The organism is Streptomyces sp. 2-1, assembly GCF_048564895.1.
GTDB classification, from domain to species: Bacteria; Actinomycetota; Actinomycetes; order Streptomycetales; family Streptomycetaceae; genus Streptomyces; species Streptomyces phaeochromogenes.
In genome coordinates, this window is record NZ_CP183383.1 from 7,375,542 (window position 1) to 7,490,884 (window position 115,343).

At 70.2% G+C, this 115,343-nt stretch carries 101 protein-coding genes, 1 tRNA gene and 1 pseudogene (2 of these 103 cut by a window edge); 66 read left to right on the forward strand and 37 right to left on the reverse strand.

The annotated features are described in order from the left end of the window. Positions 1–156, forward strand: partial view of a hypothetical protein gene (locus ACN20J_RS32590; protein ID WP_419667393.1) — the end only. The gene continues 708 nt to the left of window position 1, outside the view; the window shows 156 of its 864 coding nt (coding positions 709–864); the start codon falls outside the window, past its left edge; it ends in the stop codon at positions 154–156. A gap of 91 nt (positions 157–247) precedes the next feature. On the opposite strand, the gene ACN20J_RS32595 is transcribed toward ACN20J_RS32590, so the two are convergent. Further along, the gene (locus ACN20J_RS32595; RefSeq protein WP_398888246.1) at positions 248–430 is read right to left on the reverse strand and encodes a DUF6104 family protein; all 183 of its coding nucleotides are present in this window, start codon (positions 428–430) and stop codon (positions 248–250) included. Positions 431–644: 214 nt separating this feature from the next. Between ACN20J_RS32595 and ACN20J_RS32600 the strand changes: the two genes are divergently transcribed. The 6 genes from ACN20J_RS32600 to fxsT all read left to right on the forward strand — a co-directional run bounded on the left by ACN20J_RS32600 (position 645) and on the right by fxsT (position 12,195). Continuing rightward, positions 645–1,055, forward strand: coding sequence for a CU044_2847 family protein (locus tag ACN20J_RS32600; protein ID WP_246575654.1), 411 nt, complete (start codon positions 645–647; stop codon positions 1,053–1,055). After that, positions 1,052–3,148 carry a serine protease gene (locus ACN20J_RS32605; RefSeq protein WP_259333337.1) on the forward strand — a complete coding sequence of 699 codons (2,097 nt, stop codon included), beginning with the start codon at positions 1,052–1,054 and terminating at the stop codon, positions 3,146–3,148. Before ACN20J_RS32600 ends, ACN20J_RS32605 begins: the two co-directional genes overlap by 4 nt. 157 nt (positions 3,149–3,305) lie before the next feature. Next, a complete protein-coding gene (locus ACN20J_RS32610) occupies positions 3,306–4,325 on the forward strand; it encodes an AAA family ATPase (protein ID WP_055618113.1) in 1,020 nt (339 codons plus the stop codon). A 5-nt stretch (positions 4,326–4,330) separates the two neighbouring features. After that, complete coding sequence (locus ACN20J_RS32615) at positions 4,331–7,456, forward strand: SAV_2336 N-terminal domain-related protein (RefSeq protein WP_419667394.1); 3,126 nt, start codon at positions 4,331–4,333, stop codon at positions 7,454–7,456. Between the two features lie 401 nt (positions 7,457–7,857). Beyond that, positions 7,858–9,108 carry an aKG-HExxH-type peptide beta-hydroxylase gene (locus ACN20J_RS32620; protein ID WP_246575652.1) on the forward strand — a complete coding sequence of 417 codons (1,251 nt, stop codon included), beginning with the start codon at positions 7,858–7,860 and terminating at the stop codon, positions 9,106–9,108. A gap of 69 nt (positions 9,109–9,177) precedes the next feature. After that, positions 9,178–12,195 carry an FxSxx-COOH system tetratricopeptide repeat protein gene (gene fxsT, locus ACN20J_RS32625; protein WP_190232187.1) on the forward strand — a complete coding sequence of 1,006 codons (3,018 nt, stop codon included), beginning with the start codon at positions 9,178–9,180 and terminating at the stop codon, positions 12,193–12,195. Positions 12,196–12,315: 120 nt separating this feature from the next. Here fxsT and ACN20J_RS32630 read toward each other — a convergent pair whose 3' ends face one another. The 4 genes from ACN20J_RS32630 to ACN20J_RS32645 all read right to left on the reverse strand — a co-directional run bounded on the left by ACN20J_RS32630 (position 12,316) and on the right by ACN20J_RS32645 (position 19,430). Next, complete coding sequence (locus ACN20J_RS32630) at positions 12,316–16,119, reverse strand: multifunctional oxoglutarate decarboxylase/oxoglutarate dehydrogenase thiamine pyrophosphate-binding subunit/dihydrolipoyllysine-residue succinyltransferase subunit (protein ID WP_361901417.1); 3,804 nt, start codon at positions 16,117–16,119, stop codon at positions 12,316–12,318. 296 nt (positions 16,120–16,415) lie between these two features. Next, positions 16,416–17,480, reverse strand: a complete 1,065-nt coding sequence (locus tag ACN20J_RS32635) for a HAMP domain-containing sensor histidine kinase (RefSeq protein ID WP_055617705.1) — start codon at positions 17,478–17,480, stop codon at positions 16,416–16,418. A 386-nt stretch (positions 17,481–17,866) separates the two neighbouring features. Further along, the gene (locus tag ACN20J_RS32640) at positions 17,867–18,604 is read right to left on the reverse strand and encodes a response regulator transcription factor (RefSeq protein ID WP_055617694.1); all 738 of its coding nucleotides are present in this window, start codon (positions 18,602–18,604) and stop codon (positions 17,867–17,869) included. A 112-nt stretch (positions 18,605–18,716) separates the two neighbouring features. Beyond that, positions 18,717–19,430: a spermidine synthase gene (locus tag ACN20J_RS32645; protein WP_419667395.1), complete on the reverse strand. Its 714-nt coding sequence runs from the start codon at positions 19,428–19,430 to the stop codon at positions 18,717–18,719. A 178-nt stretch (positions 19,431–19,608) separates the two neighbouring features. Here ACN20J_RS32645 and ACN20J_RS32650 point away from each other — a divergent pair, with 178 nt between their 5' ends. Continuing rightward, the gene (locus ACN20J_RS32650) at positions 19,609–20,532 is read left to right on the forward strand and encodes a rhomboid-like protein (RefSeq protein WP_419667396.1); all 924 of its coding nucleotides are present in this window, start codon (positions 19,609–19,611) and stop codon (positions 20,530–20,532) included. Here ACN20J_RS32650 and ACN20J_RS32655 read toward each other — a convergent pair. After that, the gene (locus ACN20J_RS32655) at positions 20,490–21,401 is read right to left on the reverse strand and encodes a hypothetical protein (RefSeq protein ID WP_419667397.1); all 912 of its coding nucleotides are present in this window, start codon (positions 21,399–21,401) and stop codon (positions 20,490–20,492) included. The two genes, ACN20J_RS32650 and ACN20J_RS32655, sit on opposite strands and share 43 nt — an antisense overlap. Positions 21,402–21,589: 188 nt before the next feature. Here ACN20J_RS32655 and lon point away from each other — a divergent pair, with 188 nt between their 5' ends. Further along, a complete protein-coding gene (gene lon, locus ACN20J_RS32660) occupies positions 21,590–24,007 on the forward strand; it encodes an endopeptidase La (RefSeq protein ID WP_189837585.1) in 2,418 nt (805 codons plus the stop codon). A 110-nt stretch (positions 24,008–24,117) separates the two neighbouring features. Here lon and ACN20J_RS32665 read toward each other — a convergent pair whose 3' ends face one another. Further along, positions 24,118–24,921 (reverse strand): lysozyme, encoded by an 804-nt coding sequence (locus ACN20J_RS32665; RefSeq protein ID WP_419667398.1) that lies wholly within the window; start codon positions 24,919–24,921, stop codon positions 24,118–24,120. 300 nt (positions 24,922–25,221) lie between these two features. Between ACN20J_RS32665 and ACN20J_RS32670 the strand changes: the two genes are divergently transcribed. Continuing rightward, positions 25,222–25,713, forward strand: a complete 492-nt coding sequence (locus ACN20J_RS32670) for a MarR family winged helix-turn-helix transcriptional regulator (protein ID WP_189838445.1) — start codon at positions 25,222–25,224, stop codon at positions 25,711–25,713. A 214-nt stretch (positions 25,714–25,927) separates the two neighbouring features. On the opposite strand, the gene ACN20J_RS32675 is transcribed toward ACN20J_RS32670, so the two are convergent. Further along, positions 25,928–26,713: a protein phosphatase 2C domain-containing protein gene (locus tag ACN20J_RS32675; RefSeq protein ID WP_190232182.1), complete on the reverse strand. Its 786-nt coding sequence runs from the start codon at positions 26,711–26,713 to the stop codon at positions 25,928–25,930. Positions 26,714–27,069: 356 nt separating this feature from the next. Here ACN20J_RS32675 and ACN20J_RS32680 point away from each other — a divergent pair, with 356 nt between their 5' ends. The 5 genes from ACN20J_RS32680 (at position 27,070) to ACN20J_RS32700 (ending at position 32,905) form a co-directional block, all read left to right on the forward strand. Next, entirely contained in the window at positions 27,070–30,024 is a 2,955-nt protein-coding gene (locus tag ACN20J_RS32680; RefSeq protein WP_419667399.1) for a nitrate- and nitrite sensing domain-containing protein, read from the forward strand. Continuing rightward, positions 30,021–30,521 carry a roadblock/LC7 domain-containing protein gene (locus ACN20J_RS32685; protein WP_419667400.1) on the forward strand — a complete coding sequence of 167 codons (501 nt, stop codon included), beginning with the start codon at positions 30,021–30,023 and terminating at the stop codon, positions 30,519–30,521. The genes ACN20J_RS32680 and ACN20J_RS32685 overlap by 4 nt, the downstream gene beginning before the upstream one ends. Positions 30,522–30,526: 5 nt before the next feature. After that, on the forward strand, positions 30,527–30,928 hold the full coding sequence (locus ACN20J_RS32690) for a DUF742 domain-containing protein (RefSeq protein WP_189838446.1): 402 nt from the start codon (positions 30,527–30,529) through the stop codon (positions 30,926–30,928). Continuing rightward, positions 30,909–31,571 carry a GTP-binding protein gene (locus tag ACN20J_RS32695; RefSeq protein ID WP_419667401.1) on the forward strand — a complete coding sequence of 221 codons (663 nt, stop codon included), beginning with the start codon at positions 30,909–30,911 and terminating at the stop codon, positions 31,569–31,571. Before ACN20J_RS32690 ends, ACN20J_RS32695 begins: the two co-directional genes overlap by 20 nt. A gap of 80 nt (positions 31,572–31,651) precedes the next feature. Then, on the forward strand, positions 31,652–32,905 hold the full coding sequence (locus ACN20J_RS32700) for a styrene monooxygenase/indole monooxygenase family protein (protein WP_419667402.1): 1,254 nt from the start codon (positions 31,652–31,654) through the stop codon (positions 32,903–32,905). A 43-nt stretch (positions 32,906–32,948) separates the two neighbouring features. On the opposite strand, the gene ACN20J_RS32705 is transcribed toward ACN20J_RS32700, so the two are convergent. Both ACN20J_RS32705 and ACN20J_RS32710 read right to left on the reverse strand, forming a co-directional pair. Continuing rightward, positions 32,949–33,635 (reverse strand): SDR family NAD(P)-dependent oxidoreductase, encoded by a 687-nt coding sequence (locus ACN20J_RS32705; protein ID WP_419667403.1) that lies wholly within the window; start codon positions 33,633–33,635, stop codon positions 32,949–32,951. A gap of 102 nt (positions 33,636–33,737) precedes the next feature. Next, on the reverse strand, positions 33,738–34,130 hold the full coding sequence (locus ACN20J_RS32710) for an ester cyclase (RefSeq protein ID WP_189837593.1): 393 nt from the start codon (positions 34,128–34,130) through the stop codon (positions 33,738–33,740). 118 nt (positions 34,131–34,248) lie between these two features. On the opposite strand from ACN20J_RS32710, the gene ACN20J_RS32715 reads away from it, so the two are divergent. Then, positions 34,249–34,872, forward strand: coding sequence for a TetR/AcrR family transcriptional regulator (locus ACN20J_RS32715; protein WP_189837594.1), 624 nt, complete (start codon positions 34,249–34,251; stop codon positions 34,870–34,872). Positions 34,873–34,889: 17 nt separating this feature from the next. Here ACN20J_RS32715 and ACN20J_RS32720 read toward each other — a convergent pair whose 3' ends face one another. From ACN20J_RS32720 to ACN20J_RS32735, 4 genes are all read right to left on the reverse strand, one after another. Next, complete coding sequence (locus ACN20J_RS32720) at positions 34,890–36,125, reverse strand: C40 family peptidase (RefSeq protein WP_189837595.1); 1,236 nt, start codon at positions 36,123–36,125, stop codon at positions 34,890–34,892. A 108-nt stretch (positions 36,126–36,233) separates the two neighbouring features. Continuing rightward, a complete protein-coding gene (locus ACN20J_RS32725; protein WP_142940568.1) occupies positions 36,234–36,572 on the reverse strand; it encodes a hypothetical protein in 339 nt (112 codons plus the stop codon). Positions 36,573–36,582: 10 nt separating this feature from the next. Then, a complete protein-coding gene (locus tag ACN20J_RS32730) occupies positions 36,583–37,308 on the reverse strand; it encodes a TetR/AcrR family transcriptional regulator (RefSeq protein WP_189837596.1) in 726 nt (241 codons plus the stop codon). Positions 37,309–38,190: 882 nt separating this feature from the next. Further along, complete coding sequence (locus ACN20J_RS32735) at positions 38,191–38,790, reverse strand: DUF308 domain-containing protein (protein WP_189837597.1); 600 nt, start codon at positions 38,788–38,790, stop codon at positions 38,191–38,193. Between the two features lie 211 nt (positions 38,791–39,001). Between ACN20J_RS32735 and ACN20J_RS32740 the strand changes: the two genes are divergently transcribed. Both ACN20J_RS32740 and ACN20J_RS32745 read left to right on the forward strand, forming a co-directional pair. Further along, positions 39,002–40,186, forward strand: a complete 1,185-nt coding sequence (locus ACN20J_RS32740) for a sensor histidine kinase (protein ID WP_419667404.1) — start codon at positions 39,002–39,004, stop codon at positions 40,184–40,186. Next, the gene (locus tag ACN20J_RS32745; protein ID WP_361923385.1) at positions 40,183–40,842 is read left to right on the forward strand and encodes a response regulator transcription factor; all 660 of its coding nucleotides are present in this window, start codon (positions 40,183–40,185) and stop codon (positions 40,840–40,842) included. Before ACN20J_RS32740 ends, ACN20J_RS32745 begins: the two co-directional genes overlap by 4 nt. 347 nt (positions 40,843–41,189) lie before the next feature. On the opposite strand, the gene ACN20J_RS32750 is transcribed toward ACN20J_RS32745, so the two are convergent. Continuing rightward, on the reverse strand, positions 41,190–42,119 hold the full coding sequence (locus ACN20J_RS32750; RefSeq protein WP_189837600.1) for an AurF N-oxygenase family protein: 930 nt from the start codon (positions 42,117–42,119) through the stop codon (positions 41,190–41,192). 141 nt (positions 42,120–42,260) lie between these two features. Between ACN20J_RS32750 and ACN20J_RS32755 the strand changes: the two genes are divergently transcribed. Beyond that, positions 42,261–43,367, forward strand: coding sequence for a ferritin-like domain-containing protein (locus ACN20J_RS32755; RefSeq protein ID WP_189837601.1), 1,107 nt, complete (start codon positions 42,261–42,263; stop codon positions 43,365–43,367). Positions 43,368–43,393: 26 nt separating this feature from the next. Here the strand turns inward: ACN20J_RS32755 and ACN20J_RS32760 are convergent, their stop codons facing one another. The 7 genes from ACN20J_RS32760 to ACN20J_RS32790 form a co-directional block, all read right to left on the reverse strand. Continuing rightward, entirely contained in the window at positions 43,394–43,912 is a 519-nt protein-coding gene (locus ACN20J_RS32760) for a DUF3291 domain-containing protein (protein ID WP_361905059.1), read from the reverse strand. Between the two features lie 45 nt (positions 43,913–43,957). Next, the gene (locus tag ACN20J_RS32765; protein WP_190232214.1) at positions 43,958–45,415 is read right to left on the reverse strand and encodes a peptidoglycan D,D-transpeptidase FtsI family protein; all 1,458 of its coding nucleotides are present in this window, start codon (positions 45,413–45,415) and stop codon (positions 43,958–43,960) included. 17 nt (positions 45,416–45,432) lie between these two features. After that, on the reverse strand, positions 45,433–46,857 hold the full coding sequence (locus ACN20J_RS32770) for an FtsW/RodA/SpoVE family cell cycle protein (protein ID WP_190232170.1): 1,425 nt from the start codon (positions 46,855–46,857) through the stop codon (positions 45,433–45,435). Positions 46,858–46,956: 99 nt separating this feature from the next. Continuing rightward, complete coding sequence (locus ACN20J_RS32775; RefSeq protein ID WP_190232169.1) at positions 46,957–47,319, reverse strand: SH3 domain-containing protein; 363 nt, start codon at positions 47,317–47,319, stop codon at positions 46,957–46,959. A 251-nt stretch (positions 47,320–47,570) separates the two neighbouring features. Continuing rightward, positions 47,571–48,803, reverse strand: coding sequence for an ATP-binding protein (locus ACN20J_RS32780; protein ID WP_190232213.1), 1,233 nt, complete (start codon positions 48,801–48,803; stop codon positions 47,571–47,573). 32 nt (positions 48,804–48,835) lie between these two features. Next, the gene (locus ACN20J_RS32785; RefSeq protein WP_246575651.1) at positions 48,836–49,576 is read right to left on the reverse strand and encodes a hypothetical protein; all 741 of its coding nucleotides are present in this window, start codon (positions 49,574–49,576) and stop codon (positions 48,836–48,838) included. Between the two features lie 160 nt (positions 49,577–49,736). Further along, the gene (locus ACN20J_RS32790; RefSeq protein WP_190232168.1) at positions 49,737–50,243 is read right to left on the reverse strand and encodes a protein-tyrosine phosphatase family protein; all 507 of its coding nucleotides are present in this window, start codon (positions 50,241–50,243) and stop codon (positions 49,737–49,739) included. Positions 50,244–50,333: 90 nt separating this feature from the next. Between ACN20J_RS32790 and ACN20J_RS32795 the strand changes: the two genes are divergently transcribed. Then, positions 50,334–51,137, forward strand: coding sequence for a nuclease-related domain-containing protein (locus ACN20J_RS32795; RefSeq protein WP_190232167.1), 804 nt, complete (start codon positions 50,334–50,336; stop codon positions 51,135–51,137). A 38-nt stretch (positions 51,138–51,175) separates the two neighbouring features. On the opposite strand, the gene ACN20J_RS32800 is transcribed toward ACN20J_RS32795, so the two are convergent. Then, positions 51,176–52,477, reverse strand: coding sequence for a vanadium-dependent haloperoxidase (locus tag ACN20J_RS32800; RefSeq protein WP_419667405.1), 1,302 nt, complete (start codon positions 52,475–52,477; stop codon positions 51,176–51,178). Positions 52,478–52,541: 64 nt separating this feature from the next. After that, complete coding sequence (gene ligD / locus ACN20J_RS32805; RefSeq protein ID WP_364194610.1) at positions 52,542–53,423, reverse strand: non-homologous end-joining DNA ligase; 882 nt, start codon at positions 53,421–53,423, stop codon at positions 52,542–52,544. 71 nt (positions 53,424–53,494) lie between these two features. On the opposite strand from ligD, the gene ACN20J_RS32810 reads away from it, so the two are divergent. Continuing rightward, entirely contained in the window at positions 53,495–54,499 is a 1,005-nt protein-coding gene (locus ACN20J_RS32810; RefSeq protein WP_364194608.1) for a Ku protein, read from the forward strand. Between the two features lie 247 nt (positions 54,500–54,746). Here ACN20J_RS32810 and ACN20J_RS32815 read toward each other — a convergent pair whose 3' ends face one another. Next, a complete protein-coding gene (locus ACN20J_RS32815) occupies positions 54,747–55,703 on the reverse strand; it encodes an AraC family transcriptional regulator (RefSeq protein WP_246575650.1) in 957 nt (318 codons plus the stop codon). Between the two features lie 382 nt (positions 55,704–56,085). On the opposite strand from ACN20J_RS32815, the gene ACN20J_RS32820 reads away from it, so the two are divergent. The 5 genes from ACN20J_RS32820 to ACN20J_RS32840 all read left to right on the forward strand — a co-directional run bounded on the left by ACN20J_RS32820 (position 56,086) and on the right by ACN20J_RS32840 (position 60,373). Next, complete coding sequence (locus tag ACN20J_RS32820) at positions 56,086–57,579, forward strand: ATP-binding protein (RefSeq protein WP_190232163.1); 1,494 nt, start codon at positions 56,086–56,088, stop codon at positions 57,577–57,579. Next, positions 57,576–57,992, forward strand: coding sequence for a roadblock/LC7 domain-containing protein (locus ACN20J_RS32825; protein WP_055616679.1), 417 nt, complete (start codon positions 57,576–57,578; stop codon positions 57,990–57,992). The genes ACN20J_RS32820 and ACN20J_RS32825 overlap by 4 nt, the downstream gene beginning before the upstream one ends. After that, positions 57,989–58,348 (forward strand): DUF742 domain-containing protein, encoded by a 360-nt coding sequence (locus ACN20J_RS32830; RefSeq protein ID WP_055616678.1) that lies wholly within the window; start codon positions 57,989–57,991, stop codon positions 58,346–58,348. Before ACN20J_RS32825 ends, ACN20J_RS32830 begins: the two co-directional genes overlap by 4 nt. Continuing rightward, positions 58,326–58,994: a GTP-binding protein gene (locus ACN20J_RS32835; RefSeq protein ID WP_190232162.1), complete on the forward strand. Its 669-nt coding sequence runs from the start codon at positions 58,326–58,328 to the stop codon at positions 58,992–58,994. The genes ACN20J_RS32830 and ACN20J_RS32835 overlap by 23 nt, the downstream gene beginning before the upstream one ends. 62 nt (positions 58,995–59,056) lie before the next feature. Next, complete coding sequence (locus ACN20J_RS32840) at positions 59,057–60,373, forward strand: cytochrome P450 (protein WP_419669001.1); 1,317 nt, start codon at positions 59,057–59,059, stop codon at positions 60,371–60,373. Positions 60,374–60,933: 560 nt separating this feature from the next. Here the strand turns inward: ACN20J_RS32840 and ACN20J_RS32845 are convergent. Next, complete coding sequence (locus tag ACN20J_RS32845) at positions 60,934–62,187, reverse strand: cytochrome P450 family protein (RefSeq protein WP_189837612.1); 1,254 nt, start codon at positions 62,185–62,187, stop codon at positions 60,934–60,936. Positions 62,188–62,386: 199 nt separating this feature from the next. Here ACN20J_RS32845 and ACN20J_RS32850 point away from each other — a divergent pair, with 199 nt between their 5' ends. From ACN20J_RS32850 to ACN20J_RS32875, 6 genes are all read left to right on the forward strand, one after another. Continuing rightward, the gene (locus ACN20J_RS32850; RefSeq protein ID WP_189837613.1) at positions 62,387–62,770 is read left to right on the forward strand and encodes a hypothetical protein; all 384 of its coding nucleotides are present in this window, start codon (positions 62,387–62,389) and stop codon (positions 62,768–62,770) included. Positions 62,771–63,036: 266 nt separating this feature from the next. Continuing rightward, positions 63,037–64,242 (forward strand): MFS transporter, encoded by a 1,206-nt coding sequence (locus ACN20J_RS32855; RefSeq protein WP_419669002.1) that lies wholly within the window; start codon positions 63,037–63,039, stop codon positions 64,240–64,242. Between the two features lie 81 nt (positions 64,243–64,323). Further along, entirely contained in the window at positions 64,324–66,090 is a 1,767-nt protein-coding gene (locus tag ACN20J_RS32860; protein ID WP_419667406.1) for a beta-galactosidase, read from the forward strand. Then, complete coding sequence (locus tag ACN20J_RS32865; RefSeq protein WP_419667407.1) at positions 66,090–68,639, forward strand: beta-galactosidase; 2,550 nt, start codon at positions 66,090–66,092, stop codon at positions 68,637–68,639. The genes ACN20J_RS32860 and ACN20J_RS32865 overlap by 1 nt, the downstream gene beginning before the upstream one ends. Before the next feature lie 107 nt (positions 68,640–68,746). Next, a complete protein-coding gene (locus tag ACN20J_RS32870; RefSeq protein ID WP_189837616.1) occupies positions 68,747–69,835 on the forward strand; it encodes a LacI family DNA-binding transcriptional regulator in 1,089 nt (362 codons plus the stop codon). 218 nt (positions 69,836–70,053) lie between these two features. After that, positions 70,054–70,587, forward strand: a complete 534-nt coding sequence (locus ACN20J_RS32875) for a MarR family winged helix-turn-helix transcriptional regulator (RefSeq protein WP_419667408.1) — start codon at positions 70,054–70,056, stop codon at positions 70,585–70,587. A gap of 27 nt (positions 70,588–70,614) precedes the next feature. On the opposite strand, the gene ACN20J_RS32880 is transcribed toward ACN20J_RS32875, so the two are convergent. Further along, on the reverse strand, positions 70,615–71,361 hold the full coding sequence (locus tag ACN20J_RS32880) for a DUF4142 domain-containing protein (protein WP_189837618.1): 747 nt from the start codon (positions 71,359–71,361) through the stop codon (positions 70,615–70,617). A 233-nt stretch (positions 71,362–71,594) separates the two neighbouring features. On the opposite strand from ACN20J_RS32880, the gene ACN20J_RS32885 reads away from it, so the two are divergent. The 3 genes and pseudogenes from ACN20J_RS32885 to ACN20J_RS32895 form a co-directional block, all read left to right on the forward strand. After that, the gene (locus tag ACN20J_RS32885) at positions 71,595–72,332 is read left to right on the forward strand and encodes a hypothetical protein (RefSeq protein ID WP_419667409.1); all 738 of its coding nucleotides are present in this window, start codon (positions 71,595–71,597) and stop codon (positions 72,330–72,332) included. Positions 72,333–72,421: 89 nt separating this feature from the next. Beyond that, positions 72,422–73,213, forward strand: coding sequence for a DUF1963 domain-containing protein (locus tag ACN20J_RS32890; protein WP_419667410.1), 792 nt, complete (start codon positions 72,422–72,424; stop codon positions 73,211–73,213). Between the two features lie 221 nt (positions 73,214–73,434). Further along, positions 73,435–73,608 (forward strand): annotated as a pseudogene (locus ACN20J_RS32895) (site-specific integrase); the annotation flags it as partial. A gap of 38 nt (positions 73,609–73,646) precedes the next feature. Here the strand turns inward: ACN20J_RS32895 and ACN20J_RS32900 are convergent. Further along, a complete protein-coding gene (locus ACN20J_RS32900) occupies positions 73,647–74,021 on the reverse strand; it encodes a hypothetical protein (protein ID WP_419667411.1) in 375 nt (124 codons plus the stop codon). A gap of 252 nt (positions 74,022–74,273) precedes the next feature. Continuing rightward, positions 74,274–74,345 (reverse strand) — tRNA-Arg (locus ACN20J_RS32905). A 156-nt stretch (positions 74,346–74,501) separates the two neighbouring features. Between ACN20J_RS32905 and ACN20J_RS32910 the strand changes: the two genes are divergently transcribed. From ACN20J_RS32910 to ACN20J_RS33030, 25 genes are all read left to right on the forward strand, one after another. Continuing rightward, positions 74,502–75,020, forward strand: a complete 519-nt coding sequence (locus tag ACN20J_RS32910; protein WP_189837647.1) for a response regulator — start codon at positions 74,502–74,504, stop codon at positions 75,018–75,020. Between the two features lie 238 nt (positions 75,021–75,258). Next, positions 75,259–76,308: an ArgS-related anticodon-binding protein NrtL gene (gene nrtL, locus ACN20J_RS32915; protein ID WP_419667412.1), complete on the forward strand. Its 1,050-nt coding sequence runs from the start codon at positions 75,259–75,261 to the stop codon at positions 76,306–76,308. Between the two features lie 35 nt (positions 76,309–76,343). After that, on the forward strand, positions 76,344–77,735 hold the full coding sequence (lysA, locus tag ACN20J_RS32920; RefSeq protein ID WP_190232154.1) for a diaminopimelate decarboxylase: 1,392 nt from the start codon (positions 76,344–76,346) through the stop codon (positions 77,733–77,735). Positions 77,736–77,895: 160 nt separating this feature from the next. After that, positions 77,896–79,194, forward strand: coding sequence for a homoserine dehydrogenase (locus ACN20J_RS32925; RefSeq protein ID WP_189838454.1), 1,299 nt, complete (start codon positions 77,896–77,898; stop codon positions 79,192–79,194). A gap of 6 nt (positions 79,195–79,200) precedes the next feature. Then, entirely contained in the window at positions 79,201–80,259 is a 1,059-nt protein-coding gene (thrC, locus tag ACN20J_RS32930) for a threonine synthase (RefSeq protein WP_361920683.1), read from the forward strand. A 309-nt stretch (positions 80,260–80,568) separates the two neighbouring features. After that, a complete protein-coding gene (gene thrB / locus ACN20J_RS32935) occupies positions 80,569–81,486 on the forward strand; it encodes a homoserine kinase (protein ID WP_189837651.1) in 918 nt (305 codons plus the stop codon). 385 nt (positions 81,487–81,871) lie between these two features. After that, positions 81,872–83,938: a transcription termination factor Rho gene (gene rho, locus ACN20J_RS32940; protein WP_419667413.1), complete on the forward strand. Its 2,067-nt coding sequence runs from the start codon at positions 81,872–81,874 to the stop codon at positions 83,936–83,938. A gap of 391 nt (positions 83,939–84,329) precedes the next feature. Further along, complete coding sequence (locus tag ACN20J_RS32945; protein WP_190232151.1) at positions 84,330–85,463, forward strand: LCP family protein; 1,134 nt, start codon at positions 84,330–84,332, stop codon at positions 85,461–85,463. Between the two features lie 155 nt (positions 85,464–85,618). Further along, positions 85,619–85,846: a 50S ribosomal protein L31 gene (rpmE, locus tag ACN20J_RS32950; RefSeq protein ID WP_189837654.1), complete on the forward strand. Its 228-nt coding sequence runs from the start codon at positions 85,619–85,621 to the stop codon at positions 85,844–85,846. Positions 85,847–85,984: 138 nt separating this feature from the next. Then, positions 85,985–87,061 carry a peptide chain release factor 1 gene (prfA, locus tag ACN20J_RS32955; RefSeq protein WP_189837655.1) on the forward strand — a complete coding sequence of 359 codons (1,077 nt, stop codon included), beginning with the start codon at positions 85,985–85,987 and terminating at the stop codon, positions 87,059–87,061. A 69-nt stretch (positions 87,062–87,130) separates the two neighbouring features. Further along, positions 87,131–87,976 carry a peptide chain release factor N(5)-glutamine methyltransferase gene (prmC, locus tag ACN20J_RS32960; RefSeq protein WP_055614409.1) on the forward strand — a complete coding sequence of 282 codons (846 nt, stop codon included), beginning with the start codon at positions 87,131–87,133 and terminating at the stop codon, positions 87,974–87,976. An 84-nt stretch (positions 87,977–88,060) separates the two neighbouring features. Beyond that, entirely contained in the window at positions 88,061–88,708 is a 648-nt protein-coding gene (locus ACN20J_RS32965) for an L-threonylcarbamoyladenylate synthase (protein WP_055614410.1), read from the forward strand. Continuing rightward, a complete protein-coding gene (locus ACN20J_RS32970) occupies positions 88,705–89,385 on the forward strand; it encodes a protein-tyrosine-phosphatase (protein WP_307889277.1) in 681 nt (226 codons plus the stop codon). Before ACN20J_RS32965 ends, ACN20J_RS32970 begins: the two co-directional genes overlap by 4 nt. Positions 89,386–89,571: 186 nt before the next feature. Then, positions 89,572–90,825 (forward strand): serine hydroxymethyltransferase, encoded by a 1,254-nt coding sequence (gene glyA, locus ACN20J_RS32975; protein WP_361989016.1) that lies wholly within the window; start codon positions 89,572–89,574, stop codon positions 90,823–90,825. Between the two features lie 126 nt (positions 90,826–90,951). Then, positions 90,952–92,358 (forward strand): MraY family glycosyltransferase, encoded by a 1,407-nt coding sequence (locus ACN20J_RS32980; RefSeq protein ID WP_189837657.1) that lies wholly within the window; start codon positions 90,952–90,954, stop codon positions 92,356–92,358. Positions 92,359–92,654: 296 nt separating this feature from the next. Next, a complete protein-coding gene (locus ACN20J_RS32985) occupies positions 92,655–93,092 on the forward strand; it encodes a hypothetical protein (protein ID WP_143636215.1) in 438 nt (145 codons plus the stop codon). A gap of 273 nt (positions 93,093–93,365) precedes the next feature. Then, the gene (atpB, locus tag ACN20J_RS32990; RefSeq protein ID WP_189838456.1) at positions 93,366–94,136 is read left to right on the forward strand and encodes a F0F1 ATP synthase subunit A; all 771 of its coding nucleotides are present in this window, start codon (positions 93,366–93,368) and stop codon (positions 94,134–94,136) included. 75 nt (positions 94,137–94,211) lie between these two features. After that, positions 94,212–94,442, forward strand: a complete 231-nt coding sequence (gene atpE, locus ACN20J_RS32995) for an ATP synthase F0 subunit C (protein ID WP_105970730.1) — start codon at positions 94,212–94,214, stop codon at positions 94,440–94,442. A 44-nt stretch (positions 94,443–94,486) separates the two neighbouring features. Beyond that, entirely contained in the window at positions 94,487–95,044 is a 558-nt protein-coding gene (locus ACN20J_RS33000; protein ID WP_189837658.1) for a F0F1 ATP synthase subunit B, read from the forward strand. Beyond that, on the forward strand, positions 95,041–95,856 hold the full coding sequence (locus ACN20J_RS33005) for a F0F1 ATP synthase subunit delta (protein WP_189837659.1): 816 nt from the start codon (positions 95,041–95,043) through the stop codon (positions 95,854–95,856). Before ACN20J_RS33000 ends, ACN20J_RS33005 begins: the two co-directional genes overlap by 4 nt. Positions 95,857–95,995: 139 nt before the next feature. Next, entirely contained in the window at positions 95,996–97,588 is a 1,593-nt protein-coding gene (gene atpA, locus ACN20J_RS33010; RefSeq protein WP_189837660.1) for a F0F1 ATP synthase subunit alpha, read from the forward strand. Positions 97,589–97,608: 20 nt separating this feature from the next. Next, complete coding sequence (locus tag ACN20J_RS33015; protein ID WP_055614419.1) at positions 97,609–98,526, forward strand: F0F1 ATP synthase subunit gamma; 918 nt, start codon at positions 97,609–97,611, stop codon at positions 98,524–98,526. Beyond that, positions 98,526–99,962, forward strand: coding sequence for a F0F1 ATP synthase subunit beta (atpD, locus tag ACN20J_RS33020; protein ID WP_189837662.1), 1,437 nt, complete (start codon positions 98,526–98,528; stop codon positions 99,960–99,962). The genes ACN20J_RS33015 and atpD overlap by 1 nt, the downstream gene beginning before the upstream one ends. Before the next feature lie 128 nt (positions 99,963–100,090). Beyond that, positions 100,091–100,465: a F0F1 ATP synthase subunit epsilon gene (locus tag ACN20J_RS33025; RefSeq protein ID WP_190232148.1), complete on the forward strand. Its 375-nt coding sequence runs from the start codon at positions 100,091–100,093 to the stop codon at positions 100,463–100,465. A gap of 129 nt (positions 100,466–100,594) precedes the next feature. Continuing rightward, positions 100,595–101,041, forward strand: coding sequence for a DUF2550 domain-containing protein (locus ACN20J_RS33030; protein WP_055614422.1), 447 nt, complete (start codon positions 100,595–100,597; stop codon positions 101,039–101,041). A 97-nt stretch (positions 101,042–101,138) separates the two neighbouring features. Here ACN20J_RS33030 and ACN20J_RS33035 read toward each other — a convergent pair whose 3' ends face one another. The 3 genes from ACN20J_RS33035 to ACN20J_RS33045 form a co-directional block, all read right to left on the reverse strand. After that, a complete protein-coding gene (locus tag ACN20J_RS33035; RefSeq protein WP_190232147.1) occupies positions 101,139–102,971 on the reverse strand; it encodes a glycoside hydrolase family 18 chitinase in 1,833 nt (610 codons plus the stop codon). A 152-nt stretch (positions 102,972–103,123) separates the two neighbouring features. Further along, positions 103,124–103,765: a response regulator transcription factor gene (locus ACN20J_RS33040; protein WP_361897332.1), complete on the reverse strand. Its 642-nt coding sequence runs from the start codon at positions 103,763–103,765 to the stop codon at positions 103,124–103,126. Then, positions 103,762–104,961 carry a sensor histidine kinase gene (locus ACN20J_RS33045; RefSeq protein ID WP_361920682.1) on the reverse strand — a complete coding sequence of 400 codons (1,200 nt, stop codon included), beginning with the start codon at positions 104,959–104,961 and terminating at the stop codon, positions 103,762–103,764. The genes ACN20J_RS33040 and ACN20J_RS33045 overlap by 4 nt, the downstream gene beginning before the upstream one ends. 152 nt (positions 104,962–105,113) lie before the next feature. Between ACN20J_RS33045 and ACN20J_RS33050 the strand changes: the two genes are divergently transcribed. Next, positions 105,114–105,698, forward strand: a complete 585-nt coding sequence (locus tag ACN20J_RS33050; RefSeq protein WP_419667414.1) for a hypothetical protein — start codon at positions 105,114–105,116, stop codon at positions 105,696–105,698. Positions 105,699–105,851: 153 nt separating this feature from the next. On the opposite strand, the gene ACN20J_RS33055 is transcribed toward ACN20J_RS33050, so the two are convergent. From ACN20J_RS33055 to ACN20J_RS33065, 3 genes are read right to left on the reverse strand one after another with little or no spacing between them, the layout of a single operon-like run. Continuing rightward, positions 105,852–106,424, reverse strand: coding sequence for a cob(I)yrinic acid a,c-diamide adenosyltransferase (locus ACN20J_RS33055; protein WP_189837668.1), 573 nt, complete (start codon positions 106,422–106,424; stop codon positions 105,852–105,854). A gap of 13 nt (positions 106,425–106,437) precedes the next feature. Then, positions 106,438–107,187 (reverse strand): ABC transporter permease, encoded by a 750-nt coding sequence (locus ACN20J_RS33060; protein WP_419669003.1) that lies wholly within the window; start codon positions 107,185–107,187, stop codon positions 106,438–106,440. A 37-nt stretch (positions 107,188–107,224) separates the two neighbouring features. Next, positions 107,225–108,007, reverse strand: a complete 783-nt coding sequence (locus ACN20J_RS33065; protein WP_419667415.1) for an ABC transporter ATP-binding protein — start codon at positions 108,005–108,007, stop codon at positions 107,225–107,227. A 90-nt stretch (positions 108,008–108,097) separates the two neighbouring features. On the opposite strand from ACN20J_RS33065, the gene ACN20J_RS33070 reads away from it, so the two are divergent. From ACN20J_RS33070 to ACN20J_RS33085, 4 genes are all read left to right on the forward strand, one after another. Further along, entirely contained in the window at positions 108,098–108,739 is a 642-nt protein-coding gene (locus ACN20J_RS33070; RefSeq protein WP_189837670.1) for a TetR/AcrR family transcriptional regulator, read from the forward strand. Between the two features lie 165 nt (positions 108,740–108,904). After that, positions 108,905–109,753, forward strand: a complete 849-nt coding sequence (locus ACN20J_RS33075; RefSeq protein WP_189837671.1) for a 3-hydroxyacyl-CoA dehydrogenase family protein — start codon at positions 108,905–108,907, stop codon at positions 109,751–109,753. Positions 109,754–109,919: 166 nt separating this feature from the next. Further along, the gene (locus ACN20J_RS33080; protein ID WP_030672301.1) at positions 109,920–110,243 is read left to right on the forward strand and encodes an STAS domain-containing protein; all 324 of its coding nucleotides are present in this window, start codon (positions 109,920–109,922) and stop codon (positions 110,241–110,243) included. Positions 110,244–110,571: 328 nt separating this feature from the next. Then, the gene (locus ACN20J_RS33085) at positions 110,572–113,058 is read left to right on the forward strand and encodes an ATP-binding protein (RefSeq protein ID WP_419667416.1); all 2,487 of its coding nucleotides are present in this window, start codon (positions 110,572–110,574) and stop codon (positions 113,056–113,058) included. 103 nt (positions 113,059–113,161) lie between these two features. Here ACN20J_RS33085 and nucS read toward each other — a convergent pair whose 3' ends face one another. Further along, complete coding sequence (gene nucS, locus ACN20J_RS33090) at positions 113,162–113,842, reverse strand: endonuclease NucS (RefSeq protein ID WP_190232141.1); 681 nt, start codon at positions 113,840–113,842, stop codon at positions 113,162–113,164. Between the two features lie 287 nt (positions 113,843–114,129). Between nucS and ACN20J_RS33095 the strand changes: the two genes are divergently transcribed. Further along, complete coding sequence (locus tag ACN20J_RS33095; protein WP_055617795.1) at positions 114,130–114,522, forward strand: SCO5389 family protein; 393 nt, start codon at positions 114,130–114,132, stop codon at positions 114,520–114,522. 370 nt (positions 114,523–114,892) lie between these two features. On the opposite strand, the gene ACN20J_RS33100 is transcribed toward ACN20J_RS33095, so the two are convergent. After that, on the reverse strand, positions 114,893–115,343 hold the 3' end of the coding sequence (locus tag ACN20J_RS33100) for an LLM class flavin-dependent oxidoreductase (RefSeq protein ID WP_189837674.1). The gene runs 578 nt beyond the window's last position; only the last 451 of its 1,029 coding nucleotides appear in the window; its start codon lies off the right edge, out of view; the stop codon is at positions 114,893–114,895.

Here is a 115,343-nt window from a genome sequence, read left to right on the forward strand (position 1 = left end):
GCCCGCGCCCTGGCGCTCGCCCAGGTGACGGCCGGCCTGCCGCTCACCTCCTGGGGCGTGCGCCGACGCAGCGGCGGCTGGATCGCGGCGGGGGCGCTCCTGGTGGCGCACGGGGCGCTCGGACTGGCGTACGACCTCATGCGCCCGCGCGACTGACCCGCGGCGGGCGCCGAAAGGACCCGGCTCCAACCACGAACAGGGCCTCGCTCGAACCCTGACCGGGCTTTACACCAACCCCGACCAGGCCCTACTCCTCGTCCTCCTCGTCGTCCAAGCGGGCCAGCCAGGTGGCCAGTCGTTCCACCGGGACCTCGAAGTCCGGGTTGAGGTCGACGAACGTGCGCAGCTGTTCGGCGAGCCACTCGAAGGTGACCTCTTCCTGGCCGCGCCGCTTCTCCAGTTCCTCGATGCCGCGGTCGGTGAAGTACATGGGGCGTTCTCCTGCGTGCGTCCGTGTTTCGCTTCCGGGCCCAGCCTATGTACTGGCCGCCGGATCCGGTCGCCGGGAGCCGTCGCCGGCAGGTGCCTCTCGCATAGGTGCCCCTCGCACATTTCCCAGGTCGGGAGTTAGCCTTCTCCTTCCCTGCGGTAGGGGAGCTTCACAGTTGGCAAAGGGAAACCGGCAGCGAACGGACGGGGGCGCCGTGGGTGGAGGGATCGAACGGATACGGCTCGACGACGGGACCGTCGTCTGGGCGAGGGTCAGTGCGGCGGACGAGGCCGCGCTGGACGGGCACGGATATCAGGACACCGGGGTCGGGGACCGGATCGTCGACATGGCGGGCGGACTGGCGGACGCGGTCGGTGGCGTCGTGCGCTCCCTGCGCGCCGGTCTCGACACCCCGGCACCGGTCGAGGTGGCCGTGAGCTTCGGCATCGAACTGTCGGCGCAGGCAGGCAGGATCGTAGGAGCCATCGCGGGAGGCGGTGGCCAGGCTTCCCTTTCCGTGTCCCTGACCTGGACCGAGCCCGCGGGGCAGACGGGCGCGCCGGGTGCGGGGCAGGGAGACGGCGGCGACGGGCAGTCCGGATCCTCGGCCTCCGGCACCGGATGAGCGCCCTTGAGGAGATGGTGCGCCCCTCGCTCGCGCGCATCGTGGCCCCGGGCGACGGGTATGCACCGGACCGTGAGGAGTACTGGGGCAGCGGTTTCTTCATAGCACCCGGCTGGCTGCTGACCTGCGCCCATGTCGTGGGAAAGGGGGGAGCGGCCGTGTGGCGAAGTGGCAACGCCGTCGGCGTGACCTGGCAGGGCGGCAAGACCACCGGCGAGGTGGTGCTCGCCAAACCGCGGCCCGAGGAGCCCGACGGGGCGCGTGGCAGCTGGCGGTTCCCTGACATCGCGCTCGTCAGGGTGCGGGGCGCGGAAGACGCGCCGTGCGTCTGGCTGAGCGACCGGGCGCCGACCATCCCCGCCCAGGTCAGCCTGCACGGCTGGTCACGGCAGACCGGGGACATCGGTATGCGGCACGGCGTCGGAGAGGCATCGGCCCTGGACGGCAAGGCGCTGCTCCTCACCGGCCAGGAACTGGTCGAGGGGGTCTCGGGCGGGCCCGTGGTCGACCTGCGGCACGGCGCCGTCATCGGCATGAACAAGGGGCGCGGCCGGCACGAGGGAGCCGCCGTCCCCATCACCGCGCTGCGCGAGCTGTACGACGTGCGCGGCGGCGAGATCCTGCACACCGTCATGGGGGAGCACGACCTCCACCACCTCGGCCGCTTCAACGACCCGGCGGCGGGCGCGGACTGGACCAGGACCCAGACCCGGCTGCGCGCTCCCGGTGCCCATGATTTCGACCCCGGACTGCGCGTCCGTCTCTACGGCCACTTCGCCCATCTCCCGCCGCCCGGCGGCCCGGGCGAGGTCATGCACCTCGTCCACGAGGTCAAGTCCCGTGTGGTGCAGGAGGACTACCGCTCGCCCATCGAGCACGACCCGCGCACCTGGCGCGAGGGCGCCGGACTCCTGCACGGCCTGCGGAACCCGGGTGGCCACGGCGGCAGACCCGAACTCGCCCTTGACGCCGTCCTGTTGTACGCGGCCAAGGTGGCCGGGCAGGCCGCCCTCGACCACCCCGCCGACGTGGACCGCGACCGGCTGCGCGACTTCACCGCCTGGATCACCGAGCAGGCGACCCTCTACGCACGCCAAGCCATCCGCGAGGACATCGACGCCCTCCTGGGCCGCCTGTCCGAGGAGGGCCTCCGGACACCGACGGCCGTCGCCATGGTGGCCGGGCCGACGTCGACGAGGGCGTCGGCCGGAGCACCTGCCCGGGCCCGGGCCGACGTCCTCGTCGACGTCGGGGAGCCCGTCTACGGGGAGCGGTATCCCCTGAGCGTCAAACTCCTCTACGACGGCCAGGACGTCACCCCGCTCTACAGCAACGACCAGGGGGTGCGCCGCGACGAACTGCACCAGTACCTGAGGGAACCGCTGGCGGAGGCCCTGCGCCTGGGTGACCGCGGCGAACACCTGGCCTCGGTCGAGGCCTTCCTGCCGCGCCGGCTGTTCGACGTACCGCTCGACGACTGGCGGATCGGCCCCGATGACGACTGGGACGACGCCGACCTCTTCGACGAACAGTCCATGCCGCTCGGACTGCGCAGGGTCGTCGTCATCCGCGACCGTCGGCGCAACGCCCGGCCGGCCAGCCCCGAATGGCGTCGCAGATGGGCGGGCGTGGCGAACCGGCCGCTGTCCGCCGGGGCGCTGAGGGGCGAGGCGACGGCACAGGGGCACCCGGAGGCGGGACGCCCGGAGGGCAGGATGGCTGCGTACGGCCGGCTCTCGGGCATGCACGACGCGTGCGTTCCCGTCCACTGCGGTCCGGTCGGCAGCGGACCCGGCCTCGACGCCATGGCCGCCGCGCTCGCCGCCGGGCACCCCCTGGTGCTGTGGCGCAGGGACGGCCACGACCACGACGAGTGCCGCGAGTTCCACGTGCAGGCCGGGCAGTTGCTGGGCCTGGCGGGCGGGGCCGAGGGGCTGCACCGGCAGGTGCGCGAGCTCAGGATCCGGGTGTCGGATCCCGACACGGCGGAGGGTCTCGTGGGCGACATCGCTGTACTGTTCGATCCGCCGGATCGTCCGCCACACGGAACGGAACCCATGCAACCGCCCCTCATGGCAGCCCCCGACACGTGAATCGACTCCCAACTCCCTTGCCTCGCACGGATGTTCGCTGACCGGATTCGACATCGGACGAACAGGAAGCTCGGCAGGCCCGGCACACCGGCGGTAACGTCGTACATCGAACAGCCGGGACCCGCTGCATGATCACCAGAGCCGGGAGGAGCCCATGGTGAACGACTGGCGGATCTACCGCGGGGTGGGTCAGCCGCACGACGGTGTGCGGCAGTTACCCCCGCCGCCCCCTTGGCGGGACTTCGCGGCGGCACCCGACCGACCCGAGTCCGGACCGGACGACCCCAGCAGTGCCCGCCGGCTCGGCGTACGGCGGCGCCTCGTGGAGAACTACGCGCCCCGGCCCGCCGAGGTCGACGCCGTCAACGCGGCCCTCTATCTGCGCCGCCCCCTCCTCGTCACAGGCAACCCGGGCACCGGCAAGTCCACCCTCGCCTACGCCGTGGCACACGAACTGGGCCTCGGCCGCGTACTGCGCTGGCCCGTTGTCAGCCGCACCACACTCCAGGACGGCCTGTACCGCTACGACGCCATCGGCCGCCTCCAGGACGTCCAGCTGGAGCGCGCCCAGGGCGCCACCGCGGCGCCCGCGGCAGCCCCGTCCGGCATCGGATCGTACGTACGACTCGGCCCCCTCGGCACCGCGCTGCTGCCCGCCGAAGTACCCCGTGTCCTGCTGATCGACGAACTCGACAAGAGCGACCTCGACCTGCCCAACGACCTGCTGAACACGCTGGAGGAGGGCGAGTTCGCCATCCCCGAGCTGGAGCGCGTGGCCGACCGCGAACCCGTCGTCGAGGTCCTCACCCACGACGGCCGCCGCGTGCCCGTGCACGGCGGACGTGTCGCCTGCACCGCCTTCCCGCTGATCATCCTGACGTCCAACGGGGAACGGGACTTCCCCGCTCCCCTTCTACGGCGCTGCATCCAGCTGGAGCTCGAACCGCCCGGCGAGGAGCAGCTCACCGCCATGGTCGAGGCACACCTCGGCGGCGAGAGCGTCGAGCAGGGCCGCGACCTCATCGACCGGTTCCTCGACCGGGAGCCCGGCGAGGTCGTCGCCGCCGACCAACTGCTCAACGCCCTCTTCCTCACCCAGCACACCCCCCACGCGGAGCGCCTCACCCGCGAGCGGATCGCGGACCTGCTCATGCACCCACTCGACCGCTCGCGGTGAGCCGGATGCACGGGATGCATCTGGAGGACCTGATCGGCCGGCTGCGCCGGGGCGGTCTCGACCCGACCGCCGAAGAGGTGGCCGACGCCGTCTGGCTGTCCCGGTGGCTCGACCCGGCGCCGCCCCGCGCCGGGCAGGAACGCAGGCCGGCCGACCCGTCGGCCCCGCCAGAGAACGGGACGGGGCCGACGATCCGCCCACCGGGGGACCACACCCCCGGGACCGGCCAGGAACCCGGCACGGACACCTCGCTCGGCGCCGTCCCCCTGCACACGGCGGGCGGCGGTGCCGGTCCAGGGACCGACGGCGTCCGGCAGGTCTTCCCGGTGCGCGCCCCGGCGGCCACCGCGCTGCCGGGCCTGCTGGGCCTCGAACAGGCGCTGCGCGCCCTGGGCCGCTACCGCGGACCCGCCGCCCCGCCCCGGGACGGAGCGATCGACGAGGACGCGACCGCCGACCACGCCGCCGCCAGCGGAGTCCTGGTACCCGTCCGCCGCCCGGGCCGCCGCCGGCGCTGCGACATCCAGCTCCTGATGGACACCGGCCCCGCGATGGCCGTCTGGGGGCAACTGGTCGAGGAACTGCGCCAGGCCTGCCAGCAGTCCGGCGCCTTCGGCAGCGTCCGGGTCCACCATCTGTACGCGGGCGACGGCGGCGTCCCGCTCATCGGCACCACCGCAGGACCCCGCCACCACACCCGGCTGCGCTCGGCCGACGAGTTCCACGACCCCACGGGCCGCTGGCTCACCCTCGTCATCAGCGACTGCGTGGGACCCCTGTGGCAGAACGGCAGCGCACAGCGGCTCCTCCACGGCTGGCCCCGCACCTCGCCGCTCGCCGTCGTCCAGCCGCTGCCGCCCCGGCTCTGGGGCCGCACCGCACTGCCCGCCGAACCGGGGCTCCTGATCAGGCAGGCGGAGACCGGCGGACGCACCACCTTCCTGCCCGACGAGGAACCCTGGGACGAACCGGCCGCCGGAGCCCGCCCCGTGCCGGTGCTCCAGCCGACCCCCGAGGCCTTCGAGGCCTTCTCCCGCCTCCTGTCCGGCACCGGCCCCACCAGCGAACGGGCCTGGGCCGCCTGGACCACCCCCGCCCCCGCCCAGGCGGAGAACGTGCCCGCAGGGCCCCCCGCCCCACGCGGCGACGAGGAACTCCTGCGCGCCTTCCGGGCCGGCGCCTCGCCCGGCGCGGTCCGCCTGGCCGTGTACCTCGCCGCGGCCCCGCTCACCCTGCCCGTCATGCAACTCGTCCAGCGGGCCATGCTCCCCGACACCGGACCCATGGAACTGGCCGAAGTCCTCCTGGGCGGCCTGCTCAGGCAACTGCCCGGCACCGAACGGCAGCCCTGCTTCGTCTACCCCGGCCGCGTCCAGGACCTGCTGCTCGGCTCGCTCGACCAGGACACCGCCGGACTGGTCCTCAAACACTGCTCCGCCTACGTGGAACGCCACTTCGGCAAGGGCACCCGCAACTTCGCCGCGTTCGCCGCCGCCCGCCTCGCCGACCACGACACGACCGTCACCGCGACCGGCGTCAGCGACGGCGAGGGCCGGCCGGACGACCGCGGCGATGTCGAGGCCGAACTGTTCGCCCGCATCCCCGCCCGCGTCCTGCGCTTCTACCTCCCCGACCTGGAGACGCCCGTCCCCCTCGCCGAGGCCGAGCGGCTCCTCGGCCAGTGGCAGGCCATGGCCGACCCGACCGTCCTGCGCCGCGCGAAGGAACAGGCCGAAGCAGCCGTACGCCAGGGCGGCGCCGCCCTCCCCGACGCCGTACGCGCCCATGTGCTCCTCGGCCGTGTCCTGCGGGCGGAGGCCGGCACCGCAGCCGCGCGCACCGGCGACCGCCGCGCGGAACTCCTGACCGCCGCCGTCGCCGAGTTCGCCCGCGCCCACCGCACGGCACCGGCCGGCAGCCCCCACCGCAGCGAGGCCGCACTGGAACTCGCCGCGTCCCGGCACGAGTTGTGGCGCCTCAGCGCGGACACCGCACACCTCACCGCCGCACTCGACGTCCTCGGCGAGCCGTCGGACCCGGACGGCCCCTGGCCCGAACCCCTGCGCAGGGCGCGGCTGCTGCGCCGCGGACGACTGCTGCTCGACCTGGACCGGCCCGGCGAGGCGGTCCCCGAACTCCGCGAAGGATGCGCCCTGTTGGACAGCGAGGGCGCCCCCGACGCCGTACGCGGCCCGGCCCTGCTGGATCTCGCCCGCGCCCTGCACGCCTCCGGGGCCGACGGATCCGAGGCCCACGACGCCCTCGTACGTGCCGAACGCGCCGCGGCCGACGACCCGGCCCTCCGTCTGTCCTGCCTGGCCGCCCGGGCCGCCTTCCACGACGCCGCGGGCGACCACCCGGCGGCCGACGAGGCATACGAGACGGCAGCTATGCTCGCCCCGCCGGACAGCGTCCGGCGCTGCGAACTCCTCACCGTCTGGGGCGAGTCACTCCTCCGGCGCGCCTCCCGGCCGGACGGCGCCGGCATCGTCGACCGCGCCGAGAACGTCCTGCGCGAGGCCCTCAAGGCCCTGCCCGCCCGGTCCGACCAGCGCGGCAGACTCCAGGGGCTCATCGGGAGCGCGCTGGCACAACGGTTCCGGCACCTGGGCTTCCTGCCGGACCTGTACGAGAGCCGGCATCTGCTGGGGCAGGCGGTGCGGGCCGCCGTCTCCGACGGCGTACAGGCCGAGTCCTGGCTCCAGTTGGGGCGGGTGCGCCTGGAACTGTGGCACCGCGCCGGGGCGCCCGTCCTGGCCGACGCGCTCCAGGCGTACGAGGCCGCGGAGCGCGAGGCCCGGCGGGCGCACGGCGACGACCCCGGCTCGGTGACGGCCGCCCGTGCGCTGCACGGCCGCGCCGCCGTCCTCGCCCTCATGGGGCGGCCCGCCGCGGCCGGCGAGGCCTACCGGGCGGCCCGCGACCAGTGGCAGCGGCTCGTCGGAGTACTCACCGAAGTCGACTGGGACGACGTCGAGTCGACCCGCGGAGCGGCGGAGGAACTCGCCGCGAGAACGGCTCCGCCGAGCGGGCGGCGACCGTTGCCGGACGACGAGTGGAGCCGCGCCTCGCCGCCCTGGTACCCCTGGTCCGAGGAGCGGCTCAACCGTGCGGCGCATGACCGGAGTTGATCGGTAAGGGTTTCTGATTCCCACGCGTCGGGAAGAACTGGGCAGCCGTTGCGGCCGTGCGGGGCGGGCGTCGGCAGGGAGGAGCCGAGGGTGGGGGAGCAGAGGAATCGGGCGGCCGACCCTGGCCGGGACACCGGACGGACGGTGGCCCTGCCCGACCTCACCGACGTCGACCTGCGGACATTGCGTGCCATGGATGATCCGGGGCTCATCGCGGCTGTTGATCAGGTGCTGGGCAGCTCCCGTGAGTTCGGCGAGGTCTGGCACACCACCAGTGATCCGGCTCACGTGCGACGAGAGCTTGCTGTGCGTTCGTTTTCGGTCGGATGCGTGGAGTCCGCACGGGGTGGGGCAAGGCTGGGATGACTCCGTCGTCCGTTACCTCTGAGGTCTTTGCAGAGTTGGCGAGGACCCAACCTTCGCCGGCCGGCACGGCGGCACTGCGTGCCGGACTCCACGCGCGTCGACTGCTGCTTCTCAAGTCGCTACTCGTCCTGGTCGAACGGCGAAGCACCCTGCTGTCCCCTGCTGTGCGCCAACGCTTCAAGAGCGACTGGGCGCTGCTCGAACGTGCGGAGCGAACCGACGCCGCAGCGGTCCGTGACGTCGTCGACTACCCGATGATCGGGGCATGGCTTTCCGCGGCGCTCGCCGCGTCCGATGGCCCTGCCTTCGAAAGGCATCTGGCCCACCTGGGCGGCGTCGCTGTCGCCGCCGCCGTCCGTGCAGGTTGCCAGGTCAGCGGCACGCTGACCCTGCCGACAGGCACCTTGACACTGCCTGGCCTCGGTATGCTCCGCTGTCTGTCGGGCAGCGCCCGCCTGAGCAGCCACGCCGGGCTGATGCGGATCACGGACGGCGCGGGCGATGGAGTAGAACTGCCGAGCCCTGCAGCCCGGCACCGGCTGGGTACACCGCGCCCGCTCGGTGACGGGCCGGGCTGGTCCGCGTTGCGCGTACTGCCCGGCAGCGCGGTCGTACTGGACGACTTGGACCCCTACCGGGTGTTGTCGCCCGGGATCGGCCCTGCGGCGTTACCCGCGGCCGAGCGGCCGCTCTCCGCCTACAGGCTCTGGGCGCAGCGCTGGCGCGAGGCTCATGAGCTGCTCTCCGCGACCCACTCCGGGCGTGCTGCCGAGACCATGGCGGTGCTGCGCACCGTGGTGCCTCTGGCACTGTCGGAAAGCGCTGGCGGTGCCGCGATGAGCGCCACACTCCGGGCCGCTCCCGGTGCTGTACTCGCTCAATTGCCTGCCGACGCACCGCAGTTGACGGAGGTCCTGGTGCACGAGGCCCATCACAACAAGCTGTCTTCCCTCCATGAACTCATACCCCTGTTCCGTCCGGACGGGGGCACCCTGCACCGCGTGGGATGGCGGCCGGATCCGCGCCCCATCCCGGGGGTTCTTCAGGGGGCGTACGCGCATCTGGCTCTCACCGACCTCTGGTGGCGGGCATGGAATGGGCCTTCCACCCCCAGAGAGTGGCGGCAGCGGGCCGCGGAGCAGTTCGAGTCGTATCGCGGGAGGGTCAGCGAGGCCTTGTCCATCCTGCTTGAATCCGATGAACTGACCTTTGCAGGAGGGGAGTTCGCCCGGGAGATGGGCAGGCATCATGCGAGTCTCGGCGTGGCGGCCCGGATCCGCGGGTGACACTGGGTGCAAGATCGGTCGCGTTCGGTACGTGAATGAGTGCGACACAGCGGGAGCAGGGAGCTTGGGATGGCGGAACAGCGGCGGTCGGGCGGGGAGAGCGCGGCAGACCGCGGCTCAGCGGCACCGGAGCACTTCCTGGTGGTCTTCCCGGGCTACCACCGCTCGTGGGCGGCGTGGATCGCGCAGTGCCTGGAACGGCACGGCAACCGGGCTACCCAGCAGCGCTGGGACCCGCCTCGTGAGGTCCCGCTCGAGGACTCGCTCGGTGACCTGTTGCTGTCCAGCGGACGCGTACTTCTCGTCCTCAACGACTGGTTCTTCGAGCTCGGCCCGCGCCCCGCGGGCGAGTGGAACGACGTCCTGCGCGGCTTTGTCGCCGCGCACGCCGACCGCTTCGCCGCGGTCAACCTCACCAACCGCCCGCTGCTCCCGGCCACCGCGGTCCTCGAACCGGCCAGTATGTGGGGACTGAGCGAGGAGGCGGCCGAGGAACGTTTGCTGAGCCGACTCGGCCTGGAGCGGCGTCGTACCACGAGGGCGGCACCCACCCGGCTCCGCTATCCGGAGACACGCGCCGAGATCTGGGGAGAGGTCCCGCGCCGCAACCCGCGGTTCACGGGCCGCGACGATCTCCTCACCAACCTCCACCAACGTCTCGCCGACGCCGAGCGCGGCGCCGCCGCCTGCACACTGCTTGGCATGTCCGGAATCGGCAAGACTCAGCTGGCCGCCGAGTACGCCCACCGCTTCAGCCCTGACTACGACATGGTGTGGTGGATCAACTCCGACGATCGCAACATTCAGCGTGACCGCTTCGGCGAACTTGCCGTGGAACTCGGTCTGCGCAGCGGCAGTGAGCCGGGCGAGCGCATTCGTGCCGTGCGGGACGCCCTGCGGCGCGGGGAGCCGCACTCCCGCTGGCTTCTGATCTTCGACGGCTGGGACGACACCGACGACATCGACGCCCTGCTCCCGCAGGGACCCGGACACGTACTGGTCACTTCCCGCAACCGCGGCTGGAGCGAGCACACGGAAATCCTCGAGATCCCCGCCTTCCTGCGCGCGGAGTCCACCGGTTACCTGATGCGCCGAGCCCCGCACATCACCGCGGACGAGGCCGACGAGGTGGCCATCGAATTCGGTGACGTACCGCTGCCGCTCGTACAGGCCGCCTCCTGGCTCGGCGAGTCAGGCATGGAAGTGCCCGAGTATCTGCGGATGGTCCGCGAACGCAAGCTGTCTACCGTCGACGAACCCGCCACTGGCGAGGGTTTCCCGCAGTCGTCCATGACCTCCTGGTCGATACTGCTCAACCGGCTGCGTCGTTCGCAGCCACAGGCCATCGACGTGCTGAGCCTGTGTACGTCGTTCGCACCCGGACGCATCCCGCTCGGCCTCATTCGCGCCTACCCGCAGGCCGATCTCCCTGAGGAACTGCGGTGGATGGCCACCGACCTGCCCGCCTGGACCCGGGCCCTGGACACGCTGGTCAACTACTCGGTGCTCACCCGCGAGACCCGCGGCCCGGCGGGTGCGGAGATGGGCCCGCACCAGGAGTCCGTGCACATGCACCGTCTGGTCCACGACATCGTTTCCAAACTGGCCAGTGAAGACAGCCGCGCCAACCACCGGAGGGCCGTCCGTACCCTCCTCGCGGAGGCCGACCCGGGCAACCCCGTGGACAGCAGGAACTGGCCTCGATACGCGGAACTGCTTCCGCACCTGGAACCGTCCGGCGCGCTGGGCAGCACCACGCCCCGGGTCCAAGAGGCGGTCCTCAACTGCCTGCGCTACTGCCTGCGCAGCGGGGAGTTCAAGGCCGGACTGGATCTGGCTCAGCGGATCCACGACCGCTGGGACCGTTCCATGGATCGGCTGGCCCAGCCCATGCTCGACCTGATCAACCAAGAGGGCCACATTCTGCGGGCCAGCGGCAGGTTCCGCGATGCGTACGAACTGGACCGTGGCGTCCTGGAGAAGCTGCAGACCGCGCCGCAGCGCAATGAACTCGGCGAGCTGACTGCGAAGGGCGCTGTGGCCACGAGTTTGCGTCACCTCGGTCGGTACGAGGAGGCGTACGAGCTGCAGCGCGAGGTCCTTGACGGAATCGGCCGACTGCTCGGGCAGGACGAGCTGCCCACCCTCGTCGCCCGGCACAACCTCGGCGTCGGGCTCCGGCTCCTCGGCAGGTACACGGACGCGTACGAACTCGACCTGGAGACCCTCGCCAGGCGTGAGAGCGTCCTGCGCGCCCGGCACATCAACACCCTCAGCTCGGGCAATGCGGTCACTCACAGTCTGCGTCTCCTCGGCCGCTACCGTGACGCGCTCGCGCGCCAGGAGCCGGTCGTCAGGCTCCACGTTCAGGTGCTCGGTGCGCAGCATCCGCAGACCCTGGAGGCACGAGCCCAACTGACCATGTGCCGCCGCCGCGAGGGCGGCCACACGCAGGACGTCGGGCCTTCGATGACCAGCCTCCTGGAACAGATGGTGCAGTTGAACGGTCGGGAGCACCACCGCACGCTGTCCTTCCTGACCAACTACGGCAACTTCCTGCGGGAGCACGGTGACCTGAGCCAGGCCCGCGATCTGATCGCGGAGGCGGAGGCCGGCTACCGGGCCCTCCTCGGCCCCGCACACCCTGTCGCGACCGGCATGCTCACCAACACCGGTCTGGTCATGCAGGCAGCCGGCGAACGCGCCGAGGCCATGTCGATGTTCGAGTCCGCGATGGCCGGTCTCACCGCCACGCTCGGCCCGGACCACCCCTGGGTGCTGGGCTGTGCGTTGAACGCCGCGAGCGCGCGCAACTTCAACGGCCGCATTGCCGACGCCGTCGACCTGAGCCGCGACACCCTGCGCCGGTCCCGGCACTCACTGGGGGAGCAGCACCCGCTCACCCTCTCCTGCCAGGTGGCGCTCTCCGCGGACCTGCGTGCGGCACGGGAGCAGGAGGAGGCGGGGAAGCTGGAGGAGGACGGTCTTCTCTCGCTCACCCGCACGCTGGGAGCTCAGCACCCGCACACCATCTCGGCCCGCCAGCGCACCCGGCCCTACTGGGACTTCGAGCCCTACCTGGGCTGACGAACACCCGGCCGGTGTCACCCCGGTCGCGCCCGACAGCGGAAAAGGCCCGGCCCCGAGTCCTGAGACTCGGGGCCGGGCCCTTGTTCGCGTACGTGCTGAACGACGCGTTCGAAGCCGTCAGGCCTCGAACACCTCCCGCACCAACTGCTCCTGCTCAGCCTGGTGCCGCTTGGCCGAGCCGACCGCCGGCGACGAGGACGCCGGGCGGGAGATCCGCCGCAGCCGCTCCCCGTGAGGAACGTCCGCGCCGACCGCCAGGTCCAGGTGGTCGATCAGGTTGAGGGCGATGAACGGCCAGGCACCCTGGTTCGCCGGCTCCTCCTGGGCCCACAGGTACTTCTCGGCGTTCGGGTACTTGGCGATCTCCGCCTGGAGCTCGGCACCCGGGAGCGGGTACAGGCGCTCGATGCGGATGATGGCCGTGTCCGTCGAGCCGCGCTTGGTGCGCTCCGCGTCGAGGTCGTAGTAGACCTTGCCCGCGGTGAAGACGACCTTGCGGACGGCGGACGGGTCTACCGAGGCGTCGCCGATGACCGGACGGAAGCCGCCCGTCGTGAACTCCTCCGCCTTCGACGCGGCCGCCTTGAGGCGGAGCATCGACTTCGGGGTGAAGACCACCAGCGGCTTGTGGTGCGGGTTGTGCACCTGCCACCGCAGGAGGTGGAAGTAGTTCGACGGGAGGGTCGGCATCGCGACCGTCATGTTGTTCTGCGCGCAGATCTGGAGGAAGCGCTCGGGGCGTGCGGACGAGTGGTCCGGGCCCTGGCCCTCGTAACCGTGCGGGAGGAGCAGGGTGACGCCGGACGTCTGGCCCCACTTCTGCTCCGCCGACGAGATGAACTCGTCCACGACCGTCTGGGCGCCGTTGACGAAGTCGCCGAACTGCGCCTCCCACATGACCAGGGACTCGGGCCTCGCGAGCGAGTAGCCGTACTCGAAGCCCATCGCCGCGTACTCGCTCAGGAGCGAGTCGTAGATGTTGTAACGGGCCTGGTCCTCGGACATGTACTGGAGCGGGGTGAAGTCCTCGCCCGTCTCGCGGTCGATGAGGACCGCGTGGCGCTGGCCGAACGTGCCGCGGCGGGAGTCCTGGCCCGAGAGGCGCACCGGGGTGCCCTCGAGGAGCAGGGAGCCGATGGCCAGCGTCTCGCCCATGCCCCAGTCGATCGTGCCGTCCTCGACCATGGCCGCGCGGCGCTGCAGCTGGGGCAGCAGACGCGGGTGGACGGTGACGCGCTCGGGGATGTTGACCTGGGACTCGGCGATGCGCTTGACGACCTCCTGGGAGACCGCCGTGGTGACGGTCACCGGGAACTCGGGCTGCGCGTCCGGGACATGGGCCTCGGCCGGAGCGTTCGTCGCCTCGCGGACCTCCGTGAAGACCTTCTCCAGCTGGCCCTGGTAGTCCTGCAGCGCCTGCTCGGCCTCTTCCAGCGTGATGTCGCCGCGACCGATGAGGGACTCGGTGTAGAGCTTGCGCACCGAGCGCTTCTTGTCGATCAGGTCGTACATCAGCGGCTGGGTGAAGGCCGGGTTGTCCGACTCGTTGTGACCGCGGCGGCGGTAGCAGATGAGGTCGATCACCACGTCCTTGTTGAACGCCTGACGGAACTCGAAGGCCAGCCGCGCGACGCGGACCACGGCCTCCGGGTCGTCGCCGTTCACGTGGAAGATCGGGGCCTCGATCATGCGGGCCACGTCGGTCGAGTACATGGAGGAGCGCGAGGACTCGGGCGCCGCCGTGAAGCCGACCTGGTTGTTGATGACCACGTGGACCGTGCCGCCGGTGCGGTAGCCGCGCAGCTGCGACATGTTCAGGGTCTCCGCGACCACGCCCTGGCCCGCGAAGGCCGCGTCGCCGTGCAGGGCGACGGGCAGGACCGTGAAGTCCGTGCCGCCCTTGTTGATGACGTCCTGCTTGGCGCGGACGACACCCTCCAGGACCGGGTCGACCGCCTCCAGGTGCGAGGGGTTGGCGGCCAGCGAGACCTTGATCTGCTCGCCGTCCAGACCGGTGAACACGCCCTCGGCGCCCAGGTGGTACTTCACGTCGCCGGAGCCGTGCATCGACTTCGGGTCGAGGTTGCCCTCGAACTCGCGGAAGATCTGCGCGTACGACTTGCCGACGATGTTCGCCAGGACGTTCAGGCGGCCGCGGTGGGCCATGCCGATGACGACCTCGTCCAGGCGGGACTCGGCAGCCGAGTCCAGCACCGCGTCGAGCAGCGGGATGACGGACTCGCCGCCCTCCAGGGAGAACCGCTTCTGGCCGACGTACTTCGTCTGCAGGAAGGTCTCGAAGGCCTCGGCAGCGTTCAGCCGGCGCAGGATGCGCAGCTGCTCCTCGCGCTCGGGCTTGGTGTTCGAGCGCTCGATGCGGTCCTGGATCCACTTGCGCTGCTTCGGGTCCTGGATGTGCATGAACTCGACGCCGGTGGTGCGGCAGTACGAGTCGCGCAGGACGCCGAGGATGTCGCGCAGCTTCATCATCGACTTGCCGGCGAAGCCGCCGACGGCGAACTCGCGCTCCAGGTCCCACAGCGTGAGCCCGTGCTCGGTGATGTCCAGGTCGGGGTGCTTGCGCTGCTTGTACTCCAGCGGGTCGGTGTCGGCCATGACGTGGCCGCGGACCCGGTAGGAGTGGATCAGCTCGAAGACACGCGCGGCCTTCGTGACGTCGTCGTCGTGCGAGGCGTCGATGTCCTTGAGCCAGCGGACCGGCTCGTACGGAATGCGCAGGGCCTCGAAGATCTCGTCGTAGAAGCCGTTCTCGCCGAGGAGGTAGTTCGCGACGATGCGGAGGAACTCGCCCGACGCGGCGCCCTGGATCACGCGGTGGTCGTAGGTCGACGTGAGCGTCATGACCTTCGAGATGCCGAGCTTGTTCAGGGTGTCCTGGGACGTGCCCTGGAACTCCGCCGGGTAGTCCATCGAGCCGACGCCCATGATGACCGACTGACCGGGCATCAGACGCGGGACCGAGTGGACGGTGCCGAGGCCGCCGGGGTTGGTCAGGGAGACCGTGACACCGGTGAAGTCGTCCATCGTCAGCTTGCCGTCACGGGCGCGGCGGACGATGTCCTCGTAGGCCTGCCAGAACTCGAAGAAGTTCAGCGTCTCGGCCTTCTTGATGCCCGCGACGACCAGCTGGCGGTCGCCGTTGGGCTTCACCAGGTCGATGGCGAGGCCGAAGTTGATGTGCTCCGGCTTGACCAGCGTCGGCTTGCCGTCCTTCTCCACGAAGGAGTAGTTCATCGACGGCATGGCCTTGATGGCCTGCACCATCGCGTAGCCGATGAGGTGGGTGAAGGAGATCTTCCCGCCCCGGGCACGCTTCAGGTGGTTGTTGATGACGATGCGGTTGTCGAAGAGCAGCTTCACCGGGACCGCGCGCACGGACGTGGCCGTGGGCACCTCGATGGAGGCGTTCATGTTCTTCGCGACCGCGGCACTCGGGCCGCGCAGCGTCACGTACTCCGGACCCTCTGGGGACTCCGACGCGGGCTCCGCCTTCGCTGCGGCCGGCTTGGCCGCGGCGGGCTTCGCCGGAGCCGCGGCAGGAGCAGCGGCGGCGGGCTTCGCCGGCGCGGCGGCTGCCGGCTTCGGCGCCGCGGGTGCGGCCGGGGCCGGAGCGGCCTGGGCCGGAGCCGCGGGCGCCGCAGGGGCGGCCGGAGCGACCGTGGTGGTCCCCGCGGCCCCCGCGGCCGCGGTACCCGACGGGGCCGAGGCGGCGACGCCGCCCGGCTTGTAGTCGGCGAAGAAGTCCCACCAGGCTCGGTCTACCGAATTCGGGTCCTGGAGGTACTGCTGATAGATCTCGTCGACGAGCCACTCATTGGGACCGAACGCAGCAGCGGGGTTCTTCTTCCCGGCTTGGTCCTCTGTCGAGGTGCTCGAGTTACTGGGGGACTGTGGCGACACGGCGGCAACCGCCCTCTTCCGCTTCACAAGGTGATGGACAGCGGGAATAAAGGCTACGCCTCCCGGACCGCGTAGGTCAGGCCGGGCCTGGTCATCGTCGCGTAAGTCACATCGAAAAGCGTGTTTCGGTGGTGGAAATGGCGGGAAACAAGCGAGGTTCCGATGCGGAACCGACACGTCGGGTCAGGACTGCGACCTCGAAAGGCCGAGCCTCCGTACGAGGACCGCGCGATGACACGTGTCCTGCTGCCCGATCACACGATTCACTCATGGATCTTGGGCTCTAGATTTGAACCCTACGTCAATCTGTCAAGCGAAGGCACGCCCGGAAGAGTGACCTGGATCCGGCAGCCACGCGGGGATTCGGCCACACCGATCCGGCCGCCGTGCAGATCCACCGCCCAGCGGGCGATCGCGAGCCCCAGGCCCGTACCGCCGTCGCTGCCGGGACCGTGCGGGGCGACCACACCGCCGCGGTTGAACCTCTCGAAGACCCGGTGCCACTCCGAACGCGGGATGCCGGGACCCTCGTCCAGGACCTCCAGGTCCAGCGACTCGTGTCCCTCGCCGCGCCGGGCCTTCACGGTGACGCGGCCGTGCGGCGGGCTGTGCTTGACCGCGTTGTCGATGAGGTTGGCGACGACCTGGTGTATCCGCTCCGGGTCCGCGTGCGCGGTCAGCTCGGGCGGCGAGACGTCCAGGTGCAGATGGACGTCCGTGCGCGTGTGACTGCCGGAGCCGGAAGCGATGCCCGCGCGCGCCGAGGCGACCATGTTGGCCTCCTTCAGTACGCCGGACAGGTACGGCCACACCTCGAAGCGCCGCTTGCGCAGCGGTACGACGCCGTTGTCCAGGCGGGAGAGGTCGAGAAGCGTCTCCACGAGCCGCCCCAGCCGCTCCGTCTGCTTGAGGGCCGTACGCATCGTCTCGGGGTCGGCGGCGGAGACTCCGTCCACCACGTTCTCCAGGACCGCGCGCAGTCCGGCGATGGGCGTGCGCAGCTCGTGGGAGACGTTCGCCACGAGTTCCTTGCGCTGGCGCTCCTGGGCCTCCAGGTCGTCGGCCATGCGGTTGATCGTCTGGGCCAGGTCGCCCAGCTCGTCGCGGCGGTCGGCGCCCCTGACGCGGCGGGTGTAGTCGCCGTGCGAGATGCCCCGCGCCACGGTGTTCATCTCGTCCAGCGGCGATGTCAGCGAGTGCGCCACGAACTGGGTGATCAGCAGCGTCGCGATCACCGAGAAGACCGTGATGAAGCGCAGCTCCGTCTCGGTGCGCACCGCGATCATCAGCAGACCGGTGGTGATGAAGACAGAGACGACGACCAGGGCGCCGAGCTTCGTCTTGATCGAGAAGGGACGCATCTCGCCCCAGGTGTCCGTCGCCGATCCCAGCGCGGAAGCGGTACCGGCGGCCGGCGTCGCCGCGGAGGCGGGGGCCGTCCCGGAAGCCGCACTTGAATCGGGCACCGGACTCAGCCCGGACACCGAGCCCGAGCCGGTGCCGGCGTCGACACCGGTGCCGCCACCGGAGTGGGGCGGTGAATCCGAGCCGGGGCCGACGAACGCGCCCGTACCCGAGCCGGTGTGCGACCCCGCGTCCGAGCCCGAATGCGGCCCCGCAGCCGAGCGCCTGCCCGAGCCCGGGCGTCTGCCGAACGGCGAACGGGATCCCGCACCCGCCAGCACACTCCTGCGCCACGCACCGATACTGCTCATCACTTCCGCCCCCTCAACCAGGGTGCCCGACTCTAGGGCGTCGGGGTCTCCAGCGCGTAGCCCACGCCATGAACCGTACGGATGCGCTCGGCGCCGATCTTCCGGCGCAGCGCCTTGATGTGGCTGTCCACGGTGCGGGTGCCGGACGCGTCGGCCCAGTCCCACACCTCGGCCAGCAGCTGCTCGCGCGAGAGCACCGCACGTGGCGTGTTCGCCAGACAGACCAGCAGGTCGAACTCCGTGGGCGTGAGATGCACGTCCTCGGAGCGCACCCGGACCCGGCGCTGCGCGTGGTCGATCTCCAGCTCGCCGAGCCGCAGGATGCCCGAGCGCGGCGTCGACGCGGCCAGCGCGGCGCGCTCCACGCGTCGTAGCAGTACGTGCACGCGCGCGGCCAGCTCGCGCATCGAGAACGGCTTCGTCATGTAGTCGTCGGCGCCCACGCCGAGCCCGACCAGCATGTCCGTCTCGTCGTCGCGCGCGGTGAGCATCAGCACCGGCACCGGACGCGCCGCCTGTACTCGGCGGCAGACCTCCAGGCCGTCGAAGCCGGGCAGCATGATGTCGAGGATCAGCAGGTCGGGCTGCCATGCCTCGGCCGTGTCGACGGCGGCCGGCCCGTCACCCGCCGTTTGCACGAGGAATCCCTCGGCACGCAGGCGAGCGGCGATGGCGTCCACGATCGTCGGATCGTCCTCGATCACCAGCACGCGGCGCTGAGCGCCCGGCGTGGCCGCCGTGCCGTTCTGGGAGGTGTGTGTCTGCTCCATCGCCCGCCCCTGAGTGTGCTTTCCGGAACCAGTGGGGTGATTCCATGACTGCGCTTGACGCTTGAATGATCGGCGTCAGGTCAGCAGGGTACGGGCAGTGACCGCCGCTCGGCTATCCAGGCCCGACCGCGAGATGCACGACGTCCGGAACGCCCCGGGCAACCGGGATCTCTTCGGTACGCACCTGTCGGAACCCGGCATTCCCCAAGGTTCTTGCGAAATCAGGCGAGGGCTTGGCCGACCAGACGGCCAGTACCCCACCGGGCCTCAACACCCTTGCGCACGCGGCGAGTCCGGCCGCCGAGTAGAGGTTTTCGTTGCCCTCTGTGACGGTCCACTCGGGTCCGTTGTCGATGTCGAGGCACAGCGCGTCGTACGTGTCGGACGTCTCATTGACGTATGCGACGAGATCCGCCTCGATGATCTCCGTGCGCGGGTCCGCGAGCGCCGGCGCCGAAAGCCCGGTGAGCGGTCCGGAACGGTGCCAGTCGATGATGGCCCGCTCCCGTTCGACGACGGCGATCCGGCCCCAGCGCGGCTCGTCGGCCGCGTGTGCGAGCGAGAAGCCGACGCCCAGGCCGCCGATCAGGACGTCGGGCCCCGGCCGCCCGTCCAGCGCGCCGAGCGCGGCCTCGACCAGCCGTCTCTCCGAGCGTCCGTCGGAGGTGTCCATGAGGAAACAGCCGTTGGCGATGATCTGCAGCAGCCCGCCGTGGCGGCGGAGCACGACCTCGCCGTACGGCCCCTCGCGACGGTCGATGACTTCGGGAGCGCCGTAGGAAGCGTCATGGGAAGCGTCGTGAGCGGTGTCGTGCGAGGTGGTCATGCGGTCATCCTGGCAAGTTCCCCCAGGGCGAGCAGCTGATTTCCGCCGGGCCGCCGAGTTGCGCCGGGGCCGGGCCCGACCGTGAGAGATGGCTGTGAATCGGCCCTTCCGTGGTCCCCGTCACAGACAGCCCGGTCGTGCGAAGCTGAGTGTGGGGGTGACGGAAGGAGCCTCCACGGTGAAAAGGCCTGTGACGAGCGGCGCGGAGACGACGAACCCCGCCGCGTCCTCCGCCTCCGCTGAATCCTCCGGCCCCGCTGCCTCCACCGACTCCACCGCCGATCGGGACGCCGCTCCCGCCGCCGGGCTCGACGGCATCCCGCGACAGCGGCCCCTCGCCGTCTCCGCCGAGGGCGTGCACGTCGCCGTCGCCGAGAGCGTGCCCGCCGATGTGGGGACCTCGCCCGCCGCTGACGGGAGCGCCCGGCCCCTGCTCGCCGGGCTTCGCCGCGTCCGGCCCTGGCGGCTGTTCCCCACGCCCACCGGGACCCCCTTCACCTTCGGGTACGCGGTCGTCCTCGCGGTGACCTCTCTCGTCGCCGAGTACGCGGACCCCGGCCTGGTGGACCGGGTGCTCCAGGCGTCCAGCACCGATGTGGCCCATCTGGCGCAGTCGCCGGTGCGTGTGCTGGTCGCCAGTGCGCTGTGGATCGCGGGGGGCCTCACGTCGGCGTACGTGATCGCCTTTCTGCTGGTGCTCACCGCGCTGGAGCGGCGGATCGGTGGGTGGCGTACGGCAGGCGTCTTCCTGCTGGGACACAGCCTGGCGACGCTGGCCACCGAGATACCCGTCGGCCTCTCCGTCCTCGCCGGGCATCTGCCCGAGAGCTCGCTCCACCGCTACGACTACGGCATCAGCTTCGGCGTCGCCACGAGCGTCGGCGCGCTGGCCGGGCTGCTGAGGCCCTGGCTGCGCTGGACCGTGCTCGCGGTGTTCGGCTGGATGGTCGTCGGTGACCTGATCGCGTTCACGGATCCGATGACGAACTGGGGACACACGATGGCGCTGGCCATAGGGGTGGCCACCTGGCCGCTGCTGCGCCGGGTCGGCCCGCCGGGTCAGCTCCAGGACGACGACCGGGACCACGGAGCCCCCTCGTAAGGCACGGGCCTGCCCGTGAACGCGTCCAGGAGGATGCGGTCGCCGACCGGCCGGTCCAGCTTCACCGTCACCTTCTTCGCACGCAGCTCCTTTGTGCAGAGACCGTCGGAGGGGTTGCGGATCCAGGCGGAGAACACCACGTTGTCCGCGCTCTCCAGCACGTCGACGCCGGGGCCGTCGTCGCAGGACCCGTGGTGGGCGCGCAGCACGACGGTCCGGCCGTCCCGCGACACCGTGTTCAGTCCGGCGAGCTCCCACAGGTCATCCGTCAGGTTCGGTAGGGGCTTGACCGGGGGCTTCGGGAGCTTCGAGGCGACGACCGCGACGCGCTTGAGCGGCGTGTCGTAGCCCTTGATCGTGAAGTGCCAGGCGGGGACCGTGGCCGACCCCTGGCTGGTCCGGATCGCCATCTCCCCGAGCCGCGCACCGGTCACGGTGAGCCGGGGCCCCGGACCGGCCGCACCGGAACCCCCGCCGATCTGCTCGTACGCCGCCCGCGCGGAGACGACCGGAACGGCCAGCGAGCCGCCACCGCGCCAGCGGACCTCCCCCTTCTTCGGCGGGGCGCCGGGAAGGGAACCGCGGATCTCGAGGTTCTGACTCTGGTACGCCTGCTTGTCGGCGTCGCTGTGGAAGGCACCCTCGGGCAGCTGGACCGGATCCCCCAGCGGGAAGTAGCCCTCACGCCACACCCGCGCCGCCGCCGAGCCCTCCCAGGCGTCGGAGACCTGACGTGCGCGTTCCGTGGCACGTGCCGGGTCGTGTGTACCGGCATCGCCGTACTTGTCCCCGCAGGAGGTGACTCCGACGGCCGCAGTGGCGAACAGGGTCAGGCCGACGAGCAATCGACGCAGGTGTGCGGTCCGCATGATGCCCCCGAGGCAGACGACTGGAACGGATGAGGAATCCGACGCTGCACCTGTGACGCACCGGCCGGGCGAGACGTTCACCGGGGTTCACCGCCCCGATCGCTCACAGCGAACAGCGCCTGGGGAACAATTGAAGGCTCACATGCATTGAGTCGGCATAGCTCAACTTGAATGCCGAAGGGGAGATCATGACTTTGACGTCCGAACCGCTCACTCTGCCCGTGCTGCCGCTCGACGACGAGGTCGTGCTGCCCGGCATGGTGGTGCCCCTGGACCTCAACGACGCCGACGTACGCGCCGCGGTGGAGGCCGCACAGGCCGCCGCGCGCTCCAGTGGAGGAAGCAAGCCGAGGGTGCTGCTTGTTCCGCGGATCGACGGGACGTACGCGAACACGGGCGTGCTCGGCACGGTCGAGCAGGTCGGACGCCTCGCCGACGGTGACCCCGGCGCCCTGATCCGCGGGCGCGGCCGGGTGCGCGTGGGCGCCGGTACGACCGGCCCCGGAGCCGCTCTGTGGGTGGAGGGCGTCCAGGTCGAGGAGACCGTGCCCGACCCGCTGCCCGGCGCCGTGACCGAGCTGGTCAAGGAGTACAAGGCGCTGGCCACCAACTGGCTGAAGAAGCGTGCCGCCTGGCAGGTCGTGGACCGCGTCCAGGCCATTGACGACGTGTCCGCGCTCGCCGACAACTCCGGCTACTCGCCGTTCCTCACGACCGCCCAGAAGGTCGAGCTGCTTGAGACCGCCGACCCGGTGGCCCGGCTGAAGCTCGCCACCGAGCAGTTGCGCGAGCACCTCGCCGAGCAGGATGTCGCCGAGTCCATCGCCAAGGACGTACAGGAAGGCGTGGACAAGCAGCAGCGGGAGTTCCTGCTGCGGCGCCAGCTGGAGGCCGTCCGCAAGGAGCTGCGCGAGCTGAACGGCGAGGCGGAGGGCGAGGAGTCCGACGACTACCGGACCCGCGTCGAGGCCGCCGACCTCCCCGAGAAGGTCCGCGAGGCCGCGCTCAAGGAGGTCGAGAAGCTGGAGCGCTCCAGCGACCAGTCCCCCGAGGGCTCCTGGATCCGCACCTGGCTCGACACCGTCCTGGAGCTCCCCTGGAACGAGCGCACCGAGGACGAGTACGACATCCAGGGCGCCAAGGCGATCCTGGACGCCGAGCACGCCGGTCTGGAGGACGTGAAGGAGCGGATCACCGAGTACCTGGCCGTGCGCAAGCGGCGCAACGACCGGGGCCTGGGTGTCGTCGGCGGGCGGCGCGGCGGTGCCGTGCTCGCGCTCGTCGGACCTCCCGGCGTCGGCAAGACCAGCCTCGGCGAGTCCGTCGCGCACGCCATGGGCCGCAAGTTCGTCCGGGTCGCCCTCGGCGGCGTACGGGACGAGGCGGAGATCCGCGGACACCGGCGTACGTACGTCGGCGCGCTGCCCGGCCGGGTCGTGCGGGCCATCAAGGAGGCCGGGTCCATGAACCCGGTGGTCCTGCTGGACGAGATCGACAAGGTGGGCTCCGACTTCCGCGGCGACCCGGCCGCGGCCCTGCTCGAAGTCCTCGACCCGGCACAGAACCACACCTTCCGCGACCACTACCTGGAGGTCGAACTCGACCTGAGCGACGTGGTGTTCCTCGCCACGGCCAACGTGCTCGAAGCCATCCCGGAGGCACTGCTCGACCGTATGGAGCTCGTGCGGCTCGACGGCTACACCGAGGACGAGAAGGTCGTCATCGCCAGGGACCACCTGCTGCCGCGTCAGCTGGAGCGGGCCGGGCTGGAGAAGGCCGAAGTCACCCTGGACGAGAGCGCGTTGCGCAAGCTGGCCGGCGAGTACACGCGGGAGGCGGGCGTCCGCAACCTGGAGCGGTCCGTCGCACGGCTGCTCCGCAAGGTCGCGGCGCAGCACGAACTCGGCGAGCGGGAACTGCCGTTCACGGTCGGCGCCGACGATCTGCGCGCGCTGATCGGACGGCCGCACCACGTGCCCGAGTCCGCCACGGACCCGGCCGACCGCCGCACGGCGGTGCCCGGCGTGGCGACAGGCCTCGCGGTCACGGGCGCGGGCGGTGACGTCCTCTTCGTGGAGGCGTCGCTGGCCGACCCGGAGACGGGTGCGTCGGGTCTGACCCTCACCGGACAGCTCGGTGACGTCATGAAGGAGTCGGCGCAGATCGCGCTCTCCTTCCTGAGGAGTCACGGAGCCGAACTCGAACTGCCCGTGGGTGACCTGAAGGACCGGGGTGCGCACATCCACTTCCCGGCCGGCGCGGTCCCCAAGGACGGCCCGAGCGCCGGTGTCACCATGACGACGGCCCTCGCCTCGCTCCTGTCGGGCCGGCTGGTCCGTACGGACGTGGCCATGACGGGTGAGGTCTCGCTCACCGGCCGGGTGCTCCCGATCGGCGGAGTGAAGCAGAAGCTGCTCGCCGCGCACCGGGCCGGGGTCACGACCGTGATCATCCCGAAGCGCAACGAGGCCGACCTGGACGACGTCCCGGCCGAGGTCCTGGAGAAGCTCGACGTCCACGCCGTCACGGACGTCCGCCAGGTCCTCGAACTGGCCCTCGCCCCGGCGACGAACGGCGCGGCGACGGAGGTTCCGGTGGCGGCGTGACGGACGTCCACCGGTAACGCAAGGCCCGGGTCCCTCTTTCTGAGGGGCTCGGGCCTTCCGCGTACGTACGTCTTCCGAGTACGGATGCGCGGGGCATTGCCGTGCGCGGGTCAGCCGTTGGCCAGGGCCACCACCCTGTCCAGAGCTCCGTTGAACTTGTTGTGGTCGCCGACCGTCGGGCCGGACGAGGTGTACTGCCACATCGTGTAGTAGCTCCAGCCAGCCGGGAGTGTGCCCACCGCCGAGGCGTAGCGCGCGATCCAGAGCGGGTTGGCGGTGGCGAAGCCGGCGTAGTTGCCGGTGCACTCGGTCCACCAGCTGGTGGCCGTGTAGATGACGGCGTCGCGGCCGGTGCGGGCCTTGTACTGGTTCAGGAAGTCGCGGATCCAGGTGACCATCGCGCTCTGCGTCTTGCCGAAGCAGGCCGCGCCGTACGGGTTCCACTCGATGTCGAGGGCGCCCGGCAGGGTCCTGCCGTCCTTGGACCAGCCGCCGCCGTGGTCGACGAAGTAGTTGGCCTGGGCGGCTCCGCCCGTCGTGTCGGGGGTCGCGAAGTGGTACGCGCCACGGATCATGCCGACGTTGTACGAGCCGTTGTACTGCTGGGTGAAGTAGGGGTTCGTGTAGTACGTCCCCTCGGTGGCCTTGACGTAGGCCCACTTGACCCCGCTGGTCCACAGGGTCGACCAGGCGACGTTGCCCTGGTGGCTGCTGACGTCCACGCCCTCCGTCTGCGTGGCGTCACCGGGGGTCGGCAGACCGCCCTGGCCGTCGTGCGGGATCACGCCCATCCCCATGTGGGCGGAGCCGCGGGGCGGGACGTCGGCCGCCTGGGCCGGGAGCGGGAGGGTGAGGAGGAGCGAGGCGAGGGAGAAGAGGGCTGCGAGCAGTAATCGGGATCTGTGCACGGGCATTGCGTGCCTCCGAAGGCTCGACGTGCTTGGGGGTGCGGGAACGTACGGGATCGTGCGGGTGCATGCAGGTACGTGCGGGAACGTGCTTCGAGGCGCGGGCTCGAAGCGTGTTCGATGTGGGTAGTGGCGTGGGCATGCCATTGGGTGCCTGTCAGCGACGCTACGCGCCGCGACGGCCGGGCGGAAAGAGGGGCCGGAGGCTGCCGTTGGTCTATTCCTGCGAAATACTGGCCCAGCTGCGGCAATGGCGGTCTTTGGCGGAAACTTTCACGATCGGGAAACCGGGTCATGGGTGCTGACGTGCACGAGGGCGGAAACGGCGAGGGGCACCGGACGGAATCCGGCGCCCCGGGGAGTGGTGTGGACCAGGAGTTCCTTGCCCTGGAACGCGAGCTGACCGTTCTGCTGCGGCGTGCCCGCGCCTCCTCCGGTGAGATGGTCCGTGAGGTCCATCCCGACCTGGAGTCCTCCGCGTACGGCCTGCTCGTACGGCTGGAGGAACTCGGCCGACAGCGGGCGACGGAGCTTGCCGCGTACATCGGTGTCGGCAAGGCCACGATGTCGCGGCAGTTGCGGGCGCTGGAGGAGATGGGCGTGGTCGCCCGGGAGCCGGATCCCGCGGACGGGCGGGCCTGGCTCGTTCATCTCACGGAGGAGGGGCGGGTGCGGTTTCGTGCCGTGCGGGATGCGCGGCGGGCGCGGTATGTGCGGGAGCTGGCCAGCTGGGACCGGAAGGAAGTGGCTGAGCTGGCGAGGTTGTTGCACAGGCTGAACCGGGGGGTTGAGGGCTAGATGGGTTCCCACCCGGGGTTGTTCGGTGGCTGCGGGCCTGCTGTGGCTGTGCGCAGTTCCCCGCGCCCCTAAAGGGGCACGCCCTGGCCGCCGCGAGCCTGAAGGGGCAGCCCCGATCGGCTCACAACCTCGCGCAGACCACTGCCGGTTGACCGGCACCTCGCGCAGGCCACCGCCGATTGCCGACACCCCGCGCGGGCCCACCCCCGGTCGGCTACAACTCCACGTACGCCACCGTCGCGTCGTCATGCCGTTTCGAGCGGCGCAGGAATGTGCGTTCCGTGTCCGCCAGTTCCAGTGCTCGTACGCGGTCGATCAGGGACTGGCCGCCCTCCTTTCGGATCAGGGTGAACAGGGCTGTCCAGTCGCCCTCGTGGAACTTGTCCGTCCAGCGGGTCGCGCCGTCGGTGAGGGCGGCCAGGGCTCGGACGTCGGCGCGGGGGAGGGTGCCCGTCACCGCTCGGGATGCCACCGAGGGGTCCGCCGCCGCGGTGAAGAAGCCGCCCTCCTTGTTGCGGAGGGTGGCGTCCGTGGCGGTGTGGGAGGTCAGGGTGGCGCGGGGGACCCGGGAGAGGCGGTCGTCGAGGAGCGGGGTGACCTCGCCCGCGGGGGATTCCACGAGGAGAGCCGAGTCCGAGAGGACCAGGTACTCGACGGACTCCGGGGACCAGCGGGCCAGGACGACGGTTGCCTGTGGGGTGCGTGGGTGAGAAAGGTCACAGGTGGCTCGATGGGCGTCGGCGGTACGCAGGATGGCTTGCGCGAGCACCTCGCTCAGCGTCAGATCTCGCCGTGAAACGGACAGTTCGTGCAGGGATCCGCCCAGCCGGGCCGTGAACCAGGGGACGGAATGCAGACAGGCGTAGTCGGCGGCCGGCGGCGTCACACCGTCCAGGACGACGAGCGAACCGCCCTGTCCGGAGGCGGGAAGTCCGAGCGACGCGTAGTCCTCGTCGGGGCGGGCCGGGTCACCGGCGACCGAGATCAGTTCCGAGCGCATTCGGCCAGTCTGCACGAGGCCTTCACAAGCTTCGCCAAAGGCTGGCAACCGTCATCGAACTGCCCCTGACGGGCAGGTCAGGCGCCTGTTTTGAGGTGGAATCACCGACTCCGATGAAGCGTGGTGGCGCATCTTGCCATCGGTCGCTGTGGACGTCCAACCGGCCCGCCGCGCAAGGGTGTCGCACGCGCCACGGGAACTTGCCGGTCCGCTCCTCGGGGATGTTCACTCCTTCGTGTGGCGGGTCAGGCGATGCGCGACCACTGCCCACCGGCACTGGGAGGGTCGGGAGCCGTACCGGGACGACACGCGAGTTGACGGACAGTCACCCGGGCCCATGGGGACACGAGTCAAGAATGCGAGCACCGGTGCAGAAAATGCGGCCTCGGCGCAAAGGCAGGCAGTCGGCCTCGGGTGAAGCCTCCGGGCACACGCCGAACTCGCCTACCGCACAGAACATCCCGGACCCCGCGGGCCGCGGTCGCCCCGCGCACGTACGCAGTCGGCTGATCATCGCCGTCGCCGTCGTGGCCGCCGCGATCGCCGGAGCCGGTACCCCGTCCGTGATCTCCGCGTCGAGCGACCTGAACGACTCGCAGAACCTGGTGACGCTCGCCGGACGCACCCAGGACGCGCTGGCCCTCGCCCACTCGCTCTCCGACGAGCGCGACGAGGTCACCTCCTACATCGCGGCCGGCCGCCCCGACGGCAAGGGCCCCTCCGAGAGCCGCAGCGCCCGCGTCGACCGGCAGGTCGACGAACTCCGCGCGGAAGCCGTCGAGGCCGACGCCCCCGCGGCGTTCCGCGAGACGCTCGACAACATCGCCACCGTGCGCCGAGCCGCGCTCACCGGGAAGAACACCGCTCTCGAAGCGCATCAGGCGTACTCCGCCGCCCTCACCGACCTCCACGGCCTCGCCGAGGAACTGGCCGAGCAGCTCCCGCCCCGCGCGGGCTCCGGCGCGCACGCCCTCGCCGACCTCGACACCGCAGTCCAGCAGGCCGCCGCGACCCGCGGCCTCCTCCTCGCGGCCCTGAACGTCCCCACCTCCACGCAGACCGGGACCGACCCGATCACGGGCCTGCCCACGACGAGCACCACGTCGACCGCCGCGGACACCAAGCAGCGCAACGCGCTCACGGCCGCCGCCATGCAGTCCAACGTCCGTGAGCAGGCGGCGATCACCGGCTTCCGCGAGACCGCGCCGAAGACCGACCGCGCCTCGTACGACTCCACGGTGACCGGCGCCGAGGTCAACACCGCCGACAAGTACCTCGCGAGCCTGGCGACCCGGCCCACCCTCTCCGACTCCCAACTCGACACCGACACAAAGAAGCTGGACGCCGCGCTCTCCGCCCGCGTCGAGCAGATGCGCGGCGTCGAGGCCTCCCTCAACACCCAACGGGCCAAGGAGCTCGCCCAGTTGAGGGACGACGACGTCACCGCGCTGGAGATCCGCATCGCGATCCTCGGCGCCCTGATGCTGCTCGCCGTCGGCGTCGCCACGGGCATGGCCCGCTCGCTCACCCGCCCGCTCTCCGTCCTGCGCCGCGGCTCGGCCCGCCTCGCCGCCGAACCGGCCACCCAGGAACCGGTCAAGTTCACCGGCCGCAACGACGAGTTCGCCCAGGTCGTACGCTCCGTCAACGCGCTCCACGCGCACGCCCTCGCGGCCCACGAGCGGATGGCGACGCTGGAGGACGACCGCAAGCACCTCATCGGCAAGCGCCAGAAGATGGCCGACGAGCGCGACCGCCTCCGCTCCGAACTCGCGGACGCCGTCGCCCACTTGGAGCAGGTCCGCAGCAGCATCCACGGCACCTTCGTCAACCTCGCCCTGCGCACCCTCGGCCTCGTCGAGCGCCAACTCGGCGTCATCGAGGGCCTGGAGGAGCGCGAGCAGGACCCCGACCGTCTCGCCACCCTCTTCAGGCTCGACCACTTCGCCACCGTCATGCGCCGCCACAGCGAGAACCTGCTGGTCCTCGCGGGCGCCGACCACGGCCACCAGCACCCCGGCCCGGTCCCGCTCGTCGACGTCGTACGCGCCGCCGTCAGCGAGATCGAGCGCTACGAGCGGGTACGGATCGCCGCGCTGCCGCCGCACGCGCACCTCGCCGGGTTCGCAGCCGACGACATCAGCCACCTGGTGGCCGAACTCCTGGAGAACGCCTCGTCGTTCTCGCCGCCCGACATGCCCGTAGAGGTCTCCGGCTGGCTCCTGGAGAGCGGCGAGGTCATGCTCTCCGTCCAGGACGAGGGCATCGGCATGACCGGCGACCGGCTCACCCAGCTCAACGCCCGCCTCGCGGACTTCGACCCCGAGGACGCGTACGACCAGGAGAGCGGCGAAGGACTCGGGCTCGGCCTGTACGTGGTCGCCCGGCTCGCCCACCGGCACGGCGTACGTGTGCAGTTGCGCGAGCAGAAGCAGGGCGGCATCACGGCGGTCGTCGTCCTGCCCAAGTCCCTGCTCGCCGCCGCGCCCGCCGTCGCCGTCCCCTCTGCGACCACCGCCCGCACGGCGGGCGGCGCCCCCGCGCTCTCCCTCCCGGGCGCGGACGCCGAGGTCAACTCCAATGTCCTGTACGCCCGTTCGGACCGCGACCCGCTGATCGCCGCGGCGGAGGAGACCTTGCGGGAGGCCGACGAGGCGCCCCTCGTCGACGGTCCCGTACACGAGGACGACGCAGCCGGCACAGGCGACCAAGCCGACGCGGACGCGAGCCCGCAGGCCGGCACCGAGGAGGAGCAGTCCTCCGAGCCCGCCGTCACCGGCCCCGAGACGACCATGGTGCTCATGGCGCCGGTACCTCCGGCCGAGGACCTCTCCGAGCCCGCAGAGGCCGAGGCGCGCGAACCCGAGGCCGCCACCCCGTCCATCACGCTCCCCGCCCAGACGAGTTCCGACCCGTACGCCATCGGTCCGGACGCCCACGAGCGCGTCCCGGACGCGCCGAACCAGGCCCAGCCGCAGCCGGCGTACGACCCGCAGACAGCACAGGCACCGCAGACAGCACAGGCCGCACAGGAATCGCACGCATCGCAGGAACCGGACGAGCCGGTCACCGACAAGGGGCTGCCCAAGAGGACCCCCAAGATCTCCGCGCCCGCCCCGGCGGCGAGGCCGCGCAACGCGTCCGTGGACGCCGAGGCCCTGCGGCGCAGGCTCGGCGGATTCCACCGGGGCGCGAACCACGGCCGCCGTGACGTCGAAGCGGAGATCGCCGAACAGACGTCGGGGCTGCAGCAGCCCGCCGCACATGCCGTAGAAACCAAGGGGGACACAGTCGAGGAGGCAAGCAGTTGACCGCGCCCAGTACCTTCGGACTGAGCAGTGAAGCCCGCAATCTGCACTGGCTGCTGACGAACCTCGTCGAGGAGGTGCCGGGGCTCCTGTCCGTCGCGGTGGTCTCCTCCGACGGCCTGTTGCTGCTCTCCTCCGACCCCGGGAGAAACGCCCAGGCCCGTCGCGCCACGGAGAAGCGCACGAGCCCCAAAGGCTCGGCGGCGGACCTGGCCACCATCGTGTCCGGCATCGGCAGCCTCGCCATCGGCGCCGCCAAGCTGATGGACGGCGGCGGCGTCAAGCAGACGATGGTCGCGATGGAGGACGGCGGCCTGTTCGTCATGTCGATCAGCGACGGCTCGCTGCTCGGTGTGCACGGCGCCCCGGACTGCGACATGAGCGTCGTCGCGTACCACATGGCGCTCTTCGTGGGCCGCGCCGGACACGTCATGACCCCCGAACTCCGCAGCGAACTGCGGCAGTCGATCGAGGCCACGACGATGGAGGCGGCCAAGTGAACGACGTGAGCGGCACGCCCAGACTCCCGGTCCGCGGCGGCGACCGCAAACCCGCCCGTGTACGCCCCTACTCGCTCACCGGCGGCCGTACGCGCTTCGGGCACGTCCTGCTCGTCGAGACGTTCGTGGCGGCGCTCGAAGCCTCGCCGGAGCGCCCGGAACTGGAGAATGGTTCACTCTCCACCCGGGTGATGCCCGAGATGCGGGCCATCGTCGAACTCTGCCGCCGGATGCGCACGGTGGCCGAGGTCGCCGCCCTGCTGAAGATGCCGCTCGGTGTGGTCCGGGTGCTCCTCAGCGACCTGGCGGACCAGGGAAAGATCCGTGTGTACGGAACAGGTCACGGCCCGGGACAGCCGGACCGCGCTCTGCTGGAAAGGGTGCTGAGTGGACTCCGTCGTCTCTGACGCCTCACGCGTCTCAGATGCCTACCGAAACTCCGGGTCTCCCCAACTCGTCGAGCCCGACGAGGAGTTGAAGGCCTGGCAGCAGGACCGTACGCGCGCCCCGATCGCCACGAAGATAGTGGTGGCCGGCGGCTTCGGCGTCGGCAAGACCACCCTCGTCACGGCCGTCTCGGAGATCACGCCTCTCCAGACGGAGGCGCTGATGACCGAGGCGAGCGAGGACACCGACGACCTCAGCTCGACCCCGGAGAAGGTGACCACCACGGTGGCCATGGACTTCGGCCGCATCACGCTCGACGACGACCTGGTCCTGTACCTGTTCGGCACGCCGGGACAGCAGCGGTTCTGGTTCATGTGGGACGACCTGGTGCGCGGGGCGATCGGCGCGGTGGTCCTCGCCGACACGCGCCGCCTGAAGGACTGCTTCCCGGCCCTCGACTACTTCGAGAGCTGCGGGCTGCCGTACGTCGTCGCCGTCAACCACTTCGACGGCAGCGAGAAGTACGAGCCGGAGGATGTCCGCGAGGCCCTCACGATTCCCCCGCACATACCTGTCATGATCATGGACGCGCGCAGCAGGTTCTCGGCCATCGAGACCCTGCTGGCCCTCGTCGGCCACGCACTCGAAGTCAGCCCGGAGTAACCGGAACAAGCCACCGGAACAACCGGATCAGGACACCGGGTCAACACACCGGATCAAGTCGTACGCAGAGAAGGACAGGCATGCGGAAGATACTCGTCGTCGGAGCCGGCCAGTCCGGACTCCAGCTCGCCCTCGGACTCCAGTCGAACGGGTACGAGGTCACCCTGATGTCCAACCGGACGGCGGACGAGATCCGTACGGGCCGCGTGATGTCGACGCAGTGCATGTTCCACACGGCGTTGCAGCACGAGCGCGATCTCCAGGTGAACTTCTGGGAGTCCCAGGCCCCGAAGATCCAAGGACTCGGCGTCTCGGTCGCAGCCCCCGGCTCGCACGACCCCGGCCCGACCCAGCGCGTGATCGACTGGGTCGGCAAGCTCGACGGGTACGCCCAGTCCGTCGACCAGCGCGTCAAGATGGCCGGCTGGATGGAGACGTTCGCCCAGCGCGGCGGCCAACTGGTCATCCACGGCGCGGCGGTCGGCGACCTCGACTACTTCTCCCGTACGTACGACCTGGTCCTCGTCTCGGCAGGCAAGGGCGAACTGGTGTCGATGTTCGGCCGCGACGCCTCCCGCTCCCCGTACACGGAGCCGCAGCGCGCGCTGGCCGTCGCGTACGTCCACGGCCTGGGCCCGCGCCCGGAGCACCCGGACTACGACGCGGTCCGCTGCAACCTCGTCCCCGGCGTGGGCGAACTCTTCGTCATGCCCACCCTCACCACCTCCGGCCGGGCGGACATCCTCTTCTGGGAGGGCATACCCGGCGGCCCGCTGGACGCCTTCCAGGGCGTCAAGGACCCGGCCGAACACCTCTCCCTGACCCTGGAACTCATGGAGCGGTTCACGCCGTGGGAGTACGCGCGGGCCACCAAGGTCGAACTCACCGACGCGGGCGGCACGTTGTCCGGACGCTACGCGCCCACGGTCCGCAACCCGATAGGCCGGCTGCCCGGCGGCGGCCTGGTCCTCGGCGTCGCCGACGTCGTCGTCGCCAACGACCCGATCACCGGCCAGGGCTCCAACTCGGCCTCGAAGTGCGCCGCTTCGTACCTCGACTCGATCCTCTCGCACGGCGAGAAGGAGTTCGACGAGACGTGGATGCGGGACACCTTCGAGCACTACTGGGACACGGCCCAGCACGTGACCAAGTGGACGAACGCGATGCTCGGCCCACCCCCGGAGCACGTCCTCAACCTGATCGGCGCGGCAGGCCAACTCCCCCCGGTCGCCGACCGCTTCGCGAACGGCTTCAACGACCCGTCGGACTTCGAGAACTTCTTCTATGACCCGGAGAAGACGGGCGCGTACTTGGCGTCGGTGGCCGGGGCCTGACGGGACAGTCGCACCGCCCCTCGACGCGTGCGTACTTGGCCGGCTACCAGCGCAACTCCCCGTTCTCGTCCTGGAGAGTTCCCGTGGGGCCGTCCGCGTCGAGGGTGGCCAGGCGTACGACAGTTCTGGCGCTCTCTTCCACCGGCCTTCCGATTCCGAGGGCCGCGGTCATGTCGGTGGCGGTGGTGCCGGGCTCAAGGGCGTTGAACTTGATGCCCGGCTGGGACTTGGCGTACTGGACCGTGAGCATGGTCGTGGCCGACTTGGACGCCGAATAGAGCGCCAGCGGCACGTTGAACTCCGGCCGGTCGGGGTTGTTCACCGCCCAGAACGACCCGAGGCTGCTCGAAACGTTCACCACGGTGGGGTTCGAGGACTTGCGCAGCAGGGGAAGTGCCGCCTCCGTGACGCGCACGACTCCCACCGTGTTGGTGTCGAACACCCGTACCGCCTCGGGGCCGTTGACGGTATCGCTCCCGAGGATGCCGGCGTTGTTCACGAGCACGTCGAGCCGGCCCTCGGCCGAGTCGATCGTCGCCAGCGCGCTGCTGACCGACGCGTCGTCGGTCACGTCGAGCTGCACGAATCGCGCGCCGAGCGTGGCCGCCGCCTTCTCACCTCGCTCGACGTCACGCGCGCCTATGTAGACGACATGGCCCAACTCCAGAAGCTGTCTGGCTGTCTCGAAGCCGATGCCCTTGTTGGCCCCGGTGATCAGTGTGACGGTCATGCCGTTCCTCCAGAATCAAGTGGCCGGAGTGGGCTGTCGCCGACGTCCGGACTGTTCCTCGCGTGCTGGTGCTGGTGCTGGTGCTGGTGCTGATCGGGCCGGTCAGCCGGTCAGCTGGCGGCGCATTTCGGCGGCGTCGTGCAGGGCGGTCATATGCACGAACCGCCCGTCGCGGACCTGGTAGATGGCGTACTCGACGATCTCGAACGAGGCGCCGGTGGGGGCCACGCCGAGCCACTCCTTCACCGGAGTACCCGTGTTGATCAGGCGCGCGGCCAGCCGGTCGCCGTCGAAGAGCAGTTCCTTGAGCTCCCAGTGGAGGTCGGGAACCGCGTCCACATCCCGCCTCTGAACCGCGAGAAGGTCGTCCCGGGTGGCGGGCTCACCGTTCAGCGTGGTCCGGTCGTCGATGAACTCGTCCATGCCGTCGAACTTGTGGGCGTTGAGCTGCTCGACATAGCGCAGGTAGAACGCGCGCAGATCACTGTCGGACATCGGATGGCCTCTCTGTGTGGCGGCGGCGCGCGACCTCCCCTGACTTCTGTATCGATCGCCGCAGAAGTCGACGATAGCACTTCCGTAGCGATCGATGCGGAAGAGGTAGACTGCGGGGGTGGAGACGAAACAGAGCGGCGCCAAACAGGGCGGTCCCATCGGGCGACCGCGAGGGTTCGATGCCGACGAGGCTCTCGAACGGGCCATGCTGGTCTTCTGGGAGCACGGCTACGAGGGGGCCAGCCTGGCCCACCTGACGCATGCGATGGGTATCTCCACCACCAGCATGTACGCGGCCTTCGGCAACAAGGAGGCGCTGTTCCGCAAGGCCCTGGAGCGCTACACCGAAGGCCCGAGCGCCTATCTGCCCCGGGCCCTGGAGGAGCCGACCGCCCTCGGCGTCGCCACCGCGATCCTGGCCGGCACCGTTCGGACCACCACCCGCCCGGCCCAGCCCAACGGCTGCCTGGGCGTCCAGAGCGCCCTGACCGTCAGCGACGCCGGCAGAGAGGTCCGCGACCTGCTCGTCGCCTGGCGCGACGACGGCTACTCCCTCATCCGGGAGAGGTTCCAGCGAGCTGTCGACGACGGCGACCTGCCCCCGGAGACGGACCCCGGGCTACTGGCCCGCTACCTCACCGCCCTGGGGTACGGCATCGCCGTGCAGGCCGCGAGCGGTGTGGGCCGCGACGAACTCCAGGAGATGGCCGACGCGGCGCTGCGCAACTGGCCGCTCTCCTGAGACCTGCGCCTGGGCTCTCACCCCGGCTGCGGGTCGCTCGTTGCTGATCGCGCAGTCTCCCGCACCCCCTCAGGGGTACTTGAAGGGGAGCTGTAGCCCTCGTCCGAACCGTCCGTCGCGCCCTCGGGAAGCTCTGGCGGCGTGTAACTCGGCAGTGACTCCTCGTCGGTGTCCGGGCGGACCGCGCCCAGGATCGGGTTGGCGGCGATGGGGGACACCTTGACCGTCGCCCCCGGCCTCGGAGCCTGGACGACCATGCCATCACCCAGGTACATGGCGACATGGGTGGCCTCGGGGAAGTAGACGACCAGGTCCCCCGGACGCAGCTCGCTCAGTTCGACGTGCGGCAACTGGGCCCACTGCTCCTGGCTGGTACGGGGGATGGCGCGGCCCGCGCTGCTCCAGGCCTCCGACGTGAGACCGGAACAGTCGTACGTGTCCGGCCCCTCGGCGCCCCACTCGTACGGCTTGCCGATCTGCTCCACGGCATGGCGCAGCGCCTCATCGCCTTCGCGGGAGGGAGGCCGCGCACTGCTCAACGCGCCCGACGTCACGAGCTCGTCCTGTGCTTCGGCCACGCCCGCCTTCTCCAACTCGGCCACCCGCGCGAGCTGTTCGGCGCTCAGCGAGACGAGCAGCTCCTCGACGTCCTTCAGCCGCTTGCCCACCAGGTCGCGGTCCTTCTTCTGCCGTTCGGCGAGGGTGAGTTGCTCGTCGAGCGCGCGGCGGGCTTCCCGCGCCAGCCCGTCGGTCCTGCGCTCGTCCACCGCCAGCCGGTCGACCGTTCCGGCGCGCTCCAGCGAGACCTGCCGGATCACCTGGCCCTGGTCGAGGGCGTGTTGAGGATCGCGGGCGAGCAATAGCCGTACGTACGAGGAGATCTCGCTCGTGCCCTGGTACTGCTGCCGGGCGAGCCGTCCCGCGGCGCCGCGACTGCCCTGGAGGGAGAGCCGGGCCGCGGAGAGGCGCCCGTTTAGCTTCGCGACCTCGGCCCGCTGCCGCTTCAGCTTCTCCTCGGTCGCGTTGTACGTCTCGGTCGCCTCCTCGGCCTCCCGGTACAGCCGCTGGAGGTCGGTCAGCAACTCGGCGACGGACGGCTCGCCCTCCGGTACGGAACCCGGTGCCGAGCTCTCGCCGGGCTCGGCCACCGGACTCCCGCCGGGCTCGGGCACCGCCGCCGCGGGGCCGGGTGCGAGGACGGCGCCGGCCGCGATCGCCGCTGTACAGACCAGCCGCAGAAGCCTTCCTGACACGTCATCACCTCCGGTGCGGGGCGCGGCCCTTCCGCTCCTCCACATCGCGAGCATCAGACGCGCGCGCGAGCCCCGCGCGGCGAGCGTGGGCGATCCGGCCCAACGAGGTCACTCGTCGGTGTCGTCCGACTTGCCGTCCGGCGTGGCGTCTGGCTTGATGCGCGCCGCGGTGTCGGGCTTCGGCTCCGGCTTGGACCACGGCCACCGCAGCCTGCCGCCGCTCGTGTCATCGGGGTCGTACTGGTACTTCCACCCCTGATGCAGTGCGAGCCGCCTGCTGGTCCCCGCCTGCACCCGCCGGTAGACGAGCACGGTCGGCGGACCACCGGCGCTGTCCGGGACCGGGACCCGGTACACCTTCGGCGGGTGTCCGGTCGCACCGAGCAGGACCGGCAGCACCCGGCCGTCCAGGGGGCCGCCTTCGAAGGGGGTGTCTTCGCTCTTCACGCAGCCAGTGTCACAGCAGGTGGGCCGCGTCGCTCACCACGGGCAGCACCGCCCGGGCGAAGGTGCCCATCGGGCCGTCCGCGGGCTCCATCGCCAGCGCGGCCCGTACGGCACCGGCCGTCTGGGCGTCGCGCCCCGCGGTCGCCACCAGACACGCGACGAACTGCTCGACGAGCCAGTCCCGCAGCTCGTCGAGCGGCGGTTCCTTCTCTTCATCCAGCCAGATCAGGGAGGCGGCCTCGACCGCCGTGATCCACATCCGGACGGTCATCCGCAGCCGGGGCGCCGGCCCTTCGACCTCCAGATGAACCAGGATGTGCTCGGCGGCGGCCCGCCGTACCCCGTCCACGATGGCCGTGGTCCGGGACGTCTCGACGACGCTTCCGCCCTGCAACAGCGCGCTGAATCCGGCGTCGTGCTCGTCCACGAAGGCGAGATAGCGGTCCAGGGCGTTGGCGAGCCGCCGGGTGAGCGGGCCCTCCGGGGGTTCGGCGAAGCAGTGCTCCAGCTCTTCCGCGGCGGACCTCAGTGCGGCCTCGTACAACTGCTGCTTGCCGCCGGGGAAGTACCGGTACACCAGTGGGCGTGAGACGCCGGCTGCCTCCGCCACGTCGTCCAGGGAGACCTCCTCGGGGGCCCGGGCCGCGAACAACGACAGCGCCGCGTCGAGCAGTTGGCTCCGCCGTTCCTCGACACCGAGTCGCCGGTACGCGCGTGTAGGAACCTCCGAGGTCATGCCCCGCAGCGTAACCTTTCCCGCCCGCACCGCCCCATTCCCGGGGGCTCCGCCCCCAGACCCCCGCTATCGCGCTGAACGCGCTCGTCCTCAAACGCCGGACGGGCTGGGTGGGTGGGAGCTGGCGTGGGTGGGTGGGTTGACCGGGGTGGATGGGAGATCGGCCTGAACGGCCTCGTCCTCAAGCGCCGGACGGGCTGAGTGGGTGGGGGGTGCCGGAGGTGGGTGGGTTGATCGTGGGTGGGTGGGGTATCGGCCCGCACGGCCTTGTCCTCAAGCGCCGGACGGGCTGGGGGTGCGGGGCTGGCGGGGTGGGTTGGCTCGCCTTGGGCGGGTGGGGTATCGGCCTGAACGGCCTCGTCCTCAAACGCCGGACGGGCTGAATAGCTGGTCGGCGCTGATGGGGGTGGGGGCCTGACCGGCATGTTTGCAAGAGTTGCTGCGAGCGGCGCGGCGGGCCCTGGTCGAGTGGATGATGCGGGAGTCGGCCATGGACGCTGTTGTGCTTGGTTGAGCGGATGGTCCGGGAGGCGGCCACGGACGCTGCGCATGGTCGAGGGGATTGTGCGGGAGCTGGCCACGGACCCTGCGCATGGCCGAGCGGATGATCCGGGAGCCGGCCACGGACGCTGCGCATGGCCGAGGGGATGATGCAGGAGGCGGCCACGGACGCTGCGCATGGCCGAGGGGATGATGCAGGAGGCGGCCACGGACGCTGCGCATGGCCGAGCGGATGATGCAGGAGCCGGCCACGGACCCTGCGCATGGCCGAGCGGATGATGCAGGAGCCGGCCACAGACGCTGCGCAGGGTTGAGGGGATGATCCGGGAGCCGGCAACGCGACGCTGCGCTTCCGGGACCGGGGCGGGCGGGGGGCGGTGGTCAACGGGTTTCGCGTCGGGCTCGGATGCTCAGGGTGATGGCGGAGACGAGGAACCAGAAGGCGCCGAAGGCCGAGTATCCGGTGATGCTGGACAGGCTGCTCGTGTCCGAGGCGGACATGGCGGCGAAGGAGGCGCCGGCGAGGACGGAGAGGCCGCCGCTGATGACCATGGGCCACTGGGCGCCGACGGTGCGCCGGCGGCGGATCGCCACGACGAGCTGGATCGCTCCGGAGAGGAGGGCCCAGATGCCGAACACGAGCAGGGCCGTCCCGATGGTGGAGAAGACGGCGATGATCATCCCGGCGCCAGCCGCCAGGCCGAGAGCCATGTTGATCGTGCCGACGCGGTCCGTGGAGCCGGCGGTGGCGGCCATCCGACGCTCCAGGACCGTGGCGACGACGTCCCACAGGGGATAGACGACGAGCAGCACGGCCGCGATCGCGGTGGGCTTGTCCGGGGACACGAGTGAGGCGGAGGTCGTGGCGACGAGGGCCACCCAGACCAGGGAGAAGGCGACCCGGATCAGGTAGAGGGATCGGAGGCCGGAGAGCGTCGGCGAGGGTGTGGTCGTGCTCGGAGTCGCAGCGGTCTGAGTCATCGGGTGTCCCGTTTGTGATCGTGACGGTGTGAGGCGGTCGCCTCGACGAGGAGTCTCGGCGGCCTCGGGAGGGGCCGCGTACTTCGAACGAAGTAGTTCTGCCATCCACTTCGAATCGAACGATTTCCGCCGCCGACCCCACCCGGACCGGGCCCTCCGTCTACTTCATTCGAAGTACACGGCCGCAGCGCACGTGGACGAGAATCAAGCCATGGCCAAGGCGCACAACAACCAGGACGGGCCCGTGGCACCCCTGTGGGTCCGCCGCCCCGAGGCCCTGCACCTCATCGCCTACTCCCTGGCCGCGCTGGTCTTCACAGGCCAGATCGTGGCGGTGATCCTGCGAGGGTCGGACTGGCAGACGGCCCTCTCCGTACTCCTCGCCGGTGGCGGTGTCGCCCTCTCCTGGCGGAGGCCGTGGGCAGGGCTGGTCGTGACGAGTGCGGCGTCCTTCGCCGTCACAGCGGTGGGCCACGACCCCCTCTCGGTGTGGATGATGGCCGTGCTCGTACTGTTCTCGGTCACCGTCAGGGGCAAGCAGCCGCTGGTCGGAACCGGCATCGTGGCGGCGTTCTTCCTGGGCGCGTTCATGACGCTGGGAGGATTCCGTGGCGGCGCGATCGTGGGAGCCGCCGCACTCTTCTCGGCCATAGCGGGAGGCGCGACCGGGGCCGCGCTGCGCATCCACCGGGAGCACTGGCTCACCCTGGAGGAGCGGGCCGAGAGCGCCATCGCCACCCGCGAGATCGAAGCCACCCGACGCGTGACCGAGGAACGGCTCCGCATCGCCCGGGATCTCCACGACGTCATCGGCCACCAGGTCGCGATGCTGAGCATGCATCTCGGAGCGGCGGAGATCGGGCTGCCCGAAGAGGCCGAGTCCTCCCGGCAGGCCCTCGTCTCGGCCAGGTCCAGCGCCCGTACCGTCGTCGTCGAAACGCAACGGATCCTCGCGCTCCTCCGCCTCGGAGACGACATCCCCGAAGACGAGGCGCTCCGGCCGACCCCGGCCCTCAGCGGCCTGGAAGGCCTTGTCGCCTCTTTCGAGAGCATCGGCCTCGACGTCCGCCCCTCCATCGACATCCCCACCGATTTCGTCGAGCCCAGCGTCGGCGTGACGGTCTACCGGGTGGTCCAGGAAGCACTCACGAACGCCTACCGGCATGGAGAGGGGCCGGCAACGGTGGACGTACGCGAGCGCGACGGCAGGATCTGCGTCACCGTGGAGAACGGCGTCGGCCACACACCGCACGGCTCCAGCCCAGGCAGCGGACTCGGACTCGTGGGGATGCGCGAACGCGTCGAGTCGTCCAGCGGGAGGCTGACCATCGACAGTGACAACGGGCGATTCCGGGTCCATGCGGAGTTCAGCCCACTGGGAGCCGTCGTCCGATGACACGGATTCTGATCGTCGACGACCAGCAAGAGATCAGGGCCGGCATCAAAGCGATGCTCCGGCTCGACCCGAGCCTTGTCGTCACCGGCGACCTCTCCGACGGACTCCAGGTCGTCCCCTACCTCCGGGACCACCCCGTCGACCTGGTCCTCATGGACATCCGGATGCCCGGCATCGACGGCGTCGAGGCCACCCGCCGGATCCGCAAGGAGCACCCACCCGAAGAGCTGCGGGTGATCGTGCTGACCACCTTCGACCAGGACGACATCGTTCTCGCCGCACTCCGCGCGGGTGCCAACGGCTTCCTGAGCAAGACCGTGAGCCCCGCCGAACTCGTAGCCGGAATCACCGAGGTCGTCGGCGGCGGCGGTGCGCTCTCGGCCGCCGCGACGGCCGCGCTCATCGGCCACATGACCGACAGCCCGCCCCCGGTGATCGACCAGGAACTGCTACGCCGCTTCGACGCCCTGACACCCAGGGAGCGGGACGTGGTCGTCCTCGTCGCGAGCGGCCTGGGCAACGACGAGATCGCGGCCCAGCTGTCCGTATCGCCGTTCACCGTGAAGACACACGCGGTACGAGCCATGACAAAGGTCGGCGCACGCGACCGAGCCCAACTGGTCTCCTTCGCCTTCCGGGCCGGCCTCTACCCCTGAGCCACAGCCGCAGCGGGGCACGTACCAGCGAGACGACGGACGTGACCGCAGCCGGCGTCGTGACCGAGGGGACGGGGCGGGGGTGTCCGCCCGCAGCGGCTGGCGTGTCAACTCGGGTGCCCTTGAAAGCGACCTATTTCGCGCCAGACCGAGGACGGATACCCCCGCCCCGGCCCCGCCCCACGACAAACGGCCGCCCGACCCACAACGCACAACCCGCAGCCCGCGACGGGACAGCACCCCCACCCACCCAGGGGCGCGGGGAACTGCGCAACCAGCACCCCACCCACCCGCACCCAACAACCGCCCCCGCACCGGCCCCCGCACCGGCCCCCGCCCCCGCCCCCTCAGGCCAGCAACCCCGAAGACCTCCAAAGCCGCCGCCCAGCCCCCCGCAACACCCCAATGTCATCCAGAAAGTCGGTCAACCGCTTGGCCCCCGTCTGCATGACCTCCCGCCGATGCCCACTGGCCTTCACCTGAGCCATGGCCTCCCGCCGGTCAAGCCCCACGTTCTCGTACACATCGGGATTGACGAAGGCCACCGAGAACACCCGAGCGAACTCCCCGGACGTAACCCGAGTGAACTCCTGCGACCACCGAGGCGCGGTAACCATCTGCCGACGGAGTTCCTCCCGCGCGTACCGCACATGCCGCGCCTCCTCCACCACATGGATCCGCGTCACCCCCCGGACCAACGTCTGCACCCGCTCGTCCGGAAACGTCAACCGCTGCATCCAGTCGAGCACCTCCTCACCGAGCAGCGTCGCCGTGAACGACCCCGGCGTGGTCGAAACGGTCTTGAAGAACCGCCCGAGGTTCTGATGGGCCCGGCTCACCGGATACCAAGGCGTCCCACCGGACGAGATCAGCCGCGCGAACATCTTCGAGTGCCGGCACTCGTCCTCGATCTCGGTCAGCGCATACCGCACATGCGCACTGGTGGCCGCCTTGTCATAGATGTGCCGCACCAGCAGCTGCATGAGGATGATCTCGAACCAGATCCCCAGCGAAGCGAGCGCCGCGGCCTCGTGCCGGGACAGCAGAATCCGCTGCTCCTCACTCATCCGCTTCCACAGCGGAGTGTCGTACAGCGACACCAACTCCGGCGGCCAGAACCACTTCCCCTCCTCGAAGGGCGCGTCCCAGTCCAACTCCTTGTCCGGGTCGAACGAGTGCTTCGCGGAGGAGTCGAGCAGCCGCTCGGCCACCTGCTCCCGGTCCTTGAGCAGACCGAGCGCATCGCGCAGCACCTCGGCCTCCGTAACGGTCGTCATGGCTGTGCCCACCTCGTCGTACGGGAAGAAACCTCAGGGTTACCGCCGGTCACTCCTTATGAGACTGCTTGTCAGCAAGGCCGTCAATCCCTCGCGCGCAACTTGTTGACCCGTCGTCTACTACGTAGGAGCCTGCGAGACATGGCCACCTACGACCTGTACGCCAAGGACCCCGGAGCCCCCCTCTGGCAGGTGCCCGCAACCGGCGCGGCACGGTTCAGCTGGGAGTACGACGAAGGGCGCGACCGTCTGCTGGCCCTCTACCAGAAGGGCAAGGACAAGCAGTGGGACGGCCGGAAACGGATCGACTGGGACCTGGAAGTGGACCCGTACGATCCGCTCGGCACCCCCGACGAGTCGATCTCGATCTACGGCACGCCCTACTGGGCGAGGATGAACGACCGCGACAAGGGCGAACTCCGCAAGCACTTCGCCTCATGGCAGTTCAGCCAGTTCCTGCACGGCGAGCAGGGAGCCATGGTCTGCGCGGCCCGCATCGTCGAATCGGTCCCCGACCTGGACGCCAAGCTCTACTCCGCGACCCAGACCATGGACGAGGCCAGGCACGCGGAGATCTACGCCCGCTTCCTCCACGAGAAGATCGGGATGCTGTACCCGGTCAACGACAACCTCCAGTCACTGCTCGGGGACACCCTCCGCGACTCCCGCTGGGACATGCCCTACCTCGGCATGCAGGTGCTCATCGAGGGCCTGGCGCTGGCCGCGTTCGGCATGATCAGGGACACCACGGACAAGCCGCTGCCCAAGCAGATCCTCGCGTACGTGATGCAGGACGAGGCCCGCCACGTGGCCTTCGGCCGGATGGCGCTGCGCGACTACTACAAGCAGCTCACCGACGCCGAGCTCCGCGAACGCGAGGAGTTCGTCATCGAGGGCTGCTACCTGATGCGCGACCGGCTGCGCGGAGTGGAGGTCCTGGAGAACTTCGGCATCCCCAAAGCGGAGGCGGAGGAGTACAGCGAGCGGTCCGAATTCCTCGCGCTGTTCCGCCAGTTGCTGTTCTCCCGGATCGTCCCCTGCGTCAAGGACATCGGCCTGTGGGGCAAACGCCTCCAGCAGGCCTACGTCGACATGGGCGTCTTCGACATGGGCAACTCCAACCTCGACCTCCTCATGGCGCAGGACGAGGAACTGGCCGAGAAGCTGGACGCGGAACGCTTCGCCGCGGAGGAAATGGCACGAGTCGCGGAGGTAGAGGAGGCCATCGAGGCCGGATCGAAGCCCTAGCCCGGGCGGTCAACACTCCTCCGGCTCTAAACCGGGCACTCCACATCCGGCAGGGCCCGCTCCGACGCCCCGAGGACAGGCGCAGCCTCCCCGGCAGGGAACGACGTCCGCAGCGTGAACGCGTACGCAGTCGCCCCGTGCGCCCGCAGATGCAACAGCCGCTCCTCCGCCTCGGCGACCGTCGGCCGGTGCCCGGCCGGCACCCACCACAGAGCCGTCATCGCCTCCTGGATCCGCTCGAACCATTCATTGCGGCGGGTGAGCAGCTCACGGTGCTGTCCCTGGTACATGAACGCGGTCAGGGCGTTGGTGTCCCGCCACACCGTCAGGTTGATGATCAGCCAGTCGTCGCCGAAGACGGACGTGTCCGTCGCGTTGCCGGAGTCGCTCTGCAGACGCCAGACGAAACCGTCCGCGGCGTCGGCGACGGCGTTCACCGGGTCGAGGGCGTCGACGAAGTCCTTCAACTGCGGGGAGTCCAGCGGGGCTTTGAGTCGGGAGATATTCACCTGGGCGAGTTCGTACGCGGCTGCGGGCTGAGTCATGTACCGAACGGTAGGTCGGGAGACGGGAGCGCAACACCCCCCGTCTCACGGAGTGAGCACCGCCTCCATGACATCCCGAGCGATCGGCGCCGCATCCCCGCCCCCGCTGATGTCCCCCCGTTCGGCCTCCGCGTCCTCGACGACGACCGCGACGGCCACGGCCGGCTCCATCGCGTTGTCCGCCTTCGCCCAGGAGATGAACCAGGCATACGGCGTACCGGAGTTGTGGATGCCGTGCTGGGCGGTGCCGGACTTGCCGCCGACGGTGGCGCCGGGGATGGCGGCGTTCTTGCCGGTGCCCCGCTCCACCACGTCCGTCATCAGCTCGCGCAGCTGTACGGCGGTGGCGGGGTTCATGGCCTGGCGGAGGGTGCGCTGCGCGGTGGCCGACATGGTGTCGCCGTCGTCGGTGGTCGTCCGCTCCACCAAGTGGGGCGTCCGCACCGAGCCGTTGTTCGCGACGGCCCCGGCGACCATCGCCATCTGCAGTGGCGTAGCCCGGGTGTTGTACTGGCCGATGGAGGAGAGCGCGAGCTGCGCCTGGTCCACCCGGGTGTCGAAGGTGCTGGGGGAGACCCGGAAGGGGATCCTCAACTGCCGGTCGTTGAAGCCGAATCCGGCCGCCCCGGCCCGCATGCCGGCCACCCCCACGTCCACGCCCAGCTTGGCGAAGACGGTGTTGCACGACCAGGTGAAGGCGTACCGCAGGGACGCGTCCGCGCACCCCTCGACCTCGTTCGTCAGCCGGACCGAGCTGCCCGGCAGCCGGTACGGGTCGGAGGACTTCGTGGGCTCGTCGACGTCCTCCACCACGCCCGCGTCGAGGGCCGCCGCCGCGGTGACCACCTTGAAGGTCGAGCCGGGCGGATAGGTCTGCCGCACGGCCCGGTTGAGCATCGGCTTGTTGGCCGCCTGGTTCAGCCGCGTCCAGGCCCGGGCCACCCCCGAGTCCGTACCGGAGAGCTCCTCGGGGTTGTAGGAGGGGGTGGAGACCAGCGCCAGGATCCGCCCGGTGGACGGTTCGAGCGCGGCCACCGCGCCCCGCCGGTCGCCGAGCCCCGCGTACGCCGCCTCCTGCGCGGCCGGGTTGAGGGTCGTGACGACGTGACCGCCGGGGTTGCGGGCCCGCGTGAGGTCGTTCCACAGGGGGAGCGGCGACAGCAGCGGATCGGTGCCCGCCAGGACGTCGTCCTCTGCGCCCTCCAGCAGATTCGTCCCGTACACCTGCGAGGCGAAGCCGGTGACGGGCGCGTACAACGGGCCGTTGCTGTACGTCCGTTCGTAGCGGAACTGCTCCCCGGAGTCCTTGGAGCCGGTGACGGGCTTGCCGCCGACGAGGATGTCGCCGCGCGGCTGGCCGTAACGGGCGATCGTGTGGCGGCGGTTGGCCGGGTTCTCGTCGTAGGAGCGGGCCTGGACGAGCTGGATGCGGGTGGCGTTGACGAGGAGGGCGATCAGGAGCAGGGCGCAGAAGGCGGCGGCGTGCCGGATGTACCGGGTCATGGGCCGGCCGTTCCCGGTCATGGCGTGACCCCTCCTTCGATCCCGTCGGCCGCCGAAGCCGAAGCCGAAGCCGCAGTCGAAGCCGCCGTCAGCGTCGCCGTCCCGGACCGGTCGCGTGCCGAGTCGCTGAGGCGCATCAGCAGGGCCACGATGATCCAGTTGGTGACGACCGACGAGCCGCCCTGCGCCAGGAAGGGCATCGCCATGCCGGTCAGCGGGATCAGCCCCGTCACGCCGCCCGCGATCACGAAGACCTGGAGGGCGACGATCGAGGCGAGTCCGACGGCGAGCAGCCGGCCGAAGGGGTCGCGCAGGGCGAGGCCCGCCCGGTAGCCGCGCTCGACCAGCAGCCCGTACAGCAGGAAGATCGCGGAGAGGCCGGCCAGGCCCAGTTCCTCGCCGGCCGTGGCCAGGATGAAGTCCGACTTGGCGGCGAAGCCGATGAGGACGGAGTGGCCGAGGCCGAGTCCCGTGCCGAGCATCCCGCCGGCGGCGAACGAGAAGAGCGACTGGGCGAGTTGGTTCGGGCCGCGGCCCGCCTCGATCGACGCGAACGGGTGCAGCCAGTCCTCGACCCTGCTGTGCACATGCGGTTCGAGCCAGCCGACGGCGACCGCCCCGCACGCCGCGAGCAGCAGGCCCACCGCGATCCAGCCGGTGCGGCCCGTGGCGACGTACAGCAGGATCACGAACAGGCCGAAGAAGAGCAGCGAGGTGCCGAGGTCCCGCTCCAGGACCAGCACGCCGACGCTCAGCAGCCAGATCGCGACGATCGGGCCGAGGACCCGCCCGGTGGGCAGTTGGAGCAGCCAGATGCGACGGCCGGTGTACGCGAGGGCGTTGCGGTTCGCCGCGAGGTACCCGGCGAAGAACACCGCGAGCAGGACCTTCGCGAACTCGCCCGGCTGGATGGAGAATCCGGCGACCCTGACCCAGATCCGGGCGCCGTTCACGGAGGGGAAGAAGATCGGCAGGACGAGGAGGACCAGCGCGCTCACTACGGACACGTACGTGTAGCGCTGGAGCACCCGGTGGTCGCGCAGCAGCACGACGACCGCGATGAACAGGCCCATGCCCAGCGTCGACCAGACGAGTTGTGTCGGGGCCGCCGGGTCCTCCGGGGTCTCCAGGTCGAGCCGGTAGATGAGCACCAGGCCCAGTCCGTTGAGCAGGACGCCGATCGGCAGCAGCAGCGGATCGGCGTACGGGGCCCGCAGCCGCACCGCGAGATGCGCGAGGAGCGCGAGTACGCCGAGCCCGGCGCCGTAGCCGACGGCGCCGGGCGGTACCGATCCGGTCCGGGCGACACCGACGTCGCAGTAGCCGTACACGGAGAGCAGGACGGCCAGGACGATGAGGGTGAACTCGATGCCACGGCGCCGGGGGAGGGGGACGACGGGAGCCGGCGGGTCCGCCTGCGCTGTCGTTCCGGGCGAGAGCATGTCCGGAACGTAGCAAGCGAAACAGTCCATGTCCCGCTATAGGGGGTCAAACGGGCTTCTTGGGTGCACCTCGGCAGCCCCTTCAGGGGCGCCGGGCTTTCAGCACCAGCGGGGCGCCGGACCGATGTTGTCGATGAAGCGGGCCGTCGCCCAGGCCCAGGTGCCGTCCGCGAGGAGGTACCAGAGGTGGTTGCCCTGGACGTTCTCGCCGCTCGTCTTGCAGAAGATGGAGACCTTCTGGTTGTAGCCGACGAAGCCGACGATGGCGCTGCCGCGGGTCGGCCTGTCGCGGAGGTTCAGTCCGCCGGGCGCGGTGACGACGCCCTTGTAGAGCTTGTGGTGACTGCCGTTGTTGTGGTGGCCCCAGTCGTCGTTGGCGAGAGCGGGGCTCGCGGCTCCGACGACGAGGGCGCCGCCGGCGGCGGCTATGCCGATGCGGGTGAGAGCGGTACGCAGTGACATTGCTGGCTCCTCCAGAAAGGGGGACAGAGCTGACTTATCGCCACATTATGAGCGCTCTGTGTGGCGCGCCCGCCACGCTGGGCCATCAGAGACAAGCAACCGCTCACCCCGAGCCCCGTCAGGGGCGCGGGTCTGTGTCGACATGCGGCTCCGCCGCGGGGCGCGACCAGCCACGATGCACCCGCGGCGGCCAACTCCATCCGCACCCCCGAGCTCTGTCTCCCCGTCCCCCATCCCCCGTCCCCCGGGGCTCAACGCAACGTCAGAGTGGCGACAGCCCCACCGTCCGCCGCGTTCGCGAACCCCAGCCGCGCCCCCAACACCCCCGCCTGCCCCAGCGCGATGGTCAGCCCCAGCCCATGCCCCTTGGAGCCCCCCTCCGTCCGGAACCGCTGCGGTCCGTGCTCGACGAGGTACGCCGGAAAGCCGTCACCGTGGTCCCGCACGGTGACGAGCGGCCCGTCGACCGTCAGCGACACCGGCGCCCGCCCGTGCTTGTGCGCGTTGGCGACGAGATTGCCCAACACCCGCTCCAGACGCCGCCGGTCGGTCTCCACGACCGCGTCCCGTACGACCCGGACCTCGGTGTCGGTGCCGGACGCCCGGACCACCCGCTCGGCCACCTCCGCGAGCCGCACCGCGTCCACGTCCAGCCGCTCGCTGCGTGTGTCGAGCCGGGAGATCTCCAACAGGTCCTCGGTGAGCGTGCGCAGCGCGGCGACCCGGTCGCGGACCAGCTCGGTCGGGCGGCCGGGCGGCAGCAGCTCGGCCGCCGCGTGCAGCCCGGTCAGCGGGGTCCGCAGCTCGTGGGCGACGTCAGCGGTGAAGCGCTGCTCGCTCTGCAGCTTGCCCTGCAGCGAGGACGCCATCGTGTCCAGCGCGCCCGCGACCGCGGCCACCTCGTCCTGCGGGCGCGTCGGGTCCTCGGCCCGCGGATCGTTCACCCGCGCGTCCAGGTCGCCCGCGCTGATCCGCCGCGCCACCTGGGCCGTACCGTGCAGCCGCCGCGTCACGCGGGTCACCGCGAACGCGCCCACCAGCAGCGTCACGCCGATCGCCAGCGCCGAGGAGCCGAGGATCGCCCGGTCGAGGCCGTCGATCGTGCGGACCCCTTGCGAGTAGTCGACCCGCACGGCGAGCGCGTGCCCGCCGCTCGCGGGGCCGGCCGCCCACATCGTGGGGTGCGGGTCGTCGCTGCCGACCATCGTGCCGCGGTCCCCGCCCTCGGCGAGCGTGCGCAGCTCGACGGGCAGGCCCGCCAGGTCGACGCCCGCGCCGTGCGGCAGCCGGTCGCCCGCCTCGTACGCCTCCGTCGCCTCGGTGAGCCGGTCGAGCGCGCGGTCGCGGGCCTCGCCGACGGTCTGGTTGGTCACCGAGACATGCACGAGGACGCCGAGGAGTGCGGCCAGACCGCAGCACATCACGGCGATGAAGGCGGCGGCCTTCCAGGTGAGGGTGGCCGTCCAGTGGCGCAGGCGCCGCATCCCGGTGGGCGGCCCGGCCGGCCGCGGGCGCCTCACCGGGAGTCCGCGGCCGGGGAACGCGTGGGGGCGGGGCCGCTGGGCGTGGCGCTCGACCCCACCCGCAGGATCTCGTCCTTCGCCGCGAGCATCGCCTTCTGGCGGCGGTCCCAGGACCACACCGTGCGGTACTCGTAGCCCGCCAGCGTCGACGGCGAACGGATGATCACGTCATGGTTCGCGATCTGGACGCTGAGCGTGCTGTCCGTCGTGGCCATGACCTCGACCAGCCGGTGACCGATGAAGGTGTACGCGCGCACGCCCAGCTGGTTCGAGGGCATCCGCACGCCGAGCACCATGTCGTCCCGGCCGTCGCCGGTGATGTCGCGGTAGTACGGGCGCAGGACCGGGCATTTCCGGCCACGCTCGCCGCTCTTGCCGCACTCCTTCGTGCGCTCGGCCGTCTCGGCGTACGAGGCCCCGTCGTCGGTGTAGAGATCCGGATGGCGGGCGATCTCCGCGCGGAAGACGGTGACCGGGTCGACCTTGCGGATGTCGTCGCCCGGCGCGGTGACGCCCTGGACGGTCTCGGTGTCCGCCTCGCCGTAGTCGAGGGCGGGGGAGGCGGCGGGCGGGACCTCCGGCCACAGCCGGGTCGGGCCCACGGCGGTGGACGTCGGGCCCGACCCGCGCAGATCGCCCGGGTCGCCGCAGCCCGCGAGCAGCAGGGCGGCGACGGGCAGCGCGAGCGCCGCGCGCGCGAGGCGGCGGGAGCCCGCGGGGCGGTTGTGGATCACTGCGCTCCTGCGTCAGGGCCGCTCGCCCGGTGCGAGATCGGCGTGGACCGAGGTGGTGCCGGGATGGTGCCGCGGTCCCCGGCCATGGCCGATTGCCGCCGCCCGTACACCCTATTCGTACGGAAGTCCTTTTTGTTCACAGGTCATCGGTGGGAACAAGCTACTCGGCGAGCTCTTCGAGGAGCCGGGCCGTGTCGAGCCCGGCGTGCAGGTAGTCCACGAACAACTCGTTGTGCAGCGCCCACGGGGAACGGCGTGAACGGATCAGGTGAATGGCGTCCTCGGCGGTGCTGCCCGCGCGGATCAGGGCGTGGGCGACGACCAGGCCCGAGCGGTTGTAGCCGTGGTAGCAGCGCACCAGGACGCGCCGGCCGGCTTCCCGCGCCTCGTCCGCAGTCCGCGCGAGCCGCATCACACCGGCCAGCTGGGTGCCGTCCAGCGGTCCGTCGGGGATCGGCCACACATGGTGTTCCACGCCCGGGTCGGGGCCGTGGCCGGGTAGTCGCAGCAGGGTCAGTACCAGGTCGAACTCGTCTCGTACGACGGCGAACTCCGGTTGTCCCGACCGGCCCGTGTACTCGTGCCCGCCCATCCACAGGCCGGGCACGATCTCGCTCCACGGGCTGTCCGGGGCCGGCGCATTGGATTGCTTCCCGCGATCCCGCAACGGCGCCTCCCCCTCCACTGTCCCCAAAGGTAACCGGCTTCTTGCCCCTGGAGCACCCCGCCTGTTCCCATGGTCGTGGGGTGATGGTGCATGAGCGGACTGCGCGTCATACCGACCTGGCGCCACGGCCAGGAGCGGCTCTACGTCTGTTTCACCGACGGCAGGAACGTCGCCTGGTACGACAGGGAGGCGGCCAGGGTCAACCTGCTCAGCGAGGAGCGGCGCGAGGACGTGCTCGACGTGCTCGGGCCGTTCCTGACCGGCGAGGTGACGGTGGGTCCGCCCCCTGTGCCCACGCCCGCGGAGCTCGCGCGGCTGTCCCTCCACCCGGACGACGACCTCGCGCCGAACCGGCCCGGCGAGGCGCTCCAGATCGCCCTCGACCGCGAACCGGCCGCCCCGCGCCGGATGCGCCCCGATCCACGCCGGCGCGCGCTCGCGGCGGAGCAGGCGGTGGGGGAGGCCCTGGACCGGCTGGACGGGGCGGGCTGGCACACCCTGCACTCGGTCCCGCTCCCCGGCGGCGACCGCATCCACCATCTCGTCATCGGCCCCGGCGGCCTCTTCGCCGTACGCGCCCTCTACACCCGCAAACAGCGGGTCCTGGTGGCGGACCCGATGGTCACGGTGGGCCGCCGCGAGCCGCACCCACTGCTGCGCGCCGTACGGGCCGACGCCGACCGAGCCTCGTACGCCCTGACCGCCGAGGTCCGCCCGGTCCTGGCCGTCTTCGCCCCGTCCTCCCTCGACATCATGGCCCCCCTGAGGGAGGCCCGCGTGCTCACCGACATGGACCTCGCGACGCTGACCCGCCTCGGCGGAACCCTCAAACCGGCGGACGTCGAGGCGCTGCACGCGATGGCCCGCGACCGGCACACGTGGACGCGGGTGTGAGGACCCCCAGGACCGTCGCGGCGGCCCGAACCAAGTGATCAGGGCAGCGGTGTGAAGTAGCGGTCGAGTGCCCAGTTGCCGATGTGCCGCCCGATCCGGTTGCCGACGACGTCGGCGGTGCGGAAGTGGATCCCGCTCCAGATCCGGGCGTTGATCACATCACGGTTGTAGTCGGCGGACCTCGTGTACGTACGGGTGGTGCCCGTCACCGCCGACGAGACGCGGAGGTCGATGTCACCGCCGGTCAGCCGGTCCAGTACGGCCATGACGGCTCCGTCGTTGGCGCAGTGGCCGCCGATGAACTCCGGGTACGGGGGTGTGGTGAGCAGCGGCTCCCACGACGGGTCGGCCTCGGTGGCGGGGTTGCCGTCGGTGTCGGCCAGCCGGATCGCGGTGATCGGACGCCACAGGGCGTGGGTGAACTTGGAGTTCCACGTGGTGATCGTCGCGTCGGCACTGGCCGTGTTGGCGGCGGCGAACAACCGGGCCGCCTCGACGATGTCCAGTCCGTGCCGTGCCGTGTGGTCGCGGTAGGCGGCCTGGAGCTGCTGCGGCAGGGGGTCGGAGAAGAAGCGTGCGGTCTCCGTCTGACGGGCCGTCCGCCCAGGGCTGTTCCTCGCACCCATCGACTTCACCTCGGCGAAGTCCCGGGTGTACCTCTTCGACGTCAGCGCGGGCGGCGGCCCGGGCATGAACCGGTCCGGCGAGTCGAAGAGCATCGGCCGCAGCTTCCCGAGCCACGGGTTCACGAAGGGGCCGAAGCCGGGCGGGGTCGGGCGCCAGACGCCGGGGGCGGGCTTCTTGTCGTACGTCACCGGGTTGTCGCGCCCGTCGTTCTCACGCAGCTCGACGATCCGCGCGGCGGCGCGTTCCCCGAAGCGGACGCCCCGGTCCTCGGCCTTCCCGTCGGGGATCCTCGCGAGCGACGCGCTGTAGGCGGTGTCGATCCGGGCCTTCGAGGCGGGGAAGTACGTCAGGAGGACCCGGCGGGCGGCAGCCGCCGCGGCCGCCTCGGAGGAGGCGCCGCGGGGACCCCGTACATGCCACTTGTACGGGGTGTAGCGGCCCTCGATGCCGACGACCGCGTTGTAGACGGCGGCCGAGACGAAGCCGTACCAGAGGAACGGTTCGGCCGTCGGGCGCCGGGCGTCCAGGCTGACCACGGCGGCGGCGGTCTCGCTCCAGTCGGTGATCACCTCGGCGCCCGGGACCCGTGCCGAGGCCCGGTCCGGGGAGGCCGTGGCGGCCGTGGGTGCCCAGGGGAGGGCGCCGAGGGCGAGAGCCGTCAGCCCGACGACGAGTGAGCGGCGGACGGTACGGGAGGGCGGTTGTCCTTGCATGGTGCTCCTTTGTTGTGAGGTCCCCCCTCGTCTTCGGTGTGAGTCCCCTCTCGGCCCGCCGTTCTCAGGGCAGTGGGCCGGCGCGCTCCGGGTCGAGCAGCGGGGCCAGCAGGTCGCCGTGGTCCCGCAGGCGCGGCGCGATGTCCGGGGCCAGGAAGGTGAGCGGGCGGGCTGACCGGCACTCCTCGACCTCGGCCCATGTCACCGGCGCCGACACCGTGGGCTCGGCCCGGGCCCGCAGGGTGTAGGGGGTCGCGGTCGTCTTCCGGGCCGCGTTCTGGCTCCAGTCGACGAAGACCTTGCCGGGGCGCAGGCTGCGCGTCATCCGGTGCACGACGAGCCGGGGGAGCGCCTTCTCCGCCTCCATCGCGAGCTCCTTGGCGTACTCCGTCGTCCGGCCGGAGGGCGTCGGTTGCAGCGCCGCCAGCAGATGCAGGCCCTTCGACCCGGACGTCTTGGCGTACGCCTCGATCCCGTCCGCCGCGAGCCGCTCCCGCAGCCAGAGCGCCACCTTGCAGCACTCGACGACGCTTGCGGGCGCCCCCGGGTCGAGGTCGAACACGAGCCGGTCGGCCTCGCCCGGCGCCTCGATCAGCCACTGGGGGGTGTGGAACTCGGTCACGAGGTTCGCCGCCCACACGAGGCTCGGGAGGTCCTGGACCAGCACCATGCGGGCCGGTCCCTCCGACCGCGGGACCTCGGCCGTGGTGACCCACTCGGGCGTACCCGGCGGCACGTTCTTGGCGAAGAAGACCTGGCCGTCGGGCCCGTCCGGGTAGCGCAGGAACGACAGCGGCCGGTCGCGGAGGTGGGGCAGCAGGACCTCGGCGGTCGTCGCGTAGTAGTGCAGCAGCTCGCCCTTGGTGAAGCCGGTCGCCGGATGGAGGACCTTCTCCAGATTGCTCAGCGCGAGCCGTCGCCCCTCCACCTCGGTGATCGGCGTCATAGGATGACAATCCCACGATTTCATCCTGAAACATCAGATCTCACCCTCAACCGATCGGAAAGGTGCTGCACGTGCGATCCATATGGAACGGCGCCATCTCCTTCGGCCTGGTCAGCATCCCGATCAAGCTCGTGAACGCCACCGAGAGCCACTCCATCTCCTTCCGCCAGATCCATCTGGAGGACGGTGGCCGCATCCGCTACCGCAAGGTGTGCGAGCTGGAGGAGCGCGAGGTGTCGTCGCCGGAGATCGGCAAGGCGTACGAGGACGCGGACGGGTCGATGATCCCGATCACGGACGAGGACCTGGCGTCCCTGCCCATTCCGACCGCACGGACGATCGAGATCGTGGCCTTCGTGCCGGCCGACCGGATCGATCCGCTCCAGATGGACACGGCGTACTACCTGGCGGCGAACGGGGTGCCGGCGGCCAAGCCGTACACGTTGCTGCGGGAGGCGCTGAAGCGCAGCCAGAAGGTCGCCATCGCGAAGTTCGCCCTGCGTGGGCGGGAGCGGCTCGGGATGCTGCGGGTCGTCGACGACGTCATCGCGATGCACGGGCTGCTGTGGCCGGACGAGATCCGTACGCCCGAGAGTGTCGCGCCCGACTCCAGTGTCACCGTGCGGGACAAGGAGCTCGATCTCGCGGACGCGTTGATGGACACCCTTGGCGAGGTCGACCTCAACGACCTCCACGACGACTATCGCGAGGCCGTCGAGGAACTCATCGCGGCGAAGGCCTCCGGCGAGAAAATGCCGGCCGCGGCCTCCGCGGAGAAGGGCGGCGGCAAGGTCATCGACCTCATGGCAGCCCTGGAGAGCAGCGTCCGCCAGGCCAAGGTCGCCCGCGGCGAGGACGCCGCCGACTCCGCAGCCGACGTCAAGCCCCTCCGCAAGGGCCCCGCCCGCAAGGCCTCCCCCAAACCGGCGTCCACCAAGAAGCCGACAGCCAAAAAAGCCGCGGCCAAGAAAACAGCGGCAGCAAAGAAGACGACGACGGACGCCACGAAGAAAACAGCCACGAAAAAGGCGACCCCGGCCAAGAAGACACCCCCACGCAAGCGGGCCTCGGCCTGACGGCGGCCGGGGGTGGGTGGGGCTGGGGCTTGCTTGACGAGTGCGGGCCCACTGCGGCTGGCCGCGCAGTTCCCCGCGCCCCTAAAAGCGAATGCCCGAGCCCGGTTCGCCAGGTACAGGCCGGCCTGTGTTGCCCGCGCAGTTCCCCGCGCCCCTATTCAGGGGCGCGGGGAACTGCGCAGTCTTTTAGGGGCGCGGGGAACTGCGCGGCCAGCAACAGCCAACCCCCGCAGATGAACAACAACCTTCATCGCACCCCGTGCCGCATCTCCCGCGGACTGACCCCGTACCGCTGCTTGAACGCCGTGCTCAAGGCACTCGCCGACGAGAACCCCGACGCATACGCCAGATCCGTGATCGTCATGTGCTCACACTCCCCGCACTGAAGCCGATCCCGCACAAGCCGCAACCGCTCCTCGCGGATCAACTCCCGCGGCGTCGTCCCCACCCGCTGCAACGCCAGCTGGATCTGCCGCAACGACCACCCGAGCGCCCGCGCCATCGACGTCCCGGTGAGCCCGGGATCCGCCGCGTGTTCCCGGACATGACGACGTACGACTGCCTCGACCTCCGTGAGATGCCCGGAGGAGTCGGGCCGGTCGTCCCCGACGGTGATCATGCAGAGCAGCTCGACGATCCGGTCGGACACGGCGTTGAACTCGGTCGTCGTCAGACTGTCCCGCTCCGCCGACAGGCTCTCGATCATGGAGCCGACGACCCGCCCCAGCCCGGTCGTCAGATCGATACCGGTCGCCAGGGGGGACTTACGGTTCAGCCGCCCGTCGATCTCACGGGCCGGTATGGAGAAGATGATCCCCCGCAACGACGCGTCGTGGAGCAACTGGAACGGCGCCCCGAGCGTCATGAGGCTCCCCGCGCCGGGCGTGAGCCGCGCCTCCTGGTCGTCCTGACGCAGCACCAGCTCCCCGGAGAGCGGGAGCAGAAACCGGTAGTCGGGATCGGGCTCCTGCCGCACGAGCCGCGGCGTACGGACGTACTCGATCTTGTCGCAACTCCAGTCGACGATCTGGTACGTGTCGGTGCCCTGCCGGATCATCTCGCCGCGGAACGTCTCGGGGCTCGCGTATCTGAAGTCCATCCGGGTCTGGTACGACCCGACATGCTCGCTCCAGAAGTCGGTCCGCTCACGCGGATCCACCTCACCGGTCGTCTGCGACTCCACGATGTAGGTTCCCGCGGGCAATGCGCTTCCTCCGCCCAGAGTGTGCCCGGCCGTAGCCGACGTGCCTGATCAACTGGCCCTCTGGCCACGGCAGTTACGGCTCGTAAGCGTAGTGCACACATTCCGTTTATGGGGTCCCGGTGGAACAGGTGAGTGGCAGACGACACCCGCACGTACTCAGTGGCGTGCGAAGCCATCCGTGCGCCCCGCGTGCCACGGTGCGCCCCACGGCAACTTCCTTGCGCGCGCGGGAAAGTGAGTGCGCCCGCGCGCGACTACCGTCGGGCGCCGCGTCCCCCATCTCCCCACGCCCCTCATCGCTTACACCCACCACACCCACTCCACTCGCCACACCCACCCCCCAATCACCAACCTCCCCGCCTTTGAGAACTTCGAGGACTTCATGAAGGAACAGATACCGGAGGCGGTGTTCTGGTGCGTGGCCGTCGGCCTGCTCGCCGTCACCGTGCTGCTGGTGCGCCAGCGCGGGATCACCGCGCGGCTGCGCCGACGCACCACCGAGCTGGCCGACGACGTGCGCACCCGGGAGGAGGAGGTGCGGCACCTGGTCGCCGTACGCCTCCCCGCGCTGGCGGACCACGGCCCCCAGCAGCCGCTGGCCGGCGTGGGCCTGCTCGACGCGAGACTCTCCGGCAGCGGCTTCGCGAAGTCCCTCGACCACGTCCTGGAGCGGTTCGCCACCGCCGTGGAGCACGCCCAGGCCCGCGCCGACCAGTCCGCGAAGGCCGCCCTGAAGTCGTCGATGCGCTCGATCCAGGCGCTGGCCAACGAGCAGCAGGTCGCCATCTCCGACATGCAGGACCGCCACGACCGCCCCGACGTGCTGCGCGACCTGCTCGAGATCGACCACGCCAACGCCCAGTTCGGCCGCCGCGCCCAGGCCATCGCCGTACTGTGCGGATCCTGGCCGGGCCGCCAGCGCTCCACGTCCGCGCTGATCGAGGTCGTCCGCGGTGCCACCTCCCGCATCCGTGACTACCGGCGCGTACAGATCCACGGCCAGGCCGACATCGCCGTCGAGAGCCGGGCCGTCGAGCCGGTCGTGCTCACCATCGCCGAGCTGCTCGACAACGCGGCCCGCCACTCACAGCCCAACACCAAGGTCGAGGTCAACGTCCAGTCCGTGCACAACGGCGCCTGCGTGATCATCGACGACGCGGGTGTGGGCATGGACGCCCACGCGACCGAGCGGGCCGCCGCCCTGCTGTCCGGGCGGCACGCGGTGGACGTCACCCGGCTCGACGACCCGCCCCAGTTCGGGTTCGCCGTCATCGGCGTGCTCGCCGCGCGTTACGGGTTCAGCGTCTCCGCCGACACCCGCTCCCCGTACGGAGGCGTCCGTGCCGTCGTGTTCGTGCCGTCCGCCCTGCTCACGCACCGGGACACCGCGGAGGAGCTGCCGCCCGTGACCGCACCGCCCGCCCGCGCCGCCTCCGCCCGTACGCAGGCCGCGTCGGCCCGTACGACCGAGTCCGCCCGCACCACCGCGTCCGGCCGTACGCCCGTGTCCGCCGGCACGTCCGAAGCGGCACCCGCGCCGTCCTCCGCCTCTTCCTCCCGCTCCGCCCCCTCCGTCTCCTCCGCCGACGAGCCGGTGCCCGGCCGGTCCGCCGGGCTGCCGTTGCCCGCCGAGACGGGGGCCGTGGCCGCCACGGCGACCACGGCCGGTGGGCTGCCCAAGCGGCGCCGGCGCGCCCAGGCGCAGGCGGAGCCCGCCGCCGTGACGCAGGAGCCGCCCGCGCCCCTGGACGATCCCGGTGACCGCTCGGCCGAGGAGACCGCCCGCCGCATGGGTGCGTTCGCCCGCGGCACGCTCCACGGCCGTGCCGCCCAGGACACCACCCCCCACGAAGACGAAGGGAACATCCAAGGATGATCGAGCCCACCACGAACAACGAGTTGGGCTGGATGCTCGATGAGGTCCTGAAGGTCCCCGAGGCGCGCCACGCGATTCTGCTCTCTGCCGACGGCATGCTCAGGGCCCACTCCGCGGACATCGGCAGGGACGACGCCGAACGGCTCGCCGCGGGGCTCTCCGGCGTCCAGTCGATCAGCCGCAGCACCGCCGAGTTCTGCGGCAGCCCGCACACTCCCTGGCGCCAGACCCTCATCGAGTTCGCGCACGGTTACGTCTTTCTCGTGGCCGCCGGCGAGGGCGCCTACCTCGCGGTGTCGACCACCGAGCACGTGGACATGGAGGCCGTCACGTACCGCATGCACAAGCTCGTCGACCGGCTCGGCAAGGAACTGACCAGTCCGGCGCGTCGGGACGCCGGCAGCCCGGCATGACACCGCCCAGGCGTCCCGGAGGGAAGCTGGTGCGGCCGTACGTCGTCACGGACGGCCGCTCCCACCCGACCCGCAACACCCTGGACCTGGTCACGCTGCTGATCGCCGCCGACGATCTGCCGCTGACCGGACTGAGCCCCGAGAAGCGGGCGTTGATGGAGCTGTGCCGGCCCGGCGCGCTGTCGGTCGCCGAGGTGGCCGGACATCTGGCGCTGCCGGTCAGCGTCACCAAGGTGCTGATCGCCGACCTCATGGACAGCGGCCACGTCGTCACCCGCGCCCCCATCCCGTCCGCCCGGCCGTCCGAGACCCGCATCCTCCAGGAGGTCCTCGATGGGCTCCGCGCCCGCCTCTGAAGACAGCCCCGCCGGGGGCGTCCACCTGCCGAGCGGTGTGCAGACCGCCGTCAAGGTCCTGATCGTGGGGCACTTCGCGGTCGGCAAGACCACCTTCGTCGGCGCGCTGTCCGAGATCCGGCCGCTGCGCACGGAGGAGGTCATGACCCAGGCGGGCGCCCTCGTCGACGACCTGGCGGGCACGAAGGACAAGACAACCACCACCGTCGCCCTCGACTTCGGCCGCCTCACCCTCAACGACTCCCTCGTGCTGTACCTCTTCGGCACCCCCGGGCAGCAGCGCTTCACCGAGCTGTGGCAGGACATGACCCGCGGCGCGCTCGGCGCGCTCGTCCTCGCCGACACGCGCCGCCTCGGCCAGTCCTTCGACGTCATGGGCGTCCTGGAGGAACTGGGCCTGCCGTACGCCGTCGCCCTCAACGACTTCGACGACGCCTCCGCCGAGCACGACCTGGAAGAGGTCCGCGAGGCCCTCGACCTGCTCCCCGAAACACCCCTCGTACGGTGCGACGCCCGCGACCGGATCTCCTCCACGCACGCGCTGATCGCCCTCGTCGAGTACCTCCTCACCCGCAACGCCGGCAGAGCCGACGGCGGTGCCGACAGTGCCGGCAGCGCCGGCGACAGTGAACTGGAGCACGCGTGACCTCCCCCGAAGCCCCCGGCCCCGTCTCCGCGCCACCTGAGGGCTGCCCCTTCCACCACCCCATGTACGGCCCCGAGTTCGCCGCCGACCCCGGTGCCCTCTACGGGAAGCTGCGGGCGCACGGCAACACCGCGCCCGTCGAACTCGCGCCCGGCGTGCGCGCCACCCTCGTCACCGGGTACGAGGCCGCGCTGCACGTCCTGCGCAGCCCCGAGACGTTCTCCAAGGACCCCCGCCGCTGGCGCGACCTGGCCGACGGGACCGTCGCGCCGGACAGCCCGGTCGTGCCGATGATGATGTACCGGCCGAACGCGCTGTTCACCGACGGCGAGGAGCACCGCAGGCTCCGCGGCGCCATCACCGACAGCCTGGCCCGCGTCGAGCCCAACACCCTGCGCGGATACGTCGAGCGCAGCGCCGACACGCTGATCGACCTGATCGCGCCGCGCGGCGAGGCCGACCTGCTCGGTGAGTACGCCCAGGTCCTGCCGCTGCTCGTCTTCAACCGGCTCTTCGGCTGCCCGCCCGACCTCGGTGAGCGGCTCGTCGAGGGCATGTCCGGGATCTTCGACGGCGTCGACGCGGAGAAGGCCAACGAGCTGCTCACCGTGACCCTGCTCGACCTCATCGCGCTCAAGCGGGCCCGGCCGGGGCAGGACATGACGTCCTGGATGATGGCCCACCCGGCCGCCCTCACCGACGAGGAGATGATCCACGAGCTCGTCGTCCTCATGGGCGCGGGCACCGAGCCCCAGCAGAACCTGATCTCCAACGGGCTGCGGCTGCTGCTCTCCGACGACCGGTTCGCGGGCAGCCTCGGCGGTGGCAGCCTGCCCGTCGAGGACGCGCTCGACGAGGTCCTGTGGACCGATCCGCCGATGGCCAACTACGCGGTGCACTACCCGATTCGGGACGTCGTGTACGAGGGGACGCTGCTGCGCGCCGGTGATCCCGTCGTCATCAGCCTCGCCGCCGCGAACACGGATCCGGCGCTGACGAACGACCAACGTGCGGGCAATCGGGCCCACTTGGCGTGGAGCGCCGGGCCGCACAACTGCCCCGCGCAGAGTCCGGCCCGGTTGATCGCGGCGGTTGCGGTCGAGAAGCTGCTCGACCGGTTGCCCGATGTCGAGCTCGCGGTACCGGTGGGGGAGCTGGAGTGGCGGCCCGGGCCGTTCCACCGGGCGTTGGCCTCGCTGCCGGTGCGGTTTCCTGTGGCGCCGGTGAGTGGGGAGGCGGGGGCCGGCCGGGAGGGGGGTGTGCGGCGGCCGGGGCTGCCCGCGTTCGCCGCCGGCGGGCAGCCGGAGCCGCCTGCGCCCGCGCCGGTCCGCGCGGAGGGTGCGTGGGCGCGGCTTCGGGCGTGGTGGCGTGGGGAGTAGGTAGGGGCTCGCTTTTATCTGCGGGTGGGGGGGGCTGGCTGCAGGTGGAGGCTCGTTTTCGCCTGAAGGTGGGTGGGGGCCGGCTGCGCGGTTCCTCGCGCCCCTGGGGTGATTGGGGCTGAGCCCCGCCTCCTGGGTGAGGGGCCGCGTCGGAATGTCCGCCCGCAGCGGAAGCCGCACCCCCCGTTCACCCCGGTGCCCGCACCTCACGTCACCGTAAGCTGCGGCCACACATCCCGCCACGTCCCCTCCGGCCGCTACCCCACGGGTGTGCGGTCCGGAGAGGGCCGCCTTTCAAACGGGCCTGGGCACAGGTGTCTTCAGGGGCGCGGGGAACTGCGCGGGCAACAAGGACGGACCCGCACGTGCCAATCGGGCCTGGGCACAGGCGCCTTTAGGGGCGCGGGGAACTGCGCGAGCAACAAGGACGGACCGTCACGTGCCAAACGGACCTGGGCACAGGTGCTTTCAGGGGCGCGGGGAACTGCGCGGGCAACGGAAACCGACCTGCACATGGCAAACCACCCCAGGCACCGGTGCCTTCAGGGCGACCCCACCCGTCAGCCAGCCGCGCTCAACCGCACCGGCAGAGACCGATGACCGTTGGAGATGAAGGACGCCACCGGACTCAACTCACCATCAGGCACGGCAAGTTCAAGGCGCGGATACCGCTCGAAGAGTGCAGGCAACGCAATGCGAGCCTCCATCCGCCCCAGCGGCGCGCCAAGGCAGAAATGCACCCCATGACCGAAGGCAAGGTGCTCCTTGCCCACCCGGGTGACATCGAAGAGGTCGGCATCAGCCCCGTGATCCGCGGGGTTGCGCCCGGCGGCAGCGTAGGCCGCAAGGATCGCCTCCCCCTTGCCGATCACCACCCCCTCGGGCCCGCCCAGCTCCCCGACCGCAAGGTCCTCCACGGCGTACCGCAACGGCAGGCTGGCCACGGGCGCCTGGACCCGAAGCGTCTCCTCGATGACGTCGTCCCAGGTGGCCCGCCCGGCCCGGACATGGGCGAGCTGCTCGGGATGGGTCAGCAGCGCGTGAATCGCGTTGTCGATGAGGTTGACCGTGGTCTCGTGCCCCGCACTGATCATCAACACCAGCGTGTCGAGCAGCTCCTGCTCGCTCAGCCGAGTGTCACCCTCGTCGTCGCGCGCGGCGATGAGCGCGGAGGTGAGGTCGTCGCCGGGCGACTCCCGCTTGGCGGCGACGAGTTCACCGAGGGCCGCGTACAGCCTCGTATAGATGTCCGTGACCTCCTCCGGCGTGGCGGCGGTGTTGAAGATGCCGTCCACGACGGCACGCAACTCCGCGCCCTTCTCCTCGGGCAGCCCGAACAACTCGCTGATCACCTGGATCGGCAGCGGATAGCAGAACTCCTCGCGCAGATCGACGACCTCGCTCCGCCGCCCGGCCTCGTCGATACGGTCGAGCAGGGTCTTGGTGATCTCCTCGATACGCGGCTGGAGCGCGGCCGTCCGGCGGGCGGTGAACGCCTTCGACACCAGGGTCCGCAGGCGTTTGTGCTCTCCGCCGTACGCAGTGAACATGTTCTGCACGGCGACCCAGGTGAACAGTGGCCACTCCGGGGAGATCTCCCCGTTGATCCACACCGGCCAGTGCTGCCGCGGGTCCTTCGACACCCGTGGATCGGTGAGCAGCTTCTTGAGCAGGTCCGTACTACTGACCGCCCAGGCCTCCACACCGTCGGGGAGTTCGACCCGGGTCACCGGACCCTGTTCGCGTATCCGTGTCGCCTCGCCGTGGATGTCGCGACCGGACGGGTCGATGACGATGGAGCCCTGCTCTGACATGGGAGCCTCCAGTATCTGAAACGCGAACTGCTCGAACACCAATACGGCGGGTGACGTTACGCGGCCGTAGGGTTCGCGAACGAGAGCGCGCGGGACGTGCTGCGCATGTCGACAAGTTCCCTACGCGTACTGGCAAGTTGGTGAATCGGGTCCGCCCTAGGGTCGTGCTTCCCGGGCGAGAGGCGGTGAGAGCCGGACCATGCCGAGCAGCGATGCCCCCAGATGGCTGCGGCCCCTCGGACCGGACGTGCGGACGCTACCGGCCGGCGAGTGGTGGGACGCGGTGCGGGTTCCGCTGGCCACGGGCCTGAGCATCCTCGAACACCTCGGGCCCCGCACGGGAGCCGTCATCGAGGACGGCTACGGCGGCAGCGGCATCCTCTACTGGCTCGTCCCGCCCGGCGAGGCCGCCGACTGGGACCTCCCACCGGCCCAGATCCTCGGCCCCGGCTCCCACGTGGCCATCCCACCGCGCCACCGTACATACGCCCCCGGTCTGCACTGGCGGGTGCCGCCGACCAGGACCAGGCACTGGACGGACCCGGCCGGCCTCCACGCCGCCCTGCGCGCCACCCTGTCCTGAACGACTTCCGGCGTCCGCCCCTGGGCGTCCGCCCGGGCCGCGACCTCACCCCCGCACTGTCCTGCCGCGGGGATCTTGACGTCGTTGAGTTACCGGTAACATCATGGTTCTCGCAGCGCTGCCGCCGGTGTCCGGGCCGGCTCGTCGCCCACGGGAGCGTGGGCCGTCCACTGGAGTCCCGCTTGAGTGACCACGTGACAGGTCCGACGACCGTGCGACCGGTCGCGAGCGTCCCGAAGCATGCCCAAGTGGCCCCGGACAAGCCCGTGTTCAGCCCGGCGGCCGTGGTCGCCTCCTGCGTCGGCTTCGTCCTCATCGGTGCGCTCCAGGCGCTGTACGGTCCCGCGATCCCCGCCTTCCGCGAGGAGTTCGGGCTCTCGCCCTCGGCCGCCGGACTGGGGCTCAGCGCCCACTTCGTCGGCGGGGTCGCGGGTGTCCTCCTCTTCGACCGGCTGTACGGGCGGCTCGGCAACCGGCAGATCCTCGGCGCCTCGTATCTGCTGATGGGCGTCGGAGCGGCAGGCTTCGCGCTGGCGCCGAACTGGCCGCTCGCCCTGGCCGCCGCCCTGCTCGCCGGGCTGGGCTTCGGCGGCATCGACTACGGGCTCAACCAGCTGTTCGCCGTCGGCTTCGGCCATCGCTCGACCGCCATGCTCAACATCCTCAACGCACACTTCGGCATCGGCGCGATCCTCGGCCCGGCCCTGATCGGCCTGGTCGGCTCCGAGCACTATCCGGCGGTCTTCCTCGTCTTCGCCGCCGCCAACCTGCCGCTGCTGCTGTGCCTCAAGGGCGTACGCGACCATGTGCCGCACCCCGCCACCGGCGGTACCGAGGCCGGTCGTGGCGGGCGGGTGCTCGGCCGCAGCCTCGGGTCCGTGCTCGCCGTCTTCGTCACCCTCTACGTCCTGCACGTGGGCATCGAGGCGGGCGTCGGCGGCTGGGAACCCACCCACCTGGAGACAGTCGGTTACGGCGCCGGGGTCGCCGCCACCGCGACCTCCGTGTACTGGCTGATGATGACCGTCGGCCGCTTTCTCGTGGCACCGATCGCGCTGCGCTACTCCGCCCAGACCATCATCACCGTCTCCTGCGCCGGCATGACGGTCTGCCTGCTGCTGGCCGCCGTACCGGGGCTCGCCCCCTACGCGTACGCCGGTGTCGGGCTGTTCATCGCGCCGATCTTCCCCACCGGGCTGCCCTGGCTCAACAGGGCGGCCCCGAAGGCCCGCAGGGCCGGAGCGGTGGTCATCGCCGCGTCCATGGTCGGCGGGGTCGCGGCCGGACCCGCGCTCGGCAAGGCCATCGAGTGGTCCGGCGTCCGCGCGGTGCCCCTCCTGCTGGGTGCGGTCTCGGCGCTGTGCCTGGCGGCGACGGTGTGGCTGATCCGCGCGACGCGGACTGTCGACACCGACACCGACACCGACACCGACACCGACACGGACGCCGATGCTGATGCCGATGTCCGCTGACTAAGACTCCCCGGTCCGGCCCGGCCGGTCCCCGCCCGAACTCCCTGCCCGAACTCCGTTGAACCGAAAGGAAGTTCACGCATGTCAGCTCTGACGACGTCGTCCGACGGTTTCCTCCTCCACGGCGAGCCGTTCCGCATCATCTCCGGCGCGATGCACTACTTCCGCATCCACCCCGACCAGTGGACCGACCGGCTCCGAAAGGCCCGCCTGATGGGCCTCAACACGGTGGAGACGTACGTACCGTGGAACCTCCACCAGCCGGAGCCCGGCACCCTCGTCCTCGACGGCTTCCTCGACCTGCCGCGCTTTCTGCGCCTCGCCCGCTCCGAGGGACTGCACGTCCTGCTGCGCCCCGGCCCGTACATCTGCGCCGAGTGGGACGGCGGCGGCCTGCCCTCCTGGCTGACCACCGACCCCGACATCCGGCTGCGCAGCAGCGACCCCCGCTTCACGGACGCGCTCGACCGCTATCTCGACCTGCTGCTGCCCCCGATCGTGCCCCAACTGGCCGCGAACGGCGGCCCGGTGATCGCCGTACAGGTGGAGAACGAGTACGGGGCGTACGGCGACGACACCGCGTATCTCGAACACCTCGCCCAGTCCCTGCGCTCGCGCGGCATCGACGAACTCCTCTTCACCTGCGACCAGGCCAACCCCGGGCACCTGGCGGCCGGCAGCCTGCCCGGTGTCCTCGCCACCGCCACCTTCGGCAGCAGAGTCGAGTCCTCCTTGCAGCAGCTGCGCGCGCACCAGCCCGAAGGGCCCCTGATGTGCGCGGAGTTCTGGATCGGCTGGTTCGACCACTGGGGCGAGCCGCACCACGTGCGGGATGCCGAGGACGCCGCCGCCGACCTCGACCGGCTGCTCTCCGCGGGCGCCTCCGTGAACATCTACATGTTCCACGGCGGCACCAACTTCGGCTTCACCAACGGCGCGAACCACGACCACGCGTACGAGCCGATCGTGACGTCGTACGACTACGACGCCGCCCTCACCGAGTCCGGCGACCCCGGCCCCAAGTACCACGCCTTCCGCGAGGTGATCGCCCGCCACGCCCCCGTCCCCGACGAGCCGGTCCCCGCGCCGTCCCGCAAACTCCCGCTCACCACGGTGGAGTTGGACCGTCGGGCCGCGCTGCTCCCGCACGCGACAGCCCTGGCCAAGCCCGTACGCGTCGACGCCGACCCGGTGACGGCGGAGGAGCTGGGCCTGAGGTCGGGCTACGTCCTCTACCGCACCACGGTCCCGGACCACGGCGACGGCGTACTGCATTTCACGGGCGGTGTCGGCGATCGCGCCCAGGTCTTCGTGGACGGCGCCCCCGTCGGCATACTCGAACGTGAACGCCATGAGGAGGCCCTGCCCGTGCGCGTTCCGCGGGCCGGTGCCTCGCTCGACGTGCTCGTGGAGAACATGGGCGGTGTCAACTACGGCCCGCGCATCGGCGCGCCGAAGGGGCTGCTCGGCCCGGTCACCTTCAAGGGCACGGCCCTGCAGGGCTGGGACTGCCATCCGCTGGCACTCGACAACCTGCGCTCCGTGCCCTTCGCCCCGGCGTCCGAGGCGCCCGATGACGCCGGTCCCGCCTTCCACCACGGCACCTTCGAGGTCCACGCGCCCGCCGACACGTTCCTCTCCCTGCCCGGCTGGACCAAGGGCCAGGCCTGGGTCAACGGCTTCCACCTCGGCCGCTACTGGAACCGCGGCCCGCAGCGCACGCTGTACGTCCCGGCGCCCGTACTGCGCCGCGGCACCAACGAACTGGTCCTGCTGGAGCTCCAGGCCACGACCGGCCCGCGCGCGCTCCTCACCGACACCCCCGACCTCGGCCCGGTGAAGCCCTGATGCCGCACCACCTGCGCGTTCCCGCATCCGCCGTACCCCCGTTAGCAGGCCATCTCCCCTTCACCGACGCCCCCGGCGTCCCCGACCCGATCGAGGTCACCAGCCGCTACCTCACCCGCGGGGGCCGCCCGTGGTTCCCGGTCTCCGGCGAGTTCCACTACACCCGTTACCCGGCCCGGGACTGGGAGGAGGAACTCCTGAAGATGAAGGCGGGCGGGGTGACGGCCGTCGCCAGCTACGTCATCTGGATCCACCACGAGGAGGCCGAGGGCCGCCTCCGCTTCGACGGGGACAGGGACCTGCGGCGTTTCGCCGAACTCTGCGGCCGCCACGGCCTGGACTTCATCCCGCGCATCGGCCCCTGGTCCCACGCGGAGGTGCGCAACGGCGGCCTCCCCGACTGGCTGCTGGCCCGAGCCTGCACCCCGCGCACGGACGATCCGGCCTACCTGGCCCCCGTAGGCACCTGGTTCGGGGCGATCGCCGGGCAGTTGCGCGGGCTCGACCGCGCGCACGGCGGCCCCATCGTCGCGATCCAGATCGAGAACGAGCTCTATGACCAGCCCGGCCATCTGCTGACGTTGAAGCGCATGGCACAGGAGGCCGGGCTGAGCGCCCCGCTCTGGACGTCGACGGCGTGGGGCGGGGTCCGACTCCCGCCCGACGAACTGCTTCCGCTCTACGGTGGCTACCCCGAGACCTTCTGGACGGAGGCGGACGGCGGCTGGCCCGACACCTGCCGCAAGCACTTCTTCTTCACCCACCAGCGCGACGACGAGGGCATCGGCGCGGACCTGCGACCGGCCGTCGTACGCGGCGGTGAACCGGCACCCACGGACCGATTCCCGTGGGCCACCTGTGAGTTGGGCGGCGGCATGGCGGTCGCCTATCACCGTCGCCCGTACGTCGACACGGCCGACGTGGGCGCCCTCGGCCTCACCAAGATCGGCTGCGGCTCGGTGTGGCAGGGCTACTACATGTTCCACGGCGGTACGAATCCACCGGGCGAGCTGACATCCCTTCAGGAGTCCCACGCCACCGGCTATCCCAACGACCTGCCGGTCCTCACGTACGACTTCCAGGCCCCGCTGGGGGAGTACGGGCAGTACCGGCCCTCGTACGACGAACTCCGGCTCCAGCACCTGATGCTGGCCGACTTCGGCCATCTGATCGCGCCCATGGAGTCCGTGCTTCCCGAGCGGCGGCCGGCCGGGCAGTACGACCGGGAGACGCTCAGGTGGGCGGTCCGCGCGGACGGGCAGTCCGGTTTCCTCTTCGTCAACAACCATCAGCCCCATGAGCCGCTGCCGGACCATCCGGACACGTCGTTCACGGTGGAGTTCCCTGACGCCGGTGAACTGACGTTTCCCAGTACGCCGGTGACGATCCCTCAAGGAGCCTATTTCTGCTGGCCGTTGCGACTCGACGTGGCCGGACTGCGGCTCGACTGGGCCACCGCCCAGCCCGTCTGCACGGTCGACGCGGACGGTCGTACAGTCCTGGTGCTGGCCGCCGTCGACGGGATCGCCCCCGAACTGGCCCTGGACGCAAGCACGTTGAGGTCGGTCTACGCACCGACGCGGCGGGTCTCCTCGGTCGGTGGCCGCGTCCTGATCAACGGGCTGCGGCCCGGCACCGACGCCCTCGTCGAGGTCATCACGACGGACGGCAACCGGGTCGGCCTCCTGGTCCTGGACGCGGCGACGGCCCGTACCGCCTACCGGGGTGTCGCGTGGGGAACGGAGCGGCTGGTGCTCTGCGCCGACGGTGTCGTCTTCGACGAGCGGGCGGGGGACGGCCGAGGGCAGGGGGATGGGCGGGGGGACGGACAGGAGGAGGGCCGGGGGCAGGGCGAGGTGCGGGTGCACGGTCGGCCGGCCGGGGAACCGTCGCTCGCGGTGCTGCCCGCACCGGAGCGGGCGCCGGTGGTGACGGAGGCGAGTGGGGTGGGGGCGGCGACTGGGCTGACCGGGGCCGTCGTTCGGGAAACGGCGGACGGGGTGCTCACGCGCTACACCGTGCAGGGCGGAGGCCGCCACGCCGTCGTGGAGGCGTCGGCGACGCTGGTCCGGGCCGCCGCGGGACCGGCGCCCGAGCCGGTGACGGGCGTGCTGGGCCGGGCGAGCGCGCCGGCGGACAAGTACTTCGACACGGCGACGGCCGCCGAGTACGCCGTCGCCCTGCCGGACGGCCTTCCGATCCCGGGCACCCTCCTGCGCGTCCACTGGACCGGAGACGTGGCGCGGGCGTACGTGGGGGACACACTCGTGGCGGACCAGTTCGCGGCGGGGCGGGTCTGGGACATCGCCCTGGACCGGCTCCCCGCGGACGCCCTCCGCGAGGAGGGTCTGCGGCTGCGGGTGCTGCCCCGGCACGCGGACGCCCGGGTGTACGTGGCGGCGGAGGCGGCCGCTTCCGAGGCAGCGGAGACGAGTGGGGACGGGGGAGCGGAGGCGGCGCGTACGAGCGGGGCCGGGGGAGCGGTGCCGGCGCGGATCGGGCGGGTCGAGTGGGTGACGGGGCGTACGTGGGTGATGCGGGCGGGCTGAGCCCCCGAGGCCCGGCCGCCGGGTCCCGCTCCCTCCCGGCGGCCTATCCTGTGGGCCAGCCGGGCGGGGCACGACCGCCGGGACGAACCCGAAGGACATCACCCGTCATGACCCGAAGTGCCGGTGACGGCGCGCCGCCCCAAGGCCCTCCCAAGGACCTCCCCAAGGGCCGCAGCCGCCGCAACTTCGCGGGGGCGCGACCGGTGATGGACGACGTGGCGCGCCTGGCCGGTGTCTCCAAGCAGACCGTCTCCCGCGTACTGAACGACAACCCGTCCGTACGCCCCGAGACCCGCGAGGCGGTCCGGACGGCCATGCGCACGCTCGGCTACCGCCCGAGCCGCAGCGCACGCTCCCTGGCGAGCGGCAGAACGCGCATGCTGGGCGTGATCTCCTTCGACGCGGCGCGGTTCGGCCCCGCCTCGATCCTGACGGCGATCAACACGGCGGCCCAGGAGGCCGGTTACCTGGTGAGTTCCATCGCGCTGGACACGGCGGACCGGGCCACCGTCGTACGGGCCGTGGACACACTGTCGGCCGAGGGCGCGGACGGTGTGATCGCCATCGCCCCCCAGCGCTGGGTGGGCAGGGCGCTGGCGGAGGCCCAACTGGACACCCCGCTCATGGTGTTGGAGAACGACCTGGGCAAGGACGCGTCCTTCGTCACGGCGGACAACCGGGCGGGCGCGCGCAAGGCCACCGAACACCTGCTGGCGCTGGGCCACGCGACGGTCTGGCACATCGCGGGCCCCACGGGCTGGCTGTCGGCGGACAGACGGGTCGAGGCCTGGCGGGCCACGCTGGAGGCGGCGGGGGCCGAGGTCCACGAGCCCCTCATCGGCGACTGGAGCGCCGACTCGGGCTACGAACTGGGCCGCCAACTGGCCGTCCGGCCCGAGGTCACCGCGATCTTCGCCTCCAACGACCAGATGGCGCTGGGCCTGCTGCGTGCCCTGTACGAGGCGGGCCGCCGCGTCCCCGACGACGTCAGCGTCGTCGGCTACGACGACATCCCCGAGGCCGCACACCTGCTGCCCCCGCTCACCACGGTCCGCACCGACTTCCCCGAGATCGGCACCCGTTCCCTGCACCTGCTCCTGTCCCAGCTGGACGGCCCGCCCGAGCCGGCCGTCGGCCGCGTCGTACCGGTCGAACTGATCGTCCGGAGGAGCACGGGACCGGCCCCGGGCCGTTGACCTGTGCCCAGGCAGTCCGGGCAGCCCGGCCACGGCTGAGCGCGGCCGGCCGTCGGCCTCGTACGAAGGCCATGGAGCTCGTACGCGGGTCATGGAACTCGTATGCAGACCATGGAAGCTCGTACGCAGGTCATTGAGCTCGCATGCAGGTCATGGAGAAGGAAAATCTGTGCCGATCCGGTGAGTGGCCGGGCACCTCGGCGGGATACAAAGGACACATGCCGGAGCACGAGACCCCAGCCGGGGCCATGGACGATGTCGACGCGGTGACCCATGCGGTGCTGACCGCCTCCCGCCTCCTCGTCGCGGTCTCGGCGCGCTCGCTCGCCGAGGTCGAGGAGCGCGTGACGCTGCCGCAGGTGCGGATGCTGATGGTGCTCGCCACGCGCGGTGCCACCAAGCTGGTCACGCTCGCCGAGCTGCTCCAGGTCGCGCCGTCCACCGCCATGCGCATGATCGACCGGCTCATCGCCGCCGGGCTGGCCGACCGCCGGACCAACCCCACCAACCGCCGCGAGACCCTGCTGCAGCTCACGGAGGAGGGACGGCACACGGTCGCGAACGTGACCGCCCGTCGGCGCGCCGAGATCTCCGCGATCGTCGAACGCCTCACCCCGAAGCAGCGTGAGGGACTCGTCGAGGCGCTGACGGCGTTCAACGAGGCGGGCGGCGAGCCCCTGGCCCCGGCGCTGGACGACGCGGAGCCGTACCCCCTGGGCTGGGTGGACATGCCGGCGACGCACGACGCCTGAGCCCTTCCCTCTGACGGGTCCTCGGGGTCACCCGACGCTCGGGCTGGGAGCCGGCGTCGGGGAGCTCGTGTTCACATCCAGCCCCGGAGGCTCGTTGAGGACGAGGACGGGCGAGCCCGGCTGCGGCGCCGGCGGTGTCGTGTCGTCCTTGGGGAGCTTCGGCGGGGTGGTCTGCTGGAAGTTGACCTGGTCGTAGTTGACGAGGTCGGTCTTCTCCAGCACGGTGATGTGGTCGAGGACGGTGTCGTTGGCCAGGTCGGCCAGCTGCCGGATCATGCTGTTCTGGGTACTGGCCCGGATCTTGGCGATGGTCGGGAAGATCTGCCCGTGCGTCACCCGCATGATGTTCACCGCGGTGGTGTCGAACTGCTTGCCGGTGCTCCCGTCCACGGTCGCCACGAACTGCTGCTGTTGCGGGCTGGCCTGGTTGGGCAGGGTGATGCCCAGCTCGGGAGCGATGTTCCGGCACATCTCGTCGAGCCCGGAGTGCCCCGCGACCAGATGCTCCCCGGCCTCCTTCATCTCCGGCGTCGTCCCCCGCTCCATGGCCATCAGCCCCAGCGGGTGCTCCCACAGCCCCGCCGCCCGAACCTTGATGACGAAGTCCCGGTCGGCCTCCGTCAGCGGCCCGTACCGGGTGTTGGCGATGATCCGCGCCTGGTCGGTCGTCGTCTTCTCTATCCCGACGAGGGCGGGGTAGGCCAGCGCGGTGAGCGTCACGGCCAGCCCACCGATCACGAATACGGTTCCTGCCGTGCGTTGCGTTACACGCATGCGTGCCTCCTGGGTGAACGGCCTGGTCCTCAGGAGGTACGGATGAGAAGCACAATGCAATCATTGCTCAGTATAAATTTTGCACTCTGCCGAACTCGGGACTCTCGGGCTCTCGGACTCTCGGGCTCGCATTCTTCGCACCATCGGCGCAGACGGGTCATACCCCTCAGTACGCCCCTAGGGTGGCCGAGCGTGGGAACGACCCACACCGCCTCTGCTCGGGAGAGGGCGCCATGTCACGCCTGCGCCACGCCAGATGGTCGATTTCATTGATCATGATGTTGGTCGCCGCGATCCAACTGGGCTCGATGCCCACGGCTTCCAGCCACAGCGACCACGGCGGCCACAGCGGTGACGGCGGTGACGGCCGAATGGTCGAGCCGCGCAAGAGGTTGGACGGCCTGACCGGACGAGATGTGATGGCCGAGGGCTGGTATCGGACGTTCACCCTGCCTGCGACAGAAAATCCGTGGTTCGGCAAGGGCGAACGGTGCGTGGAACTCGGACGCACCGGAAAGGTCCTCCTGGTCATTGGCAACGGACCCCCGCAGAACTGCACGGTGAAACAAGGGACGGCGGTGTTCGTCCTCGGACTCATGACTGTCTGCGACGACGTCGAGGAGCCCCCGTACTACGCCGTGGGCGAAGCCGCCCAACGCAAGTGCGCCTGGACCGACCTCCGGACCACCACCGAGTCGGTGCGGCTCACCGTGGACGGCGGCAAAGCCATCGACCTCCAGAAGCGACGCTTCGCAATATGCGCACCCCAGCAGGCGGTTCAACTGCGGCCGGACAATTTCCTGGAGGTACCCGCACAGCCCGTGACCTTCACCGCCTGCGGGTGGGTCGCATGGCTGACAGAGCTCGCACCGGGCCGACACGTCCTCAACTCACGAGCAACGTACGTCGACGGCTCCGCGCCGCATGTATGGGCGCCCGTCATCAACGTGGTCCGCAAGAACCACAACTGAGGACAGTCGCCGTCGCCGAATTCGCTGTACTCCGAGATCCGCGACGCGCTGTCAACGTCCTGTCAGTGACCCATGGCACGATCGCGAACATGACATCGATCGACGAGCCGTTAGTTCTGGAGACGGCCGCCAAGTACGGCGTTCCGGTCCCCGTCGCACAGGAGTTGCTGGCCCGGACCCGGCCGTGCCTCTACCTGGTGCCGTACGAGCAACTGCCCGCGTCCCGGCGGGAGAACGCCCGCCCCGCCGCACGAACGGGCGGACTCCCCGCACTGCCGGACGGCCTGGACTGGCCCGAACCGCGATACCCACTCGTACTGAGCGTCGACTGCGCGGCCCTGCCTCACGACATCCTGGACATCGAACTGCCCGCCGACGGCCACCTGTTGCTGTTCACCGAGATCGAGTACCCGCCGGAGTCGTCCGCGGTGCTCCACGTCCCTGCCGGAGCACACACCACGGAGCGCTCGGCCACGTATGACCTCAACGGTGAGACCGAGCAGGTCAGGGTCTACGAACCACACACCCTGTATCCGGTGCCCGGCCTGACCCTCGAGGGTGACGCGGAAGGAGGCCCGCAGACCCGCGCGTTCCTGGACGAAGACGGAGCGAAGGACGGAGCCGAGGACGCGCTGGACAGTTTCGAGGCAGCCGTCCTCGACATGGCCTTCGGCGGACCTCGCCCCGGCGTCTGCGTACAACTCGGCGGGTTCTCCGACTCGTGGGACATGGCACCGGACGTGGGCGATCTCGTACTCTTCGCGCAACTGGCCGGGCAGGCGATCGACGACAACGTATTCACCATGAACCTGATCGTGGGCACACGGGAGGACGTCGCCGCCCGACGGTATACCGGCCTCCAGTACGACCAGCAGTGCTGAGCTGGGCCTGCGTCGCTCCGGACGGTCTCGCGCGGGTACCGGGATACCGGGATCACTCCTGGATGGAGGCCATGCCCATCGGCGCGTAGCGGTCTCCTGCCGCGGCTCGGACCGGAACCGCGGCGCTCAGCCTGGCGACGGTCGCGGGGGCGAGGTCGATGCCGGCGGCGAAGTTCCGTTCGAGCCAGGTGCGCCGCTTCGTACCGGGAACAGCCGTGACTCTGTCCCACTCCGCTCTGTCGACATGGCTCAACGCGGGGGTCGACCCGACCGAGGTCGCCGAACGGGCGGGCAACAGTGTCGAGGTCCTGTTGGGCCGCTACGCCAAGTGCATTGACGGGCGGCAGGAGATCGCCAACCGGAAGATCGAGGAGCTGTTGCGCGAGTACGAGTGAAGCCGGGAGGTGTGCCTTGTCGCTGGCCCGCATCCCTGTCAGGCTCCTGAGCGCGCTTTCAGGGACTGGCGGAAGTCGAGGTAGGAGAGCGCTATGACCAGAAGCGGAACAATGATCCATAGCAGGGCGTAGCGGAGCCAGCCTTCGGTCAGAGTAGCGACAAGAACCACTGCGACGACGCTTCCGACGAAGCCGAAGAACTGCCGGTAGGAGCGGAAGGCACCGACCATGGCCGCGTGGCTTGCGGCAGGATCGTCTTCTTCGGCGAACGCGGTGCGCATGGGGTGGCTGTCGCCCTCACGTCTGGCTCGCTGCCAGGCGAAGAACCAGCGTCCGAGCACGTAGAGGACGAACGTTCCCAGGAAGATCCACCACTCGGTGGCATTGTCGGGCAGTGAGCGCGCCAGTGTCATGGGCACCGCATTCCCCGGGCTCGGGGGAGTAGACGGTTCCGCGTTCGCGCTGGAGGCGACGCTGCGTGCTGCTCTTGGATAATGGGGCAGTTGACCAGGGACGATGCTCCAAGATCCTGTCCATGAATAGTCCACAGACGCCGACATAGGGCCGCTCAGGGTGGCATTCGGCTGCGTAGGGCTGTAGATACGCGAAGACCCCGGCCTCAGCGTTTCCGCTGGTGACGGGGTCTTTGGGCACCGTATGAAGAGTGCCCCCGGCAGGATTCGAACCTGCGCACACGGCTCCGGAGGCCGTTGCTCTATCCCCTGAGCTACGGGGGCGTGTCGGGCGCGGTGTTTGCGGCGACGGGTAGAACCCTACCAGCTCTTTCGGGGTCGTCATGAACGGGTTTTGGGGGTGGGGGAGGGGGTGTCGAGGGCCGTTCCGATCTTGGGTGGCGGGTGGGTTACGGGCCGGTTCGGGATCCCCCGCGCGGGGTGGAAGTGGGGAAAAGCCGGACGCGGCCCCACGTGCCGACCTACCCTCAAGTTGTGCCAGGCGCGTCGGGTCGGGTGCTTGTTGTAGACGACAACAAGGTCATCCGGCAACTGATCAGGGTCAATCTCGAGCTGGAGGGTCTCGAGGTCGTGACCGCGGCCGACGGTGTCGAGTGCCTGGACGTCATCCACCAGGTCCGTCCCGATGTGGTCACCCTCGATGTGGTCATGCCCCGGCTCGACGGACTGCGTACCGCCGCCCGGCTCCGTGCCGATCCGCGGACCCGTAACCTCCCCCTCGCCATCGTGAGCGCCTGCAGCCAGTACGAGGTCGAGAACGGCCTCGATGTCGGCGTCGACGCCTTCCTCGCCAAGCCCTTCGAGCCCGCCGAACTGGTCCGACTTGTACGCCAGTTGTTGGAGCGGCGAGAGGCTCCGGCCACCAGCGCCTCTTTTGAGGGTGCCGAGAGCGTCTGTGGTTCCGGCGAGACCGAGCGCGCCGGCCGCACCGGCAGCTGAGGCGACGACGACCGAGGTCCCCCACCCGAGACCGTCGAGACCGTTACGACCATCCGTCATCCGTCATCCGTCATCCGTCATGCGTCATCCACCTGCCACCTGCTGTCGCCCGACGGCCTCAGGGGCGTGGTGACATGTCCGCCCGCAGTGGATGGCGCCTCCACCCCACCGTCCACATCCCGGACCCTCCCCCAAACCAGTTCGCCTGCCCACCCCCCTCCTCCCCTACGCTTGTCCCGTGACCCCCGTCGAGCTCTCCCGTACCGTTCTGCGTGCCGTGCGCCGTGCGGTGGACGCGGGTGAGCTCGTCGCGCCGGTGCCGGAGCGGGCCCAGGTCGCGCCCCCGGGGCCCGGCGGACGCGGGGACTACGCCACGAACGTCGCCCTGCAGCTGGCCCGCCCCGCCGGCCGTCCGCCGCAGGAGGTCGCCCGGATCCTGCGGGCGCATCTCGCGGACGCGGAAGGCGTGGCCGGTGTCGACATCACCGGGCCCGGCTTCCTCAACATCGCCCTCGACGGGAGCGGAGCGCAGGCCCTCGTCGCCGAGATTCTGCGGCGGGGTGCGCGGTACGGGTTCGTCGACGAGCCCACCGGGGACGTCGTACAGCTCCACCACCCCCGCGAAGTACGCGCCGCCGTCACCGCTCAGGCCGTCGCCCGGATCCTGCGCTCCCAGGGCGCCCTCGTCCGTACTTCCTGCGCGGACGAGCCCGACCCGGCCTGGGCAGCCGTCCTCGGTGTCAGCGTCGACGCCCACGGCACCCCCGCCGCGCCGGCGCCTCTCAAGGTCAACGTCCGGCCCGTACCGGCCGTCCAGGATCCCACTCCTCTCGGCCGCGACGCCGCCCGCTGGGCGCTGCTGCACCCCGCGTCGCACGACCACCCCCGTATCACCGCGGACCACCTCGTCCAGCGGGAGACCAACCCCCTCTTCAGGGTCCGGTACGCCCACGCCCGCACCCGGGCCCTCACCCGCAACGCCGCCGCCCTCGGCTTCACCAGCGCCCCCGGCGACGTACAGGACAACGCGACACACCTCGTCGACGCCCTCGCCGCCCACCCCCCCACCCTCGCCACCGCGGCCCGCCACCGTGCCCCCGACCGTCTCGCTCGGCATCTCGTCGTCACCGCCGATGCGGTGCTCGGCATCCAGCACGCCGTGCTTCCGCTGGGTGACGAGAAACCCTCGGCCGCCCACCGTGCCCGGCTCGCGCTTGCCGAAGCCGCCGGGACGGTGCTGGCCGGCGGCCTGTCCCTGCTCGGCATCGACGCCCCAGAACATCTCTAGATGTCTCCAGAATCTCTGAGAAAGCCCATACAGCCATGAGCCGTTCCGCACACCCCGCCGGGCCCCGTCACGCCGATGTCTGGCCCGAGGGCCACTACTCCGCCCCGCCCGCCGACCTGAACGCCCTCGACGCGAAGGTCTGGGCCCAGACCGTCACGCGTACGGACACCGGTGAGGTCAGCGTCGGGGGGATCGGCGTCGCCGCGCTCGCCGAGGAGTTCGGTACCCCCGCCTACTTCGTCGACGAGACGGACTTCCGGGCGCGGGCGCGTGCCTGGCGTACCGCGTTTGGGCATGACGCCGACGTGTTCTACGCCGGGAAGGCGTTCCTGTCCCGCGCCATCGTGCGCTGGTTGCACGAGGAGGGGCTCAACCTCGACGTCTGCTCCGGGGGCGAGCTCACCACCGCCCTCTCCGCCGGGATGCCCGCCGACCGCATCGCCTTCCACGGCAACAACAAGTCGACGGACGAGATCACCCAGGCCATCGAGAGTGGTGTGGGGCGGATCGTTCTCGACTCCTTCCAGGAGATCGTGCGCGTTGCCCATATCGCCCAGTCACTCGGGACGCGGCAGCGCGTGCAGATCCGGGTGACCGTCGGCGTCGAGGCACACACGCACGAGTTCATCGCCACCGCGCACGAGGACCAGAAGTTCGGCGTCGCGCTCGCGGACGGACAGGCCGCCGAGGCCGTACGGCGTGCGCTGACCCTCGACGGGCTCGAACTGATCGGCATCCACTCCCACATCGGCTCGCAGATCTTCGACATGGCGGGCTTCGAAGTCGCCGCCCGTCGTGTCGTGGCCCTCCTGGCCGCCGTCCGTGACGAGCACGGCGTCGAGCTTCCCGAGATCGACCTCGGTGGCGGCCTCGGCATCGCCTACACCAGCGACGACGACCCCCGCGAGCCGCACGAGATCGCCAAGGCCCTCGGTGAGATCGTCACGCGCGAGTGCGAGGCCGCCAAGCTGCGGACGCCCCGGATCTCCGTCGAGCCCGGGCGCGCCATCGTCGGGCCCACCGCCTTCACGCTCTACGAGGTCGGCACCATCAAGCCCCTCGAAGGACTGCGTACGTACGTCTCCGTCGACGGCGGCATGTCCGACAACATCCGCACCGCGCTGTACGACGCCGAGTACAGCGTCGCCCTCGTCTCCCGTACGAGCGACGCAGAACCCATGCTCGTACGCGTCGTCGGCAAGCACTGCGAGAGCGGCGACATCGTCGTGAAGGACGCCTTCCTGCCCTCCGACCTCGCGCCCGGCGACCTCATCGCGGTGCCGGCCACCGGTGCGTACTGCCGCTCGATGGCGAGCAACTACAACCACGCCCTGCGCCCGCCTGTCGTCGCGGTCCGCGACGGTGAGGCGCGCGTGATCGTCCGCCGCGAGACGGAGGAGGACCTCCTGCGTCTCGACGTCGGCTGACAGGAATGACGGCACAATGCTGAGCGGGGCGGAAGATCTCCCGTCTGCCGCCCTCGCGCAAATGAAATAGACATCTCACGATCCGGACGAGGGATAGAAACCCCCGTCCGGTGAGTGAGACTGGTCCCACCGTGACGGTATGAGGAAACGAGGTCGGATGATGCGTACGCGTCCGCTGAAGGTGGCGCTGCTGGGCTGTGGGGTTGTCGGCTCAGAGGTGGCGCGCATCATGACGACGCACGCCGACGATCTCGCCGCCAGGATCGGTGCCCCTGTCGAGCTTGCCGGTGTCGCCGTGCGGCGGCCCTCCAAGGTGCGCGAAGGCATCGACCCCGCCCTCGTCACCACGGACGCGACCGCGCTCGTCAAGCGCGGGGACATCGACGTCGTCGTCGAGGTCATCGGCGGTATCGAGCCCGCGCGCGCCCTCATCACCACCGCCTTCGAGCACGGCGCGTCCGTCGTCTCCGCGAACAAGGCGCTCCTCGCCCAGGACGGCGCCGCGCTGCACGCCCTCGCCGAGGAGCAGGGCAGGGACCTCTACTACGAGGCCGCCGTCGCCGGTGCCATCCCGCTGATCCGCCCGCTGCGCGAGTCCCTCGCCGGCGACAAGGTCAACCGGGTGCTCGGCATCGTCAACGGGACGACGAACTTCATCCTCGACAAGATGGACTCGACCGGCGCCGGGTATCAGGAAGCCCTCGACGAGGCCACCGCGCTCGGATACGCCGAGGCCGACCCCACCGCCGACGTCGAGGGCTTCGACGCCGCCGCCAAGGCCGCCATCCTCGCCGGGATCGCCTTCCACACGCGCGTGCGTCTCGACGACGTCTACCGCGAGGGCATGACCGAGGTCACCGCCGCCGACTTCGCCTCGGCGACGCGGATGGGCTGCACCATCAAGCTGCTCGCCATCTGTGAGCGGGCCGCCGACGGGGGATCGGTCACCGCGCGCGTGCACCCCGCCATGATTCCGCTGAGCCACCCGCTCGCCTCCGTGCGCGGCGCGTACAACGCCGTGTTCGTCGAGTCGGACGCCGCCGGGCAGCTCATGTTCTACGGGCCGGGCGCCGGTGGTGCGCCGACCGCCTCCGCCGTCCTCGGTGACCTGGTCGCCGTCTGCCGCAACAAGCTCAGCGGTGCGACCGGGCCCGGCGACTCGGCGTACACCCAGCTGCCCGTGAGCCCCATGGGCGAGGTCGTGACCCGCTATCACATCAGCCTCGATGTGGCGGACAAACCGGGTGTTCTCGCCCAGGTTGCGACCGTTTTCGCCGAGCACGGTGTCTCGATCGATACCGTTCGGCAGCAAGGCCGACAGGACGGAGGCGGCGAGGCCTCTCTCGTCGTCGTCACGCACCGCGCGTCCGACGCGTCCCTCAACGGGACCGTCGAGGCGTTGCGCAACCTCGACACCGTGCGGGGTGTCGCCAGCATCATGCGGGTTGAAGGAGAGTAACGAGCAATGACCCACCAGTGGCGCGGAATCATCGAGGAGTACCGGGACCGGCTGCCGGTATCCGACACCACGCCGGTCGTGACGCTGCGCGAGGGCGGTACGCCGCTCGTGCCGGCGCAGGTGCTCTCCGAGCGCACGGGCTGCGAGGTCCACCTCAAGGTCGAGGGTGCGAACCCCACCGGGTCCTTCAAGGACCGCGGCATGACCATGGCCATCACGCGGGCCAAGGAGGAGGGCGCGAAGGCCGTCATCTGCGCCTCGACGGGCAACACGTCGGCGTCCGCCGCCGCGTATGCCGTACGGGCCGGAATGGTGTGTGCCGTTCTTGTACCGCAGGGCAAGATCGCGCTCGGCAAGATGGGCCAGGCCCTCGTGCACGGCGCGAAGATCCTCCAGGTCGACGGCAACTTCGACGACTGCCTCACGCTGGCGCGCAGCCTCTCCGACAACTACCCGGTGGCGCTGGTCAATTCGGTGAACCCGGTGCGTATCGAGGGGCAGAAGACCGCCGCCTTCGAGATCGTGGACATGCTGGGCGACGCCCCCGACATCCACGTCCTTCCGGTGGGCAACGCGGGCAACATCACCGCGTACTGGAAGGGGTACACCGAGTACGCCGCCGACAAGATCGCCCGGCAGACCCCGCGCATGTGGGGCTTCCAGGCGTCCGGTTCCGCGCCCATCGTGCGCGGTGAGGTCGTCAAGGACCCCTCGACGATCGCCACCGCGATCCGTATCGGCAACCCGGCCTCGTGGAAGTTCGCGCTGGCCGCGCGGGACGAGTCGGGCGGCTTCATCGACGAGGTGACGGACCGTGAGATCCTGCGCGCCTACCGCCTGTTGGCCGCTCAGGAGGGCGTCTTCGTCGAGCCCGCCTCCGCGGCCTCGGTCGCCGGTCTGCTCAAGGCCGCCGAGCAGGGCAAGGTCGACCCGGGCCAGCGCATCGTCTGCACGGTGACCGGAAACGGCCTCAAGGACCCCGACTGGGCCGTCGCGGGCGCACCGCAGCCGGTCACCGTCCCGGTCGACGCGGCGACGGCCGCCGAGCGCCTCGGCCTGGCGTAATCCGACACGAACGCCGGGGCGCCCCGCGGCGGTTCCGGCCCCGGACCCGCCGCGAAACCGTGGCGAATCCGGCGTACACCCAGTACCGCCCGACAGGGGGTGCACGGGGGGCTTACGACACGCATCGTGCGCCTCCTGTGCGCCCTATGTCGCCACAGAACCTTCCTTCGATAGGCTGTACCGAACCCGCCCGCCGCATATGCCGCGGTGCCGCGCCGTCCCTGCGGCCTTTGGGTCTTCCGCATTTTCCGTATGTCTCGCAGGATTTCGACAATCTCGCAGCTCAAGCTCAAGGAGAGTCATCGAGCGATGGCCGGTCCAGCGTTCCGCGCCGCCGCCGTCCGGGTGCGCGTCCCCGCCACCAGTGCCAACCTCGGCCCGGGCTTCGACGCCTTCGGTCTGTCACTGGGGTTGTACGACGACGTGGTCGTCCGGGTGGCCGACTCCGGACTGAACATCGACATCGCAGGCGAGGGCAGCGAGACGCTCCCACGCGACGAGAGTCATCTGCTCGTACGTTCCCTGCGCACCGCCTTCGATCTGCTCGGCGGACAGCCGCGCGGTCTTGAGATCGTCTGCGCCAACCGCATCCCGCACGGCAGGGGCCTCGGCTCCTCGTCGGCGGCCATCTGCGCCGGCATCGTGGCCGCACGCGCTGTGACCATAGGCGGCGACAGCAAGCTCGACGACGAGGCACTTCTGGAGCTCGCGACGGAGATCGAGGGCCACCCCGACAACGTCGCGGCGTGTCTGCTCGGCGGTTTCACGCTGTCCTGGATGGAGGGCGGATCAGCGCGCGCCATCAGGATGGAACCCGCCGATTCCATCGTTCCGGTGGTTTTCGTACCGGCGAAACCGGTCCTCACCGAGACCGCCCGGGGACTGCTCCCGCGCTCCGTTCCGCACGTCGACGCCGCCGCCAACGCGGGCCGCGCCGCACTGCTTGTCGAGGCCCTGACCAGGCGCCCCGAGCTGCTGCTGCCCGCCACCGAGGACCGACTGCACCAGGAGTACCGAGCCCCGGCCATGCCGGAGAGCGCGGCTCTGGTGGAGCGGCTGCGGGCCGACGGAATTCCCGCGGTGATCTCCGGCGCCGGGCCCACCGTGCTCGCGCTCGCCGCCGACACCGCGGCCGACAAGGTCGCACGACTGGCGGGAGAGGGCTGGGCGGCCAACCGGCTGGGCCTCGACGCCACGGGGGCGAGCGTGCTGCCGCTTGCTCCGTGACACACGGTCGCCGGATTTCGAGAGGGGGAATGTTTGTTGGATCCGGTAGTGTTAACCTCAAGTCTGCACCCGACCCCACCATGGCGAGGTGCTTCACGTCCCCGTCCGGGACAACCATTCTTCCGGGAGCCCCCCAAATCGCTTTGTGCCATGCATTGGGTGCTACGCGCTGAGCGGTGCTGAGCACGCTCCGGAACCGGCGTGACCGAGCCGATGGACACGGAACCTCAGTGCCCCGGCCCCGGGAATCGCCATCCCAGAAATTCCCTCCGCCTTTTGGCGGACCACCGCCCCGGCACGGTCCACACAGCAAGGACCACTGCCGGACAGCACAACCGGTCGCCGAGCCAGACAGGCCGACGTCCGCTCCAGGGAAGGACCCTTCGTGAGCGACACCACCGATCTGATGGGCGCACGTGTCGAGGAGACCGCTGCCGCGCCCGCCACGGACGCCTCCGCGCCTGCCACCGGTGCCGGCTCCCGTCGGCGCCGCGGTACCGGCCTCGAGGGCATGGTGCTGGCCGAGCTGCAGCAGGTCGCATCCGGCCTCGGCATCAGGGGCACCGCGCGGATGCGCAAGAGCCAGCTGATCGAGGTCATCAAGGAGGCGCAGGCGGGCGGGGGTGCTCCGGCCAAGGCCGAGGCCGCCACCGAGACCAAGCCGAAGCGCCGGGCCACCTCGAAGGCTCGTACGGGCGACGACGCCGCTCCCGCCGACAAGAAGGCGGAGGCCAAGGCCGAGAAGGCCGTGGCACAGCAGCAGATCGAGATCCCCGGCCAGCCCGCGAGTGACGACGCCCCGGCCGAGCGCCGCCGGCGCCGCGCGACCTCCGAGGCCGGCAGCCCCGAGACGGTCACCGCCGAGGCGAAGAGCGAGCCGAAGGCCGAGACGCCCGCCCAGTCCCAGGGCGAGGCCAAGGGCGACGCCGGTGACGGTGGCGAGGGCCGTCAGGGCCGTCGCGACCGCCGTGACCGTGGCGAGCGCGGCGAGCGCGGCGACCGTGACCGTGGAGGCCGCGACCGCGACCGCCGTGGCAAGGGCGACGAGCAGCAGCAGGGCGGCGGCCAGGGTGGTCAGGGCGGCGGCAACCAGCAGCGCCAGGACCGCCAGGACCGCCAGGACCGTCAGGGCGGTCAGCAGCAGGGCGGCGGTCGTCAGGACCGCCAGGACCGCCAGCGTGACAACGGGCCCCAGGACGACGACGACTTCGAGGGTGGCCGCCGCGGTCGCCGTGGCCGTTACCGGGACCGCCGTGGTCGGCGTGGCCGCGACGAGTTCGGCGCCAACGAGCCGCAGCTCGCCGACGACGACGTCCTGATCCCCGTCGCGGGCATCCTGGACATCCTCGACAACTACGCGTTCATTCGCACGTCGGGCTACCTGCCCGGCCCGAACGACGTGTACGTCTCCCTGGCCCAGGTCCGCAAGAACGGTCTGCGCAAGGGTGACCACGTCACCGGTGCGGTCCGTCAGCCCAAGGACGGCGAGCGCCGCGAGAAGTTCAACGCGCTGGTCCGCCTCGACTCGGCGAACGGCATGGCCGCCGAATCCGGGCGCGGGCGGCCGGAGTTCAACAAGCTGACGCCCCTTTACCCGCAGGACCGGCTCCGTCTGGAGACCGACCCGGGTGTGCTGACGACCCGCATCATCGACCTCGTCGCGCCCATCGGTAAGGGGCAGCGCGGTCTGATCGTGGCCCCGCCGAAGACCGGCAAGACCATGATCATGCAGGCGATCGCCAACGCGATCACGCACAACAACCCCGAGTGCCACCTGATGGTCGTCCTGGTCGACGAGCGTCCGGAAGAGGTCACCGACATGCAGCGGTCGGTGAAGGGCGAGGTCATCTCCTCGACCTTCGACCGTCCGGCCGAGGACCACACCACGGTCGCCGAGCTCGCCATCGAGCGTGCGAAGCGTCTGGTGGAGCTGGGTCACGACGTCGTCGTACTGCTCGACTCGATCACGCGTCTGGGCCGTGCGTACAACCTCGCCGCGCCCGCCTCCGGCCGCATCCTGTCCGGTGGTGTCGACTCGACCGCGCTCTACCCGCCGAAGCGCTTCTTCGGTGCCGCGCGCAACATCGAGGACGGCGGCTCGCTGACGATCCTGGCCACCGCGCTCGTCGACACCGGCTCGCGCATGGACGAGGTCATCTTCGAGGAGTTCAAGGGCACCGGCAACGCCGAGCTCAAGCTCGACCGGAAGCTCGCCGACAAGCGCATCTTCCCCGCGGTGGACGTCGACGCGTCCGGTACCCGTAAGGAAGAGATCCTGCTCGGCAGCGACGAGTTGGCGATCACCTGGAAGCTGCGCCGAGTGCTGCACGCGCTCGACCAGCAGCAGGCGATCGAGCTGCTCTTGGACAAGATGAAGCAGACGAAGTCGAACGCCGAGTTCCTGCTGCAGATCCAGAAGACGACGCCGATGCCGGGCAACGGCAACGACTGACGGATCAGCGGCCGGCCGGGCCGGTACCGCGAAGGGCCACCCCTTGTACGTAGAGGGGTGGCCCTTCGCGTTGACCGCCGCGTTGACCTTCCGAGTCGCCGGAGCCCCGGTGAAATGGGCGGTGAAGAGACCTTCGCCACAGATGTGAGGAGCGCCACGTGCTCGCGGAATCACGCCGTCCGCCGTCGAAAGCCCAGGTGAGCGCTCGACGGTCCGACCCGCCCCTCACCCAGCGTGTTCGGTGATCCACAGCGCGGTCACAGCGCCTCGTGCAACCCTTTTTTCGGTTTCAACGTCTGACCGGACGGGTCCTGACAGAGACGTCGCGGCAGATGACCACGCCTGACCCTGACCGCAGGGGGTAACCGAACGTACGAGGACTGAGGAGCACATGTCTGCCGAGAGCATGCCGGAACCCGGTACACCGGAGGATTCCGGTTCGAGCGCCCCGCGCCGCCGCGCCAAGGGCAGCCGCCGCAAGCCGCGGAGCACGCGCCACAAGGCGCTCGTCATCACGGCCTGGGCCGCCGCCGGCGTCGTCGTGCTGGGCGGTACCGGCCTCGGGTTCATGTACTTCAAGCTCAACGACAACATCAAGAGCGTCGACATCAACCAGGCACTCGGCACCGACCGGCCCCTGGACGTCGACAACGGCTCGCAGGACATCCTCGTACTCGGCTCCGACACCCGCTCCGGCGGCAACAAGAAGCTCGGCGGGGGCGTCGACGACGGCAGCGCCCGCTCGGACACCGCGATGATCGTGCACGTCTACGAGGGCCACAAGAAGGCCAGCGTGGTCTCCATACCCCGCGACACCCTCGTCGACCGGCCCGAGTGCACCGACAGCAAGGGCGTCGAGCACGACGCCGGGTCCCAGGTGATGTTCAACTCCGCGTACTCGACCGGTGGCGCCGCCTGTGCCGTGAAGACCGTCGAGTCGATGACCGGCATCCGCATGGACCACTACATCGAGGTCGACTTCAGCGGCTTCCAGAAGCTCATCGACGAACTCGGCGGCGTCAAGGTCACCACGACCAAGAGCATCCGGGACGAGGAGAGCCACCTCGACCTCAAGGCCGGCACGCACCAGCTCACCGGCAAGCAGGCGCTCGGTCTGGTCCGCACCCGGCACGGCGTGGGCGACGGCTCCGACCTCGGCCGGATCCAGCTCCAGCAGGCGTTCATCAAGGCCCTGGTCGAGCAGGTCAAGGACATCGGCGTACTGACCAGCCCGAAGAAGCTGTTCGACCTCGCCGACACCGCGACCAAGACCGTCACCACCGACACCGACCTAGACTCGGTCAAGGACCTGGCCTCGTTCGCCAACGGCCTCAAGGGCATCAGCCCGTCCAACATGAACATGGTGACTATGCCGGTCCAGTACGACCCGGCCGACGGCAACCGCGTCCTCGTCCTCAAGGCCAAGTCCCAGCAGGTCTGGGACGCCCTGAAGAACGACCGACCGATCCCGAAGTCCGCGACCAAGGGCGCGGCCACGGGCGCCGCGAAGGGCGTCGTGAGCTAGGCGATCCACCGGGGTCGGGGCGCGCGGGGAATACAGAACGCGAACCCCCGGTTTTGGGGGATGGCCCCAGTCCTGGCAGACTGGTACGTCGGCCCCGGTTCACGCTCCGCAGCCCGCGGCAGCGACCCGGCGCCCTCCCGAAACTAGGAGACACCTTGAAGCGCGACATCCACCCCGAGTACGTCGAGACGCAGGTCAGCTGCACCTGTGGCGCGTCGTTCACCACCCGCAGCACGATCTCCAGCGGCACCGTCCGCGCCGAGGTCTGCTCCGAGTGCCACCCGTTCTACACGGGCAAGCAGAAGATCCTCGACACCGGTGGCCGCGTGGCCCGCTTCGAGGCCCGCTTCGGCAAGGCCAAGGCTGCTGCTGACAGCAAGTAGCGAGCCCACAGCGCCGGTCTTCGGTGCCTCCGTCCAGGGGGCGCTGGGACCGGCGCTTTGCGGTGCAGCCCCTATTCGTCGTAGTACCTACGTCCCCGCGCCCGTCATGGAGCGGGGGACAGTCCATTGGAGCCGGAGATGTTCGAGGCGGTCGAGGAACTGATCGGTGAGCACGCCGATCTGGAGAAGAAGCTCGCTGACCCGTCGGTCCACGCCGACCAGGCCAACGCGCGCAAGCTCAACAAGCGCTACGCCGAGCTCACCCCGATCGTCGCGACGTACCGTTCCTGGAAGCAGACCGGGGAAGACATCGAGACGGCGAAGGAGTTCGTCGCCGACGACCCGGACTTCGCGGCCGAGGTCAAGGAGCTGGAGAAGCAGCGCGAGGAACTGACGGAGAAGCTGCGGCTGCTCCTCGTCCCGCGCGACCCCAGCGACGACAAGGACGTCATCCTGGAGATCAAGGCGGGCGCGGGCGGCGACGAGTCGGCCCTGTTCGCCGGTGACCTGCTGCGCATGTATCTCCGGTACGCCGAGCGCGTCGGCTGGAAGACCGAGATCATCGACTCCACCGAGTCCGAGCTGGGCGGCTACAAGGACGTCCAGGTCGCCGTGAAGACCAAGGGCGGCCAGGGCGCCACCGAGCCCGGCCAGGGTGTCTGGGCCCGGATGAAGTACGAGGGCGGGGTGCACCGCGTGCAGCGGGTGCCCTCGACCGAGTCGCAGGGCCGTATCCACACCTCCGCCGCCGGTGTGCTCGTCACGCCCGAGGCCGAGGAGGTCGACGTCGAGATCCACGCGAACGACCTGCGGATCGACGTCTACCGCTCCTCCGGGCCCGGCGGACAGTCCGTCAACACCACCGACTCCGCCGTGCGCATCACGCACATTCCCACCGGAGTCGTCGCCTCCTGCCAGAACGAGAAGAGCCAGCTGCAGAACAAGGAGCAGGCGATGCGTATCCTGCGCTCCAGGCTGCTCGCCGCGGCACAGGAGGAGGCGGAGCGGGAGGCCGCGGACGCCCGCCGCAGCCAGGTCCGCACCGTCGACCGCTCCGAGAAGATCCGTACGTACAACTTCCCGGAGAACCGCATCTCGGACCACCGGGTCGGCTTCAAGGCGTACAACTTGGACCAGGTGCTCGACGGTGATCTGGACGCGGTGATCCAGGCGTGCGTCGACGCCGACTCCGCCGCCAAGCTCGCCGCGGCGTAAGGCACGCAGAAGTACCAGCGCAGTACACATCCGCTCGACGGACAACAGCACAGCTCCCGGAGGACCAGCGTGAACCTGCTGCTCGCGGAAGTGGCTCAGGCCACCCAGCGGCTGGCCGACGCCGGCGTGCCCTCGCCGCGCAACGACGCCGAGGAACTCGCCGCGTTCGTGCACGGCGTGAAGCGGGGCGAGCTGCACACCGTCAAGGACGCGGACTTCGACGCCCGGTACTGGGAGGTGATCGCGCGCCGCGAGGCCCGCGAGCCGCTCCAGCACATCACCGGACGGGCCTACTTCCGCTACCTGGAACTCCAGGTCGGGCCAGGGGTGTTCGTGCCCCGGCCCGAGACGGAGTCCGTGGTCGGCTGGGCCATAGACGCCGTACGCGCGATGGACGTCGTCGAGCCCCTGATCGTCGACCTGTGCACCGGCTCGGGCGCCATCGCGCTCGCCCTCGCGCAGGAGGTGCCGCGCTCGCGCGTCCACGCCGTCGAACTGTCCGAGGACGCCCTGCGGTGGACCCGTAAGAACGTCGAGGGATCCAGGGTCGACCTGCGCCAGGGCAACGCCCTGGACGCGTTCCGCGACCTCGACGGCCAGGTCGACCTCGTGATCTCCAACCCGCCGTACATCCCGCTGACCGAATGGGAGTACGTCGCTCCGGAGGCCCGGGACTACGATCCCGAACTCGCCCTGTTCTCCGGGGAGGACGGCCTCGACCTCATCCGCGGTCTGGAGCGCACCGCGCACCGGCTGCTGCGGCCCGGCGGTGTCGTCGTCATCGAGCACGCCGACACCCAGGGCGGGCAGGTGCCGTGGATCTTCACCGAGGAGCGGGGCTGGGCCGACGCCGCGGACCACCCCGACCTCAACAACCGGCCGCGGTTCGCGACCGCCCGCAGGGCGACGCCATGACAGCGGCGACTTCTTGCGTGGACGACGTGGAAATCGTTAGATGCGCGGCCAACGGGGCCCGCGTGTTCGAGGAGGCTTGCTGATATGGCACGGCGATACGACACCAACGACGCGACCGACCGCTCGACGGGTCTGCGCGAGGCCGCGTCCGCCGTCCGCCGCGGCGAGCTCGTGGTGCTGCCGACCGACACCGTGTACGGGATCGGCGCCGACGCGTTCAGCTCGGAGGCCGTGACCGACCTGCTGGAGGCCAAGGGCCGCGGCCGGAACATGCCCACGCCCGTCCTCATCGGCTCCCCGAACACGCTGCACGGCCTGGTCACCGACTTCTCCGAGATGGCGTGGGAGCTCGTCGACGCGTTCTGGCCGGGTGCGCTCACGCTCGTCGCCAAGCACCAGCCGTCCCTCCAGTGGGACCTGGGGGACACCCGTGGCACGGTCGCCGTACGCATGCCGCTGCACCCGGTCGCCATCGAGCTGCTGACCGAGGTCGGTCCGATGGCCGTCTCCTCCGCGAACCTGACCGGCCACCCGGCCCCCGAGGACTGTGACGCCGCGCAGGAGATGCTCGGCGACTCAGTCTCCGTCTACCTGGACGGCGGGCCGACCCCCGGCAACGTCCCGTCGTCGATCGTCGACGTCACGGGCAAGGTGCCGGTGCTCCTGCGGGCGGGAGCCCTGTCCGCGGAGGAGCTGCGAAAGGTCGTCCCCGACCTCGAGGTGGCGAATTGACAGCCCCTGACGCGGGGCGTGGCATAGGTACGGGGACGGGGTACACGGGGGCTTACGGCGACGGGGCCTCGGGGGACTCCTCTTTTCGCATCCTCCACGTCAGCACCGGCAATGTGTGCCGCTCGCCGATCACCGAGCGGCTGACCCGTCATGCCCTGGCGGACCGGCTCGGCGACCCCCTGTGGGGCGGCCTGATCGTGGAGAGCGCCGGCACCTGGGGTCATGAGGGCGCGCCCATGGAGGCCAACGCGGAGACGGTCCTCGCGGACTTCGGCGCGGACGCCTCCGGCTTCGTCGGCCGTGAGCTGCTGGACGAGCACGTCATCAGGGCCGACCTCGTCCTCACGGCCACCCGCGACCACCGCGCCCAGGTCATCTCCATGGGCCACTCGGCGGGCCTGCGCACCTTCACCCTGAAGGAGTTCACCCGCCTGGTCCGCGCCATAGACCCTGCCACCCTCCCTCCCCTGGAGGACGGCATGGTCGAACGCGCCCGGGCCCTGGTCCGCGCCGCGGCGGCTCTACGCGGGTGGCTCCTGGCCCCGACAGCGGAAGCGGACGAGGTGTACGACCCGTACGGGGCGCCCCTGCCGTTCTTCCGCTCGGTGGGGGACGAGATCAATCAGGCGCTGGATCCGGTGGTGACGGCGCTGACGGGTGTGCCCGCGCGCGCCTGACCGATCCGGGCGACCTCCGGCGGACGGAGTCCGGCGCAGCGGCTCGAAGCCCGGGAGGCCCGCCAGGGCCGAGCGGTGCGAGAGGCGCGTGAAGGAGGGGCCCCGCTCGGGCGTAACACCGGGCGCGGGTGGGGTCACGGTTCTACATTGGACTTAGCGTTCCCCTGTCGAGGTCCGGAGTCCGCCATGCCGGTCGCACACACGCTTGAAGGTCCGCTGTCGGTCGACGTGCTCGGCCGACAGGATCCGGAGCTGGCCGAGATCCTGCTCGGGGAGCTGGAGCGGCAGTCGACGACGCTGCAGCTCATCGCCGCCGAGAACTTCACCTCGCCCGCCGTGCTGGCGGCGCTGGGCTCGCCGCTCGCCAACAAGTACGCCGAGGGATATCCCGGCGCCCGGCACCACGGCGGCTGCGAGATCGTCGACGTGGCCGAGCGCATCGCCGTGGAGCGCGCAAAGGCCCTGTTCGGCGCCGATCACGCCAACGTGCAGTCCCACTCCGGGAGTTCGGCCGTCCTGGCCGCGTACGCCGCCCTGCTGCGCCCGGGAGACACCGTCCTCGCGATGGGTCTGCCGCACGGCGGCCACCTCACGCACGGGTCGCCCGCGAACTTCTCCGGCCGCTGGTTCGACTTCGTCGGCTACGGCGTCGACCCCGAGAGCGGGCTCATCGACCACGAGCAGGTGCGCACCCTGGCCCGTACGCACCGGCCGAAGGCCATCGTGTGCGGGTCGATCTCGTATCCCCGGCACATCGACTACGCCGCCTTCCGCGAGGTCGCGGACGAGGTCGGCGCCTATCTCATCGCGGACGCGGCCCATCCCATCGGGCTCGTCGCCGGGGGAGCGGCGCCCAGTCCGGTCCCGTACGCCGATGTCGTGTGCGCGACCACGCACAAGGTGCTGCGGGGCCCGCGCGGCGGCATGCTGCTGTGCGGGAGCGAACTGGCCGAGCGGGTGGACCGGGCGGTGTTCCCCTTCACACAGGGCGGCGCGCAGATGCACACCATCGCCGCCAAGGCCGTCGCGTTCGGTGAGGCGGCAACACCGGCGTTCACCGCGTACGCCCATCAGGTGGTGGCGAATGCGCGGGTCCTGGCGCAGGGCCTGGCCGCGGAGGGGCTGGCGGTCACCACCGGCGGCACCGACACCCATCTGCTCACCGTCGACCCGGCACCGCTCGGGGTGGACGGGCGCACCGCCCGCGGCCGTCTCGCCGCGGCCGGAATGGTCCTCGACACCTGTGCCCTGCCCCATCCCGACGTGCGAGGACTGCGTCTGGGCACGGCCGCCCTCACCACCCAGGGGATGGGCGAGGCAGAGACCGCACGCATCGCGGTGCTGTTCGCGACGGCCCTGCGGGACGAGTCCGCCGGGCGTGAAGTGCGTGAAGAAGTGCGGGATCTGACCGGAAGATTTCCGCCCTATCCCGCCCACTGAGGGGTAGCCGATCACCGGTGCACAGCCACTCGTGCAACCATCGGCTCTACCCGGAAGTCCCCAACCGTATGCGCACGAAGCTAGGGTGTGGGGCTGAGATGGCCAGCGAGATCTGTGGGGAAGCCTGTGCGTGAATACCTCCTGACGCTCTGCATCACGGCCGCGGTGACGTACCTGCTGACCGGGCCGGTGCGGAAGTTCGCGATCGTGGCCGGAGCGATGCCGGAGATCCGGGCACGTGACGTGCACCGGGAACCCACACCGCGCCTGGGCGGCATCGCGATGTTCTTCGGGCTGTGCGCCGGCCTGCTGGTCGCCGACCACCTGACGAACCTCAGTGAGGTCTTCGAGAACTCCAACGAGCCGCGGGCCCTGCTCTCCGGCGCGGCCCTGATCTGGCTGATCGGCGTCCTGGACGACAAGTTCGAGATCGACGCCCTCATCAAGCTCGGCGGCCAGATGATCGCCGCGGGCGTCATGGTCATGCAGGGTCTGACGATCCTGTGGCTGCCGATCCCCGGCGTCGGCTCGGTCTCGCTGACCCAGTGGCAGGGCACGCTGCTGACCGTCGCGCTCGTCGTGATCACCATCAACGCCGTGAACTTCGCCGACGGCCTCGACGGCCTCGCCGCCGGCATGGTGTGCATCGCGTCCGCCGCGTTCTTCATGTACGGCTACCGCATCTGGTACGGCTACGGGCTGGAGTCCGCCGCCCCCGCCACCCTCTTCTCCGCGATCCTCATGGGCATGTGCCTCGGCTTCCTGCCGCACAACATGCATCCCGCGCGGATCTTCATGGGCGACTCGGGCTCGATGCTCATCGGCCTGGTGCTGGCGGCCGGTGCCATCTCCATCACCGGGCAGGTCGACCCGGACGCGATGAACCTCTTCGCCGGGTCCGAGAAGGAGGCCGTGCACCAGACGGTGCCCGTCTACATCCCGCTCCTGCTGCCGCTGACGATCATCGCCGTCCCGGCGGCCGACCTGGTGCTCGCCATCGTGCGGCGCACCTGGCGCGGTCAGTCCCCGTTCGCCGCCGACCGCGGGCATCTGCACCACCGCCTGCTGGACATCGGGCACTCGCACAGCCGGGCCGTGCTCATCATGTACTTCTGGTCGGCCCTGGTCGCCTTCGGAGCCCTGGCCTACTCGGTGAACTCCGGGGCCATGTGGATCGTGCTCGGCATCATGGCGCTCAGCGCGGTGGGCCTGGTCCTGCTCCTGCTGCCGCGCTTCACACCGCGCGCCCCGCGCTGGGCCGAGCACTTCGTGCCGCCGCGCTACCGCCGCCGCAGGGCCGCGCAGCTGTCGGCGGAGGCCTCGACCGAGTCGGCCGAGTCGACCGAGGTCGCGTACGCCACAGGTGACGGGGCGAACGACGGGGCACCCGTCGGAGCCGGCGACGGCGTCGACGGTGAACGTGAGGAACGCCGCACTCCGGTTGTCGCCGGTGTCTCAGGAGTCAATGGGGCGACGGCTGTTGGACCCCGTTCGCGCCTCCTGGATGGGCGCAAAGCCGGAACGTCCCGCTGACGCGAGGTAAGAATCGTGCAAGAAGCGCCGCGACGGCGGCGCTCGTAAACCGCCCCAATATCAGACAAGTTGGCCGCCTGAGTGCACAGACGTGCAGTTTCACTCTCATGTGTGACGCCGAGCACACCAACCAGGTAAAGACCTCATCAAATAGTTTGTGATACGGTTCACGAGAACCCGGGACAGAGCCGAAGGACCGCAGTGCGACGGTCCATTGGCGGTGAGGTTCTCTCTCTGTCCGGGACTACGCTCGTCCATGACGACACCTGCCCCCTTGAGCAAGCGGAGTTGCCGCCATGCCCTCCAATGACGTCCGGATCCTTCTCCAGGCCGCTGTGCCCACAGCTGCCGTCGGCGCGATCGCCGCCGTCGTCAGTGCCGTGGTCGCCGGTGGCAAGGGAGCGATCGGGGCGGGCTTCGCGACGCTGGTCGTGATCCTCTTCATGGGCATCGGGCTGTACGTCCTGCAGCGCACCGCCAAATCGCTTCCGCACCTTTTCCAGGCGATGGGTCTGATGCTCTATACGGCACAGATTCTGCTGCTGTTCATCTTCGTCGCCGCCTTCAAGAACACGACGCTGTTCAATCCCAAGGCTTTCGCGATCACGCTGGTCGCCGCCACGCTCGCGTGGATCGGGGCCCAGGCGCGTGCCCACATGAAGGCCAAGATCCTCTATGTCGAACCCGACTCCTCGAAGGGCGACAAGCCCGAAAAGACGGGGCACTCGTCGTGAGGGGTAGGGCCGGGATAAGCGCGGGTGGGAGATCCTGCTATCGTCCGGTGCCAACTGCGGCATCGCGGGCGCGGGCATATGAGCTGACGCCTGCTCTAGCGCGAGGCTCGATGCCCTCCAGCCGCCCCCACATCCGTTACACCAGTCCAGTGCCGAACCGCGGCTGCGCGCCGCGCCGACACAACGAGGTTGCCGTACCCATGCGTCACGCCGAAGGAGCCCGTGGTGAGTGCTGACCAGACCCAGCTCGCCTTTGAGTGGAACTGTCGGATCATGTCCGACAACGGCTGCGGCTTCCCGGCACCGGGCCTGCACTCGTTCCTGTTCAAGCCGATCGTCACGGTCGGTGGGTTCGAGTTCAACAAGGTGATGCTGCTCGCGCTCATCACCACGCTCCTGGTCGTCACCTTCTTCACGCTTGCCTTCGGCAAGGCGAAGGTGGTCCCGGGCAAGCTGCAGATGATCGGCGAGGCGGGCTACGACTTCGTACGCCGCGGAATCGTCTACGAGACCATCGGCAAGAAGGAGGGGGAGAAGTTCGTCCCCTTCATGGTCTCGCTGTTCTTCTTCATCTGGATCATGAACATCTGGTCCGTGATCCCGCTGGCACAGTTCCCGGTGTCCTCGGTCATCGCCTACCCGATGGTGCTGGCCGCCATCGTCTACGTGGTGTGGGTCTCGCTGACCTTCAAGAAGCACGGTTTCGTCGGCTTCTTCAAGAACGTCACCGGCTACGACAAGTCGCTCGGCCCGGTCCTGCCGCTGGTCATGGTCATCGAGTTCTTCTCGAACCTTCTGGTCCGCCCCTTCACGCACGCGGTGCGACTGTTCGCCAACATGTTCGCCGGTCACCTGATGCTGGTGATGTTCACCGTCGCCTCCTGGTACCTGCTCAACAGCTGGATGGTTCCGGCCGCCGGTGTGTCCTTCGTGATGGCCGTTGCCATGGTCGGCTTCGAGCTCTTCGTCCAGGCCGTCCAGGCATACGTGTTCGTGCTGCTGGCCTGCACCTACGTTCAGGGCGCTCTCGCAGAGCACCACTGAGCCCTCACCACCCCCAGCCCCAGAACGTCCGGTGGCCAACCCCCGCCGGTCCATGAAAGAGAAGGAAGAATCAGCATGGCTGCCCTTGAGACCCTCGCCGCTGTCGAAGGCAACATCGGTTCCATCGGTTACGGCCTCGCCGCCATCGGCCCCGGCGTCGGCGTCGGCATCATCTTCGGCAACGGCACCCAGGCGCTGGCCCGCCAGCCCGAAGCGGCCGGCCTGATCCGTGCCAACCAGATCCTCGGTTTCGCGTTCTGTGAGGCGCTTGCCCTCATCGGCATCGTCATGCCGTTCGTCTACTAGACCGACGCATCGACGATAGAAACCTTTCAAGGAAAGGCACTGATGTGATCGCCAACCTGGTACAGCTGGCGGCCGAGGAGAAGCAGAACCCGCTTGTCCCGCCGGGCCCCGAGCTGCTTGTCGGCACCATCGCCTTCGCCATCGTGTTCTTCTTCTTCTGGAAGAAGCTCCTCCCGAACATCAACAAGGTTCTGGAAGAGCGCCGCGCGGCGATCGAAGGCGGTATCGAAGAGGCCGACGCCATGAAGGTCGAGGCCCAGAGCGTGCTGGAGCAGTACAAGGCTCAGCTCGCCGAGGCTCGGCACGAGGCCGCGCGTCTGCGCCAGGAGGCGCAGGAGCAGGGCGCCACGCTCATCGCCGAGATGCGTGCGGAAGGCCAGCGGCAGCGCGAGGAGATCATCGCCGCCGGTCACTCGCAGATCGCGGCAGACCGCAAGGCCGCGTCGTCGGCGCTGCGCCAGGACGTGGGCCAGCTGGCCACCGAACTGGCCGGCAAGCTCGTCGGTGAGTCCCTCGAGGACCACGCCCGGCAGAGCCGCACGATCGACCGGTTCCTCGACGGTCTCGACGAGTCCGCTTCGAAGGCCGAGGCGTCGCGATGAACGGAGCGAGCCGCGAGGCCCTGGCCGCCGCACGAGAGCGTCTCGACGCGCTGACGGACAACACGTCCGTGGACGCGACGCTGCTCGCCGACGAGCTGGCCGCCGTCACCGCGCTGCTCGACCGCGAGGTGTCACTGCGTCGGGTCCTCACCGACCCGGCGCAGGCCGGAGAGGCGAAGGCCGAACTGGCCGGGCGTCTGTTCGGCACCCAGGTCGGCGGTCCGACCGCCGATCTGGTGGCCGGTCTGGTGCGCTCCCGCTGGTCGCGGTCGCGTGACCTGGTCGACTCCATCGAGGAGCTGGCCGACACCGCCGACCTCACGGCGGCGCAGCAGGCGGGCACGCTCGACGAGGTCGAGGACGAGCTGTTCCGGTTCGGCCGGATCGTCTCTTCGAACACCGGACTGCGTGCCGCACTGACCGACCGCGGCGCCACGACCGCGGCCAAGAGCGAGCTGCTGCGCAGCCTGCTCGGCGGCCGGGCCAAGGCGACGACCGAGCGTCTGGTCACGCGCCTTGTGACCGCGCCCCGGGGACGTAGCCTGGAGTCGGGACTCGAGTCCCTGTCCAAGCTCGCCGCCGAGCGTCGTAGCCGCATGGTCGCCGTCGTCACCTCGGCGGTTCCGCTGAGCGACCCGCAGAAGCAGCGCCTGGGTGCCGCCCTCGCGAAGCTCTACGGCCGCCAGATGCACCTCAACCTCGACGTGGACCCCGAGGTCCTCGGCGGGATCCGGGTGCAGGTCGGCGACGAGGTCATCAACGGCTCCATCGCGGACCGGCTGGAAGACGTCGGCCGCCGCATGGCGAGCTAGCGGCAGCAACTCAATACACGTACGTAAACAGTTACACGCAGTAATACGGCCCTGGTTGGGCCGTGCAGAGGATTCCTGGGGGCTGACCCCAGACCCCCCAAGAAAACTTCGGGCCCAACAAGGAGAGCAGGGAACCCAGATGGCGGAGCTCACGATCCGGCCGGAGGAGATCCGGGATGCGCTGGAGAACTTTGTCCAGTCGTACAAGCCGGACGCGGCCTCGCGCGAGGAGGTCGGTACGGTCACCCTTGCCGGCGACGGCATCGCGAAGGTCGAGGGCCTTCCCTCGGCCATGGCCAACGAACTGCTGAAGTTCGAGGACGGCACCCTCGGCCTCGCGCTCAACCTGGAAGAGCGCGAGATCGGTGCGGTCATCCTCGGAGAGTTCAGCGGTATCGAGGAGGGGCAGCCGGTCACCCGTACCGGCGAGGTCCTGTCCGTGGCCGTCGGCGAGGGCTACCTCGGCCGCGTTGTCGACCCGCTCGGCACCCCGATCGACGGTCTCGGCGAGATCGAGACGTCCGGCCGCCGCGCCCTCGAGCTGCAGGCCCCGGGCGTCATGGTCCGTAAGTCGGTGCACGAGCCGATGGAGACCGGCTACAAGGCCGTCGACGCGATGACCCCGATCGGCCGTGGCCAGCGTCAGCTGATCATCGGTGACCGTCAGACCGGCAAGACCGCCCTGGCCGTCGACACGATCATCAACCAGCGCGACAACTGGCGCACCGGCGACCCGAACAAGCAGGTCCGCTGCGTGTACGTCGCCATCGGCCAGAAGGGCTCGACCATCGCCTCCGTGCGTGGCGCCCTCGAAGAGGCCGGCGCGCTGGAGTACACGACCATCGTCGCCGCCCCGGCGTCCGACCCGGCCGGCTTCAAGTACCTTGCGCCGTACACCGGTTCGGCCATCGGCCAGCAGTGGATGTACGAGGGCAAGCACGTCCTCATCATCTTCGACGACCTCTCGAAGCAGGCCGACGCCTACCGCGCCGTGTCCCTGCTGCTCCGCCGTCCGCCGGGGCGCGAGGCCTACCCCGGTGACGTCTTCTACCTGCACTCCCGTCTGCTGGAGCGCTGCGCGAAGCTCTCCGACGAGATGGGCGCGGGCTCGATGACCGGTCTGCCGATCGTCGAGACGAAGGCCAACGACGTCTCGGCGTTCATCCCGACCAACGTCATCTCCATCACCGACGGCCAGTGCTTCCTGGAGTCGGACCTGTTCAACGCCGGTCAGCGCCCCGCGCTGAACGTCGGTATCTCCGTCTCCCGAGTCGGTGGTTCCGCACAGCACAAGGCGATGAAGCAGGTTTCCGGCCGTCTGCGCGTCGACCTCGCCCAGTTCCGTGAGCTGGAGGCGTTCGCCGCCTTCGGTTCCGACCTGGACGCCGCGTCGAAGTCGCAGCTGGAGCGCGGTCAGCGGATGGTCGAGCTGCTCAAGCAGGCTCAGTACCAGCCGATGGCCACCGAGGACCAGGTCGTCTCCGTGTGGGCCGGTACCACCGGCAAGATGGACGATGTTCCGGTCAACGACATCCGCCGCTTCGAGAAGGAGCTGCTTGAGTACCTGCACCGCAAGGAGCAGGGCCTCATGACCTCCATCAAGGAGGGCGGCAAGATGTCCGACGACACCCTGCAGGCCATCGCCGACGCGATCGCGGACTTCAAGAAGCAGTTCGAGACGTCGGACGGCAAGCTGCTCGGCGAGGACACCCCTGCCGCTGCGGGCAAGTGACGACGGAAGGGACCTGACTCATGGGAGCCCAGCTCCGGGTCTACAAGCGTCGCATCAAATCCGTCACCGCGACCAAGAAGATCACCAAGGCGATGGAGATGATCGCCGCCTCGCGCGTCGTCAAGGCGCAGCGCAAGGTGGCGGCCTCCACGCCGTACGCGACCGAGCTCACCCGGGCGGTCACGGCGGTCGGCACGGGCTCGAACACCCAGCACCCGCTGACCACCGAGGCCGAGGCGCCGACGCGTTCCGCTGTGCTGCTCCTGTCGAGCGACCGCGGCCTCGCCGGGGCCTTCAACTCCAACGCCATCAAGGCCGCCGAGAAGCTGACGGCACGTCTTGAGGCGGAGGGCAAGGAGGTCGACACGTACATCGTCGGCCGCCGCGGTCTGGCCCACTACAACTTCCGGGAGCGCAAGGTCTCGGAGTCGTGGTCGGGCTTCACCGACGAGCCCACGTACGCGGACGCCAAGAAGGTCGCCGTTCCGCTCATCGAGGCCATCGAGAAGGAGACGGCGGACGGCGGCGTGGACGAACTCCACATCGTCTACACCGAGTTCGTCTCGATGATGACGCAGACGGCGGTCGACAGCCGACTGCTGCCGCTCAGCCTCGAAGAGGTCGCGGAGGAGTCCACGTCCAAGGGCGAGATCCTTCCGCTGTACGACTTCGAGCCGTCGGCGGAGGACGTCCTCGACGCCCTTCTGCCCCGGTACGTCGAGAGCCGTATCTACAACGCGCTGCTCCAGTCGGCCGCCTCCAAGCATGCCGCCACGCGCCGCGCGATGAAGTCGGCGACCGACAACGCGGGAGACCTGATCACTTCACTCTCCCGATCTGCCAATGCGGCCCGCCAGGCCGAAATCACCCAGGAAATCAGCGAGATCGTCGGTGGCACCGCAGCCCTGGCCGACGCGACCGCGGGGAGTGACAGGTAATGACGACGACAGTTGAGACGGCCGTTGCCACGGGCCGCGTCGCCCGGGTCATCGGCCCGGTCGTCGACGTGGAATTCCCCGTCGACGCCATGCCGGAGATCTACAACGCCCTTCACGTCGAGGTGGCCGACCCGGCCAACGCCGGCGAGAAGAAGACGCTGACCCTTGAGGTCGCCCAGCACCTGGGTGACGGTCTGGTCCGCACCATCTCCATGCAGCCCACCGACGGTCTGGTCCGCCAGGCCGCGGTGACCGACACGGGCACGGGCATCTCCGTCCCGGTCGGTGACTTCACCAAGGGCAAGGTGTTCAACACCCTCGGCGAGGTGCTGAACTCCGACGAGACCTACACGGGCGACCGGTGGTCCATCCACCGCAAGGCCCCCGCGTTCGACCAGCTCGAGCCGAAGACCGAGATGTTCGAGACGGGCCTGAAGGTCGTCGACCTTCTCACCCCGTACGTCAAGGGCGGCAAGATCGGTCTGTTCGGTGGTGCCGGTGTCGGCAAGACCGTGCTGATCCAGGAAATGATCATGCGTGTCGCCAACCTCCACGAGGGCGTCTCCGTCTTCGCGGGCGTCGGTGAGCGCACCCGTGAGGGCAACGACCTCATCGCGGAGATGGAAGAGTCGGGCGTTCTGGACAAGACCGCTCTTGTCTTCGGTCAGATGGACGAGCCCCCGGGCACCCGTCTGCGCGTGGCCCTTGCCGGTCTGACCATGGCGGAGTACTTCCGCGATGTGCAGAAGCAGGACGTGCTGTTCTTCATCGACAACATCTTCCGCTTCACCCAGGCCGGTTCCGAGGTCTCGACCCTGCTCGGCCGTATGCCCTCCGCGGTGGGTTACCAGCCGACCCTGGCCGACGAGATGGGTCTCCTCCAGGAGCGCATCACCTCGACCCGTGGTCACTCGATCACCTCGATGCAGGCGATCTACGTCCCCGCGGACGACCTGACCGACCCGGCCCCGGCGACCACGTTCGCCCACCTCGACGCGACGACGGTTCTCTCCCGTCCGATCTCCGAGAAGGGCATCTACCCGGCCGTGGACCCGCTGGACTCCACGTCCCGCATCCTGGACCCGCGGTACATCGCGCAGGAGCACTACGACGCCGCGATGCGCGTCAAGACGGTCCTGCAGAAGTACAAGGACCTTCAGGACATCATCGCGATCCTCGGTATCGACGAACTGGGCGAGGAGGACAAGCTCGTCGTCCACCGTGCCCGTCGCGTGGAGCGCTTCCTGTCCCAGAACACCCACGCCGCCAAGCAGTTCACCGGCGTGGACGGTTCGGACGTTCCGCTGGACGAGTCGATCGCGGCCTTCAACTCGATCTGCGACGGCGAGTACGACCACTTCCCGGAGCAGGCGTTCTTCATGTGCGGTGGCCTGGAGGACCTCAAGGCCAAGGCCAAGGAGCTCGGCGTCTCCTGAACCTCGTGTTCTCGGTGAGGGGGCGGGCTCGCGCCTCGCGGGGTGCGTCCCGTCCCCTTCACCACGCCCACTAGACTTTGACCCAACACCCGGCAGCGAAAGCCGGGTGGTGACCCGAGGAGCCCACCTTGGCTGCTGAGCTGCACGTCGAGCTCGTCGCCGCGGACCGCAGTGTCTGGTCCGGCGAGGCCACCCTGGTCGTCGCGCGTACCGCGTCCGGCGACATCGGCGTCATGCCCGGCCACCAGCCGCTGCTCGGTGTGCTGGAGTCGGGCCCGGTGACCATCCGTACGAGTGATGGTGGAACTGTCGTCGCCGCGGTGCACGGCGGTTTCATCTCGTTCGCGGACAACAAGCTGTCGCTGCTGGCCGAGATCGCCGAGCTGTCGGACGAGATCGATGTCCAGCGTGCGGAGCGGGAGCTCGAGCGAGCGAAGGCGGAGGGCGATGCCTCCGCCGAGCGTCGCGCGGACGTCCGTCTGCGAGCGGCGTCGACGCACTGAAACCAGCGCGCGACGAGATGTGACTCAGCCGCGGCCAGGACCGGAGCTTGCTCCGGACCGGGTCGCGGCTGAGGCGATGCGGGTGCTTTTTTCCTTTCCGTTACCTAGGAGACGAGGAGGTCGGTGTCGATGGTCCTCGCTCTGACTGTGTGCGGGTTGGTAGTCGTGCTGGTGGCGGTGGCACTCTTCGTGTTCCATCTGCGCCGCCGGCTGATCCAGCGCTCCGGAGGTACGTTCGACTGCAGCCTCCGCTGGGACGCCCCGGAGAAGAGCGACACCAGCGGAAAAGGCTGGGGCTACGGCATCGCCCGCTACAACGGCGACCGCATCGAGTGGTTCCGCATCTTCTCGTACGCTCCCCGCCCGCGCCGTGTCCTTGAGCGCTCGGCGATCGAGGTGGCCGGCCGCCGCACCCCGGACGGCGAGGAGGAGCTGGCCCTGCTCGCCGACCAGATCATCCTCGCCTGCGTCCATCGCGGTACACGCCTTGAGCTGGCCATGAGCGAGGACGCGCTGACCGGGTTTCTCGCGTGGCTTGAAGCAGCCCCGCCCGGACAACGAGTGAACGTGGCGTAGCCACGTTCACTCGTTGGTTGGGGGTCCCCCCGGACGAAGTCTGGGGGAGCGTCAATGTCGCCTGATGTCTAGCTCCAGCTCTTGGTACTGACGGTCGCTAGTTCAGGCCGCCGTTGATCGCGTTCACCAGCTCTCCGTTGCTGGTGTCGCCGCTGAACTCCCAGAAGAACGCGCCGCCCAGGCCCTGGTTCTTGGCCCAGGTCATCTTCGAGCCGATGGTGGCCGGGGTGTCGTAGCTCCACCAGTTGTTGCCGCAGTAGGCGTAGGCCGTACCGGCGATGGTGCCGGTGGCCGGGCAGGAGTTCTTGAGGACCTTGTAGTCCTCGATTCCGGCCTCGTACGTACCCGGTGCCGCGCCGGTCGCCGAGCCGCCGGGAGTGGACTGGGTCACGCCGGTCCAGCCGCGCCCGTAGAACCCGATGCCGAGCAGCAGCTTCTTCGCGGGTACGCCCTTGCTCTTGAGCTTGGCGATCGCGTCGGCCGAGTTGAAGCCCGCCGCCGGGATGCCCGCGTACGAGGTCAGCGGCGAGTGCGGGGCGGTCGGACCGTCCGCGTCGAAGGCGCCGAAGTAGTCGTACGTCATCACGTTGTACCAGTCGAGGGACGCCGAGGCGCCGCCGTAGTCGGCCGCGTCGATCTTGCCCCCGGAGGAGCCGTCGGCGGTGATGGCCGCGGTGACCAGGTAGTTGGAGCCGAACTCGGTGCGCAGCGCCTGGCTGAGCGTCTTGAACGAGCTGAAGCCGGACGTGTCACAGGTCAGACCGCAGGCGTTCGGGTACTCCCAGTCGATGTCGATGCCGTCGAAGACATCGGCCCAGCGCGGGTCCTCGACAACGGCCTTGCAGGAGGCGGCGAACGCGGCCGGGTTGGCGGCGGCCTGCGTGAAGCCGCCGGAGTAGGTCCAGCCGCCGAAGGAGTACAGCACCTTGATGTGCGGGTACTTGGCCTTCAGCTGGCGGAGCTGGTTGAAGTTGCCGCGCAGCGGCTGGTCCCAGGTGTCGGCGGTGCCGCTGACGGACTGGTCGGCGGTGTAGGCCTTGTCGTAGGCGGCGTAGGTGTCGTCGACGACGCACTTGCCGTCCTTGACGTTGCCGAACGCGTAGTTGATGTGCGTGATCTTCGACGCGGAGCCGGAGGTCACCAGGTTCTTGACGTGGTAGTTGCGGCCGTAGACGCCCCACTCGGTGAAGTAGCCGAGCTTGACCTTGTCGCCGGTGGGCGGCTCGGTGGTGCCGCCGGTCGTGCGCACGGCGACCGCACCGCTGGCCGGACCGGTCTGGTCGGCGGTGTCACGCGCCTGGACGGTGTAGGAGTAGTCGGTGCCCGCGGTCAGACCGGTGTTCGTGTACGAGGTGGTCGTGACGGTGGCGACCTTGGTGCCGTCGCGCAGGACGTCGTAGTTCTTGATGCCCTTGTCGTCGGTGGCCGCGCTCCAGGACAGCTTCACCGAGGTGTTGGTGATGTCGGAGGCGGTGGGGGTGCCGGGGGCCGAGGGGGCGGAGTCGCCGGGGACACTGCCGCCGTCACAACTGCCGCCGTTCAGCTTGCAGTTGGCGGGGGAGCCGGTGCCGGAGCCGTTGAAGCCGAAGGAGACGGAGGCGCCGGGGGCGAGGCTGCCGTTCCAGGACTTGTTCTTGGCGGTCCAGTGGGTGCCGGAGCTGGTGACGTCGGCGTCCCAGGCGGAGGTGACCGAGGTGCCCGAGGGGAAGTCCCACTCGACGTTCCAGGAACTGATGGTCGTGGTCCCGGTGTTCTTGACGGTCCACTTGCCTTCGAAGCCGGATCCCCAGTCCTGGGTCTTGGCGTAGGTGGCGGTCGCCGACGTGGCGGCGGAGGCGGGGCTCGCGAGCCCTACCAGGGCGGCGAACGGCAACAACAGGGTGGTGAGCCCGGCCACGGCTCTCTGTCCGAGTCTGTGTCTGAGGCGCATCCGCGTCTCCTATGGGGAGTTTGATGATGTGCGCAGGACAATAGAAAGGTCTGGACCATAGGTCAATAGGTCCAGACCACTGCGGGGGTGCCGGGCGGCTACTTGTTACAAGCGCCGGCCGGCGTGCGCCGCCGCTCGCGGAGGCTTGTCGGCTACACGCCCAACTCCTGTGCCAGGACCGCCGCTTGGACCCGGCTGCGCAGTTCGAGCTTGCCCAGCAGGCGGCTGACGTGCGTCTTCACGGTCGCCTCCGCCATGTCGAGACGTACACCGATCTCCGCGTTGGACAGGCCTTCCCCGAGGCAGGACAGCACCTCCCGCTCCCGTCGCGTCAGCGCGTCGAGGACGGACGGGTCGGCCGTCGGCTCGCGTACGGGCTTCGCCGCGAACTCGGAGATCAGCCGACGGGTCACCGCGGGCGCGATCAGGCCCTCGCCGCGCGCCACCGTCCGCACGGCGTCGAGGAGTTGACGCGCCTCGGTGTTCTTCAGCAGGAAGCCGGCGGCGCCCGCGCGCAGCGCGCCGAAGACGTACTCGTCCAGGTCGAACGTGGTCAGTACGAGCACGTCGGCGAGGCGCTCGGCGACGACCTGACGGGTGGCGGAGACGCCGTCGAGACGGGGCATCTGAATGTCCATCAGAACGAGGTCGGGCCGCAGTTCCCGGGCCAGGGCCACCGCCTGCTCGCCGTCCGCCGCCTCGCCGACCACCTCGATGTCGGGGGCGCTGCGCAGGATGAGGACGAGACCGGCGCGTACGGCGGACTGGTCCTCGGCGACGAGCACACGGATCATTCGGTTTCTCCTTCGGTGATCGGGAGGGTGGCGCGTACGGTCCAGGTCTTGCCGTCGGCGGAGGCCGGGTCACCGACGGGTCCCGCCTCGAACGTGCCGTGCAGCAGGGCGACCCGCTCGCGCATCCCTATCAGGCCGGCGCCCGAGCCGGGGGCGCGCGGGCCGTCGTCCCGGGCACCGCCGTAGGGGCTGGTCACCCGCACGTCCAGGGAGTGGTCGCGCTGGGCGAGGGCGACGGTGACCCGGCCGGGGGAGGCGTGCTTGAGGGCGTTGGTCAGGCACTCCTGCACGATGCGGTAGGCGGCCAGTTCGACCGGGGCGGGGAGCGCCGTGTGCGTGCAGTCCAGGTCCACGTCGAGGCCGTTGGCGCGGGCCTGGTCCACCAGCGCGCCGAGTCCGTCGAGGGTGGGCGCGGCGACCGCCTCCGTGTCGCCGCTGCTGTCGCGCAGGATGCCGATCAGGCGGCGCATCTCGGCGAGCCCCTCGACGCTGTTCTCGCGGATCACGCCGAGGGCCTGCTTCGAGGTGTCGGGGTCGTCCAGCGAGAGCGCGGCCGTGGAGTGGATGGCGATCGCGGACAGGTGGTTGGCGACCATGTCGTGCAACTCGCGTGCCATGCGCGCCCGTTCGGCGGTGACGGCCTGGGTGCGGTCCATCTCGGCGAGCAGGGCGGTCTGTTCGGCGCGGAGGCGGGCCGCTTCGGCGGCGTCGCGGTGGTTGCGCACGATCCAGCCGGTGGCGGCCGGTGCCAGCGACACGATGCCGACGCCCGCACCGATGAGTAGGGCCTCCGGCTGACGCCAGATCGCCACGGGTGCGATCGTTCCGGCCACCGTGAGCAGCCCGGTGATCCACGGGATGCGCCGGGCGGAAGCGGGCGGCCCGTACAGCACCGCCGCGTACACGAGGTCGGTGAACATCACGACGGTGGCCAGGCTGCCCCGCGTGAAGAGGTCCGCGACCAAAGCGACCGTGCCGACGAGCAGGGCCGTGCGCGGCATGGTCCTGCGCAGCAGCTCGCAGCCCGTCATCACGACGAGCGGGATCAGCAGTGCCCGGCTGTCGGACCACAGGACGATCGGCTCGTCGGCCGGCCGGGTGCCAAGACCGACCGCGTACAGGAACAGCCCGCCGAGCAGTCCCGCGGCCGCGATCCGCACGTCGTCTCGGTGGGGGCGGGGGAGTCGTACGGCCATGACTCCATCCAACACGGAGTGCGCCGCCGATGCCTGATCCCGGGGGACGGTCCTCGGCTACATCGAAGGATGCAGTGCCGTTTCGTCACTGGCGACGACGATCGCGGCCCGGGGCGACGGGAGCCTGGAAGGGTGACCGAGAGGAGCGAGTCGTGATCGTCACGCTGATCGTCGTATGCGAGGTCGGCTTCTGGGTGCTGCTGGCCGCGGGCCTCGCCTTCCGCTATCTGTTCAAGATGCCCCGCATGGGGCTGGCTCTGCTGTTGTGCGAGCCGCTGCTGGAGGTCGTGCTGCTGGTCGTCACCGCGATGGACCTGAAGGACGGGGCGGAGCCGAGCTGGAAGCACGGGCTGGCCGCGCTGTACATCGGCTACACCGTGGGGCATGGCCACCGGACGGTGAAGTGGCTCGACGGGCATGCGGCTCATCGGCTCGGGGGTGCGGCTCGGCCCGTCGGGCCGCCGCGGTACGGGATGGCTCGGGCCCGGCACGAGGGCAAGGTGTGGATGGGGTCCGTGGTCGCGGCGGGGGTTGCGACCGGGTTGTTGCAGGTCGCCATCTGGTACGTCGGGGATTCGGGGAGTACGGGGTCGTTGGAGAGCTGGCGGTATGTGGCTTGGCGGGCGGCCGGGATTCACGGGGTGATCGCGTTGACTTACCTGATCTGGCCCAAGAAGGCGCCGGAGGGCTCCGCCGGGGAGGGGGCGTCGGTGGAGCGGAGCCTCACCAAGAAGTGAGGCTCCGCCGGGGGGTGGGGGAGAACGTGGCTCGTTCGCTGCGGGTGGGTCGGTGCTGGTCGCGCAGTTCCCCGCGCCCCTAAAAGCCAAAAGCCAAAAGACTGCGCAGTTCCCCGCGCCCCTGAATCGTCCCCGGTGCCCCCTGAAACGTACTCAGCGTTCGCCTCCCGGGACCCAGAGGACGTCGCCCGTCTCCTTGTTTGCCGCTCTTGCCAGGATGAAGAGCAAGTCCGACAGGCGGTTCAGGTAGGTCGCCGTCAGGGGGTTCATGATCTGGTCGTGGGTCTCCAGCGCCGCCCAGGTCGAGCGTTCGGCGCGGCGGACCACCGTGCACGCCTGGTGGAGGAGGGCCGCGCCCGGGGTGCCGCCGGGGAGGATGAAGGAGCGGAGCTTCTCCAGTTGTTCGTTGAAGTGGTCGCAGTCCGCCTCCAGCTTGTCGATGTAGAACTGCTCGACCCGCAGGGGAGGGAACTCGGGGTTCTCGGCGACCGGCGTGGAGAGGTCCGCGCCCACGTCGAAGAGGTCGTTCTGGACGCGGGTGAGGACCTTGACGATCTCCTCGTCGAGGGCGCCGAGGGCGATCGCCGTGCCGATGGCCGCGTTCGCCTCGTTGGCGTCGGCGTACGCCGAGATCCGCGGGTCGGTCTTGGCGACCCGGCTCATGTCGCCCAGGTTCGTCGTGCCCCGGTCGCCGGTCCTGGTGTAGATGCGCGTCAGATTGACCATGCGGCCAGCGTAGTTACGCCCCGGCCTTCCGGAACACTCGTGTGCCCACCGTCACGGCGAGTCCCGCGAGACCGACGGCCACCAGGACGCCGTACGCCATGGAGGCGGTCGCGTACGAGCCGACGTACGCGTCCCGCATCGCGTCCACCAGATAGCGGAAGGGCATGACGTGCGAGAGGGCGTCCAGCCAGCCGGGCGCCAGGGACATGGGGAGCATGAGGCCGGACAGGAGCATGGACGGCATGGTCAGCGCGTTGATCGTCGGGCCGAACGTGTGGGCCGAGCTGAGGCGCATGGCCAGCGCGTACGACAGCGAGGCCAGCGAGACGGTGAGCAGCGCGACGAACGCGAAGCCGATCAGGATGCCTGCCAGCGGTGCGCGCAGGCCCATCGCCAGGGCGGCCAGGACCAGCAGGACCGCCTGGAAGACGAAGACCGCCGTGTCGCGCAGCACCCGGCCGAGCAGGAGTGCGAGCCGGCTGACCGGGGTGACGCGCATCCGCTCCACGACCCCGTGGCCTTTCTCGACGATGATCATGAATCCGGCGAACGCGGCCCCGAACAGACCGAGTTGGAGCAGCAGTCCGGGGACCAGGACCTGCCAGGAGCTCCCGCCGCCGCCCAGCGGCAGATCGGTGAGCAGCGGGCCGAAGAAGAGCAGGTACAGCAGCGGCATCAGTACGCCGAAGAGCATCGCGAACCTGGAGCGCAGGGTCTGGCGCATGTAGCGCCCGAAGATCAGCGCGGTGTCCTGGAGAAGCACGGTCGTCACGTCCTGGATGGATGGGAGGGATGGGCGGTCAGACGGCTACGGGGGTGGAGTCCGCGGGCGCGGGGCCGCGGCCCGTGATGGCGAGGAACGTGTCCTGGAGCGTCGCGTCGATCGACCCTCCGTACCGGAGCTTGAGCGCGCTCGGCGTGCCCTCCGCCACCACGACGCCCTGGTCGACGACCACGAGCCGGTCCGCGAGCGCGTCCGCCTCGTCGAGGTAGTGGGTGGTGAGGAAGACGGTCGTGCCGTGGTCGTCCCGCAGTCGTCGGACCAGGTCCCAGAGGTCCGCCCGGCTCGCCGGGTCGAGGCCCGTGGTCGGCTCGTCGAGGAACAGCACCTTCGGGCGGTGGGTGAGGCCGAGCGCGATGTCGAGACGCCGGCGCTGGCCGCCGGAGAGCGCCGACGTCTTCCGGTCGAGGAGGTCGGTGAGGCCCAGGTCGCGGGCCAACTCCTCGGCCCGCTCCGCCGCCTGAACCCTGGTCAGGCGGTAGAGCCGCCCCTGCGTGACGAGTTCCTCGCGTACGGAGATCTGGGGGTCGACCCCGCCCGACTGCGCCACGTACCCGCACGCGAGGCGGACGCCCTCCGGGTCGGTGGCCAGGTCGTGGCCCGCGACGGTGGCGGCACCGCCGGTCGGGGCCAGCAGGGTCGTGAGCATCCGGAGCGTGGTGGTCTTGCCCGCTCCGTTGGGGCCGAGGAAACCGAGGATCTCGCCCGCCCGGACGGTGAGGTCGATGCCGCGGACCGCCTCGACGGGGCCGCGTCTGGTCTGGAAGGTCCGGGCGAGGCCGGCCGTGCTGATGATGGGCATGCGCCAAGAAAAACAGAGGGACTTAAATTTTGCAATGCCACCAAAATTTCAGAGAGACCAGAAATCATCGGTCCGGCCTACGATGAAGCCATGGCAGAGGGGCTCAGGGAGCGGAAGAAGCGCGAGACCAGGCAGCGCATCTCGGACATCGCCACGGGACTGTTCCTGGAGCACGGCTTCGTGACGGTGACCATGGCCGAGGTCGCGGACGCGGCCGACGTCTCCGTGAACACCGTCTACAACTACTTCCCGGCCAAGGAGGACCTCTTCTTCGACCGCAGCAGGGGAGTCGTCGACCGGCTCTCGCGCTGGGTGCGAGGCCGGCGCGTCGGCGAGTCGGCAGCCGTCGCCGTCCTGCGCGAGCTGCGCGAGGAGGTCGAGGCGGTCTCGCCCCGGGTCGGACTGATGGAGGGGTACGACCGCTTCATGCGGGTCATCCATGACGCGCCCGCCCTCAGGTCCCGCCTGTGGAGCCTTCAGCAGGAGGTCCACGACGACCTGGAGGCGGCGCTGCGCGAGGAGACGGGCGCCGATCCGGACGATCCGACTCCGGGTCTGATGGCCGGGCAGATCGGCTGGCTCCACCAGACGGTCATGAGCAACATCAGCCGCGAGATGATGGCGCGCCGCGATCCGGCCGACGTGTCCCGGGAAGTGCTGACCCTCCTCGACGGCATGGAGGACCTTTTGAGCGAGAAGGTCCTCAACTACGCCGTACGGGCGGCGGAATGAGCCGCTCGGTGTGATGTCCGTCCTATGAGACGTGACGCGCGTTACTTACCGGTCACACAGCGCCTGACGAGCGCTAGGGTCCGCCGAAGAGGCAACCCGACAGCGTGTTACCCGGGTTGTCCCGCGATGGTCAACGCCGGGAAAACGCAGCAGGGGAGTCGGACAGTGGCAGGGAAGCTCGCCGTCATCGGGGCCGGACTCATGGGTTCAGGTATCGCCCAGGTCTCCGCACAGGCCGGCTGGGACGTCGTCCTGCGCGATGTCACCGACGAGGCGTTGACCCGTGGCACCGACGGCATCAAGGCCTCGTACGACAAGTTCGTGAGCAAGGGGAAGCTTGACGCCGGCGCGGCCGAGCAGGCGCTGGGCCGTATCACCACGACGACCGACCTGGACGCGGTCGCGGACGCCGACATCGTCGTCGAGGCCGTCTTCGAGAAGCTGGAAGTCAAGCACGAGATCTTCCGTACGCTCGACAAGCTGGTGAAGGACGAGACCGTACTCGCCTCCAACACCTCCGCCATCCCGATCACCAAGATCGCGGCGGCCACCGAGCGCCCGGAGCGGGTCGTCGGCGTCCACTTCTTCTCGCCGGTCCCGATGATGCAGCTCTGCGAGCTCGTCCGCGGCTACAAGACGAGCGACGAAACCCTCGCCACCGCGCGGGAGTTCGCCGAGTCGGTCGGCAAGACCTGCATCGTCGTCAACCGTGACGTCGCCGGCTTCGTGACCACCCGGCTCATCTCGGCGCTCGTCGTCGAGGCGGCCAAGCTGTACGAGTCGGGCGTGGCGACCGCCGAGGACATCGACCTCGCCTGCAAGCTGGGCTTCGGTCACGCGATGGGTCCTCTCGCCACCGCCGACCTCACGGGTGTCGACATCCTTCTGCACGCGACCAGCAACATCTACACCGAGTCCCAGGACGAGAAGTTCGCCCCGCCGGAGCTGATGCGCCGGATGGTTGACGCCGGTGACATCGGCCGTAAGAGCGGGCAAGGCTTCTACACGTACTGATACACGTACTGACTCTGTGGTGATCTTCGACCGGTCACTCCTCGGAGTGAATTCGGTATCGGTTCGCTTACAGAGGGCAACTTCTGCCCCGGTACGGCAGTCAGTCCTGGCAACACAGGACACGACGAAGACGCAGCGTACGAAAACGCACTCTCGGGGAGCGCATATGTACATCAGGGGCGACCACGCCGAGCTGGTCGTCGGGGGCCGCCTCGACGTCCGCAGCGCGGCGGACGCCCGTACGGTCCTGCACTCGGCAGTCGACGACGGCGTCGGCGACCTGGTGCTCGACCTGTCAGAGCTGGACTCCTGGGACGCCACCGGGCTCGGTGTCATCATGGGGGCCCACCGGCGGGCGGGGCGGTGCGGCCGGAGGCTTGTGCTGCGCGGCGTCCCGCCGCAGATGCAGCGACTGCTGGTGGCCACCCGGCTCCACCGGATCCTGGCGATCGAGGGCGGCATCGGCGTCGAGTCGCTGCCCCGGGTGTGACCCCGCGCCCCTCCCGGGCGTGACCCCCGCCGCCACTGGATGTGACCCGGCACCGCTCCTGGATGTGACTCGGCGTCACTGTCGCAAACGGCGAAGATCCGGTAGGAAGCGATCGTACGAAACGTATGTCGCGAACAATCCTCACGAAGCTGTGACGTCTCGGACGGCGCGGTACCCCGTGTGTTCGTAGATACTGTGCGAAGGTTTAGGGTTCGGCTGCCCGCGTCTTGACGAACCCGTGAGCGGGCACCGGACCAGAAGCGACAGCGCAGTGTGCAGCAAGGCCGGGAGGGGCTCGGCACACCACGCTTTTGGGGGGCTTGGACCTATGGACCCGATGAACCGGGGACCCGAAGAGTACGGCCAGGACGACGACGGCTCGGCGCCACGACAGCGCCCGCCGCGCGATCCTCTGACGTCCGACTTCGGTCAGCACACGCCAGCACTGGCCCGCACCGTCCAACTCGTGTCGGGCGACCATCTGCTCACCGTCAATCCCGTCGACGGCAGCGAGATCGAGCTCTGCCCACCGGGCGAGCGACCGCCGCGGCCCACGAAGTACAGCGCAGCCGACCGGGCCGAGCTGGCCCGCTCGACACGACCTCCCGTACCACCCGGGGCCGCACTGCCCAGACTGCCGCTCCTGGAGCGGCAGGAGGAGCGTGAGCGGCTTGTACGCCTGCTCGCGCGCGGGCGCTCGGTCCGGCTCACCGGACCCTCGGGCTCGGGCCGCACCGTGCTCCTGGACGCCGTCGCCGACGACTGCGCGGACCTCGCCCCGGACGGCGTGGTGCGCCTCAGCGGCCACCGCCGTTCCCCGGACGATCTCCTGCACGACCTCTTCGCCGCCGTCTTCAACGCTCCGCTGCACCGGCCGGAGCGCGAGGAGCTGCTCGCACTCGTCCACGAGATCGGCGCTGTCGTCGTCCTGGACGACGTGGAATTCGGCGCCGGCGCGCTCGACGAACTGCTCGACGCGACCCCCGAGTGCGCCTTCCTGATCTCCGCGACACCGGACGTTCCCGCGCCGTCGACCGACTCGCTCCTCGAAGAGGTCTTCCTCGGCGGCCTCGGCCGCGGCGGCGGTCTCGAACTGCTGGAGCGCGCCGTCGGCCGCGTCCTGACCGAGGACGAGGCGAACTGGGCGGGAGACCTCTGGTTCGAGTCCGAGGGGCTGCCGCTGCGCTTCGTGCAGGCCGGTGCGCTGCTGCGGCAGCGCGACCAGCTGCGCGCCGACCCGAACGCCTTCGACGAGTTCGGCTACTACGAGGACGCGCCCGTGGACGCGCCCTTCGACGCCGAGGACGGCCACGACGTACCGCTGCCGTCGCTCGCCGAGGGCGCCGCCCCGGCCGCGCTCCTCGCGACCCGGCTCAGCGAGTCGGCGCGCGCCACGCTGCGCTTCGCCGTCGCGCTGGACGGCGAGGTGCCGCACCAGGCGCATCTGCCGGCACTGGTGGGGGACACGCACGCGGACGCCGCGCTCGCCGAGCTCGTCGGCTGCGCGCTCGTCACCCCGGTCGGCTCGCACTACCGGCTCGCGGCGGGCGTACAGACCCAGCTGGAGGCCGCCGGATACGCCTCCGACGCCGAGGAGAAGGCACGCTCCGCCGCGGAGCACTACGCCTGGTGGGCGGGGCATCCGTCGGTCACCCCGGAGCGGGTCGCCGCCGAGGCGGACGCCGTGCTCGCCGCGCTGACCGCCCTGGCACCCCTCACGGAGCCGCCGGTCGAGGACGAGGAGAGCGCGACTGCCGTACGGCTGGCGCGCACGGCCGCGCCCGCGTTCGCCGCGGGGCTGCACTGGAGCGCCTGGGAGCGTGCGCTGCGCTCGGGCGCCGAGGCGGCCCGGCTGTCCGGCGAGGTCTCGGATCAGGCCTATTTCCACCACGAGCTGGGCGTCCTCGCGCTCTGCGCCGGGCAGTTCGACCGGGCCCGCACCGAGTTGGAGGCGTCCATCGGGCTGCGCGGCGCCCTCGCCGAGAAGCGCGGCACCGTCGCCGGCCGCCGCGCCCTCGCCCTGGTCGCGGACCGCACCGGCACCACACCGCCCGCCGGGATCGGTGCGACGGCGGGCGAGGAGGTGCCCGACGCGCGGTACGAGGAGTCGGCGTCGCCGCCCGGTGGCGTACCGTCCGGATTCACTCCGGTCCCCTCGCTCCAGCCGTCGGGCGAGCCCGCGACGGTCATCAGCCGCAGCGGTTCCGCCTCCGCGGCGAAGCCGGGCCGCGTCAAGGGCCTGGTCAACGGCACCCGGCGCAACCTCGCGGCGGCGGGCGCGGGCGCGCTCCTCGCCGCAGTGCTCGGCACGGTGGTGACGCTCGGCGCGACCTCCAACCCGGACGACAACATCCCGTCGGAGCAGGTCGGCCCCAACCCGTCGGCCAGCGCGGGCGACGACGGCAACGGACTCGGCGCGGACCGGCCGAACAAGGGCGGCGACGCGGACTCGACGAGCCGTCCCACCGACCCGGGCGACGACGGGATCATCGGGACCTCGGACGACCCGGCGCCGACTTCGAGCACGAAGCCCTCGGACGACCCGACCGGGACGAAGGAACCGAGCACCAGCAAGCCCACGACGAAGCCGCCGACCTCGCCCAAGCCGCCGACTTCGCCGAAGCCGCCGACCAGTCCGACGCCGACACCCACGCCGACTCCGACACCGACCGACCCCGATCCGACCGGTGAGCCGAGCGAGACTCCGCCGACCACACCGGAGACCTCCGACTCGGCCAGCGGCCCGGCCTCCAGCCCGGCCGAGAGCAGCAGCGCCGCGAGCAGCCCGGCGGACGGCGGCTCGCCGACGATCTGACACCCGGGGTACGACACCCGCGTACGGCACCACCGACAGTGGGCCGGGTCCTCCACCAAGGACCCGGCCCACTGTCGTGCCGTAGGGAAGAACCTCGTGGCCGTCAGAACAGCCGCAGCTTGTCGTCCTCGATGCCGCGCAGCGCGTTGTAGTCGAGGACCGTGCAGCCGATGCCCCGGTCGGTGGCGAGGACGCGGGCCTGGGGCTTGATCTCCTGGGCCGCGAAGATGCCGCGGACCGGTGCGAGGTGCGGGTCGCGGTTCAACAGCTCCAGATAGCGCGTGAGTTGCTCCACGCCGTCGATCTCGCCGCGCCGCTTGATCTCCACGGCGACGGTCTGGCCGGCGCCGTCACGGCACAGGATGTCGACCGGGCCGATCGCCGTCATGTACTCGCGGCGGATCAGCGAGTAGCCCTCGCCGAGGGTGTCGATGCGGTCGGCGAGGAGCTCCTGAAGGTGCGCCTCCACGCCGTCCTTGATCAGGCCGGGGTCCACACCGAGTTCGTGCGAGGAGTCGTGGAGGACCTCCTCCATCGTGATGATGAGCTTCTCGCCCGCCTTGTTGATGACGGTCCAGACACCCGCTGTGCCTTCATCGTCTCCCGAACCCTCCTTCAGCGTGCAGGGCGGCGACATCCAGTTGAGGGGCTTGTAGGCCCGGTCGTCCGCATGGATCGAGACACTGCCGTCGGCCTTCACAAGGATCAGGCGGGGGGCCGACGGGAGATGGGCGGTGAGCCGGCCCGCGTAGTCAACGGAGCAGCGGGCAATGACGAGACGCATGGTCGGCAACGCTACTCGACCGGCAAGGGTCGGCGCGATCCGCCCATGGGCCCGCTTGACCGCAACTCTTCCTGTCGCCCCTGTTTCCCCGGATAAGCCCTGTTCGAAAGTGGCTGGTTGTGAGCAGGTTGAGTCTCCCCTGGTTTCTCAATGTCCTGGTGCGGCCACGAACAGTTGCCTACCGTATAAACGGGAGGTCGCGACGCGTGTACTCAGCGTGTTCGGCGTCGCGCTCTCCTTCCCTGTCCGTCAACCCCCTCTGCCGAGGGGGTGCGAGAGGAGAACCCATGTCGCTGGACGTCTCACCGGCCCTACTCGAAAAGGCCGAGCGAGGCGAGGTCGACGAAGCGGAATTCGTCGACTGCGTCCGGATTTCCCTGCCCTACGCATGGGAGATGATCAGCTCCCTGGTGGCTCAGCTGAAGGTGGACGGCGGCAACTTCGCCGACAACCAGACGCCTCCGCCGGACGAGCAGGCGCGCGGCCAGCTGCTGCGTGCGCTCGCGAGTGACGCGATACGCGGTGCGCTGCAGCGGCACTTCGGGGTGCGCCTGGCCTTCCAGAACTGCCACCGCGTGGCGGTGTTCCCGCTGGACGGCTCGGTGGACGACACCTTGACCCGTTTCACCTCGGTGCGCAGTCAGCTGCTGAACCAGTCGCCGGAGTTCCGGGACTGCTGAGGCAGTGATGCCGCACGGCTTGCCGCTCCGTACGCGGGAGGTGCTTTTGTACTGGGGCGGCAAGCTCCCCGCGGCGCACACCGGTTGGGCCCGGACAGGGGTCTGTTCCGGTCGGATACGGGCCTGTTGACACCGAACGAGGCCCAACCCCCGGAATGCGTACGCCAGTTCGGCCCCGACCGCCCACGGGCTCGCCCCCGGCCGCACACGGGCCCGGGCTCGGCAGGACGCACTCCGGTTCGGCCTGGACGTACCCCGGTTCGGTCCGCACGCACTGCGGTTCGGCCTGGACGCGCTCCCGTTCGGCCCGGTCGCATCCCGGCTCGGCCGGGACGCGGTTCTCTTCGGCTCGGCCCGGGCGGGGCCCCGCTCACCGCAGCCGCGGCAGCACCTCGCCCCCCAGCCGCCGTACGTTCTCCTCGGTCGCCGCCAGGTCGCCCGAGCCCTCCGTGAGCAACGCGAAGCGCGTGATGCCCGTGCGCTCGGAGGTCGCCGCGAGGCGGTCGGCGCACAGGCGGGGCGTGCCCACCGGGTGCAGACCGCAGAGCAGTTCGGTGTAGGCCACCGGGTCCCGCATCGAGCGGGCCCGGCCGTCTACGGTCACATGGGCGTCGAGGCCCTGCTTCAGCCAGCCCGGCATGGCCTTCAGCAGCATCTCGACCGCGTCCGTGCGCCGGTCCGCGACCTGGGCGATACCGGCCGAGACATGGGCCGCGTCCGCGATCGCCTCGGGCGAGTACCCCGCGTCGCGCGCGCACGTACGCCACAGCGTGACCATCTCCGCCTTCTCCTCGTCCCCGACATGCATCCCCAGGAGCATC

Excerpts from the sequence above, each read along its gene's own strand:
- ACN20J_RS32595 (WP_398888246.1), bottom strand. The coding sequence starts at position 430 with ATGTACTTCACCGACCGCGGCATCGAGGAACTGGAGAAGCGGCGCGGC.
- ACN20J_RS32605 (WP_259333337.1), top strand. The coding sequence starts at position 1,052 with ATGAGCGCCCTTGAGGAGATGGTGCGCCCCTCGCTCGCGCGCATCGTG.
- ACN20J_RS32615 (WP_419667394.1), top strand. The coding sequence starts at position 4,331 with ATGCACGGGATGCATCTGGAGGACCTGATCGGCCGGCTGCGCCGGGGC.
- fxsT (WP_190232187.1), top strand. The coding sequence starts at position 9,178 with ATGGCGGAACAGCGGCGGTCGGGCGGGGAGAGCGCGGCAGACCGCGGC.
- ACN20J_RS32635 (WP_055617705.1), bottom strand. The coding sequence starts at position 17,480 with ATGCGTCCCTTCTCGATCAAGACGAAGCTCGGCGCCCTGGTCGTCGTC.
- ACN20J_RS32640 (WP_055617694.1), bottom strand. The coding sequence starts at position 18,604 with ATGGAGCAGACACACACCTCCCAGAACGGCACGGCGGCCACGCCGGGC.
- ACN20J_RS32645 (WP_419667395.1), bottom strand. The coding sequence starts at position 19,430 with ATGACCACCTCGCACGACACCGCTCACGACGCTTCCCATGACGCTTCC.
- ACN20J_RS32655 (WP_419667397.1), bottom strand. The coding sequence starts at position 21,401 with ATGCGGACCGCACACCTGCGTCGATTGCTCGTCGGCCTGACCCTGTTC.
- lon (WP_189837585.1), top strand. The coding sequence starts at position 21,590 with ATGACTTTGACGTCCGAACCGCTCACTCTGCCCGTGCTGCCGCTCGAC.
- ACN20J_RS32665 (WP_419667398.1), bottom strand. The coding sequence starts at position 24,921 with ATGCCCGTGCACAGATCCCGATTACTGCTCGCAGCCCTCTTCTCCCTC.
- ACN20J_RS32675 (WP_190232182.1), bottom strand. The coding sequence starts at position 26,713 with ATGCGCTCGGAACTGATCTCGGTCGCCGGTGACCCGGCCCGCCCCGAC.
- ACN20J_RS32680 (WP_419667399.1), top strand. The coding sequence starts at position 27,070 with ATGCGAGCACCGGTGCAGAAAATGCGGCCTCGGCGCAAAGGCAGGCAG.
- ACN20J_RS32700 (WP_419667402.1), top strand. The coding sequence starts at position 31,652 with ATGCGGAAGATACTCGTCGTCGGAGCCGGCCAGTCCGGACTCCAGCTC.
- ACN20J_RS32705 (WP_419667403.1), bottom strand. The coding sequence starts at position 33,635 with ATGACCGTCACACTGATCACCGGGGCCAACAAGGGCATCGGCTTCGAG.
- ACN20J_RS32710 (WP_189837593.1), bottom strand. The coding sequence starts at position 34,130 with ATGTCCGACAGTGATCTGCGCGCGTTCTACCTGCGCTATGTCGAGCAG.
- ACN20J_RS32730 (WP_189837596.1), bottom strand. The coding sequence starts at position 37,308 with ATGACCTCGGAGGTTCCTACACGCGCGTACCGGCGACTCGGTGTCGAG.
- ACN20J_RS32735 (WP_189837597.1), bottom strand. The coding sequence starts at position 38,790 with ATGACTCAGACCGCTGCGACTCCGAGCACGACCACACCCTCGCCGACG.
- ACN20J_RS32740 (WP_419667404.1), top strand. The coding sequence starts at position 39,002 with ATGGCCAAGGCGCACAACAACCAGGACGGGCCCGTGGCACCCCTGTGG.
- ACN20J_RS32745 (WP_361923385.1), top strand. The coding sequence starts at position 40,183 with ATGACACGGATTCTGATCGTCGACGACCAGCAAGAGATCAGGGCCGGC.
- ACN20J_RS32750 (WP_189837600.1), bottom strand. The coding sequence starts at position 42,119 with ATGACGACCGTTACGGAGGCCGAGGTGCTGCGCGATGCGCTCGGTCTG.
- ACN20J_RS32755 (WP_189837601.1), top strand. The coding sequence starts at position 42,261 with ATGGCCACCTACGACCTGTACGCCAAGGACCCCGGAGCCCCCCTCTGG.
- ACN20J_RS32760 (WP_361905059.1), bottom strand. The coding sequence starts at position 43,912 with ATGACTCAGCCCGCAGCCGCGTACGAACTCGCCCAGGTGAATATCTCC.
- ACN20J_RS32765 (WP_190232214.1), bottom strand. The coding sequence starts at position 45,415 with ATGACCCGGTACATCCGGCACGCCGCCGCCTTCTGCGCCCTGCTCCTG.
- ACN20J_RS32770 (WP_190232170.1), bottom strand. The coding sequence starts at position 46,857 with ATGCTCTCGCCCGGAACGACAGCGCAGGCGGACCCGCCGGCTCCCGTC.
- ACN20J_RS32775 (WP_190232169.1), bottom strand. The coding sequence starts at position 47,319 with ATGTCACTGCGTACCGCTCTCACCCGCATCGGCATAGCCGCCGCCGGC.
- ACN20J_RS32780 (WP_190232213.1), bottom strand. The coding sequence starts at position 48,803 with ATGCGGCGCCTGCGCCACTGGACGGCCACCCTCACCTGGAAGGCCGCC.
- ACN20J_RS32795 (WP_190232167.1), top strand. The coding sequence starts at position 50,334 with ATGAGCGGACTGCGCGTCATACCGACCTGGCGCCACGGCCAGGAGCGG.
- ACN20J_RS32800 (WP_419667405.1), bottom strand. The coding sequence starts at position 52,477 with ATGCAAGGACAACCGCCCTCCCGTACCGTCCGCCGCTCACTCGTCGTC.
- ligD (WP_364194610.1), bottom strand. The coding sequence starts at position 53,423 with ATGACGCCGATCACCGAGGTGGAGGGGCGACGGCTCGCGCTGAGCAAT.
- ACN20J_RS32820 (WP_190232163.1), top strand. The coding sequence starts at position 56,086 with ATGAAGGAACAGATACCGGAGGCGGTGTTCTGGTGCGTGGCCGTCGGC.
- ACN20J_RS32825 (WP_055616679.1), top strand. The coding sequence starts at position 57,576 with ATGATCGAGCCCACCACGAACAACGAGTTGGGCTGGATGCTCGATGAG.
- ACN20J_RS32830 (WP_055616678.1), top strand. The coding sequence starts at position 57,989 with ATGACACCGCCCAGGCGTCCCGGAGGGAAGCTGGTGCGGCCGTACGTC.
- ACN20J_RS32835 (WP_190232162.1), top strand. The coding sequence starts at position 58,326 with ATGGGCTCCGCGCCCGCCTCTGAAGACAGCCCCGCCGGGGGCGTCCAC.
- ACN20J_RS32840 (WP_419669001.1), top strand. The coding sequence starts at position 59,057 with ATGTACGGCCCCGAGTTCGCCGCCGACCCCGGTGCCCTCTACGGGAAG.
- ACN20J_RS32845 (WP_189837612.1), bottom strand. The coding sequence starts at position 62,187 with ATGTCAGAGCAGGGCTCCATCGTCATCGACCCGTCCGGTCGCGACATC.
- ACN20J_RS32850 (WP_189837613.1), top strand. The coding sequence starts at position 62,387 with ATGCCGAGCAGCGATGCCCCCAGATGGCTGCGGCCCCTCGGACCGGAC.
- ACN20J_RS32860 (WP_419667406.1), top strand. The coding sequence starts at position 64,324 with ATGTCAGCTCTGACGACGTCGTCCGACGGTTTCCTCCTCCACGGCGAG.
- ACN20J_RS32865 (WP_419667407.1), top strand. The coding sequence starts at position 66,090 with ATGCCGCACCACCTGCGCGTTCCCGCATCCGCCGTACCCCCGTTAGCA.
- ACN20J_RS32870 (WP_189837616.1), top strand. The coding sequence starts at position 68,747 with ATGACCCGAAGTGCCGGTGACGGCGCGCCGCCCCAAGGCCCTCCCAAG.
- ACN20J_RS32875 (WP_419667408.1), top strand. The coding sequence starts at position 70,054 with ATGCCGGAGCACGAGACCCCAGCCGGGGCCATGGACGATGTCGACGCG.
- ACN20J_RS32880 (WP_189837618.1), bottom strand. The coding sequence starts at position 71,361 with ATGCGTGTAACGCAACGCACGGCAGGAACCGTATTCGTGATCGGTGGG.
- ACN20J_RS32885 (WP_419667409.1), top strand. The coding sequence starts at position 71,595 with ATGTCACGCCTGCGCCACGCCAGATGGTCGATTTCATTGATCATGATG.
- ACN20J_RS32890 (WP_419667410.1), top strand. The coding sequence starts at position 72,422 with ATGACATCGATCGACGAGCCGTTAGTTCTGGAGACGGCCGCCAAGTAC.
- ACN20J_RS32900 (WP_419667411.1), bottom strand. The coding sequence starts at position 74,021 with ATGACACTGGCGCGCTCACTGCCCGACAATGCCACCGAGTGGTGGATC.
- lysA (WP_190232154.1), top strand. The coding sequence starts at position 76,344 with ATGAGCCGTTCCGCACACCCCGCCGGGCCCCGTCACGCCGATGTCTGG.
- ACN20J_RS32925 (WP_189838454.1), top strand. The coding sequence starts at position 77,896 with ATGCGTACGCGTCCGCTGAAGGTGGCGCTGCTGGGCTGTGGGGTTGTC.
- thrC (WP_361920683.1), top strand. The coding sequence starts at position 79,201 with ATGACCCACCAGTGGCGCGGAATCATCGAGGAGTACCGGGACCGGCTG.
- thrB (WP_189837651.1), top strand. The coding sequence starts at position 80,569 with ATGGCCGGTCCAGCGTTCCGCGCCGCCGCCGTCCGGGTGCGCGTCCCC.
- ACN20J_RS32945 (WP_190232151.1), top strand. The coding sequence starts at position 84,330 with ATGTCTGCCGAGAGCATGCCGGAACCCGGTACACCGGAGGATTCCGGT.
- prfA (WP_189837655.1), top strand. The coding sequence starts at position 85,985 with ATGTTCGAGGCGGTCGAGGAACTGATCGGTGAGCACGCCGATCTGGAG.
- ACN20J_RS32965 (WP_055614410.1), top strand. The coding sequence starts at position 88,061 with ATGGCACGGCGATACGACACCAACGACGCGACCGACCGCTCGACGGGT.
- glyA (WP_361989016.1), top strand. The coding sequence starts at position 89,572 with ATGCCGGTCGCACACACGCTTGAAGGTCCGCTGTCGGTCGACGTGCTC.
- ACN20J_RS32985 (WP_143636215.1), top strand. The coding sequence starts at position 92,655 with ATGCCCTCCAATGACGTCCGGATCCTTCTCCAGGCCGCTGTGCCCACA.
- atpB (WP_189838456.1), top strand. The coding sequence starts at position 93,366 with ATGTCCGACAACGGCTGCGGCTTCCCGGCACCGGGCCTGCACTCGTTC.
- atpE (WP_105970730.1), top strand. The coding sequence starts at position 94,212 with ATGGCTGCCCTTGAGACCCTCGCCGCTGTCGAAGGCAACATCGGTTCC.
- ACN20J_RS33005 (WP_189837659.1), top strand. The coding sequence starts at position 95,041 with ATGAACGGAGCGAGCCGCGAGGCCCTGGCCGCCGCACGAGAGCGTCTC.
- atpA (WP_189837660.1), top strand. The coding sequence starts at position 95,996 with ATGGCGGAGCTCACGATCCGGCCGGAGGAGATCCGGGATGCGCTGGAG.
- ACN20J_RS33015 (WP_055614419.1), top strand. The coding sequence starts at position 97,609 with ATGGGAGCCCAGCTCCGGGTCTACAAGCGTCGCATCAAATCCGTCACC.
- atpD (WP_189837662.1), top strand. The coding sequence starts at position 98,526 with ATGACGACGACAGTTGAGACGGCCGTTGCCACGGGCCGCGTCGCCCGG.
- ACN20J_RS33030 (WP_055614422.1), top strand. The coding sequence starts at position 100,595 with ATGGTCCTCGCTCTGACTGTGTGCGGGTTGGTAGTCGTGCTGGTGGCG.
- ACN20J_RS33035 (WP_190232147.1), bottom strand. The coding sequence starts at position 102,971 with ATGCGCCTCAGACACAGACTCGGACAGAGAGCCGTGGCCGGGCTCACC.
- ACN20J_RS33040 (WP_361897332.1), bottom strand. The coding sequence starts at position 103,765 with ATGATCCGTGTGCTCGTCGCCGAGGACCAGTCCGCCGTACGCGCCGGT.
- ACN20J_RS33045 (WP_361920682.1), bottom strand. The coding sequence starts at position 104,961 with ATGGCCGTACGACTCCCCCGCCCCCACCGAGACGACGTGCGGATCGCG.
- ACN20J_RS33055 (WP_189837668.1), bottom strand. The coding sequence starts at position 106,424 with ATGGTCAATCTGACGCGCATCTACACCAGGACCGGCGACCGGGGCACG.
- ACN20J_RS33065 (WP_419667415.1), bottom strand. The coding sequence starts at position 108,007 with ATGCCCATCATCAGCACGGCCGGCCTCGCCCGGACCTTCCAGACCAGA.
- ACN20J_RS33070 (WP_189837670.1), top strand. The coding sequence starts at position 108,098 with ATGGCAGAGGGGCTCAGGGAGCGGAAGAAGCGCGAGACCAGGCAGCGC.
- ACN20J_RS33080 (WP_030672301.1), top strand. The coding sequence starts at position 109,920 with ATGTACATCAGGGGCGACCACGCCGAGCTGGTCGTCGGGGGCCGCCTC.
- ACN20J_RS33085 (WP_419667416.1), top strand. The coding sequence starts at position 110,572 with ATGGACCCGATGAACCGGGGACCCGAAGAGTACGGCCAGGACGACGAC.
- nucS (WP_190232141.1), bottom strand. The coding sequence starts at position 113,842 with ATGCGTCTCGTCATTGCCCGCTGCTCCGTTGACTACGCGGGCCGGCTC.
- ACN20J_RS33095 (WP_055617795.1), top strand. The coding sequence starts at position 114,130 with ATGTCGCTGGACGTCTCACCGGCCCTACTCGAAAAGGCCGAGCGAGGC.